Source organism: Arthrobacter sp. TmT3-37 (assembly GCF_054510835.1).
In genome coordinates this window covers 1-115343 of the sequence record NZ_JBTNDU010000003.1, presented here as the reverse complement: position 1 = coordinate 115343, position 115343 = coordinate 1, and the positions used below count along the sequence as shown (strand labels likewise).

Genomic DNA, 115343 nt, shown 5'->3' with positions numbered 1-115343 from the left:
GTGCCGCCCTTCGGCGTGGCGATGATGTTCACGTAGCTCCGGACCGTCGTCTCGTAGCCGATGCCCCAGCGCAGCGCGATGTCGACGTCGCAGTCGCGTTCCACCTCCGCCATCTGGCTGTGCCCGCGCTCGTCGAGGACCGGCACCGACTCCTTGAAGCGGCCGGACCCCTGGAAGCGCCACACATCGGTGACCGCGGTGTCGAGGGCGAGGAACTCGGCGTACTCGGAGATCCCGCCGTCGTGCTGGAAGACCTCCTCCACCGGACCGGACTCACCCGGCGTTCCGGGAAGTCGCCGTTCGTCGCGCAGCGTGATCCGGAGCCCCGGCACGAGGAAGGAGGTCTGCCGCGCGCGGGTCTGCAGTTCCTCGTAGGAGAACGTGGCATCGCGGGTGAAGATCTGCCGGTCGGCCCAGTAGCGGATGCGCGTGCCGGTTCGCCCGCGCTTGGCCGTGCCGACGACCTCGAGGCGCGAACCGTCGAGGAAGGGTTCGAAGGACGACTCCGGCGAGGGCGTCCGGCCGTCCCTGAAGACACCGGGCTCTCCGCGCCGGAAGGACATGGCGTACGTCTTGCTGCCGCGGTCGACGAACACGTCGAGACGGGAGGACAGCGCGTTGACGACGCTCGCTCCGACGCCGTGGAGGCCGCCCGACGCCGTGTAGGACCCGCCGCCGAACTTGCCGCCGGCGTGCAGCTTGGTGAAGACGACCTCGACGCCGGTGAGGCCGGTCTTCGGCTCGATGTCCACCGGGATGCCTCGGCCGTCGTCATGGATCTCGACGGATCCGTCCGCGTGCAGGATCACCGTGATGCTCTGGCCGTAGCCGGCCAGTGCCTCGTCCACCGAGTTGTCGATGATCTCCCACAGGCAGTGCATCAGGCCGCGGGAGTCCGTCGACCCGATGTACATGCCGGGACGCTTGCGCACCGCTTCGAGGCCCTCGAGGACCGAGAGGTGCCGGGCGGTGTAGTCCGAGGTGGGGGGTGTCACGGGGGAAGAGTCTCCTTGGCGGAACGGGCACGATCCAGGACAGGCGTCAGGAGGGTGAGGGGGAAGAGTAGGACCAGTTTATTACGTGCTGCCGACACGACGGGGAAGACGCGTCCCGAGGGCGTTCCCGGGCCTGCCGGACCCAACCCCTACCCCTGGTACGCCCGGAGCGAAAGGAGGCCCAGCCTGCGAAGGGGCGGCGACGAATAGTGGTTATATGAATACACGATCCACATGAGGAGGCTTTCATGACCACTGCAGTAGCAACTCGCGAACTCACTGCCCTGGACCGCTGCGACCGATGCGGCGCCCAGGCCTACGTGCGGGCCGTCCTTTCGTCCTCCGGTGGAGAGCTTCTGTTCTGCGGCCACCACGCGCGCGCCGTCGAAGCGAACCTGAAGCCGCTCACGTCCGAGTGGCAGGACGAGACGAAGCGGCTTCACGAGAAGCCGGCCGTCGTCGGCGACTGATCGTCGCCGGACGCCGCACCCCACGATCCGAGAACAAGCGCTCCGTGTACAGGCGCTGAAGCGTAAGGGCCCCTCCGCCAGGAGGGGCCCTTCCTGCGTCGTGGGGCGGGGACGGGATCGCAGTCCCCGCCCGGCACCGATCATCCGCCGGCGGCAGGGCTCTCCACCGGGCGGACGCGGACGGACGCGGGCGGACGCGGGCGGACGCTTACGGATGCGGCGGTACCGGAGCGGGTACGCGAAAGGGCCCTCCCGGAGGGAGGGCCCTTTCGGAGGTCCTGTGATCAGTCGAGGTAGTCCCGCAGCACCTGCGACCGCGACGGGTGACGCAGTTTCGACATCGTCTTCGATTCGATCTGGCGGATGCGCTCACGCGTGACCCCGTAGACCTTGCCGATCTCGTCCAGCGTCTTCGGCTGGCCGTCGGTCAGCCCGAACCGCATGGCGACCACGCCCGCCTCCCGTTCGGAGAGGGTGTCGAGGACCGAGTGCAGCTGCTCCTGCAGGAGCGTGAAGCTCACGGCATCGGCGGGCACGACGGCCTCGGAGTCCTCGATCAGGTCACCGAACTCCGAATCGCCGTCCTCGCCCAGGGGCGTGTGGAGTGAGATGGGCTCGCGGCCGTACTTCTGCACCTCGACGACCTTCTCGGGGGTCATGTCGAGCTCGAGCGCCAGCTCCTCGGGAGTGGGTTCGCGGCCGAGGTCCTGCAGCATCTGGCGCTGCACGCGGGCCAGCTTGTTGATGACCTCCACCATGTGCACCGGGATGCGGATGGTCCTGGCCTGGTCGGCCATGGCACGGGTGATGGCCTGGCGGATCCACCAGGTGGCGTAGGTCGAGAACTTGAAGCCCTTGGTGTAGTCGAACTTCTCGACGGCGCGGATCAGGCCGAGGTTGCCTTCCTGGATGAGATCGAGGAAGAGCATGCCGCGTCCGGTGTACCGCTTGGCCAGGGACACCACGAGGCGGAGGTTCGCCTCGAGCAGGTGGTTCTTCGCCCGCTTGCCGTCGTGGATGACGAACTCGAGTTCACGCTTGAGCTTCGGATCCATGTCCGGATCGGCGGCGATCTTCTCTTCGGCGAACAATCCGGCCTCGATGCGGAGGGCGAGATCGACCTCCTGCTCGGCGTTGAGCAGTGCGACCTTGCCGATCTGCTTCAGGTAGTCCTTGACGGGGTCGGCGGTCGCGCCGGCAGAGACGACCTGCTGGGCGGGGGCATCGTCGTCATCGGCGTCCGAGTAGACGAAGCCGGTGGTGGTGCCGACCTCGGCCGCCTCGGGCTTGAGGTCCTCCGAGTCCACCTCGACGGCGGGGTCCGCTCCGTCGAGCGTATCCACCGAACCCTGTGCGTCCGAGGTCGAAGCCTTCGCGGCCGCAGCGGACGAAGCAGCTTTCGTGGCAGGCTTCTTGGCCGCTACCCGTCGCTTGGTAGTGGTGGTACCGGCGTCTGGCGACGCCGGTGCTGCTGTCTTCTTGACCGACACAGAGAACCTTTCGTACGGCGGTGTGTGGTGCCATCAGAGGGACAACACCACTATGACCCTGTCAAGTCCGCGCTGTTCACCAGAGGTGTCCGGCGAGACGGGTCCCTAGGGAACGGCCCTGCCGCCCGCGCTATTCCCCGTGGCTCCGCCTTTCGGCGTGGATCCCGGGAAATGCTCGGTGACGTTCTGGTACGCGGACCCAACCGGGTCTCACTACCATTGTCTCACGATCGGCGTCCACGCCGGAAATCATCGGCCGGGCTGTTCAGCCGTCCCGGCGTGCTGCGGGACGGCGGTCGGATCCTTCCCCGCCGCACCTGCCGGCCAGGCCGTGGACCTGCTCCTGGCCCAGGCCGGCAGCCCCCCGCGCCGGAGGAGTTCGTGCAGCAGGCGGGCGAGCCGGTACCCCGGTACCGCCCGTTCTGCGGCGTCAAGGTAGACCGCCGCCCTGGATCCGCGTCCGCGGGCGTACTCGAACCAGGCCGACATGGTGAGACCTGCGGCCCTGGCCTCACCGTCCGATACCTCCGCCAGTCGTCCGAGGACGACCGTCATGCCGTCCACGCGGTCCCAGGCGATGGCGCCGGTGAACCTGCCGGCCAGCACGTCCGCGTAGACCAGACCCGCATCGCCGACGATCGGGCCTCCACCCGGTGGTGACGCCGCGGGCGCTCTCCCCGCCCGGCCGATGCCGGTCCCCGGGTCCCGGCCACGCTCCGTCGATGCCGGCAGGCCCAGGGCCGCGCGCAGTCCGGTCGCCTCCCGCACGTCCGGCAGCACCCGGTCTCCGCGGACCGCGCCATTGTCGGCGCGTGTCCCGGCGGGTCCGGAATCGTCGAGGAGGCCGCATGCCGCGACCCCGGCCAGAGCCGTGCCCGACCCGACACTGGCACTCACCAGGAGGAAATCACGGACGGTGCGCGACTCGATACTCGCCAGGAGGAACGCCGCGACATCGGGCTCGGCGTCCACGACGAGTGCTTCCGGCCGCAGGAGGACCGCATCCCACACGTCCGATACCGCCTGGAACTGGGCCGGGGACGTCCACCGACCGGCGCAACCGGACGCGTAGCGTGCGCGGGCCTCCTCCACCACCCGGAGGCGGTGTACCGGCGAGGAGGTCCGTCGTGCCACGGACGGAGCGGCGCGGAGCACGGCGTCCGACGCCGAGGCATCGAACGCGCTTCCGCTGAAGATCAGCTCGGCGTTGAGCGGACTGAGGACCACGGCGTCGAGCGGTCGGCCGGGCCATGGGCAGCACTCCTCGTCGCTGCAGAAGTAGTCGCGCCAGGCAGAGGCCGAGACGAGCCAGCCCCCGTGGACCGGCAGTCCGGCGGCTTCCAGGACCGCTCCGACGACTCGGACCAGTCCGTGCCGGGGTGGGAGTGCCTGCCGTGGCCAGCCCTGCTTCGTGTAGACGACGAGGAGGGTGCCGTCGGCGTCGGCGTCCCCCCGCACGAAGGACACCACCCCTTCGGCGAACGCGCGGGAGTCCCTGCCGTCGGGCGGCAGGTCCACCCGCAGGGTGGCGCCGAGCCTCCGGCCCTGCGTCGTGAGGACCACGAGGCTCTCGTCGGGCAGGAATCCGAGGGCGTGCGGGACGTAGGACAGGATGTCCGCCGTGGACGAGACGGCGATGGGAGGGGACGGTGGGATGCCCGGTGCCGGGCTCGCAGGGGATGACATGCCGCCAGCCTGCTACGCGGACAGGGCTTCCGCTCGGCCCGCCGACGTCATGTGGACAAGCCCGCCGCTTGGATGGTTCCCGATGCGACCTAGTCGCCGGAGGGCCTCCGGGCAGCCTTCTCGTTCCGGCGGCGGCGGCGCTCGCGGGCCAGCGCATCGCGGATGGGCGGGACGACCACGCCTTGCTCCGCCATCCGCCGGCGCACCCTGCGCCGGGCGATGACGACCGCCACGACCCCCGCCGCCAGGAACACCAGCTGCACGGCCATGGCGAGGCGGAAGGACGCGAGGGCGTAGAGGTCACCCCGGGAGAAGCCGCTGCCGAGCAGGACGTCGAGGACGACACCGATGACGAACATCGACAGCAGGGACGCCATGAAGCCGCCGATGTTGACGATGCCCGTCGCGGTTCCCATGCGGGCCGCGGGGTTGAATGTACGGGCGAAGTCGAAGGCGATCATCGACCCCGGCCCGCCGACGGCCAGCGCGACGACCAGCAGCGTCAGCAGCGGCAGCGGAGCCGGTCCGGGGTAGAGCAGCACCGCCAGCCAGGCGGCGGCCATGAGGGCGGCGATCGCCAGCACCATGGTGGATCGCCGCAGGGGATGCCGACCCACGTACCTCCCGAGCAGTGGTCCGCAGGCGATCCCCACCGCGACGAACAGGGTCATCAGGGCGGAGGCGACACCCTCCCCCACCTTCTCCGCACGGACCAGATAGGGGTAGCCCCACATGAGGACGAAGACCGTGCCCGGGAACTGGATGGTGAAGTGCGACCACAGGCCGAGGCGCGTCCCCGGTTGTCTCCACGCCGCGGCGAGCGAGGTGCCGGTCTGCCGCAGCGTCTGCGGGGAGCGCTCGCTCCCCGCCAGCGGCGAGTCGCGGATCACGGTGATCGAGAGGACGACGGCGAGCGCCGAGAGGGCCGCGGCCGAGAGGAAGGCCGGCTGCCAGCCGAAGGTGGACAGCAGTGCCACGAACGGGATGACCGAGACCACCTGCCCGAGCTGGCCGATGATGCCCGTCCACTGCGTGAGGACCGGGATCCGCCGGGGCTCGAACCACGCGGGCAGCAGCCTCAGGACACTGATGAAGGTCGTCGCGTCGCCCGCCCCCACGAACAGCCGTCCGACGATCCCCGCACCGACCGAGTCCGCGAAGGCGAGCTGCGCCTGGCCGAGCGCCATGAGGACGCCTCCGGCGACGATGAGCGTCCTCGGCCCCCACCGGTCCACGAGGACACCGACCGGCACCTGGAGGCCTGCGTAGACGAGCAGCTGCACCACCGTGAACACGGACAGCTGCGAGGCGGAGGCGCTGAAGCGGTCCGTCGCCTCCAGCCCGGCGACACCGAAGGTGGTGCGCTGCGTCACTGCAACGAGGTAGGCGGTGACACCGGCCGCCCAGACAAGAAGTGCCCTCGAGGATCTCACAGCCCCATTATCGCGTGGCGGGTGACCCATCCACTCCCGCGTTACGGCCCGTGGCCGGCAGCGCGCCCGCGGGCGGACGGCCTGCCGTCCGGATCGCGATCCATTCGGCGACGGGGCTACGCCGCGGAGCGCGACCCCGGACCGGCCGGTCCTTCGTCGTCGCGTCCCGCGGCGTCCCCTGGTCCCGGCTCCCGGTCACGATTCTCGCCGCTGTCGTGGCTGCTGTCGTGGCTGCCGTAGTCGATGGGGCTCGCGCCCAGGAACTCCGTGTCCCAGAGCAGCGTGGACTCCTCCTCCGCCTGCGGGCTCGCGAGGTACGCCTCGACGGCCGCACCGAGCTCCTCGGCGCTGGCCAGCTCGCTGTTCTCCTTGACCAGCAGCGACCTGCGCGCGGCTCCGTCCGCGTACTCGTCGTAGCGCTTCTCGAGCGACGCGACCACCGACTGCACCTCGGCCGAATTGCCGACCTGCCGGGCGATCTGGCGCTCGACGTCGCGCCCCGTCTCGCGGAGCCGGTCCGTCGGCAGCACGAGCCGCGCGGTGGCGCCCAGGTACTCGAGTCCGGCGACGGCTGCCGGCGGATACTCGGCCTCGGAGAGGTAGTGGGGCACGTGGATGACGTGACCCACGACGTCGTTCCCCGCCTCGACGAGGCGCAGCTCGAGCACGTGACCGATGGACGCCTGCAACTCCGCGGTCGGGCGCCAGGCGTTCATGCCGTCGATCAGGTCGGACCGGTTGCCGTGCAGGGTCACCCCGATGGGTCGCGTGTGCGGGACCGGCATCGGGATGGCATGGATCCAGGAGACGAGCGGCACCTCGAGGTCCTCCACCAGGCCGACGACGGCGCTCGCGAAGCGCTCCCACTGCAGATCAGGTTCGACGCCGGTCAGGAGCAGGAACGGCTCCCCCAGTCCGTCGAACAGCCGGTGCAGCTCGAGCCGGTGCGGCTGGTAATCGGTCAGGTGGTCCTCGGCGAACGTGATCTTCGGGCGACGGCCGCGGTAGTCCATGAGCTGGTCGGCGTCGAACTCGGCCACCAGCTCGTGCTCGAGGACTTCGAGCAGCTCCTCGCTGACCTGCGAGACGACGTGTCCGGCATCCAGGAAGCCGGTGAGGCTCACGAGCAGGGGGAGCCCCTTGATCCGCGGGTCGCCGAAGACGTCGGCGTCGGTGTTGTACAGGGTTCGTGGATCCAGCATGGCTCTCTCCTCCGGTCGGGTCCTGTTCCTGTCAACGCCGTACGCGCCCGCTTCATTCCGTACCACGCGACGCGTCCCGGGAGGACGATCCACCCCCACCGACCGCCCCGCCCTCGGCGACGCCGCACCTCGCGGGGCAGCGACTACGATCGTCAGGACGGTTCCCGGACCACCAGATGCCGGAGCCGCGCAGAACCTGGACAACCCATCCGGACACGAGGAGACATATTCCGTGATCAAGACGACCGAACTACACCTGACGGCTTCCGCGAAGGACCTCAAGAAGATCCCGAGCGACGCGCTCGTGATCGCGGTCGCCAAGGGGACGGACGGGCCGGTCCTCCTCGACAGCCCGCTGCCCCCGAAGGCGGCGCGCGCCCTCGGGGACTCGCTCCAGGTGCTCGGCATCACCGGTGCCGCCGACGAGGTGCGCCGGCTTCCCGGGCTGCCCGACACCGGAGCCGACTCCCTCGTCCTCTCCGGCGTGGGCCCCGTGGCCGACGGCGAGGCACTGTCCCCGGAGACCCTGCGCCGTGCCGCCGGTGCCGCCGTCCGCCAGCTCACCGGCCTGGAGACCGTCGTGCTCGCGCTCCCGGCCGGCACCGTCGCCGCCGCCGCCGCCGTCGCCGAGGGTGCCGCGTTCGGCGCCTACAGCTACGAGGGCCACAAGTCGGGGATCAGGGCCGACGGGACCGTGGCTCCGTCGAAGGACCAGGCCGCCGTCCGCACCGTCATCGTCCACACGTCCGCGGCCGACGACGCGGACCTCGCGCCTGCCTTCAGGCGCGCCACCATCCTGGGCAAGAACGTCAACGCGACGCGCTCCCTCGTGAACCAGCCGCCGAGCCACCTCTACCCCGAGACGTTCGCCCAGGCCGCGAAGGACCTCTCGCGGGGGCTCCCCGTCAAGGTCACGGTGATGGACGAGAAGCGCCTGGAGCGCGACGGCTACGGCGGGATCCTCGGCGTCGGCAAGGGCTCCACGCGGCCTCCCCGCATGGTGAAGGTTGAGTACTCCCCCGCGAACTCGGCCGTGCACCTCGCCCTCGTGGGCAAGGGCATCACGTTCGACTCCGGCGGACTCTCCCTCAAGCCCGCCGCAGGGATGCAGACCATGAAGCTGGACATGGCCGGCGCCGCTGTCGTCCTCACCACGCTCCTCGCCGTCGCGGAACTCGGCCTCCCTGCCAAGGTCACGGCGTGGCTCTGCCTCGCCGAGAACATGCCCTCGGGCTCCGCGCAGCGCCCCGAGGACGTGCTGTCCATCTACGGGGGCCGCACCGTCGAGGTCCTGAACACCGACGCCGAGGGCCGCCTCGTGATGGCCGACGGGCTTGCCGCCGCGAGCGAGGAGTCCCCCGACGCCATCATCGACATCGCCACCCTCACCGGCGCCCAGATGATCGCCCTCGGCACCCGCGTCTCCGGCGTCATGGGCGACGACGGGGTCCGCGACGCCGTCAAGGCCGCCGCCGACCGCGCGGGCGAGCAGTTCTGGCCCATGCCCCTGCCCGAGGAACTGCGTCCGAGCCTCGAGTCGCAGGTCGCCGACATCGCCAACATCGGCGAACGGCACGGCGGCATGATGACCGCCGCCGTGTTCCTGCGCGAGTTCGTCGGCCAGGTCGACGGCGAGAAGATCCCGTGGGCGCACCTCGACATCGCCGGACCGGCCTTCAACGAGGGGTCCCCCTACGGCTACACCCCGAAGGCCGGAACCGGCGTCGGCGTCCGCACCCTGCTGGCCTACGTCGAGGACGTGCTCGCCCGCACCGCCTGACGGAACGGGTGCCGCGGCGGACTGCCGCCGCGGCACCCGCCCAGCCTGCCCGACCCGCCCGGCCTGCCCGACCCGCCCGGCCTGCCCGACCTGCCCGACCTGCCCGACCTGCCCTACCTGTTCGCGTGACGCTGGGCACATCCGGGCGCGGACGGCACGTCCTCGGCACACTTCAAGTGGATGCGGGCTTGTTCTGGGGATAGGGTGAAAAACGAGAGCACACCAAGCACCCGCCGTGTGCCCCGCGACCGCATCAGCAATCGATTTATCAACCGACGCGTCCTGCGCGTCAACAGACCACGCGAGGGAGCGTTCAAGTGGCCGGATCGGCAACTGCGCAAGAATTCGACATCCTGGTACTCGGTGGAGGAAGCGGCGGCTACGCTGCCGCACTCCGTGCGGTGCAGCTGGGCTTCACCGTGGGACTCATCGAGAAGGGCAAGCTGGGCGGCACCTGCCTCCACAACGGCTGCATCCCGACCAAGGCACTCCTGCACTCGGCCGAGATCGCCGACGGCGCCCGCGACTCCGAGAAGTACGGCGTGAAGGCGACCTTCGAGTCCATCGACATGAACGCCGTGAACGCGTACAAGGACGGCATCATCGCCGGCAAGTACCGCGGACTCCAGGGCCTCATCAAGTCCAAGGGCATCACGGTGATCGAGGGCTCGGGCAAGCTCGCGTCGCAGAACACCGTCGACGTCGACGGCACCGTCTACACCGGCAAGCACATCATCCTCGCCACCGGTTCCTTCTCGCGCAGCCTCCCCGGCCTCGAGATCGGCGGCAAGGTCATCACCTCCGACCAGGCCCTCACGATGGACTTCGTCCCCAAGACCGTGGTCATCCTCGGCGGCGGCGTCATCGGCTGCGAGTTCGCGTCCGTCTGGAAGTCCTTCGGCGTGGACGTCACCATCATCGAGGCGCTCCCCTCCCTCGTCCCGAACGAGGACGCGTCGATCGTCAAGAACTTCGAGCGGGCGTTCAAGAAGCGCGGCATCAAGTTCAACACCGGCACCCGGTTCAAGTCGGTCCAGCAGAACGACGACGGCGTCGTCGTCACCCTCGAGGACGGCAAGACGTTCGAGGCCGATCTCATGCTCGTCGCCGTCGGCCGCGGCCCCGTCACGCAGAACCTCGGCTACGAGGAAGCGGGCCTCACGATGGACCGCGGGTTCGTCATCACCGACGAGCGCCTCCACACCGGCGTCGGCAACATCTACGCGATCGGCGACATCGTCCCCGGACTGCAGCTGGCCCACCGCGGCTTCCAGCAGGGCATCTTCGTCGCCGAGGAGATCGGCGGCCTCAAGCCCGTCGTCGTGGCCGACCTCAACATCCCCAAGGTCACCTACAGCGATCCCGAGATCGCATCGGTCGGCTACACCGAGAAGGCCGCACGCGAGAAGTTCGGCGACGACCGCGTCGAGACGCACGAATACAACCTCGCCGGCAACGGCAAGAGCTCGATCATCGGCACCGGCGGCATCGTCAAGCTCGTCCGTGAGAAGGACGGCCCGATCGTCGGCGTGCACATGCTCGGCACGCGCATGGGCGAGCAGATCGGTGAGGCCCAGCTGATCGTCAACTGGGAGGCGTACCCCGAGGACGTCGCCCCGCTGATCCACGCCCACCCCACGCAGAACGAGGCGCTCGGCGAGGCGCACCTCGCCCTCGCCGGCAAGCCGCTGCACGGCTGAGCCGGGCACCCGCACCACCCCGAGCCTGGTCCACGCCCCGAGGGCGTGGACTAAGCTCGGAACCAGGAATTGCAAGCACGTCCAGCTGAGCGGGCCCCGGTCGTCGACCAGCTGCCAAGGAACGATCTATGAAGGAGAAACGGGCGCATTATGTCTGAATCCGTGAACTTGCCCGCTCTCGGTGAAAGCGTCACCGAAGGCACCGTCACCCGCTGGCTCAAGCAGGTCGGTGACCGCGTCGAGGTCGACGAGCCCCTCCTCGAGGTCTCCACCGACAAGGTCGACACCGAGATCCCCTCGCCCATCGCCGGAGTCATCGAGGAGATCCTGGTCGCGGAGGACGAGACCGCGGAGGTCGGCGCACCGCTGGTACGCATCGGGGACGGTTCGGGTAGCGGTTCCTCCGACGCCGGCAGCGCCGCTCCAGCCGCCGAGGAGGCCCCGGCCGAGCCCGAGCAGCCCGCCGCCGAGGAAGCCCCCCAGGCGGATGCCGCACCCGCAGCGAGTGAGACCTCCGACGATTCCGGCGATTCCGGCGAAGGCACCGAGGTCACCCTCCCCGCACTCGGCGAGAGCGTCACCGAGGGTACCGTGACGCGCTGGCTCAAGGCCGTCGGCGACGACGTCGAGGTCGACGAGCCCCTGCTCGAGGTCTCCACCGACAAGGTCGACACCGAGATCCCCTCGCCCGTGGCCGGCAAGCTGCAGGAGATCCGCGTCAACGAGGACGAGACCGCCGAGGTCGGCGCCGTCCTCGCGGTCATCGGATCGGGCGCGTCCGCGCCGAAGAAGGTCGAGGCCGCGTCGGGTGAGCCGCTCGTGGCCGCACCGGCCGAGGAGCGCAACGACGCCCCCACCGAGAAGCAGGGCGCAGGCCAGGAGGCACAGCGCGCATCGACGACCTCCGAGCCCGACGACGACGCCAGCGGCGCGCCCGAGTCCCCCGCCGCCGAGCCAGCCGCCGCCGAGGAGAAGCCGGCGCCGTCGGAGGACTCCGGGAACCAGGACGCGACCGCCTACGTGACTCCCCTGGTCCGCCGCCTCGCGAACCAGAACAAGGTCGACCTGTCCACCGTCAAGGGGACCGGCGTCGGTGGGCGCATCCGCAAGCAGGACGTCCTCGAGGCAGCGGAGGCGCAGAAGGCCCAGCAGCCGGCTCCCGCCGCACCGTCGGCGCCCGCGGCATCGGCTCCGGCCGCGCCGTCGAAGCCTGCCGCTCCCGCCGTCGAGCCGTCCAAGCTCCGCGGCACCGTCGAGAAGGCGCCGCGGATCCGGCAGACCATCGCGAAGCGCATGCGCGAGTCGCTCGAGGTCTCCGCCCAGCTCACCCAGGTGATCGAGGTCGACATGACGCGCATCGCGAAGCTGCGTGCGTCCTCCAAGGACACCTTCCAGGCACAGAACGGCGCGAAGCTCACCTTCCTCCCCTTCATCTCGAAAGCGGTCACCGAGGCGCTCAAGCAGCACCCGAAGCTGAACGCATCCTTCGACGAGGAGAAGAAGGAGGTCACGTACCACGACGCCGAGCACCTCGCGATCGCCGTGGACACCGAGAAGGGCCTGCTCGTCCCCGTCATCAAGGACGCCGGCAACCTCAACCTCGGCGGACTCGCCAAGAAGATCGCCGACGTCGGAGCCCGCACCCGCAACGGCCAGATCGGTCCCGACGAACTCTCGGGCGGCACCTTCACGATCACGAACATCGGGTCGGCCGGAGCGCTCTTCGACACCCCGATCATCAACCAGCCGCAGGTGGGCATCCTCGGCACGGGCATCATCGTCAAGCGCCCCGTGGTCATCACGGGCGTCGACGGCGACGACACCATCGCCATCCGGTCGATGATGTACCTGAGCCTGACCTACGACCACCGACTGGTCGACGGCGCGGATGCGGGTCGTTTCCTGCAGACGCTGAAGGCCCGCCTCGAGGGCGGCGCGTTCGAGGCCGATCTCGGCCTGTAGTCCATCCCCGGCTCCGGCCGGCCGCACAGGAGCCGCTTCCCACCAGGGAGGCGGCTCCTGTGCGTCCGACGCCCTGCGGAGGACCGCTCGAGGCCCGGCGGAGGCCGCCCCGCGTGATGGAACTCCGCCCCGTGGCTCCCTAGGATGGGTATGAAGAACCCCGGCGTGACATCCGCGCCGGTCCGACCGCAAGGAGAACCATGGCTACCGTACGCACAGCCCACACCGTCTGGAGTGGCGACCTCCCCTCCGGCTCAGGCCAGGTAACGCTGGATTCGTCCGGTATTGGGACCTACGACGTCACCTGGAAGGCGCGTGCCGAGCAGTCCGAGGGCAAGACGAGCCCCGAGGAACTCATCGCCGCCGCGCACTCCGCCTGCTTCTCGATGGCCTTCAGCCACGCCCTCGGCGAAGAGGGGAAGACACCCGAGCGCGTCGAGACGAAGGCGGAGGTCGACTTCCAGCCAGGAACGGGCATCACGGCCATCCGACTGACTCTCGACGCCACCGTGCCGGGCCTGTCCGAGGAGGACTTCCAACGCCTGGCGCAGGCCGCCAAGGAGGGCTGCCCCGTGTCGCAGGCCCTCGCCGCCGTCAAGGACATCTCGCTCACCGCGACGCTTCAGGGCTGAGCTCCGCACGCGAACGAGAAGGGACCCCGGACATCGTCCGGGGTCCCTTCTCGTTCTCGCCCGCAGCCGTGGGACTACTGGCCGAGGAGGTCCTGCGGGCGCGGCGGCAGCGGACCGGGCCGCAGCGCGGGGTAGCCCTCCCTGGCCGGCGGCACGGCGGCGGGATCCTCGGCGAGCAGGTCCCGCAGGATCCCGACGCCCCGCTCGAGCTGGGGGTCCTCGCCCGCCGCGTGGGCGTGCGGCGGGAAGGGCACCTCGACGTCCGGATCCACGCCATGGTTCTCGATGGACCAGCCGATCCCATCCGTCACGTGGAAGCCGTAGCGCGGCTGGTTCACGCCCGTCCCGTCCGCGAGCTTGAAGCGCCCGTCGATACCGACGACGCCGCCCCACGTCCGCGTGCCGACCACGGGCCCGATCCCGCGCAGCTTGGCGACCTGCGTGATGATGTCGCCGTCGGACCCCGCGAACTCGTCGGTCAGGACGACCACGGGCCCGCGTGGTGCGTGGGCCGGGTACGTGCCCGGCGCTTCTCCCCGAGGCATCGACCAGGCCGTGACGCGGCGCCCGATCAGCTCCGCGACGAGCTGCGAGGTGTGCCCGCCCCGGTTGCGGCGCACGTCCACCACGAGCGCGTCGCGTGCCGTCTCCCGGTCGAGGTCGCGGTGCAGCTGGCCCCAGCCGTGCGCCACCATGTCGGGGATGTGCAGATAGCCGAAGCGCCCGCCGGACGCCTCCTGCACCGCCGCCCGATTGACCGCGACCCACGTCTGGTAACGCAGGCGCTCCTCGCTGCGGAGGGGCACGACGGCGACGCGGCGACGCTCCACGGCGTCTCCCCCCGAGTCTCCGCCGGCACCGGACCTCACCGTCAGCTCGACGGTGACCCCGGCTGCTCCGGCCAGGAGGACCCCCGGCCCGAAGGCGGCCGGCACCGGTACGCCATCGATCGCCTCGATCACGTCGCCGGCCTGGACGGCGGCCCCCGGTGCACTGAGGGGCGAGACGGCCTTCGGGTCCGAGGACTCCGTCGCGAAGACCTTCGTGACGGCCCAGCCACCGTCGGCCGGCGCGAACTCCCCGCCGAGGAACCCCTGGTGGCCCCCGGGCTCGGTGACCAGGACCGGAGCGACGTAGGCGTGGGAGGTCCCGAGTTCACCGTGCAGCTCCCACAGCAGATCCGCGAGGTCGTCGTGGCTCCCCAGCCGGGCGACGAGCGGCAGGTACCGCTCCCGGACCCCCGCCCAGTCGATACCCGCCATGTCCTCCGTCCAGTAGAAATCACGCTGCAGGCGCCATGCCTCCTCGAACGCCTGGGTCCAGACGCTGACCGGATCGAGCATCACGCGGATGCGGTCCAGGGTGACATCGACGTACCTCGGGGAATCGGCGTCGACCTTACCGTCGGTGGGGATCGCCGTGACCTTGCCGCCCGAGGTGTGCACCGCCGTCGAGCCGTCGGCGCTGACCTCGTACGCGTCGACGTCCCGCGCGAGGACCTCGACGGTCCTCCGGGCGAGATCGAAGCGCTCGAGCCGCCGCGGCGGCTCCTCCTCCGAGGAGGATGCACGGCCGTCCCCCGTGACGCCCCCGATGTCGCCGGCGGTCCACAGCAGCCCGCCCTCGACCGCCCGGAGGACGTCGTAGGTCCCCTGCCCGACGGGCAGCGCGATGGTCCGCGCCATCAGGAGCTCGGCATCGACGACGACGCGCGGGGCCTGGCCCGTCGCCTCTGAGGCTGTGTCGTCCTTCCCGGCGTCCTTCCCGGCATCGTGCCCGGCGTCCTTCCCGGCGTCCTTCCCGGCGTCCTTCCCGGCGGAGGCAGCGGTGGGTCCGAAGGGGGACGGCGTGCCGGCCGCGAGCGCCACGAGGTACGGTTTCGTCGAGGCCGGGAAGCTGAGGTCGAAACGGTGGGTGTCGTAGACGGGGTCGAAGCTCCTGTCCGAGAGGAACGCTAGGTACTTCCCGTCCCGGGTGAACGTGGGCGACCAGTCGCGGAACCGGCCGTCGGTGACATCGATGACCTCCTCGGGCGCCGCCACGGCGGCGAGGCGCACGCGGTTGCGCGTCCCCTCCTGCGCCATGGGTTCCGCCCAGGCCAGCCACGCCGAGTCCTGTGAGAACGTCACGGCCTCGATGGGCCCCTGGTCGGTCGCGACGATCCGCCGGCGCTCCCCCGACGCGAGCGTGACGACGTCCAGCGCCCCCGTCTCGGACGCGACGGCGATGCGCGTACCGTCCGGGCTGACGGCGAGCGCCGAGGCCCGGAAACGCCCGTCGAAGGCTACGCGCTGCAGGACGTCGTCGGCGGCGCCGGCCTGGGCGCCGACCCGGGCTGCTTCACCGTCCCCGGCGGACACATCGGACGCCGCGATCCTCCCAGGAGGTGCGAACACCTCCCGGATGTAGAGGGCCTCCTCGCCCTCCGTGTCCGCGACGTACGCGACCCGCGAGGAGCCGACGGGACGGCCGAGGCGCGCCCGGACACCCGCCGCGGCTTCGACGACGCGTGAGGGACCGTCCCGGTGGGTGAGCCAGTGCAGGGTGCCGTGCGCCTCGATGATCGATGCCGTCCCGTCGGCCGTGGGGAAGGCGCAGGCCAGGTGGCGATCGACCTTGAGCGGCTGGGGGCGGCGTGCGGTCGACGCCGACCCGAGTGCGATGGACAGCCGGACGGCCTCCCCGCCGAGCGAGGGCAGGTGCCACAGGGTCCCCGCCGATTCGAAGACGACGCCGGTGCCGTCCGTGCTCGCATGTCGCACGTAGTACTCGTCGTGGTCGGTGTGGCGGCGCAGGTCGCCACCCTGCGGGTCCACGGAGTACAGGTTGCCGTGACCCTCGTGGTCGGACAGGAAGGCGAGGCGGCCGGCCACCCACATGGGGTCCGCGAGGTTGCCGTCCACCTCGGGCAGCAGGCGCCGGAAATCACCGCTGCCGTGGGCGTCGATCCAGAACTTGCCGGCCGTGCCGCCCCGGTAGCGCTTCCACCAGGCCGGTTCGCGGGTGAGGACGCTGCCGATGACCACGGGCTCCCCGTCGCCGGACAGGGGATCCCCGGCGATCGTGTCCACGGGACCGAGGGGGATGACGGTCTGCTCCGACCCGTCGACCGGCACGCGGTAGGCCCAGCTGAGGCGCGAGTCCTCGTGGCGGAACGCACTCGTGGCGAGGACGTCACCGGACGCGGTGAATCCCTTGACACGCGTACTCTGGTGGCCCCAGTAGGTGAGTCTGCGGAAATTCCCGCCCTCCACGTCAGCGGCGACGACCTCCGGCGCTCCACCCTGCACGACCGTCCAGGCGATGGTCGTGCCGTCCGGCGAGAAGCGGGGGTTCCTCGCAGCCAGCTGCATGGCCGAGATCCGCCACGCGCGGCCCCCCTCGAGTGGCGCGACCCACACGTCGTTCTCGGCGACGAAGGTGACGCGGTTGCCGTGGATATGCGGATAGCGCAGGTAATCGGAGTCCATCGGTCGATCTTAGCCACGGGACCGCTGGCACCTGGATGACCGCCGCGCGCTGCAGGGCCGGGGCCCGAGGACGCCGCCCGCGACGACGTCGCCATACCGCTCGGCGATGACAAGTGGTTCGATGGAGCCATGCGTATCCTCCTCGCCGGCGCGTCCGGGACCATCGGTACAGCCCTCATCCGCCAGCTCGAGAAGAACCACGAGGTCACGCGCCTCGTACGGCGCGCTCCGAAGGGCCCCGGGGAGATCCGCTGGAACCCCTCCTCGGGTGAGCTGGACGTCGCGGCCGTGGAACACGCCGACGCCGTGATCAACCTGTCGGGCGCGGGCATCGCGGGTGGTCCCTGGACGAGGGGCTACAAGGAGACCCTCTACTCCTCGCGCATCCTCCCCACCCGGACGCTGGTGCAGGCCATGCGCGCGGCCGCCGATCCGCCGCAGGTCTTCGTCAGCCAGTCGGCGTCCGGCTACTACGGGGACCGGGATGATGAGCTGCTGACGGAGAATTCCGCCTCCGGCGACACCCTGCTGGCCGATATCTGCCGACGCTGGGAGGCCGAGGCCCGCAACGCCCCGGACGCCGTGCGCGTCGTGCTGGCCCGCACGGGGATCGTGATGGCGAAGGAGGGCGGCGCGCTCCCCAACCTGCTGGTCCCCATCCGGCTGTTCGCCGGGACGTCGCTCGGCTCGGGACGCCAGTGGTGGCCGTGGATCAGCCTGAACGACGAGGTCAGGGCCCTCGAGTTCCTGCTCACGGCACCCCTGTCCGGTCCCGTCAACCTGAGCGCACCCGCTCCCGCGACCCTCGATACGATCACGCTGCAGCTCGGCCGGGTGTTCCACCGCCCGGTGTGGTTCCGTGTGCCGGGCGCCCTGCTGAAGGCGGTCATCGGACAGCTCGGGTACGAACTGCTGCTGGTCAGCGCGCGCATGGAACCGCGGGCCCTGACAGCAGCGGGCTTCACCTTCGACGAACCGACGCCGGAAGCGCTCGCCGCCTGGGTCCACCGGCGCGTCACCGGCTAGGACGGCGGGCGCATCCATTCGGTCGTCTCACCCGGGTGACACGACCGAATGGATGCGCCAGCCGCCTCCGGAGTCCCAGAGGACGAAGATCAGGTCCTGCAGGCCCGCTGCCATCAGCGGGCGCGGCGCGTCCGCAGAAAGCCCTGCCGGGCCTGCCGCCTCCGTGTAGGAGGACACGGCCGCCGTCGCCCGGACCAGCGACACCTCCGTGCCGGCAGGTGGCGTCGAGGCCGGAAGGCCCGCGACCGCCGTCATCGCCGCCTGTTCCTCCCCACCGAGTGCTGCAGGATCGCGGATCGTGATGGACAGGTCCCGGAGGCTCCGCCCCGAGGCCGCGAGCGCGGTGACGGCCTCCTGGTCGGCCGACATCGCGGGTGAGCCCTGGACGTCGACGGTCGCCAGCAGGGACGGATTGGCGGTCGCGAAGGCCTCGGCCCGGAGGGCGGCGAGACCGACGAGCGCCGTGACCGGATCGGCGTCCAGCGTGACCCCGGCCGGCGCCTGCGGATCCGGAGGCCCTGGAGCCGCCTGCTCCTGCCCGGCTCCTCCCTGCGCGGCATCGTCCTGTCCTGCCCTTTCGTCCCCGGCCTTCTCCTGCCCGCCACCTTCCTGCCGAGTTTCTTCCTGCCGGGTTTCTTCCTGTGCGGCTCCCCCTGACCGCCCGCCGTCCACCACCGAACCCTCTCCCGTCGCCCTCTCCGGGGCCGGGACGATCACACCGCCGGAAGTGGCGGCCCCCGGTCGGTCCGCGCCCGGCGCACCGGGCCCGCCCAGCGTCAGCGCGATGCCCCCCAGCAGCAGCACGAGGGCAGCCACCCCCGAGACGATCGCGAGCAGCGTACGGATGCGCCCGGGTCCGGGCCGCACACCTCCCCGGCCGACGGCGGGAACCCCGGGAGTCCTTCGGCCCGCGGTCGCCCCGCGCGGACGCGGTCGCCCGTCCTTCCGGTCCCGGTCCCGGCCCCGGCCACCTGCGACGCACTTCCAGCGCCGGGTCAGGCCGGAGGGAGCAGTGCCCGTACGCCTCGTCAGCAGGTGCGGCAGCACGCTGGGATGCACGGCCGGTACGAGGTCGACCGGCCCCGGCTCGGTGCTGGACAGCAGCACGCGGGCGAAGGAGTCGGCGGTAGGCCGTCGGGCCCGGGACGGGTCCAGGCCGTCCTCGATGAGCTCCATGAGCTGCGGCGGCACGTCCGGGATGATCAGCGCGAGCGGCGGGCGGTGCTCGGCGGGCCCGGGGGCGCGGCCGGTCAACGCGAACCACGACACCGCTGCGAGGGCGAAGACATCCGCTCCGGTGTCGAAGGAACCGTCGCGCAGCGGGTCGATGAAGCCGGGCGTGCCCGCGCCCGGAACGGGATCGGCCCCGAGGAGCCGCGCGGTCCCGAAGTCGCCGAGCAGGGGCTTGCCCTCCTGCGTGAAGAGGATGTTGCCGGGCGTCACGTCCCCGTGCAGTGCCCCGGCACCGTGCAGGTGGGCGAGCACCTGGGCGATGGGCACCAGGGCCGTGACGACCTCCGGGATCGGGAGGGGACCGCGGCTGGTGACCAGGTTGAGCAGGGATCCACCGGGAGCGAGGTCCATCAGCAGCCCAGGACCCGCGTCCGTTCCCACGATGCGGAGCACCCTGAGGAGGTGGTCGTGGCGGAACCGCTGGAGGGTCAGCAGCTCGCGTGAGAGGTCGTCGGCCGTCCGATCGGACGGCCCGTGCGGCCCGTGCGGCCCGTGCGGCCCGTCGGCACCGTCGGCACCGTCGGACGATCGCTGCCCTCCGGCGCGGGGAGGAAATCCACCGTCGGGGGGTCCCGCGGTGCGGCGCCCATGCCGTCCCGCGACCAGGGCGGATGTCGGGGAAGCCTGCGTTGGCGTTGCCGTCCGGGGCGCAACGGCGACCTTGAGCGCGAAGGATCGACCGTCGTCGTCGGTCACGAGCCACACGGCGGATGTCCCGCCGCGGCCGAGGAGCCGTCCGACCCGGAAGCCCGCGACCACCGGCCGGGGGACCTCCTCGGCATCGGGGGGAGTCGAGCGGGCGTCCGCCCGGACCTCGGGCAGCGTTGCGGTGGTCGACGCATGGTCCGCGGGTCGTGCTGATGCCGTGGAATCGCTCATGCATCAGTTCTAGGGCATGGGAGCGGGTGACCGGCGTTATCCACAGGCCCGAGCGCATCGCTGATCCGCCCGGCCACGGCTTCGAAGGTGTGTTCTAATTTTAATCCTCAGATACACCGAAGGCAGGTAGGTCATGATTCCCTCACCAGCGGATCCGGTCGGCTCCTGGCGGACGTTCGACGACGCGGTCGCACTCACGTTCGACGCCACCGGCGGTGAGTCCCAGCCCTCCTGTCTGCACTGGCGCGGGTCGGCCTGGCACGTCGTGGACGGGTGCGTGCACTGGTCCACCTGGCGCGCGCTGCCGGTGGCTCCGTCGCCGTCGCAGGGGACTGCTCCGACGCGCGGCCTCAGGGCCGACTTCTGGCGTTTCCGCGCGCAGACGAGCGGGTTCTCCCCCGTCCTCCACTTCGAGGTGCGGCGCGCCGAACGGGAGTGGCGGCTCGTGCGGCTCCGCGCGACGTTCGAACTGCCGGAGAAGGGAACGGAGGGCTGATCGACCCCGACGCGGCCACCGCGGAGCAGGACGGCGCGATGTGTCGGTCCACCGGACTACCCTTGCTTCATGACTCTCGTACTGTCGCGCGTCGGACTCGCTCCGGACTACATCGAGTACACGGACGGCTGGGACCGGCAGAAGGCCCTTCACGCGCAGGTCGTGGACGGCACCGAACCCAGCACGGTCCTGCTCCTCGAGCACACGCCCGTCTACACCGCGGGCAAGCGGACGGAGGACCACGAGCGACCGTTCGACGGCACACCCGTGGTCCCGGTGGATCGCGGCGGGAAACTCACCTGGCACGGACCGGGGCAGCTCGTGGGGTACCCGATCCTCGCGCTGCGGGATCCGGCCCGCGTGGCCGAGTACGTCCACATCCTCGAGGAGGTCATCATCACCTCGCTCCTCCACTTCGGCATCGACGGCATCAGGATCGAGGGTCGCTCGGGAGTATGGCTGGCGGCGACGGACGAGCGACCCGCCCGGAAGATCGCGGCGATCGGCATCCGGGTGAAGGACCGCGTCACGATGCACGGTTTCGCGGTCAACTGCAGCAACGACCTCGCGCCGTTCCAGCAGATCGTCCCCTGCGGGATCAGCGACGCCGGCGTCACCTCCATCTCGGCCGAATGCGGCAGGACCGTCACTCCCGCGGAGATCGTTTCGCTAATAGAGGCCGGACTGCGTAACAATGAGGCGGTGCTGGTGGGCGAGGACGACACCGACGCACCCCGTATCGGCACTGCCGACGCCGCCGACACGCGCGCGGCCGGCCCCTCCCGGAACACCCCGTCAGAAGGAGCTTTACTGTGAGCCTTGCACCCGAGGGTCGCCGCCTGCTGCGCATCGAGGCGCGCAATGCCGAGACGCCGGTGGAGCGCAAGCCGGACTGGATCAAGGCGAAAGTCAACATCGGTCCCGAATTCGTCGCGATGAAGAACCTCGTGAAGAAGGAGGGGCTGCACACCGTGTGCGAGGAGGCGGGGTGCCCCAACATCTTCGAGTGCTGGGAGGACCGCGAGGCCACCTTCCTCATCGGAGGGTCCGAGTGCACCAGGCGGTGCGACTTCTGCCAGATCGACACCGGCAAACCGCAGCCACTCGACCGCAGTGAGCCCTTCAAAGTCGCACAGTCGGTGCGGTCCATGAACCTGCGCTACGCGACCGTCACGGGCGTGGCGCGTGACGACCTGCCCGACGAGGGGGTCTGGCTGTACGCCGAGACCATCCGGCAGATCCACAGCATGAACCCCGGCACGGGCGTGGAGATCCTCATCCCGGACTTCTCCGGTCGGCCCGAGCACATCGCGGCCATCTGCGATGCCGCCCCCGAGGTCTTCGCACACAATGTGGAGACCGTGCCGCGCATCTTCAAGCGCATCCGGCCGGCGTTCCGCTACGAGCGCTCGCTCGATGTCATCACGCAGGGACGCGACCGCGGCATGGTGACGAAGTCCAACCTGATCCTCGGCATGGGCGAGACGCGGCAGGAGATCTCCGAGGCGCTGCGCGACCTCCATGCCGCGGGCTGCGACCTCATCACGATCACGCAGTACCTGCGCCCCAGCGAACGCCACCTCCCCGTCGACCGGTGGGTCAAGCCCGGCGAGTTCGTCGAGCTGAGCCAGGAGGCCGAGGAGATCGGTTTCCTCGGCGTCATGAGCGGCCCCCTTGTCCGCTCCTCCTACCGTGCGGGCCGTCTCTGGGCCCGCGCCATGCGCAGGAAGGGGCTCGAACTGCCGGCCGAACTCGCCCACCTCGACGAGTCGGGCTCCGCCTCGCAGGAAGCCTCCTCGCTCCTCGCCGGCTGACGCGACTCCCACCCGCCGCCACGGGGTGCCTGCTCAGTCGGCACTTCCCGGCCATCCCGTAGAATCGAAGAACTATGTCGCACACGATCGATCCTTCAGGCTCACCCACGCCCAAACGCCGTCTTTTCTCCCGCAAGCCGAAGGCGGAGAAGGGGCCGAAGAAGACCGGGCGGATGAAGCAGATCGTCGAGGTCTTCAAGATGACGCGGCGCAACGACCCCAGCGCCGTCTGGTTCATGCTGCTCGCCTTCGTCGGCATCATCGCGGTGGGCCTGCTGATCGGCCTGCTGATCGACAACATCATCACCCTCATGATCATCGCGATCCCGCTCGCGTTCCTCGCGGCGATCTTCATCCTCTCCCGCAGGGCCGAACGTGCTGCGTTCTCGCAGATCGAGGGCAAGCCCGGCGCTGCCGGTGCAGCGCTGAGCGTCCTGCGCCGCGGATGGATCCTGCAGGAGCAGCCGGTCGCCGTGAACCCCCGCACACAGGACGCGGTGTTCCGGGTCATCGGCCGGCCGGGGGTCATCCTCGTGTCGGAGGGGCCCTCCACCCGGGTGAAGCAGCTGGTCGACGGCGAGAAGCGCAGGATGGCGCGGATCATCCCGAACGTCCCGGTGCACGTCATCGAGACGGGGCGCGGCGACCGCCAGGTCCCTCTCGCCAAGGTCCCGAAGGCCGTGCAGAAGCTGAAGAAGACGCTGACGAAGCAGGAGGTCCACGCCGTCGACAAGCGACTGAGCGCGCTGGGCACCAAGATGCCGATCCCGAAGGGCGTCGATCCCTTCAAGGCCCGCCCGGACCGCAAGGCGATGCGGGGACGCTGAGTCCCGCACCCGATCCTGATGAAGAGAGCCCCTCCCGCCGGCAGCGGGAGGGGCTCTCTCTGTGAGGTCGGGACGACGTCCTCAGATGCGGAACAGGCCGGTGTTGCGGACGCGGTCGTGGAGTCCGCGCTGGTCGCTGTCGATGACGAGCGCCGGGATGACGAGGCACAGCAGGACGCTGCGGATGAGCGCCGTCAGGTAGCCGGCGGGTCGGCCGTCGAGCGTCTGGACCTGCATCCGCAGCAGCCGGTGCCCGATGCTGTAGCCGAAGAAGCCGACGAACAGGACCTGCTCCACGAGGAAGATGTACAGCGTCGCGAAGCCGTCGTAGCCGAAGAACGCGGCCGACAGCAGCGAGCAGAGGATCCAGTCGATGAGCAGCGCACCGGCTCTCGGGCCGAAGCGGGCGATGGACCCCGGACCCGACTCCGGCCGTCCGAGCCGCTGCCCGGGCCACTGCTGGTTGCCGGACGGCGACGGACCTTCCATCCATGAGCCGATGTCGTTTCTGTTCACCACCGTTCCAGCCTACCCGCGGACCGGGTGGAGGGGTCCGCATTATGCCTCCGCCTCCGCGGAGGCGCTAGGGTGGGAGGCGCAGTTCCCCTTCTGTAACGTCCCGGAAACAATGACGACACCAGCGAGAAACTGCCCGCTCCTACAGTTGGAACGAGTCGGCGGCAGCGTTCCATCCTGCCAGAGCTCGTGACATCCCGTGCGGTGCAGGGACACGCGCTGGCGCCGGGTCATCACCCAGCCATGCGTTAGGAGCATGATTCGATGTTTAAGAATGCGGACGAGGTCCTCAAGTTCATCGCCGACGAAGACATCAGGTTCGTCGATGTCCGGTTCACCGACCTCCCCGGAGTGCAGCAGCACTTCAACGTTCCCGCCAAGTCGGTCGACGCGGACTTCTTCATCCACGGCCAGCTCTTCGACGGCTCCTCCATCCGCGGGTTCCAGGGCATCGCGGAATCCGACATGCAGCTCATCCCGGATGTGACGACGGCGTTCATCGACCCGTTCCGCACCGAGAAGACCCTCGCGCTGAACTTCTCCATCGTCAATCCGCGCACCGGCGATCCCTACCACCGCGATCCCCGCAGCGTGGCCGAACGCGCCGAGGCCTACCTCTCCTCGACCGGCATCGCGGACACGGCGTTCTTCGCCCCCGAGGCCGAGTTCTTCATCTTCGACAACGTGCAGTACGAGTCCTCCCCGCAGGGCAGCTTCTACAAGGTGGACTCCATCGAGGCGCCCTGGAACAGCGGCCGTGAGGAGGTCGGCGGCAACCTGGGCAACAAGACGCCGTTCAAGGGCGGCTACTTCCCGGTCTCCCCCGTCGACAAGCAGGCCGACCTCCGCGACGCCATCTGCGTGGAGCTGGACAAGGCCGGCCTCGAGGTCGAACGCTCGCACCACGAGGTGGGCGGCGCCGGCCAGGCCGAGATCAACTACAAGTTCACGACCATGACGCACGCTGCGGACGACCTGCAGAAGTTCAAGTACATCGTCAAGAACGTCTCCAACGCCTGGGGCAAGACGGCCACCTTCATGCCGAAGCCGATCTTCGGTGACAACGGGTCCGGCATGCACTGCCACCAGTCCCTGTGGAGCGACGGTCAGCCGCTGTTCTACGACGAGCGCGGCTACGCCGGCCTCTCGGACACGGCCCGCTGGTACATCGGCGGCCTGCTGAAGCACGCCTCCGCCGTCCTCGCCTTCACGAACCCGACGGTCAACTCCTACCGCCGCCTGGTCAAGGGCTTCGAGGCCCCCGTCAACATGGTCTACTCGCAGGGCAACCGCTCCGCCGGTATCCGCATCCCGATCACGGGCTCGAACCCGAAGGCGAAGCGGATCGAGTTCCGCGCGCCGGACCCCTCCTCGAACCCGTACCTGGCCTTCGCCGCGCAGCTCATGGCAGGCCTCGACGGCATCAAGAACCGCATCGAGCCCGCCGATCCGATCGACAAGGACCTCTACGAGCTCCCGGCCGAGGAAGCGAAGGACATCCAGAAGGCCCCCGGCTCGCTCGAGGAGGCCCTGCTGGCCCTCGAGGCGGACAACGAGTTCCTGCAGGCCGGCGACGTCTTCACGCAGGACCTGATCGACACCTGGATCGAGTACAAGCGCGAGATGGAGATCAAGCCGCTCTCGCTGCGCCCGAACCCCTACGAGTTCGAGCTCTACTACGGCGTCTAGCAGCACCCGCACCGACGACGACGGCGGCTCCCCGACAGCGGGGGGCCGCCGTCGTCGTCTCCCCGGCCGGCTGCCTAGTACCCGTAGAAGTGCCGCTCGAACACGGCCCTGCTGCGCCGCGTGAGCCGCAGGTAGTCCTCCTCCAGCTCCGATCCGCTCCCCGGGCCGTACCCGCACCATCGAGCCACGGCCTCGAGGTCCCGACGCGACGACGGCAGCAGGTCCGAGCCGCGCCCGCTCCAGATGACGTTCGCGGCACGGATCCGTGTCGCGAGGGTCCAGCTGTCGCGCAGCAGCCCGACGTCCTCCGACGGGAGCAGTCCCTCGTCGCCGAGGGCGTCGAGGGCGGCGAGGGTCGACTGGACCCGCAGGGCCGGAACGGCGTGGGCGTGCTGCAGTTGGAGGAGCTGCACGAGCCATTCGACGTCGCTGAGGGCGCCACGGCCCAGCTTGAGGTGACGGGACGGGTCGGCGCCGCGCGGGAGCCGCTCGGACTCCACGCGCGCCTTGATGCGCCGGATCTCCCGGACACCGGTCTCGCCGAGGTCCTGCGGGTACCGCACGGGATCGATCAGCGCGAGGAACTCGGCGGCCAGGTCGTCGTCGCCCGCGAGCGGCCGCGCCCGCAGCAGCGCCTGCGCCTCCCAGACGAGGGACCACCGGCGGTAGTACTCCCGGTAGGAGGAGATGGAGCGCACCATCGCGCCCTGCTTGCCCTCCGGCCGCAGTGCGGTGTCGATCTCGAGGACCCGTTCGGCGAGGACGGGCGGTTTGCACGGCTGGGTCAGCAGCGCGGCGAGGCGGGCGACGACAGCCTCGGCCTGCTTCTGTGCTGCCGCCTCGTCGGCCCCGGGCAGCGGGCGGTGGACATAGATGACGTCGGCGTCCGACCCGTAGGTGATCTCCCGCCCGCCCTGGCGTCCCATGGCCATGACGACGACGTGGGTGAGCTGCTCCTCCTGCCCGAACACCTGGTTCTCGGCCACGTGCAGGGCGCCGAGGATGGCGGCGCGGTCGGCGTCGGCGAGGGCCTCCCCCACCTCTGGCTGTGACAGGAGGTTGGAGCTGTCCGCGATCGCGATGCGGAGCAGTTCGCGGCGGCGGATGAGCCGGATCAGCCGGATGGCCTCGTTCGGCGCAGGATGCCGCGACATCTTCGACCGGATCTCCTGCCACTGGGTGTCGAAGGTGTCGGGGACCAGTTCGGCGTCGGACCCGAGCCACTTCGTCGACTCCGGCGAGACCTCCAGCAGGTCGGTGATGAAGCGGCTGCTGGACAGGACGGCGCAGAGCCGCTCGGCCGCCGCGTTGGAGTCGCGCAGCATGCCGAGGTACCAGTGGCTCTCGCCGAGGGACTCGCTGAGCCGCCGGAATCCGAGCAGGCCGGCATCGGGATCGACCCCGTCGGCGAACCAGGCCAGGAGGATGGGCAGCAGCTGCTTCTGCAGCATCGCCCGTCGACGCAGGCCACCGGTCAGCGCCTCGATGTGGCGCATGGCGCCGCGCGGGTCCTGGTAGCCCAGGGCAGCCAGGCGGGCCTGGGCGGCCTCGGCCGTGAGCTGGACGTCCTCGGGCTGCAGTGTCGCCGCGTTGTTGAGCAGGGGCCGGTAGAAGATCGATTCGTGGAGGCGCTTGACGAGCTTCCTCGTCCGCTGCCATTTGTCGTGGAGGCTCTGCGCGCTGGGCCGCACCGTGACCATGCATCCCTCGGAGGACCGGGCGAGGGCGCGGAGGGCTGTCTCGTCCTCCGGCATGAGGTGAGTCCGGCGCATCTGCATGAGCTGGATCCGATGCTCGAGGACCCGCAGGTACCGGTAGGCGTCGTCGAGGTCCAGCGCGTCCGAGCGCCCGATGTACCCTCCCGCGCTCAGCGCGCCGATCGCGGAGACGGTGTCCCTGGCCCTCAGCGACTCGTCGAGCCGGCCGTGCACGAGCTGGAGCAGCTGGACGGTGAACTCGACGTCGCGCAGGCCTCCCGGTCCGAGCTTGAGCTGGCGGGCCTCCTCGTCGCGGGGGATGTTGTCGGTCACCCGGCGCCGCATGGCCCGGACGGCCTCCACGAATCCCTCGCGCTGGGACGACGCCCAGACGAAGGGGGCTATCGCCTCCTCGTACCGCCGGCCCAGCTCCGGGTCGCCGGCCGCGGCCCGGGCCTTCAGGAGTGCCTGGAACTCCCAGGTCTTCGCCCACCGCTGGTAGTAGGACACGTGGGACTGCAGCGTGCGTACGAGCTGCCCGTCCTTGCCCTCGGGCCGGAGGTTCGCGTCCACCTCCCAGAGTGCCGGTTCGGTGCCCGGGGAGTAGACGCCGCGGGACATCCCGGAGGCCAGGCCGGTGCCGATCCTCGTGAGCGTCGAGTCGTCGAGGTCCTCGCCCTCGGCGACGTAGACGACGTCGACGTCGGAGATGTAGTTGAGCTCGCGGGCACCGCACTTCCCCATCGCGATGACCGCGAGCTTCACGCGGGCGACGGTGTCGGCACCGTAGACCTCGCCGAGGTCGGTGCGGGCGACGGCGAGGGAGGCCTCGAGGGCGGCGGTGGCGAGGTCGGCGAGCTCGCGGGCGACGACGGGCAGGTAGTCGACGGGGGCGCAGTGGCAGAGGTCCCGCACCGCGAGGTCCGTGAGGTGGCGCCGGTACGCCATCCTGAGCCTGCGGTACGCCTCGATCCCGCCGACCCCCGCCACGGGATTGGCCTCGGCCGGATCCGCGTCGACCGAGGAAAGCAGCGCGGCCCGGAGCTCCTCCTGCGTGACCACCGGGAGGACCGCAGGAGCGGGCCGGACGACGTCGAGGTGCCGGGGGTGCCGCATGAGGAACTCGCCGAGGGCCTCGGAGGCTCCGAGCAGGCGGAAGAGGGGCGCGCGCCTGCCCTGGTCCGAGAAGGCCGCACCCACCGCCCTGCGGTCGACGGCCAGGAGCCGCACGAAGGACTGCAGCGCGAGGTCCGGATCGGCTGACACGGCCAGCCCGGCGAACAGGTCGTCGTCGTTGAGTCCCTGCAGCTCAGGAGCGCCGAGGAACCTGCGGCTCTTCTCGAGGTCCGTGAAGCCGTAGCTGATCAGCTTGCGGTTGAGGCTCATGCGCCAACACTAGCCAAGCCGCGGGCGGCCTAGAGGATGTTGAGGTTGCGGCGTAGCTCGTACGGGGTCACCTGGATCCGGTAGTCGTGCCACTCCGCGCGCTTGTTCCGCAGGAAGTTCTCGAACACCTGCTCCCCGAGGATGTCGGCGACGAGCTCCGAATCCTCCATGACGCGGATCGCGTCGTGCAGGCTCGCGGGCAGCGGGTCGTGTCCCATCGCGCGGCGCTCCGCCGCGGTCAGGCTCCACACGTCGTCCTCGGCGGCGGGCGGGAGTTCGTACCCCTCCTCGATGCCCTTGAGCCCTGCGCCGAGCAGCACGGAGTAGGCGAGGTAGGGATTGCTCGCCGAGTCGATGCCCCGGTACTCGATGCGCGCGGACTGCCCCTTGTTGGGCTTGTACAGCGGTACGCGCACCAGGGCGGAGCGGTTGTTGTGGCCCCACGAGAGGTAGCTCGGAGCCTCGCCACCGCCCCAGAGCCGCTTGAAGGAGTTGACGAACTGGTTGGTCACGGCCGTGAACTCCGGGGCATGGCGCAGGATGCCCGCGATGAACTGGCGGGCGGTCTGCGAGAGCTGGAACTCCGCGCCCGCCTCGTAGAAGGCGTTGGTGTCGCCCTCGAACAGGGAGAAGTGGGTGTGCATGCCCGAGCCCGGATGTTCCGAGAAGGGCTTGGGCATGAACGTCGCGTAGCTGCCGGAGGTGAGCGCCACCTCCTTGATGATCGTGCGAAACGTCATGATGTTGTCCGCGGTCTGCAGCGCGTCGGCGTAGCGTAGGTCGATCTCGTTCTGCCCCGGCCCGGCCTCGTGGTGGCTGAACTCGACGGAGATGCCCACGGACTCGAGCATCGCCACGGCGGTGCGGCGGAAGTCCTGGGCCACGCCGCCGGGGACGTGGTCGAAGTAGCCGGCGGAGTCCACCGGGACGGGCTGCCCGTCGGGGCCGAGTTCCGCGGACTTGAGCAGGTAGAACTCGATCTCCGGGTGGGTGTAGCAGGTGAACCCCATGTCCGCGGCCTTCGCCAGGGTCTTCTTGAGGACTCCCCGCGGGTCGGCGGTGGAGGGCTGCCCGTCCGGCGTCAGGATGTCGCAGAACATGCGCGACGTCTGCTCCTTGTCGCCGCGCCAGGGCAGGATCTGGAAGGTCGACGGGTCGGGCTGGGCCAGCATGTCCGACTCGTAGACACGGGCCAGGCCCTCGATCGAGGACCCGTCGAAACCGAGGCCCTCCTCGAAGGCGCCCTCCACTTCCGCGGGGGCGAGGGCGACGGACTTCAGCGAGCCGACCACGTCGGTGAACCACAGGCGTACGTAGCGCACGTCGCGCTCCTCGATCGTCCGCAGTACGAACTCCTGCTGCCGGTCCATGACCACCCTCATTCCTTGTCTCGTTCCCCGGGCCGCCCCGTCGGGGCAGCGGGCTGTCCATGCCCGACGTCGCTCACGTCGGCGCGCCGCGGCGGCGGTACCTCGTGCCGCCGGGCACGCGTGCGCCTACCGTCCTCACTCTACTGACCTGCGCGGGCGGCGACGGCTCCGCCCATTCTGGCGTGCCGAGATTAACGCGCGGTTACACGGTGCTCAGGTACGGTCCGCCCCGCCCGGGACGGACGGGTCACGGCCGGGAGGCGGGGCCGTGGTCCGCTAGTCTCGTGGCATGACTTCCGCCGAATTGCCAGCCCCCTACGGAGGGGGAGCAGCCGCGCCGTCGACCCCGGGGACCGCGGGCGGGTCGAAACGGCCGGGCCGGGTCCGGATCCATCATCTGCAGCAGGCCAAGGACCAGGGCGCGCGCTTCGCCATGCTGACGGCGTACGACCAGTACGCCGCGCAGGTGTTCGACGAGGCCGGGATCGAGGTGCTCCTCGTGGGCGACTCGGCCGCGAACAACGTCCTGGGCCACGCCACCACGCTGCCGATCACCCTCGACGAGATGATCCTGTTCAGCCGCGCCGTGAGCAGGGCCACGACACGCGCCCTTGTCGTGGCGGACCTGCCCTTCGGCAGTTACGAGGTGTCCCCCCAGCAGGCCGTCGAATCCTCCGTCCGCCTCCTGAAGGAGGGCCTCGTCCACGCCGTGAAGATGGAGGGCGGCGCGGACTACGCGGACACGGTGCGCGCCCTCGTCCGGGCGGGCATCCCGGTGATGGCCCACATCGGCTTCACCCCGCAGAGCGAGCATGCACTCGGCGGCTACCGGGTCCAGGGCCGCGGGGACGCCTCCCGCCGCATCGTCGACGACGCCGTCGCCCTCGCGGACGCCGGAGCGTTCTGCGTGCTGATGGAGATGGTGCCGGCGGAGACGGCGGACGCCGTCGACGCGGCCGTGCGCGTCCCGACGATCGGCATCGGCGCCGGCGCCGGCACGACGGGCCAGGTACTGGTCTGGCAGGACATGGCCGGGCTGCGCGGCGGCCGGCAGGCGACGTTCGTCAAGCAGTACGCGGACCTGCGGACCGTCCTCTCGGATGCCGCCAGGGCGTACGCGGACGAGGTCCGGGCCGGCACGTTCCCCGGCCCGGAGCACACCTTCTAGCGGCGTCCGGAGGCGAGGGCCTCAGTCGTCGTCCCGGTCCCACGCGTCGTTGCGCTGCTGGACCTTCTCGAGGGCCTTCTCCGCCTCGGCCCTCGTGGCGTACGGCCCGATCAGCTGGGACCAATCCGACTGCCGGTCCTCCTCCACCTCGTGCGTGCGCACGTTGAACCAGTACTCCGTCACGTCGACCTCCTAGATCCAGGGCAGGGGCGATGTCACCCGGTGATCCGGCCGACGGCCCCCTCGGGGAGGCCGACCCGGCCCGCTATAGGATCAAGGGTATGCCCCAGTCCTCCGCCACCGCTCCCGTCGGGACCCTGACCCCCGGCACCGTCTCGCCGCAGCGCCCCGTCCCCTCCGGCATCGCCCGCCCCGAGTACGTGGGCCGCACGGCGCCCGCCCCCTTCACCGGATCCGAGGTCAAGACGCCCGAGACCATCGAGAAGATCCGCATCGCAGCGCGGATCGCCGCGCAGGCCATCGTGGAGGTGGGCCGAGCGGCGAAGCCCGGCGTGACCACCGACCAGCTGGACCGCGTCGGCCACGAGTTCCTCCTCGACCACGGGGCCTACCCGTCCACGCTGGGCTACCGCGGCTTCCCGAAGTCGCTGTGCTCATCGCTGAACGAGGTCATCTGCCACGGCATCCCGGACTCGACCGTGATCGAGGACGGCGACATCCTCAACATCGACATCACGGCTTACAAGGACGGCGTCCACGGGGACACCAACTACACGTTCTGCATCGGCGACGTGGACGAGGAGTCCCGCCTCCTCGTCGAACGGACCGAGGAATCCCTGAACCGGGCGATCCGTGCGGTCGCGCCGGGGCGCGAGATCAATGTCATAGGACGCGCCATCGAGTCCTACGCGAAGCGCTTCGGTTATGGTGTTGTCCGTGACTTCACCGGGCACGGCGTCGGAGAAGCGTTCCACACGGGCCTGATCATCCCGCACTACGACGCCGCCCCCGCCCACAACCGCGTCATCGAGCCGGGGATGGTCTTCACCATCGAACCGATGCTGACGCTCGGGACCATCGACTGGACCATGTGGGCGGACGACTGGACCGTCGTCACGAAGGACCGGAAGAGGACAGCGCAGTTCGAGCACACACTCGTTGTCACCGACCGCGGCGCGGAGATCCTGACCCTGCCCTAGCGCAGCCACCCCGCGGACCCCTGCCCGTACGCTGCAGTACCCTCATCCCGGCTCGCGCCGGTCCACCCTTCAACGGAGAATCATGGCCAAGGACACCGACAAGAAGAAATCGAAGAAGCTCCCCGCGACCGTCATCGGCGTCGACATCGGCGGCACCGGCATCAAGGGCGGCATCGTCGACCTCGAGAAGGGCGTGATCGTCGGTGAGCGCTACCGCATCCCGACGCCGAAGCCCTCCACGCCCGAGGCCGTCGCCGACGTGGTCGCCCAGATCGTCGCGGAGCTGTCCTCCCGGCCCGAGGGACCGGGAGCCGACGTGCCCGTCGGTGTCACCTTCCCGGCCATCATCCAGCACGGTGTTGCGCGGTCCGCGGCGAACGTGGACAAGAGCTGGGTCGATACCGACGTCGACGCCCTGTTCACCCGGGTGCTCGGCCGGGACGTGCACGTGATCAACGACGCCGACGCCGCCGGGCTCGCCGAGGTCCGCTACGGAGCCGGCAAGGGGAAGCTGGGCACCGTCCTGGTCATCACCCTCGGCACGGGCATCGGATCGGCGTTCATCTTCGACGGCAGGCTGGTGCCCAACGCCGAACTCGGCCACCTGGAGATCGACGGGCACGACGCGGAGACGAAGGCATCAGCGGTGGCCCGTGAGCGTGACGGCATCGGCTGGGACGAGTACGCCGTCCGCCTGCAGCGCTACTTCTCGCACGTCGAGTTCCTCTTCTCCCCCGAACTGTTCATCGTCGGCGGCGGCATCTCGAAGCGGAGCAGCGAATACCTGCCGGCGCTGCAGCTGCGCACGCCGATCATCCCGGCACAGCTCAAGAACCACGCAGGGATCGTGGGCGGGGCGCTGCAGGCCGCCCTGCTCTTCAGCCCGACGGTCTGACCCCGTCACAGCAGGAGCCCGGTACGGATCCGTACCGGGCTCCTGCTGTCTGTCCTGCCCCTCCGGGCGGACGTGGAACCGGTGGTGACGTCGGCTTCCCCTCCGCAGCCACCACCGGGGTCTTCGGTGCGCTATTGCGCTGTCAACGGCCGTTGCGCCCCGGAGGGGACGCGCTCGTTGTCCTTCGCCTGCTCGCGGAGGGTCTCGATGGCATCCTCGAAGTCCTCGAGCGACTCGAAGCCCTGGTACACGCTGGCGAACCGCAGGTATGCGATCTGGTCGAGCTTCCGCAGGGGTTTCAGGATCGCCAGTCCCACCTCGTGCGCATCGATCTCGGCGACGCCGCTGGCACGGACGTTCTCCTCGACCTCCTGGGCGAGGAGCGCCAGGTCGTCCTCCGTGACGGGCCTGCCCTGGCAGGCCTTCCGCACGCCGTTGATGATCTTCATCCGGCTGAACGGCTCCCCCGCACCCGAGCGCTTGATCACGCTGAGGCTCGTGGTCTCCACGGTGCTGAAGCGGCGGCCGCACTGGGGGCACTGGCGGCGGCGGCGGATGGCCGACCCGTCGTCCCCGAGGCGGCTGTCGACCACGCGGGAGTCGGGGTTGCGGCAGTACGGACAGTACACGGCTTCCCCTCCCGCTCGATGATGGTCGTCCTGCCCATTTTAGGACTAGATGTGGTGAAACAACAATCCTGTAATTACCACATGTAGTGCTGGAGGAGCGATCCGGGGCTTCAGGAGCCGGCCGTCGGGAAGCGCGCCGTGACCGCCTCGCCGTGCGCGGGCAGGTTCTCCGCGGCCGACAGCGCCACGATCGACGTCGCCACCTCCCGCAGCGCCTCGCGGTCGTAGTCGACGAGCTGCACGGCACGCAGGAACGTCGTGACGTTCAGGCCGGACGCGAAGGCCGCGGTCCCGCCCGTCGGCAGGACGTGGTTGGACCCCGCGCAGTAGTCCCCGAGGCTGACCGGGCTGTAGCTGCCGATGAAGACGGCGCCCGCACTCCGGATCCGTCCCGCCACGGCTCTGGCATCAGCGGTCTGGATCTCGAGGTGCTCCGCGGCATAGGCGTCGCAGACGGCGATGCCGTGGTCCATGTCGTCGACGAGGACCACGCCGGACTGCGGCCCCGAGAGGGCCGTGCGGACCCGCTCGGCGTGGCGCGTCCGGGCGACCCGGGACCGGAGGGCCTCGACGACGGCGGCCGCGAGCTGCTCGGAATCCGTGACCAGGACGGACGCGGCCTGCGGATCGTGTTCGGCCTGGCTCACGAGGTCCGCTGCCACGAGGTCGGCGTCGGCCGTCGCATCGGCGAGGACCGCGATCTCCGTGGTCCCTGCCTCCGAGTCGATACCGACCCGCCCGCGGACCAGGCGTTTGGCCGTGGCGACGAAGACGTTGCCGGGTCCGGTGATGACGTCGACCGGCTCGATGGCCGGCTGCGCGGAGCCATCCGCCGTCCCCGCGATCCCGTAGGCCAGGGCGGCCACGGCCTGGGCCCCGCCGATCGCATACACCTCGGTGATGCCGAGCATGGACGCCGCGGCGAGGATGACCGGGTGGGGCCAGCCGCCGAACTCCTTCTGCGGGGGTGAGGCGAGGGCGATCGACCCGACGCCGGCTGCCTGCGCCGGCACCACGTTCATCACCACCGACGACGGGTAGACAGCCAGCCCGCCCGGGACGTACAGGCCCACACGGTGGACCGGGATCCACTTGTGCGTGAGGCGGGCGCCGGGCGCGACCTCGACCTCGACGTCCGTGGGGACCTGGGCGGACGCGAAGATGCGCGCACGCCGGATGGCCTCCTCCAGCGCCGTCCGCACCTCGGGGTCGAGCCCCGCGACTGCCGCCCCGATGACCTCGGCCGGCACGCGCGGGTGCTCCTGCTCCACGCCGTCGAACCGTCGTGCGAGGTCCCGGAGGGCGTCGACGCCCCGCGCGCGGACGTCGTCGATGATGGCCTGGACGGCTGCCTCCGACGAGTGGGCGCTGGCGGCAGCGCGTGGCATGGCCCGCTTGAGCTCACCCGGCGACAGCGCCCGCCCGCGCAGGTCGATGGTGCGGAAGCCGACGGTCGGGAAGCTGCTGGGCGCTGGATTCACCCTGAGAGTCTACCGGGACCCCGGGCGGAGCTGCTGCGGATCGGGCGGGGACGCCGCCGAGGTCAGGACCGCCGGCGCGCCAGGCCGATCAGGGCCGTGGCGAAGATGATGAGGGCGGCGACGGCCGGCCAGATCAGGAGGGCGCCGTAGGACTGGAGGACGAAATCGGACCCGGGCAGCTCGGCACGCCCGTGGGGTCCGAACAGAAAGGCGAGACCCTCGCCGACCGCGAGTGCGAGGACGGATCCGAGGATCGACCCTCCGACGGCGGCCACGATACGCGCCACCACTCCCGGCAGCCCGAGCCGCAGGGCGACGACGGTCCCCACGGCGATACCGGCCACGAACTCCAGACCGGCGAGGGTGAGATCGCGGAGTAGCCACTGGTCCGCCGACGCCGGATCGCCGAAGAGCCGCCCCGTGGGGGCGAGGAGCCACCAGCCCGCGCCGACGACCGCACCGAGCAGGATCGTCGAACCGAGCCACCAGAACACGCCCGCCGGCGGCACCGAGCGCCGGTCCTCTGCCACCGCATAGACCGGAGGCGGATAGTTGCTTGATCCGGTGTCCGGCTCCTCGTCAGCGCGCATGACTTCTACATTAACAAACCACTCCCCGCCCCGGGCACGCGCCTAGTGTGGGGGTGGCAGCGTGAACAGCCGTCCGCCTCGGACCGGCCCATCCGCACCGCGTTGTCCACCGCCGTCGATCCCCGGAGGAACCACGTGAACAACCCCAGCACCGCGCCGGCAGGCCTGCAGTCCGCCGAACTCCACGGCGAGTCGTTCCGCGAGGTCTTCCGCCGCCATGCCGCCGGCGTGGCCATCATCACGGCGACCTACGACGGCGTCCCCTACGGTTTCACCGCCACGTCCGTCGCGTCGCTGTCCGCCGAGCCGCCGCGGTTCTCCTTCAACATGGCCCGCACGTCCTCCTCGTGGCCCGCCGTCGCGAACACGAACTTCGTGGGGGTCCACATGCTCAGCACGGAGAACGAAGGCCTGGCCAACCGCTTCGCCCGTACCAAGGACCGGTTCACCGGTGACCACTGGGAGGCCGGGACCGAGGGCGTGCCGATCCTCAAGGACGTCGCCGGGTGGCTCGTCGGCCGCATCAGCATGCGCCTCTCCTTCGAGAACAACGCGGTCGTCGTCGCCGAGGTGATCGCCGGGAACATCGGACCCGACGGCGCTCCCCTGCTCTACCACGGCGGCAGTTACGGTACGCCGACGGCCACCGACTACGTCATCTAGGCGTCCTGCCCGCGCCGTCCGGTACTTCCAGTGAGCGCCGGACGACCCGCATGCGGGATCAGGCGTCCAGGCAGGCAGGTCCCAGCAGCACCTTCAGGTCGCCGAAGAGCCCCGGCGTCGGATTGACCCGCAGGTCGACGCCGAGCTTCATCACCTCGACCTTGCGGGACCCGCTGAGCCTGATCAGGACCTCGCTCGTGCCCGGGTGCGTCCTCAGCACGTCGCCGAGCGCGGTGACCGCGGTCTCCGTGGCCTTGTGCTGCAGCATGGAGATCACCACGGGACCCGAGTGGCCCTCGCTGAGGTCAGGCACCGTCAGTTCCTGCGCGTTGAGCATCACGGCGCCGTCGTCCCGGCGCTGCAGCCGACCCCGGACCACCACGATGAGGTCCTCCGCCAGCACGGCCGAGATGGGCCCGTACACCTGGCCGAAGAACATGACCTCCATGGATCCGGCGAGGTCCTCGACCTCCGCCCGCGCATACGCGTTGCCGCTGTTCTTCGCGATCCTGCGCTGCAGGGACGTGATCATGCCGGCGATCGTGACGATCGCCCCGTCCGCCGGACCCTCCTCGCTGATGATCGACGGGATCGACGAGTCGGCGTGCTGGCCGAGGATGCCCTCGAGCCCCTGCAGGGGGTGGTCCGAGACGTAGAGGCCGAGCATGTCGCGCTCGAAGGCCAGCTTGTCCTTCTTGTCCCACTCGGGCAGGTCCGGCACCTCGACGGACAGGCCGCCAACGGAGCCCCCGGCGTCGTCGAACGCGCTGAAGAGGTCGAACTGGTTCGCCGCCTCGTTGCGCTTGAGGACGATCACCGAGTCCACGGCCTCCTCGTGGATCATCGCGAGGGCGCGCCGTGGATGGCGGAGCGAGTCGAACGCGCCGGCCTTGATGAGCGATTCGATGGTGCGCTTGTTGCAGACGACGGCGGGCACCTTCTGCAGGAAGTCGCTGAAGGACGTGAAGGCGCCCTTCTCCTCACGGGCACCGACCATGGCGCCGACGACGTTCGCGCCGACGTTGCGGATGGCACCCATGCCGAAGCGGATGTCCTTGCCCACCGGGGTGAAGTTGACGCTGGACTCGTTGACGTCCGGCGGCAGGACGGTGATGCCCATGCGGCGGCACTCGTTGAGGTAGATGGCCAGCTTGTCCTTGTCGTCACCGACGCTGGTGAGCAGTGCCGCCATGTACTCCGCGGGGTAGTGCGCCTTGAGGTAGGCCGTCCAGTAGGACACGAGCCCGTAGGCCGCGGTGTGCGCCTTGTTGAAGGCGTAGTCGGAGAAGGACTCCAGCACGGTCCAGAGCTTGTCCATCGCCGCCTGGGAGTAGCCGTTGGACTTCATGCCGGCGAAGAAGTCGGCCTGCTGCTTGTCCAGCTCGGACTTCTTCTTCTTGCCCATGGCGCGGCGGAGCATGTCCGCCTGGCCGAGCGTGAAGTTCGCCAGTTTCTGCGCGGCCGACATGACCTGCTCCTGGTACACGATCAGGCCGTACGTCCCGCCGAGGATCTCCTCGAGCGGTCCCTCGAGTTCGGGGTGGATCGGCTCGATGTCCTGCAGGCCGTTCTTGCGCAGCGCGTAGTTCGTGTGCGAGTTCACCCCCATGGGTCCCGGCCGGTACAGGGCCAGGACGGCGGAGATGTCCTCGAAGTTGTCGGGGCGCATGAGCTTCAGCAGGGACCGCATGGGGCCGCCGTCGAGCTGGAAGACGCCCAGGGTGTCCCCGCGCGCCAGGAGCTCGTAGGACTCCTTGTCATCGAGCTCGAGGTCCTCGAGGACGAGGTCCACGCCCTTGTTCGCCGTGATGTTCTCGACGGCGTCCGTGATGATCGTCAGGTTCCTCAGGCCGAGGAAGTCCATCTTGATCAGTCCGAGCCCCTCGCACGTGGGGTAGTCGAACTGGGTGATGATCTGGCCGTCCTGCTCACGGCGCATGATCGGGATGATGTCGATCAGGGGGTCGGAGGACATGATGACGCCCGCCGCGTGCACGCCCCACTGCCGCTTCAGCCCCTCGAGGCCGAGGGCGGTCTCGAAGACCTTCGCCGAGTCGGCGTCGGACTTGAGGAGCTCCCGCAGCTCCTCCGCCTCGGAGAAGCGCTTGGCGTCCTTGTTGTGGACGTCCGCGAGGGCGAGGCCCTTGCCCATGACGTCCGGCGGCATGGCCTTGGTGAGGCGCTCCCCCGTGGAGAACGGGTAGCCCATGACCCGGGAGGAGTCCTTGAGGGCCTGCTTGGCCTTGATGGTGCCGTACGTGACGATCATGGCCACGCGCTCGTCGCCGTACTTCTCCGTCACGTAGCGGATGACCTCGGAGCGGCGCCGATCATCGAAGTCGACGTCGAAGTCGGGCATGGAGACGCGCTCGGGGTTCAGGAACCGCTCGAAGATGAGGCCGTGCTTGAGGGGGTCGAGGTCGGTGATGCGCATGGCGTACGCCACCATGGAGCCCGCACCGGAACCTCGGCCCGGACCCACCCGGATGCCGTTGTTCTTGGCCCAGTTGATGAAGTCGGCCACCACGAGGAAGTACCCCGGGAAGCCCATCTGGGTGATGACGCCGACCTCGAACTCCGCCTGCTTGCGGACGTCGTCGGGCACGCCGGCCGGGTAGCGGTACTGCAGCCCGGTCTCGACCTCCTTGACGAACCAGGACTGCTCGTTCTCGCCCTCGGGGACCGGGAACCGCGGCATGTAGTTGGCCTTGGTGTTGAAGTCGACGTCGCACCGCTCGGCGATGAGCAGCGTGTTGTCGCAGGCATCGGGGAAGTCCCGGAAGATCGCCCGCATCTCGGCCGGCGACTTGAGGTAGAACTCGTCGGCATCGAACTTGAACCGCTTGGGGTCGGCGAGGGTTGATCCCGACTGCACGCAGAGCAGCGCCGCGTGGGCCTTGGAGTCCTCGGCGTGGGTGTAATGGAGGTCATTGGTGGCGACGAGCGGCAGGCCGAGCTCCCGGGCGAGCTTGATCAGGTCCGCCTTGACGTTGCGCTCGATGTCCAGCCCGTGGTCCATCAGTTCGCAGAAGTAGTTCTCGGCGCCGAAGATGTCGCGGAAGTCCGAGGCCGCCTGCTTCGCCTCGTCGTACAGGCCGAGGCGGAGCTTCGTCTGCACCTCGCCGGAGGGGCAGCCCGTGGTCGCGATGAGGCCCTTGCCGTAGGTCTGGAGGAGGTCGCGGTCCATGCGGGGCTTGTACAGGTAGCCCTCGAGGGAGGCGAGCGACGACATCCGGAACAGGTTGTGCATGCCCTCGGTGGTCTTGGACCACAGAGTCATGTGCGTGTACGCTCCGGCGCCCGAGACGTCGTCGCGCCCGCCGCCGCCCCACTGTACGCGCGTGCGGTCGTTGCGCGCGGTCCCCGGCGTGAGGTATGCCTCGACGCCGATGATGGGCTTGATTCCGGCGCTCTTCGCCTTGCTCCAGAAGTCGAAGGCGCCGAAGACGAACCCGTGGTCCGTCGTGGCGAGGGCGCTCATCCCGAGCTCCTCGGTGTGGCTGAACAGGTCCGTCAGGCGGGCCGCGCCGTCGAGCATCGAGTACTCGGTGTGGTTGTGGAGATGGACGAACGAGTCGGTCGATGCAGGAGTAGCCACCCGCCAAGTCTAGTGCTCCGGGACCTGCCCGGCCGTCGCGGGGCGGGCTCGGGACTGTCTCCCGAGGTCGCTCCGGCGTGTCCTCCCGGCTCGCCCGGGCGTGTCACACCAGCCCGGTGGAGAGGGCGGTCAGTGCGTAGGCCAGGTCCACGGGGTACGGGCTCGAGACCGTGACCGGTTCGCCCGTCCGGGGGTGGGCGAAGCCGAGCCGGTGGGCGTGCAGCCACTGTCGCGTCAGCCCGAGCTCGGCCGCCAGCCGCGGGTCGGCGCCGTAGGTGAGGTCGCCGGCGCAGGGGTGGCGCAGCGCGGAGAAGTGCACGCGGATCTGGTGCGTCCTGCCCGTCTCGAGGTGGACCTCGACGAGGCTCGCGCGGCCGAAGGCCTCGAGCACCTCGTAGTGCGTCACGGAGTCGCGCCCGCCCTCCAGGACGGCGAACCGCCATTCGTGGTGCGGGTGGCGGCCGATCGGGGCGTCGATCGTGCCCTTGAGGGGTTCGGGCAGTCCCTGCACGACGGCGTGGTACACCTTGTCGACGGTGCGTTCCTTGAAGGCCCGTTTCAGTGCCGTGTAGGCGGGTTCGGTCTTGGCGACGACCATCGCGCCGGAGGTCCCGACGTCGAGCCGGTGGACGATCCCGACGCGCTCGGGCGCTCCCGAGGTCGAGATGCGGTACCCGGCCGCCGCGAGTGCGCCGACCACGGTGGGGCCGACCCAGCCCGGGGACGGGTGGGCGGCGACCCCGACGGGTTTGTCCACGACGACGAAGTCCTCGTCGTCGAGCAGGATGCCCATGCCGTCCACGGCCTCGGGGATGACGCGGTGCTTGTCCTCCGGATCCGGCAGGTCGACGTCGATCCGGTCGCCGGCGTGCACGCGGTCGGACTTCGCGAGCGGCGACCCGTCGCGGTGCACGCGGCCGTCGGCACACCACTGGGCGACCGCGGAGCGGGAGGCGTCCAGCAGCCGTGCCAGCGCGGCGTCGGTGCGGCTGCCGCCGTCGGCTTCGGGGATGACGAGCTGCCGGCGCTCAGCGGGCATCGTCGCCCCGCTCCCGGTCCGCGGATCCGGTCGCCGAGTCCGGCGTGCTGTCCGGCGTGCTGTCCGGCGTGCTGTCCGGCGTGCTGTCCGGCGTCCTGTCCGTCGTCCTGTCCGTCGTCCTGTCCGGAGCTGCGGTCCCTGCAGTGGCCGGTGCGCTCCCTGCGTCGTCGGTGCTGCGCCGGCCGTCCATGCCGATCCCGCGCAGGGTCAGGAGGCAGATCAGCACCACACCGCTGACGACGGCGGAGTCGGCGATGTTGAAGATCGCGAAGTTGGGCAGGGCGATGAAGTCGACCACGTGGCCCTGGCCGAACGAGGGTTCCCTGAGCAGCCGGTCGGTGAGGTTGCCCAGGGCGCCGCCGAGGACCAGTCCCAGGGCCACGGACCAGCCCCAGGAGGCGACCTTCCTGACCTGCAGCACGATGGCGACGGCGACGGCGACCATGATGATGGTGAAGAACCAGGTGTAGTCGGTGCCGATGGAGAACGCCGCTCCGGGGTTGCGGATGAACCGCCAGTTGAGCAGGGGCGGCAGGACCTCGGTGACCTGGCCCTCGGTCATCGTCGACACCACCCACCACTTGGTGAGCTGGTCGAACGTGTAGGCGACGGCGGTGCACAGGAGCATCACGATCCCGAAGCGAGCGGGGATCCGCCGGGCGTGGCCCGGCTCGGCAGCGGTCGCCGCTGCGGGGCCGCCGTGGTCCGCCGGGTCGCTGGGCCTGCGTCCCGGGGCGGTGGACTCCCGGGCGGGTTCCGGAGCTCGGCGCGGCTCAGGGGTGGGATCGGTCGGCTGGTGCTCGTTCACGGTGTATCCAAGGTCTAGTCGCTGGTGTCCGCCGAGGTCCGCGGCGGCTGGAACGGCGAAAGGGCCGGCCCCCGGGGTTCTGGCCCCGGCGACCGGCCCTTCTCCTGGTCCGACGGCGGTCGGACCCGGCATCCTGCTAGGACGCGTCGGCCGCGAGCGAACCGCGGGCGTCGAGGTCCCGGAGCTGGCCCTCGATGTAGGCCTTCAGGCGGGAACGGTAGTCGCTCTCGAAGCCACGGAGCTGTTCGACCTTGTGCTCGAGCACGGCCTTCTGCTCCTCGAGGTCGCCGAGGGTCTTGCGGCTCTTCTCCTCGGCGTCGTTGACGAGGCCGCTGGCTTCGATCTGCGCCTCGGCGATGATCTTGTCGCGCTGCTCGACACCTGCGTTGACGTACTCGTCGTGCAGGCGCTGCGCCATGGCGAGCACGCCGGCTGCGGCATCGGTGGACGCCGCGGGAGCAGCGGGTGAGGTCGTTGCAGGCGCGGCCGGCGCAGGCGCCGGGTTGGGCTCGTCGGCGGCGGGAACGGCGGTCGCCTCGTCCTCCGCGGGAACGTCCTCGGTCTGGGTGCTGGCGGCGACCGGCGCAGGCACTGCGCCGGACTGCGAGGTGTCGGAGGACTCGCCGGCGAGCTTGCGGCGCAGTTCCTCGTTCTCGGAGTTCAGGCGGCGCAGTTCCACGACGATCTCGTCGAGGAAATCGTCCACCTCGTCCTGGTCGTAGCCCTCGCGGAACTTCGTCGGCTGGAACCTCTTGTTGACAACGTCTTCTGGCGTCAAAGCCATCTGGTCACCTCATACTGATAGAGGCCGGTCCGCCGGAAGAGCGGGCACGGCTGCGGTACCGAATTGCGGACATGATCAGCTGGACTCACGTCGGACTGTGAATCAGCGTATAGCTTCTCGAACTTCATCACGAAACGGACTCGGACGCTAGGCGGCGAGACCGGCGGACACGGACATCAGGATCAGCACCACGATGAAGAGCACGAGGAACGCGAGATCGAGCTGGACGCCGCCGAGGCGAAGCGGCGGGATGAGTCGGCGAAGGGCCTTGATGGGCGGATCGGTCACCGAGTAGACACCCGAGGCGAGCACGAGGGCGAGCTTCTGCGGTCGCCAGTCACGGGCGAACCCCTGCACGGCGTCGTAGATGATCCGGAGGATCAGCGCGAGCTGGAAGAGCATCAGTACCAGGTAGATCAGGGCGAATACCAAACTCACAGAGCAGTTCCAGTCCTTCGGGCCTTATGGGTCGGGGGCGACCGTGGAGGCCGCTGGGGTCAGCTCTGGTTGAAGAAGCTGGTCTGCGCTTCGCTTGCCTTCAGGTCCTCGCCGAGGACTTCAATATACGACGGCGACAGCAGGAACACCTTATTGGTGACGCGCTCGATGCTGCCGTGGAGGCCGAACACGAGGCCCGCCGAGAAGTCGACGAGGCGCTTGGCATCGGCCTCGCCCATGTCCGTGACATTCATGATGACCGGGATGCCGTCGCGGAAGCTCTCGCCGATCAGCTTCGCGTCGTTGTACGACCGGGGGTGGATCGTGGTGATCTGGCGCAGGGCGCCGGAGTCCTCACGGGACGACGGCGCACGCTTGATCGGTGTCACGGGGGCGCGGTACTCCTCGGCGGGAGCGACCCGGGTGACGGCGGGAGCCGGCTCGAGGTGACGCTCGTCGCGGTCGTAATCCACTGAATATTCCTCGTTCCTGCTGTGCGCGCTTTTCGTTTCGGGCTCGTAGTGCTCATCACCGTCGGCGAGCCCAAGGTAGATCATCGTCTTGCGCAGTGCGCCAGCCATGGTGACTCCTGTTCTGGAAGTGGATTGGTGGGCTCCGGGGCCGCGCCGCACGCGGCCGGCCCGACTGCCCGTCGTGCCGCCGTTACAGCCTCGACGCTACCCCACGGCCGGACGGGGACCGAGGACATCAGAACCAATCCTCAGGTGTGTCGCCCCGGCAGCCACAGCGTCCTCGAGATCGCCGCTCATGCCCGCCGAAACGGCCGATGCGGCCGGATCCACGGCACGCACGGTATCGGCGATCCCCAGGAGTCGGGCGAACGCCCGTGCGGGTGGGACGCCGACCGGCGCCACAGCCATCACTCCGGCCAGGCGGAGGCCGTCCGTGGCGGCGACGGCCTCGGCCAGCGCACCCGCCTCCTCCGGCAGGGCGCCTCCGCGGCCGCCGGACCCGGCGTCCTCGTCGAGGGTGAACTGGAGGAAGCAGTGGAGGTCGCTCCGGGCGCTGCGCCCCGCTGCGGCCCGCCGCTCCTGCTCCACGGCGACGGCCCTGCCGAGCGCGGAGACGAGCGGGGCCCGGTCCACGGAGTGCACGCTGTGCGCGTAGCGGACCACCGACTTTGCCTTGTTGGTCTGCAGCTGGCCGATGAAGTGCCAGGCCAGGCCGAGCGGTTCGAGTTCGGCTGCCTTCGCGGCGGCCTCCTGGTCCCGGTTCTCCCCCACGTCGGTGACGCCGAGGCCCGCCAGGATACGCACGTCGGATGCGGGGAAGTACTTGGTGACCACGACGAGCTCGGGCTCCGCGCGCCGGGCGGCGACCGCCGCAGCGGAGATGCGGTCGCGGACAGCGGCGAGGCGGGCCTCGAGCTCGCGTGCGCGGTGCCCGTCCTGCCCCGATGCGTCCACCGGATGGTTCATGCCCGCCACACCAGCCCGGCGATCCTGCCCGCTCCGGGTTCCCGCCGGTGCGAGTACAGTCCCGGGTTCTCCAGGGTGCAGACCGGGCCGTACCCTTCGACCCGCTGGGCCCGGACGGACGACCGCTCGAGCTGGCGCTGGACGGCCGCCGGGAGGTCGAGCGCCGGCGTTCCCGTCGGCGTCCGCGACGCGGCCTCCGGGACGGTGAGCGCGATCGACTCCATCATCCCGGCAGGCACCTCGTAGCAGGATCCGCACACCGAGGGTCCGATCCACGCTGCCAGGTCCCGGGCACCATGGCTCCGCAACAGGCGGACGGCACCTTCGACGATCCCGTTGCCGACACCGGCACGGCCCGCGTGCACGACGGCCGTGGCACCCGTACCGCCGTCGGTGACCGCCGCGTCCGCGAGGACGATCGGGACGCAATCGGCGACGAGAACGGCCAGCGGCTCACTGCCGTCGAGGGACACCATCGCATCCGCGTCCGGGGGGACGGGATCGCCGGCGGCGACCAGGGCGACCCGGTCGGAATGGGTCTGGCTCATGAACCGGAGTGACCCCGCGGGGACGCCCAGCGCTTCCTCGACCCCCCTCCTGTTGTCCCGGACGGCGTCCGGGGCATCCCCCACGTGGAGGGCGAGGTTGCCGGCAGCCACGGAGGTGAAGGCGACGCGGAGACCCGGACGCACCTCCGCGTTCCAGTAGAACGGGGAGGTGCGTCCGGGACCTTCGGCTGCGTCCACCGACTACTTGAGGAAGTCGGGTACGTCGAGGTCGTCGGACCGTCCGGCCGAGAAGTCCGGCTCCACGATCGCGGGGAGGTCCACGTCGAAGCCCGAGTCCGCGGGCACTGCCTGCACGTTCTGCGCACGCTGCTGCGACCAGGCGCCGAGGCCGGCGGTGGCGGCGCCGGCCATGCGCTGCTGGTCCCCACCGACGCTCGGCGCGACGGCCGGGCGCGATGCGGGGGCAGGGGCGGCGGCAGGCTGCGAGGTGGCATCCACCTGGTCGAAGCCGGCCGCGATCACGGTCACGCGCGCCTCGTCGCCCAGCGCATCGTCGATGACCGCACCGAAGATGATGTTCGCCTCGGGGTGTGCGACCTCCTGCACGAGGCGGGCGGCCTCGTTGATCTCGAAGAGGCCGAGATCCGAGCCACCCTGGATCGAGAGCAGCACGCCGTGCGCGCCGTCGATCGAGGCTTCGAGCAGCGGCGATGCGATGGCGAGCTCCGCGGCCTTGACGGCGCGATCCTCGCCGCGAGCCGAGCCGATGCCCATGAGCGCCGAACCGGCGCCCTGCATGACGGACTTCACGTCGGCGAAGTCGAGGTTGATCAGGCCCGGCGTGGTGATGAGGTCCGTGATGCCCTGGACACCGGACAGCAGCACCTGGTCGGCGGAGCGGAACGCGTCGAGCATCGAGACGTTCCGGTCGCTGATGGAGAGCAGCCGGTCGTTCGGGATCACGATGAGCGTGTCGACCTCCTCGCGGAGGGTGTCGATGCCGCTCTCGGCCTGGTTCGAGCGCCGCCGGCCCTCGAACGTGAACGGACGGGTGACGACGCCGATCGTCAGGGCGCCGAGGGAACGTGCGATCCGGGCGACGACGGGAGCGCCGCCGGTGCCCGTGCCGCCACCTTCGCCGGCGGTCACGAAGACCATGTCGGCTCCGCGCAGGACTTCCTCGATCTCCTCGGAGTGGTCCTCCGCCGCGCGGCGGCCGACCTCCGGGTCCGCTCCGGCGCCGAGGCCGCGGGTCAGCTCGCGACCGACGTCGAGCTTGACGTCGGCATCGCTCATGAGCAGCGCCTGCGCGTCGGTATTGATGGCAATGAACTCCACGCCACGGAGCCCGACCTCGATCATGCGGTTGACGGCGTTGACGCCGCCGCCGCCGATGCCGACGACCTTGATGACGGCCAAGTAATTCTGAGGTGCTGCCACGTCCTGTGTCCCTTGTTCGAATCTGTGTGCTGTACGGGGGCTGCCGGTGTTCCGGGTTCAACCTTTACCTTCGACAACGTTAACGTTCAGGTTGAGAGTTAACGTTATGTCAAGTAACTTCTATGTTCGACGCTAGGTGCAAGCGCTCCGCGTTGCAATGACCTGACGCCGCGTGTCGGTTCTGTCGACGCGCTGTGTACTCTTTTCACGCTCTGTTGGACCGCGGGCGACAAAGCGCGACGCCGTGCCTCACCGGGTGACCGGTCGGTCGGGGGTGCTCACGTCGAACACCTTCACCGGCGGATCGGTGGCGGGCATCGCGAGCATCGCCTCCAGGACGCTCGCCTTCTCGGAGCTGCGCTCGGCGCTGCCCCAGAAGATCCTCCGGTCCCCGGCCAGTGAGAGCTGGATGGAGTCGACGCTCGCTGCCGAGGCGCTGTTGAGCCGGGACAGCACGGAGACGGGCAACTCCGCCAGGACCGCCGTGATCGAGGAGAAGACCTCGGAGTTGACCGCGTTGGTCCCGCCGTCGATCAGCGGGAGCTTCACCTCGTCGCGTCGCGCCACGGTGCTCAGCTGGCGGCCGTCCGCATCGATCAGCACGAAGTCGCCCCCGTTCTGCAGGACGGCGACGGGTACGCGTTCGCGGACGGTGACCACGAGCGTCGACGGGGGCTCGGCGGCGATCCCGACGTCCTCGATCGGCGCCTTGTCCGCCAGCAGCCCGCGGACCTGGTCCGGCGCGATCCTCGTCAGCGACGTCCCCATCAGCGGAGCGAGGGCCGTCTCGACCTCCGCCGCGGTGACCAGCGAGTTGCCCTCCACCTCGACCGTCCGCAGCGCCAGCGCCGGCGAGAACACGACGTACGCGACCACGCCGCCGAGGACCAGCACGAGCGCGGTGACGGCCAGGACGATGTTCCGCACCCGGTGGGAGCGTCGGGGCGCGGGGAACTCGAGGACCTTCCCGGCGGAGGCCGGCCGGTCCGCGCGGTCGACGCGGCCCGGCGCTTCCGACCCGGCCGTCGCCCCGGCCTTCGGCACGGCCGGTACCCGGGCGATGCGTGGCTTCCTCGGCGTCATGCGCCGGTCTCCGCCGGTCCTGTTCCGTCCGCCCGCTCCTTCAGCAGGCCGACCAGCCGGATGCCGTACTGCGTGACGTCTCCCGCTCCGATGGTCAGGATGATGTCACCGGGTTCCGCCCGGTCGATCACGGAGCGGAGGGCCTCGTCCGGGTCCTTGCGATAGGAGGCGCCGGCACCCGGCATGAGATCGGTGATGGTCCAGCCGCCGATGTCGTCGACCGGGTCCTCGCGTGCCGCGTACACCGGCAGCACGGTCGCGGAATCCGCGAGGGACAGCGCCTCGGCGAAGCCCGCGGCGAACTCCCGGGTGCGGGAGAACAGGTGGGGCTGGAAGAGGACATGCACCCCGTGCTCCCCCGCCACGGTCCGGGCGGCCGTCAGGGCGGCATGGACCTCGGTCGGATGGTGGGCGTAGTCGTCGAACACCCGGATGCCGTCGCCCTCGCCCCTGGCCTCGAAACGTCGCGCGGCGCCGGAGAAGAGCGACAGGCCGGTCGCGGCGACGGCCGGATCCACCCCGAGTTCGAGGGCGACGGCGAAGGCCGCGGCGGCGTTGAGGATGTTGTGCCGCCCCGGCACGCTCAGCTGCAGTTCCTGCTGTGCGTCCAGCCCGTCGACGGCGAAGGACAGGACGCTGTTGGTGGTGCTGCCCACGGCCCTCGTGTCACTGATCCGGATGTCCGCCGTCCCGGCGTAGCCGTAGGTGCGCACGCGGCGTGGTTCCGGTACCCCGGCGGCCAGTGCGGCGGCACCGGCGTCGTCGGCGCACGCCACGAGGAGCCCGTCCTCGGGGAGCCGCCGGGCGAAGGTGCGGAAGGCCGCATGGACCGCGTCCGCCGTCCCGTAGTGGTCGAGATGGTCCGCTTCGACGTTCGTCACGACGGCGATGCGGGGCTCGTAGTTCAGGAACGAGCCGTCCGATTCGTCCGCTTCGGCGACGAAGACGCTTCCGCCCGCCCACTCGGCGTTGACGCCGAGGGCGGCCACGTCTCCCCCGATGGCGAAGGACGGACCCACGCCGGCGTTGCGCAGGAGGACGGTGATCATCGCGGTCGTCGTGGTCTTGCCGTGCGTACCGGCGACGGCGACGGCCTGCTGGCCGGTCATCGCCGCCGCGAGTGCCTCCGAACGGTGCAGCACCGGCAGGCCGCGACGGCGTGCCTCGGCCAGTTCCGGGTTCGTGTCGCGGATCGCCGAGGACACGACGATCGTCCCGGTGTCGGGTACCGCCTCCGCGGAGTGCCCCACGGTCACGTCGGCGCCGAGCGCGGACAGCGCACGGAGCCCCTTCGATTCGACCGCGTCCGAGCCCGAGACCCGCAGGCCCTGGCCGAGGAGGACCCGGGCGACGGCCGACATGCCGGCACCGCCGAGTCCGATGAAATGCACGGGTTCCTGCAGTCCGGCGTCGAGCGCCGGCGCGGTGCTGGTGGTTGCGATGCCGCTGCCTTCCGTCCCTGCCCCTCCGGGGGCCGTCGTCGTGATCCGGGGCGCCGGTCCCGCCCGCCGGTCTGCTTCCTCGCGCTCCGTGGTCACCGGGCGCCTCCTGTGGCGGAGAGGACGAGGTCGGCCATCCGCCGGTCGGCGTCGCGCACGCCCCGGGCGTGCGATGCCCGTGACATCCGGGCGAGCCGTGCCTCATCGGCGACGAGCGGACGCACGGAGTCGCGGATCCACTCCGCGGTGAAGGCCGCGTCGTCGATAAGGAGGGCGCCGCCGGATTCCACGAGCCCTGCCGCGTTGAGTCGCTGCTCGCCGTTTCCGTGCGGCAGGGGCACGAGGACGGCGGGAACACCCACGGCGCTGATCTCGCTGACGGTGGCGGCGCCGGCGCGGGCGACCAGGAGGTCGGCAGCCGCGTACACGTGTTCCATGCCGTCGACGAACTCGACCTGGTGGTAGCCCGGCATGGCCAGCACGGATCCGTCGCGGCCGAGGACCTGCTTGCCGCGTCCTGTGATGTGGAGGACCTGGATGCCGGCGGCGACGAGGCCGGGCACGGCCTCGGCGACGGACCGGTTGAGGCTCGCCGCACCGGAGGACCCTCCGGTCACGATCAGGGTGGGACGGTCCGGATCGAGCCCGAGCGACGCCCGGGCGTCCTCGCGGCCGGCGGCGCGATCGAGGCCGGAGATGCTGCGGCGCATGGGCATGCCCACCAGCACGGCGTCGCGCAGCCCGGTGCCCTCGAAGGCGACGGCGACGCGCGCCGCGATCCGCGCGCCCACCCGGTTGGCGATGCCGGGCCGTGCGTTGGCCTCGTGGATGACGATCGGCACCCGCCGCGTCCAGGCCGCGAGATAGACGGGTGTCGAGACGTATCCGCCGACCCCGACGACGACGTCTGCTGCGGCGTCCGCGAGGATGGCGCGCGCCTGCCGCACGGCCCGGACGAGGCGGACGGGCAGTTTGACGAGGTCGATGGAGGGTCGCCGCGGCATGGGGACCCGGTCGATGGTGCGCAGGTCGAAACCGGCGGCGGGGACCAGTCGGGTCTCCATCCCGGCCTCGGTGCCCACGGCCGTGATGCGTGCGCCCGGCTCCCGTTCGACGATCGCCCCCGCGATCGCGAGGAGGGGGCTGATGTGGCCGGCCGTGCCGCCGCCCGCGAGGACGACCGACACGGGATGGTCAGGGGTGGAGGAGGTCATGAATGTGCGTGGTTTCTTCCGGCGGTGGAGGTCATGGCAGGAACCGTCGGAGACGGCGCCGGCGTGGGGACGTGCGGGGTCTTGCGTGCGAAGGACAGGAGGACGCCGACGGCGGCCAGCGTGAACGTCAGCGCGGACCCGCCGTAGGAGATGAAGGGCAGCGGTACGCCGATGACGGGCAGCAGGCCGGTGACCATGCCGATGTTGACGAAGGCCTGGCCGATCAGCCACACGAGGATGGATCCCATGAGGATCCGCACGAAGGGGTCGGTGTAGCGCAGGGCCACCCTGATGGTGGCGACGGCGAGGATGCCGAACAGGAGCACGACGACGAGGGTGCCGACGAGGCCGAACTCCTCGCCGATGATGGCGAAGATGAAGTCGTTGTGCGCCTCGGGGATCCAGTTCCACTTCTGGCGGCTCTGCCCGATCCCGACGCCGAACCACCCGCCCGACGCCATGGCGAACAGGCCGTTGTCCGACTGCAGGCAGAGATCGGCGCCGTCGTCGCAGTTCAGGCCCAGCCAGGCACTGATCCGCCCGCCGCGGTTGGAGCTCGTGGCGACCATGAGCAGGGCACCGGCCAGCGCCGCGAGACCCGTGAGCGTGAACAGCTTCAGCGGGGCGCCGGCGAAGAACAGCGCCGCACCGGCGATCATCATGAGAACGAGGCCCGTCCCGAGGTCACCGCCGATCAGGACGAGGCCGATCGGGAGTCCGCCGAAGGGCAGCGCGGGGATCATGGCGTGCTTCCAGTCCCGGATCAGTGCCTTCTTCCGCTCCAGGACGGCGGCGAACCACAGGGCGATCGCGAGCTTCGTCGGTTCGGACGGCTGGAAGGTCTGGCTGCCGATGCGGATCCAGTTCTTGTTGCCGTTGATCTCGACCCCGATGACGAGCACCAGGACCAGCAGCACCACCGCGATCCCGAGGCTCGGCCATGCGAGGGCCCGGTAGGCGCGGGGACCGAGCCGGGACAGGACGAGCATCAGGAGGAGCCCGGCGCCGGCCCACAGGGCCTGCTTGAGGAAGAGGTCGAAGCTGTCCTTGCCCTCGGAGATCGCTTCGACGGATGACGCCGACAGGACCATCATGAGCCCGATCGCGGTGAGGGCGAGGGCCGAACCGAGGATCAGGTAGTAGCTGGACCCGGTGGGCGCGCGGTCGGAGCCCTCGAGCAGCACCCAGCCGCGCCGCAGCCGGGCCCGGAGTCCGGTGCCCGCCCGGTCGGCGGAACCGGTGGTGGCGGTGTCCGCCGTCGGAGCACCGGACTTGATGGTCCGTGCCTTCGCTGCGGCGCTCCCGCTGGGCGTCGCACTGTGTGCGGGGCCCACGCCGACGGAGCTGACCGGTCGGCCCGTCTCCTTCGTCCGGGCGGGCCGGACCGAGGGCTTGCGTCCTCCCGGACGGGTTGGCGTGGCCACCATTACGACTCCTTCGCGGTTGTCCCCTGTCCGCCACGTGCACGGACGGCCGCCACGAAGGCGGCTCCCCGGTGCGCATAGGAGGAGAACTGGTCCATGGACGCTGCGGCCGGCGCCAGGAGCACCGTGTCGCCGTCCTGGGCGAGGCGCGCCGCTTCGGCGACGGCCCACTGCATCAGGGCGGCGGCCGGATCGGCTGACCCGCCGGCGCCGCGCCCCTGTCCAGTGTGCAGGGTGGGATGGAGGGAGACCGGAACATCGGGTGCGTGTCGGGCGAGGGCGCCCTGCAGCGGTGCGGGGTCCGTCCCGAGAAGCACGACGGCCTTCAGTCGGTGGGCATGCTCGGTGACGAGGTCGTCGTAGGAGACACCCTTGGACAGTCCGCCCGCGACCCAGACCACCGATTGGAACGAGGCCAGCGACGCCGAGGCCGCGTGCGGATTCGTCGCCTTCGAATCGTTGATCCAGAGCACCCCGCCCTCGTTCTCGACGACCTGGATCCGGTGGTCGCCCGGCTGGAAGGCCCGGATGCCGTCGCGCACCGCCGCCGCCGGTATCCCTGCCGCACGGACGAGGGCTGCGGCGGCGAGGGCGTTGGCGACCAGGTGCCGCGGGACGACCTCGCCGAGTTCGCTGATGGAGGCGAGTTCGGCGGCGGAGTCCTTGCGCTGCTCGATGAAGGCTCGGTCCACGAGGAGGTCCTCGACGACGCCCATCATGCTGACGGACGGCATGCCGGTGGTGAACCCGACGGCCCGGCAGCCCTCGACGACATCGGCCTCCTCGACCATCTCCTCCGTCTCACGCTGCTCGACGTTGTAGATGCACGCGATCCTCGTCCGCTCGTAGACGGAGGCCTTGGCGGCGAGGTAGGCCTCGTAACTGCCGTGCCAGTCCACATGGTCCTCGGCCACGTTGAGGCAGACGCTCGCGAGCGGCGAGATGGAGTGCGCCCAGTGCAGCTGGAAGCTGGAGAGTTCGACGGCGAGGAACTCGTACCCCTGAGGATCACGGATCACGTCGAGGATGGGTGTGCCGACGTTGCCGGCGGCGACCGCGCGCTTGCCCGCGGCGAGGAGCATGGACTCCGTCAGTCCGACGGTGGTGGTCTTCCCGTTGGTCCCGGTGATGGTGAGCCATTCCGCCGTCGAACGGCCTTCGCGGGTCCGTACCCGCCAGGCGAGCTCGACGTCGCCCCAGATCGGGACTCCGGCCGCCGCCGCCTCGGCGAGCAGCGGCTGCGTGGGGCGCCAGCCGGGAGAGGTGACGACGAGGTCGGCGGGTTCCCCGTCGACCGGGGGCAGGGACGCTGCGTGCTCCGCCCCGAGCAGGACGGCGTGCGCACCGACGATGCGCAGGGTGTCGGCCTTCGCCTCGTTCTCCTCGGTCGCGCCGGCATCGACGACGACGACGACGGCCCCGAGCTCCACGAGGGTGTCGGCCGCGGAGAAGCCGGAGGCGCCGATGCCCGCGACGACGACGCGCAGGCCGGCCCAGTCCGAGTCCCAGGTCGTCAGACCGGCGAGCCGGGGTGTCTCCCAGGTGTTGGGTGCCGTCGATCCGGCAGCGTCCGATCCGCTCATCCCACGACCCATTCCGCGTAGAAGATCCCGAGCGCCGCGGCGACGAAGAGTCCGGCAAGGATCCAGAACCGGACCACCACCGTGACCTCCTGCCAGCCCTTCAGCTCGAAGTGGTGCTGCAGCGGCGCCATCTTGAAGACGCGCTTGCCGCCCGACAGCTTGAAGTAGCCGACCTGGATGATCACGGAGAGCGTGATCATGACGAACAGGCCCGCGAGGATCACGAGGAGGAGTTCCGTCCGGGACAGGATGGCGAAACCGGCGATCGCGCCGCCGATGGCGAGGGAGCCGGTGTCGCCCATGAAGATCTTGGCCGGCGAGGTGTTCCACCAGAGGAAGCCGACCAGGGCACCGCACATGGATCCGGCGATCAGGGCGAGGTCCAGCGGGTCGCGGACCTCGTAGCAGACGCTCCCGGCGCCGGGCGAGCCGCAGCTCTGGTTGCCCTGCCAGATCCCGATGAGGAGGTAGGCGCCGAAGACCAGGATCGAGGCGCCGGCGGCGAGTCCGTCGAGCCCATCGGCGAGGTTCACGCCGTTGCTCGCGCCGGTGATGATGAGGTTCGACCAGATGACGAACAGGATCGCGCCGAGGACCGTGCCCGCGAAGGCGAGGTCGATCGGCGTGTCACGGATGAAGGAGATGGCGGTCGACGCCGGCGTCCGCCCCTCCTCGTTGGGGAACATCAGCGCCAGCACGCCGAAGATCACGCCCACGGCGGTCTGCCCGATGATCTTCGCGGGCGCGCTCAGGCCGAGGCTCCGCTGCTTCGAGATCTTGATGTAGTCGTCGGCGAAGCCCACCAGGCCCATTCCGGCGGCCAGGAACAGCAGCAGCAGTCCGGAGGCCGTGGGACCGCCCACGGAGGAACCCGTGGCCACCATCAGCAGATGCGTCAGGAAGTATGCGAGCAGCACCGACGCGACGATCACCGCGCCGCCCATGGTGGGCGTCCCGCGCTTGATGTGGTGGGCCGTGGGGCCGTCGTCGCGGATGAACTGCCCGTAGCCCTTGTTCACCAGGAGCTTGATGAACAGGGGTGTCCCGACGAATGCGAAGAAGAGCGCGGAGGCAGAGCCTATGAGGAGTGCGATCACGGCTGCTGGGCCTTTCCGGGAGCGGCAGGTCCGCTGTCCGCTTCGACGACTGCTGCGGGGGGCTCGGTCGCGCCGGGGCCGGCCTGGGCGACTCGGTCCCCGAGATATCTCAGTCCCGCCCCGTTGGAGGACTTGAACAGGACGATGTCGCCCGGTTCCAGCTCCGCCTCGAGCATCCGCTCCGCGGCGTCGACGTCGTCGACATGGACGGCCTCGCTGCCCCAGGACCCCTCGAGCACGGCACCGTTGAAGAGTGCCCGGGTGTTCGGGCCCACGCAGATGAGCTTGGAGATGTTGAGGCGTACGACGACGCGCCCGAGGAGGTCGTGCTCCTCGATGGAGCTGTCCCCGAGCTCGAGCATCTCACCGAGCACGGCCCACGTACGTCGGCGGCCGCGGCCGAGTTCGGCGAGCGTCCGGAGCGCTGCGCGCATCGACTCGGGATTGGCGTTGTAGGCGTCGTTGATGACCGTCACGCCGTCGGCGCGCTCGGTGCGCTCCATGCGCCACCGGCTGGCGGCGGACTGGCTGCGCAGGCTCGCGGCGATCGTCCCGGGAGCGCAGCCGACCTCGTAGGCGACGGTGGCTGCGGCCAGCAGGTTGGCGGTGTGGTGCAGTCCCAGGAGCGGGGAGACGACGCCGTGGGCACTGCCGTCCGGGAAGACGAGGGTGAAGGCGGGGTTGCCCTCCGCCGTCGTGGTGCTGTCGCGTGCCCGGACGACGTCGGACCCGGCGGCTGCGAAGTCGTCCGAGGAGGTGAAGAAGGCGGTCCGGGCGCCGGTGCGCCCCTGCATGGCCAGGACGCGCTCGTCGTCGGCGTTGATGACGGCGGTCCCGGCGGCCGGCAGGGCCTCGAACAGCTCGCCCTTGGCCTTCGCGATGTTCTCGACGCCGCCGAACTCGCCGGCGTGGGCGGAGCCGACGCCGAGCACGACGCCGAGGTCCGGCTGCACGAGCGACGCGAGGTACGCGATGTGGCCGGGCTTCGTGGCCCCCATCTCGATGACGAGGTAGCGCGTGTCCCAGTCCGCCTCGAACACGGTCAGGGGGACGCCGACCTCTCCGTTGTAGGACCCGCGCGGCGCGACGGTGGGGCCGTGGGCCGCGAGGATGCCGGCGAGCAGGTCCTTGGTGGTGGTCTTGCCCGCCGAACCGGTGATGCCGATGACGGTCACCTCGCCGTTCGCCCGCAGCCGCCGGACCGTCTCGGCGGCCAGCACGCCCATGGCGAGGACCGCGTCGGGGACGACGACGGCGGCGAACGGGGTCCCGTCCGGTCCGGTGACCTCCCGTTCGGCCAGCGCCAGGACGGCTCCGCGCCCGAAGGCGGCACCGATGAAGAGGTGGCCGTCGGACTCCTCGCCGGGCTTGGCCACGAACAGGGACCCGGGGACGCACTCCCTGGAATCCGTGGCCGCGGAGGTGACGGTGATGGCCGACCCGTCCTGGTCGGGACCGACCAGGACGCCGCCCGTGAGTGCCGCGATCTCGGCTGCGCTGAATTCAATCATGACGGTTCAGGACTCTATCCCGGACGTCGAAAGCACAGAGAATCCGTGCCTTGTCAACGCGGAGCGCAGTTCCAGGCGATCGTCGAGCGACAGATTGACGCCCTTCACCTCCTGCCACACCTCGTGGCCGCGGCCGGCGATGAGAACGGTGTCGGAGACGGTGGACAGCGCGACCGCGTGGTCGATCGCAGCCGCCCGGGGGAAGACCTCGAGCACCTCGCAGTCGAGCCCCTCGTCGCGGACCGCGGCCTCGGCGCCGGCCCGGACGGCGCGCCGGATGACCGCCTCGTCCTCGTCGTGCGGGTCGTCGTCGGTGACGATGAGGATGTCGGACAGGCGTGCGCCCACCGCCCCCATGATCGGGCGCTTCGTCTCGTCCCGCTGTCCCGTGGCGCCGAAGACCGCGATGACGCGGCCGCCCGGCCGGCGCACCGAGGCCAGCGTCCGTTCGAGGGCGTCCGGATTGTGGGCGAAGTCGACGATCGCCGCGGGAGCCTCACCGATGAGCTGCATGCGCCCCGGGACCTCGGTGGTGAAGGGGTCCGAGTCGTCCAGGGCGCGCTGGACATCCTCCACCGGGACGCCCGAGGCGAGGACCATGCCGGTCGCCAGGGCGGCGTTGGAGATGTTGAACGTCCCGGGCAGCCCGCTGCGGATCCGCAGTCGCCCGCCCGTCCGGCCCTGGAGCACGAAGGCGTGGCCGAGGCCGCTCGGTTCGACCCCGGTCACCGTCCAGTCGGCCTGCGCGTCCCGGTCGTCCGCCTGCGGGTCGGTCCGCACCGTCAGCACGGGGACCTCCGCCGTGGCGGCCAGCCTGCGGCCCCAGGGGTCGTCCACGAGCACCACTGCTCGCCGGCACCGCTCGGGGGTGAAGAGCGCAGCCTTCACCGCGAAGTACTCCTCCATGGTGCCGTGCAGGTCCAGGTGGTCCTGGGTGAGGTTGGTGAAGCCCGCGACGTCGAAACGTACTCCGTCCACACGGCCGAACTCGAGCGCGTGCGAGGAGACCTCCATGGAGGCCGCGGCGAGCCCACGCTCCCGCATCAGGGCGAGGAGGGAATGCACCTGGGGCGATTCGGGCGTGGTGAGCGCGCTGGGGATGGCCTCGCCGCCTGCCCGGATCTCGATGGTGCCGATGAGCCCGGTGGACCTGCCCAGGGCGCCCAGGAGGGCGTTGAGGAAATAGGTGGTCGTGGTCTTCCCGTTCGTGCCGGTGACGCCGAAGAGGGTCGGGGTCGGCTGCGCGGGGGCGTCCTCGGACCGTCCGGCGAAGATCTCGCGGGCGAGCGGGCCGACCGCGCGGCGCGGGTCCGGGACGACGACGACCGGCGGCAGCTCGATCTCCCCCGCCGTCTCGGCCGCGAGGCGGGCCCCTTCCTCGTCCGTCAGGATGGCCAGGGCGCCCGCCCGGGCGGCCTGCAGGGCGAATTCGGCTCCGTGGCGGGAGGCGCCCGGCAGGGCGGCGTAGACGTCACCGGGCAGGACGGAGCGCGAATCGAGGGTGATGCCGGCGACGGTGGGGAGCCCCGGTGGTACCGACGGGCCGGCCAGCGTGCCGATGGCGGCGAGGGCCGAGGACAGCTCGACCGGGCGCGGGGCGCGGGGCCGCATCAGGGAAGCCGTGCTCCCCTGCGGAGTGTTCGATTGCACGTTCTCTTGCCTCCGGGTCAGTATTCGACCGGGTAGATGTCCGGCTTCGTCGTCGAAGCCGGGACGTTGTTGGAGTTGAGGACCTGCTTCATGACCTTCTGGAAGGACTCGCCGGGAATCAGGTAGTACAGGTCGCCCTGCGGGCGCTGGAGCGTGATGACGACGACGTACTCGGGATCCTCGATGGGTGCGATCCCGGCATACGACAGAGTGTAGCCGTCGTACCCGCCGGTGGCGCTCGGTGCCTCCGCCGTGCCGGTCTTCGCCCCGACGCGGTACTGCTCGAGCTCGCCGGACTTGCCGGAGCCCTCCTCGGTGACGGTCTCGAGCATTTTCCGCATCTGCGCAGCGGTCTCCTCCGACACCACCTTCGTGCCCTCGGCCTCGGGGACCTCGTGCTCCGTGCCGTCGGGGTCGATGTACGCGTCGATCAGCCGCGGCTGGAGCCGCACGCCGTCGTTAGCGATCGTCTGGTACACCATCGCGGTGTGCAGCGCGGTCTGCGTCAGGCCCTGGCCGAAGAGCACCGTGTACTGCTGGCGGTCGTCCCACTGGTCGGGCGGAGTGAGGAGGCCCTGGTTCTCCTCGCCGAGGCCCGTGCCGAGCGGTTCACCGATCCCGAACTTCTTGAGCCAGTCGTAGCGTTCCTGCTTGGACAGCTTCCCGCCGATCTGCACCGTACCGGTGTTCATGGACTTGGCGAGGATCCCTGCCGCCGTCCGCTTCTCCGTGCCGTGCTCCCACGCGTCCTTGAACGTCTGGTCGCCGATGGTGTAACGGTTCTCCAGGGTGAACTTCGACGTCGGCTCGATCAGTCCCTGCTCGAGGGCGGCAGCCATCGTGATGACCTTCGTCGTCGACCCCGGCTCGAAGGACGCACTGACCGAGTTCGGGCTGCGCTTGTCCGCGGGTGTCGCCTCCGGATCGTTCGGGTCGAGCGTCGTCGACTCGGCCATCGCCCGGATTGCTCCGGTCTTCGCCTCCACGACCACGATGTTGCCCCACTCGGCGTCGTAGTCCTTCACCTGCGAGGCGATGGTCTGCTGGGCGAACCACTGGAGGTCCTGATCGATCGTCAACCGCACGCTCTGGCCGTCGACCGCGGGCACGTCCTCGTTCGTGGCGTAGGGGATGCGGATCCCGTCCCCGCCGATCTCGAACGTGCGGCTTCCCGCCTCGCCGGTGAGCTGGTCGTCCAGGGACACCTCCAGGCCGGAGCGCGGAGCACCGTCGGCGCCCACGTAGCCGATGATCGACCCGGCCACGGGTCCGGCGGGGTAGGTGCGCACACTGGTCATGTCCGCGTACACGCCCGGGATGCCGACGGCGAGTGCCCTGTCCTTGACCTCCGGTGTGACGGACTTCGCCACGTAGTTGAAGGACTTGTCCCCCATGATGGACGCCTCGAGCGTTCCCGCGTCGATGCCGAGCACGGCCGAGAGCTCGGCGAATCCCTGGTCCATCGGGATGTCCATCTCGCGCTCGTCGGAACCGGCCGGTGTCCGGTCGAAATCGTCGACGGCACTGAGTCGCTGGTCCACCACGATGTCGTAGCGCTCCACGCTGCGAGCGAAGTACTTTCCGTTCATGTCCACGATCGAGCCGCGGATGGGCTGCACGGCGGTGCTGGTGAGCCGCTTGGACAGCCCTGCCTGCGCCATGCCGTTGAGGTCGAGCGCCTGGAGCTGGAACAGGCGTACGCCGAGGACCAGGAGCAGCACGAGGACGAAGGCCAGTCCCACGCGGAGGCGCGTCGACCCGAGGGCCAGTCGGAGGCTGTCGGGGCTGCCGATGCGTGCAGGGGTCACGGGGAATCCTTGTCGAGACAGTACGGGCGGTGCGTCGGGCGGCTGGGGCGCCGCCTGCTACCGGTCGGTGCCGGCCTGCTCGGGACCGGGGATCGTCCCCGATGCCACGCTCCCCGCGTCTCCGTCCGTGGAACCGTCCGCAGCGACGCCGGTGTCGCCTCCGGCCGTCTCCTCGACCGGTTCCGCCGGGGGCGCCTCGACGGCCACCGGGACGGGCTGCTCCGTGACGAGGTTCGGTGCGGCGATCAGGACCTCGGGCTTGCGGCCCTCCACCGCGGGTTCCGGAGTGCCCGTCACCTTCTTCGTCTCGAGCTCGATCGTCCCGAAGGTCGGGGAGGACACCATGCCGAGTTTCGTGGCGGCGGCCGCGAGGTTCTGCGGGGCCTCCTTGCCCTCGATCTCGAGGACGAGCGCCTCGTTCTGCTGGCTGAGGGCCACCTGCTGGTTCCGCAGCTGGACGAGTTCGTACTGCGTCCCGGAGACCGAGATGTTGAGCATCAGGACCGCGGCGAGGGCAGCACCGAGGACGAGCAGGCTGAAGACCGCCAGGGGCATCCTCCGGCGGGCAGGACGTGCTGGGACCACCGACAGGGGGGTGCGGGTCTTCTGCGCCGTGCCGGTCGGGGTGCCGGCCGTCGTGCCGGCCAGGCGCCCCGGGGCGAGGGCGAGCGCGCCGCTCCCGGAGAAGGCCGCAGTGCCGTGTCGCTTCTCGACTGTCAATGCCTGGCTCATCTGTTCTTCCTGTCGACGGGTCCTGCTTTGATTCGTTCAACTGCCCGGAGCTTGGCCGAGGCCGCTCGCGGATTCTCTTCGACCTCTGCTGCCGTGGGCGCCTCGGTGCCACGTGTCAGGGAGCGGAGGTAGGCCTTGTGCTCCTCGAGTTCCACTGGGAAACCGACCGGCGCCGAGGATCGGGTTCCTGCGGTGAACGCACTCTTGACGATGCGGTCCTCGAGGGAGTGGTAGGACATCGCGACGACACGGCCTCCGGTCACGATCGAGTCGACGGCCGCGGGGACGGCCCGTTCGAGGACGGTCAGTTCCTCGTTGACCTCGATCCGCAGCGCCTGGAAGGTCCGCTTGGCCGGATGTCCACCTGTTCGCGCGGCCGCGGCGGGAACGACACTGCGGATCACCTCCACGAGCTGGGCGGTCGTTCGGAGGGGTTCGGCCTGCCGCGCCTGTACGATCGCCGTGGCGATGCGGCCGGCGAACTTCTCCTCGCCCCACGTGCGGATGATGCGCAGCAGGTCTTCCGCGGCGTAGGTGTTCACGACCTCGGCCGCGGTGATCCCCCTGCTCGTGTCCATGCGCATGTCGAGCGGCGCGTCGAAGGAGTAGGCGAACCCGCGGTCGCGCTCGTCGAGCTGGAGCGACGAGACGCCCAGGTCGAAGAGGACGCCGTCCACCCCGTCGATCCCGAGGTCGGCCAGCACCTCGGGCAATTCGTCGTAGACGGCGTGCACCAGGTCGGTTCGGTCCGCGAAGGCGGCGAGACGCTCGCCGGCGAGCTCGAGGGCCTCCGTGTCTCGGTCGATCCCCACGAGGTGTGCCGAGGGGAACCGCTCCAGCATGCTCTCCGCATGGCCGCCCATGCCGAGGGTCGCATCGACGACGACGGCCCGGCGCCCGGCGGCTTCGGCGGAGGCCACGGACGGAGCGAGGAGGGAGACGCAGCGGTCGCGGAGGACGGGGACGTGTCGCTCGTCCGTCGGCCGGTCATCGCGCATCCAGCCTCTCCCTCCTGCAGCTCGTGGTACATCGTGTCGGTGTTTCCCTGCAGGCTGCCGGAAGGAGGGTCCGGCTTCTTGAATCAGACCCCCATCCGGCCGGATCGTCGTCGCCTGGCTCCGGGGAAGTGGAGCCAGGTGGCGAATCGTATCCGGCGGCTGGAGATCTCATCCAAGAGACGTTGCCCACCCGCGTCGTCATTACTGCGTTCTGGTCCTGCTGGTCCTGCTGGTCGGTCAGATGATGCCCGGGAAGGCATCCTCGTCCGTCTCCGAGAAAGCCGTCTCCTTCTCGTCGAGGTAGGACTCCCACGCCTCCGCGGCCCAGATCTCCGCACGGCTCCCCGCACCGATCACGGCCAGGTCCCGGTCGAGTCCCGCGTACGTGCGCAATGCCGGAGGTATGGTGATCCTGCCCTGCTTGTCCGGCACCTCGTCCGAGGCCCCCGACAGGAAGATGCGGTTGTAGTCCCTCGCCTGGCGTGACGAGATCGGTGCGGCCCGCATCTGCTCGTGAACCCTCTCGAACTCACTCATGCTGAAGACGTAGATACAGCGCTCCTGGCCCCTCGTGAGGACCAGTCCCTCGCTCAGTTCCTCGCGGAACTTCGCAGGGAGGATGAGCCTGCCCTTCTCGTCGAGGCGGGGGGTGTGAGTTCCGAGGAACATCCCTGACCGCCTGTTCTGAGTCCGCCAAGCCCAGCCCGTTGCTGCCTTGCTCTTATGTTCCCCACTTTACTCCACAACCCTCCCCGGTCAATGCATGCCGGTCCCCGGCGCGCCCTCCGACTCCCGTCGCAGCGAGCGCCGACGCGGGGCAGGACACGGAGGCAGCGGTGGTGCATCCGGTGGAGGGAAGTGGAGGCCCGCTGGGCGGGAAGTGGGTGCAGGACGGCGGCGCATGCTGCCCGACCAGGGGAAAGCAGCACTTAAAAGGAAAGAACCCGCCGAAGCGGGTTCTTTCCTTCCATCCGGCCGACGAGGGCTCGGACGATGCCGGTTCCGGCAGGTCCTGCTAGGTCTGGTCCCGCTTGCGCTCGTCCCACTTGTCCTCGAGGCTGGACATGAATCCGCTCTTGCCTCCCGAGGGGGCGTTCGACGGCCTGCCGATGGGTTGTCCTGCCTCCACCTGCTTCGACTTCGTGGTCGCGAAGTACACGCCCGCACCCATGACCAGGAATCCTGCCACCCCGATGAAGATGTTCTGGTAGACGATGCCGGCGAGAAGGACCAGGATCCCCGCGATCGTGATGAGCGAACCGATGACCAGGCGCCGGGTCGACATCGACTTCCGGGTGTCCGAGGCCATCGAGTGCGCGAACTTGGGATCGTCGGCGTGCAACTGCTGTTCAAGCTGATCAAGCAACCTCTGCTCGTGTTCCGAGAGTGCCATGACCGCCTCCTTGATGTGGGTACCAACGTTCCTCCACCCAACCAACGCTCCGGACGCGGGCCAGGTTCCCGGCGGAAGGGTCGGCGACCCCAGGCTCCGGACGGCGGATTTGCGTACTCGACGGCAGTTGGACTACCTACTTAAAGACTAGTTTGCTACGTGGTGGGCGCAAAGTCACAATGCGGTGTTGATCGGCTTCTCCGCACAGTGTTATCGGGCACTCAAGCCGCGGGATCGCGCGGGTTCCGCCGCTCGCCGGCACGTCCGCCCGGGCGCGATCCGGACGGGCCGCCGGCCCCGGCGCCCGCACCTCCTCCATCCGGCGCAGCGGGACGTCCGCCGGACCCGTTCCCGGGTCGTCCGCGGCCCTTCGCGGAGAGGAGCCCCGCCGGCACCACGCCGGCCTCACCGAACTTCCGGTTCACATCGTCCAGGGCCCGTTCGGCGATCCGCCAGTTGTCGTCCTTGCGGTCGATCGTCAGCTGGCTGGACCCGTCCCCTCCTCCCTGGAGGGACTCGGCGCGGAGTCCGATCAGGCGGACGGCCATCGGACGATCGCCCAGGGCGGCGAGCAGCGCCGTCGCGGCCGCGTACAGCGCGTTCGCGCTGTCCACGGGTTCGTCGAGCTTCTTCGACCGGGTGAGCGTGGAGAAGTCGGCGTACCGGAGTTTCAGGGCGACTCCCCCGGCCCGGACCCCGGAAGCCCGGAGCCTCGTCCCCGTCCGGTGCGCAAGCCTCAGGAGTTCGCGCCGCAGGACGTCGGAATCCTCGATGTCGCGGGAGAAGGTCTCCTCCGCACCGATGCTCTTCTCGGGCCGCGAGACCACGACCCTCCGCGGGTCACGACCCCAGGCCAGGTGGTGGACATGCTCGCCCGACGCGCCCAGCAGCCTCTTCAGCGTGGACAGGGGCGTGTGGGCGACGTCCTCGACGGTGCGGATGCCGATCCTGGCCAGGACCTCCTGCGTCTTCGCGCCGACTCCCCACAGGGCCGAGACGGGCAGCGTGTGCAGGTACGCGACGGTCTGGTCCCCGGGGATGAGCAGCAGGCCGTCGGGCTTCGCCCGGGTCGACGCGATCTTCGCGACGAACTTCGTGGTGGCCGCCCCGACGCTCGCCGTGATGCCGAGGCTCGACTGGATCTCCGCCCTCACCTGCTCGCCGATCTCGCGTGGCCCGCCGAGGCGACGGATGGAACCCGCGACATCGAGGAAGGCCTCGTCGACGCTGAGCTGCTCGACCTCGGGGGTGACCGAACGGAAGATGCGCATGATCTGCGCCGACACCTCGGCGTACCGTCCGTGGTGGGGTGGCAGGATGACGGCTGTCGGGCACTGCCGCATCGCCACGGACATCGGCATCGCGGAGCGGACCCCGAACCTGCGCGCCTCGTACGAGGCCGACAGGACGACGGAGCGTCCGGACGGCGAGCCGACGATGACGGGCACCCCGCGCAGATGCGGATGGTCGAGGAGTTCGACGGAGACGTAGAAGGCATCCATGTCGATGTGCAGGATGTGGCACTCGGCGTGCTCCGCCGCCGTCCTCCGCTCGTCCTTTGACACCGACACATCGTACGCAGCACCACCGACAGGTCCTCATCGGAGAGCCTCCGACCGTCCGGTGAGGTTCTTACCGCGCCCGGTCGGCGGGTAGCCGGCCAGCAGGGCCGCTCGGCGCCGCCGGTTAGAGTGGGAGCACCACGACCAGCCGAGCTGCCCGGGAGATCCATGCTGTCCGCACCTGCCACCCCCGACCAGGGCGGCCCTGTTCCCGATGCCATCACCGCCGAGCAGGAGCGGTTCCGCTCCTCCCTCACCCGGACCATCGAGGAGTTCCTGGCCGAACAGCGGGATGTCCTGGCCGCCATCTCCGACGAATCCCTGCCCCTCATCGCGAGTATCGCGACGCTGACGGGCGGGGGGAAGCGGATGCGTGCGCTGCTGTGCTACTGGGGATGGCGTGCGGCAGGCGGGTCGCCCTCCTCGCCGGCGCCCGTCGTCGCGGGGACCGCGCTCGAGTTCTTCCAGGCGGCGGCACTGATCCATGACGACATCATCGACCGTTCGGACACGCGCAGGGGGCGCCCCAGCGTGCACCGGCAGTTCAGCGGGCGGCATGCCGACGCGGGGTGGCACCTCGATCCGGAACGCTTCGGCGTGTCGGCGGCGATCCTCGCCGGCGATCTCTGCCTCGCGTTCAGCGAGGAACTGTTCACGGCGTCGTGCGCCGACACGGCGGGTACCGGCGCCCGGACGATCTTCAATCGGATGCGGACCGAGGTGATGGCCGGTCAGTACCTGGACCTCCTCGAGGAGGCCGTCGGTCCGGATCAGACGCCGGCCGTCGCCGAGGAACGTGCGCTCAACATCCTGCGGTTCAAGTCCGCGAAGTACTCCATGGAGCGTCCGCTGATGCTCGGTGGAGCGCTGGCCGGGGCCGATGAGGCCCTGCTCACGGCGTTCTCCCCTTTCGCCCTCCCCCTCGGCGAGGCTTTCCAGCTGCGGGACGATGTCCTCGGCGTGTTCGGGGATCCCGTGGTCACGGGCAAGCCGGCGGGTGACGACCTCCGCGAGGGCAAGCGCACCTTCCTGATCGCCCGCGCGATCGGCTCGAGCGGACCCGAGGCAGGCGCGTCGATCAACGCGATGCTGGGCGATACGTCCCTTGACGACATCGCGGTCGATGCGCTGCGGAGCCTCATCATCGGGAGCGGCGCCCTGGCCCACACCGAACACCTCATCGCGCGGAAGTCCGAGGAGGCCTTCGAGGCACTGGCCGGGCTCCCGATCGATCCGGTGGCGAAGCGTGCACTCCGCCTGCTCGCGGAGGCGGCGGTCACGCGGACCGCGTGACCCCTGCGGAGGGATGCCTCCGCCTAGTTCCTGCCTACCAGGCGGCTGCCTGGGCGCGACGGCGGATCTCGGTCTTCCGCCCCTCGCGCAGAGCGTCGATGGGGCGGCCCGGAAGAGTCTCGTCCTCGGTGTAGAGCCAGCGGATGATGTCCTCGTCGCCGTAGCCGGAATCGGCCAGGACGACGACGGTCCCCCGCAGGCTGTCCAGGACGGTGCCGTCGACGAGGAACTCGGCCGGCACGCTGCGGACGTTGCGGTCGCCGATCCGCACGCTGACGAGCGACCTGTCGCTGATGAGCGAGTGCACCCTGGTGATCGGCAGATCGAGGGCCTCGGCCACCTCGGGGAGATTGAGCCAGGACGGGACGAGTTGTTCGAGTTCAGTCACCGTTCAAGGGTGCCATGCTCCAGCAGCCATCTCCACTCGGGCGAGTCGGCGGACAGCGCCCCCGCGGATCGCGTATCCAGGCGATACGTCTTACGACGGGACCCGACACGCCGACAGTCGTCTGTGCCGCCTATTGTTCGGCTCTTGTGCTACACCGCATTTCGTGTAAATTCACAGGAGTCACACAAGTAACAGTATCAACAGGTGACTCAATAGCATCACCAGCACGTGCACCGGCCCGGTTCCGAGCACCCCTCCGGGCAGGTGCGTCCGCGCGGACTCAGCCGCCAACAGACGAGGAACGAACAATGACTGCCCAGCGATCGAAAGCACCGCTGAACGGCACCCGCAGGAAGGCCGTCGGCGCCAGCCCACGCGGCCTGAACGTCGCCGTGACCACCGCCGCCCTGCCCGCGGTGATTCTCTCTTCCGTGGCCCTCGCCCAACCGGCGACGGCAGCACCCGCCCCGCAGGCTTCCACCGCACGGCACCTCGGAGCGACGGTGACACCCGTTCCTGCCCGTTCCATCGTGCCCGCGGCCCTCGTCGCGAGCCAGGTCCCCGCGCAGAAGATCGCCATCGTGACGCAGACCGTGCCCAGCAGCTACACGATCAAGCCGGGCGACACGATCGGCGCGATCTCCAAGCGGTACGGGCTCTCCACGGACGCCGTCCTCAAGCTCAACCGGATGGACGCGCGCACCGTCATCTATCCCGGGCAGAAGATCAAGCTGACCGGGAGCACCGCCCCGACGGCCAAGCCGGCTCCCACCGCCCCCGCCCCGCAGTCCGCGACGACCTACGTCGTCAAGCCCGGTGACACCCTCGGGGCCATCGCCGCCCGCAACGGCGTCAGCCTGCAGAGCCTCCTGGCCGCCAACAAGCTCTCGATGACCTCGATCATCTACCCCGGCCAGAAGCTCGGCCTCGGAGGCAAGGCACCCGCGGCGACACCGGCTCCCGCCCCTGCCCCAGCCCCTGCCCCAGCCCCTGCCGGCGGCACCTACACGGTCAAGCCGGGCGACACCCTCGGCGCCATCGCCTCGCGCACCAAGGTGGGCCTGACTGCACTCCTGAAGGCCAACAACCTGTCTATGTCGTCGATCATCCACCCCGGGCAGGTGCTGAAGCTGTCCGGCACCGCCGCGGCGCAGCCGACGCCACCGAAGGCCACCCCTCCCGCTGCTGCTCCGACCCCCGCGCCGGCGTCGGGCGCCTACACCGTCAGGGCGGGCGACACCCTCGGGGCCATCGCCTCCCGCCACGGCGTGGCGTTGAACAACCTCCTCACCGCCAACAGGATGACGACCTCCACGATCATCTACCCCGGGCAGAAGCTCACGATCCCGGCCAAGGGTGCCGCACCTGCTCCCGCGCCCGCTCCCGGGGGACTCGTGCCGTCGACCTTCCTCGGCTACCAGTACCCCGACAGGGTCGTCGCCGACGCGAACGCCAACAAGGCGCTGCTCAACTCCCTGCCGGCGCCGTCACCGGCCGAGATGAAGCAGATCGTCGCGGACACCGCCCGCTCCATGGGCGTGGAGCCGAGCCTCGCCCTGGCCTTCGCCTTCCAGGAATCCAGCTTCAACCAGCGCTCGGTCTCCCCTGCCAACGCCATCGGCACCATGCAGGTCATCCCCTCCTCCGGGCAGTGGGCGAGCGAGCTCGTGGGCCGCAAGCTGAACCTCATGGATCCGTACGACAACGCGACGGCAGGCATCGCGATCATCCGGTCCCTCGTACGCACCAGCCCGTCACTGGACATCGCCATCGCGTCCTACTACCAGGGCCAGTACTCGGTGCAGACCAGGGGTATGTTCGAGGACACGAAGCACTACGTCGCCGCCATCAAGGCACACCAGAAGAACTTCCGGTAGGCCTTCCGGCAGGCCGGCGGGAGGGGGCGGGATCGCGTGGTGGTCCCGCCCCCTCCGGCTGCACCCGTCTAGGATCGGAGGGTGCACCAGCATCGGAAGGACCCGCTCGAGGGCACGACTGTCGACGGACGCTACATCGTCCATTCGCGGCTGGCCCGTGGCGGCATGTCCACCGTCTACCTGGCCACCGACCGCCGGCTCGACCGCCGCGTGGCGCTCAAGGTGCTGTACCCGCACCTCGCCGAGGAACCCGGCTTCATCGACCGGTTCGAGCAGGAAGCGAAATCGGCCGCCCGCCTGTCGCACCCCCACGTGGTGGGCGTCCTCGACCAGGGCGTCGACGACGCGGGCGGGCAACCCGTCGCATACCTCGTCATGGAGTTCGTTCCCGGAAGGACCCTGCGGGACGTCCTGCGGGACCGCGGGCGACTGCCCCCGCGGGAGGCGCTGCAGCTGCTGGACGCCGTCGTCGAAGGACTGGCGGCGGCCCATGAGGCCGGCCTGATCCATCGCGACGTGAAGCCGGAGAACGTACTCCTCTCCGACGCGGGACAAGTGAAGATCGCCGATTTCGGCCTCGCCCGTGCGGTCTCGGCCACCACCGGCACCGCGACCCTCGTCGGCACGGCCGCGTACCTGTCACCCGAACTTGTCCTCGGCAGACCTGCGGAAGCGCAGAGCGACATCTACTCGACGGGCATCATGCTCTTCGAACTCCTGACGGGCCGGCAGCCCTTCACGGGCGAGACGCCCATCCAGGTGGCGATCCAGCACGCCCAGTCCGACGTGCCCGCACCGTCACTCCTCCTTCCCGGACTGGCCGCGGACATCGACGAGCTCGTCCAGTGGTGCACGTCGCGCGACCCGGAGGACCGGCCCGTGGACGGTTCCGCCCTCCTCGGCGAACTCCGGCACATCCGGGCGACCCTCAGCGACGGGGAACTGGACTTTGCGTCCCCGGACGCGCCCGCACCGGATCCGGGACAGGACCAGCTGACGGCTGCCGTCATCCCCCGGCTCCCGTCCGGAGACGCACGGACCGAGGCCCTGTCGTGGTCCGCGCGTGCGGGCGCGGACGAGCGGGACGACACCGCGGGGTGGACCGGAGTACTGCCCGCCCGGGGACGCGAGGACAACCGCACGAGCGTCATCGAGCCGGACCGCAACGCCACCCGCGTGCTCGGGGCGATGCCGGGACGCCCGCCGTCGTCCCCGCCGGCTCCCGGTGCGGCGTCCGCGGCAGGGGCGCCCGGCGGTGCACCGCTGGTCCGGCCGGCGACGGACATGACACAGGTGATACGACCGGGAGTCGACGCCGAGGCCACCCTGCCGGGCCACGGCCTCTCCGGCCCGGCGGGGTCGGAGCACGATGCCCACGCCGCCGTGCGCGGTACCGGGGGCCCCGACGGCCGGCATGCCGGGAGCACGGCTCGTGCCCTCACCCGACGGCAGCAGGCGCGGCAGGCGCAACGGCCGCAGAAAGCCCTGCTCGGGCGTACCGCGCGACGCTCCGTGCGGGTGTTCGTGGTGCTGCTGGTCCTGCTCGCCGGACTCGTCGCCGGGGCCGGCTGGTTGTTCGGCTCGGGACCGGCGGGCCTGGTCTCGCTTCCCGATGTCGCCGACGTCCCGCTCGCGGAGGCACGCGCCGCGCTGAAGGAGGAGGGCTTCGCCTCCCTGACCACCGACGAGGTCTTCTCCGAGTCCGTGCTGGCGGGCCTGGTCATCGCCACCGACCCCACGGCGTCGTCCCCGGTGCGGCGCTTCGAGAGGGTGGAACTCATCGTGTCGAAAGGCCCCGAACTGTTCCGCGTGCCCGACCTCGTCGGCAGGACCGGTGTCGACGCCGCCGCCGGGATCGGGGCGGCAGGCCTGGCGGTCGGAGCACTCGACGAGGAGTACGACGACACGGTGCCGGCAGGACTGGTGCTCCGCCAGAGCCCGGAGGAGGGAGCCGAGCGCCGCCGGAACGCTCCGGTCGACCTGGTCGTCTCCCTGGGTCCCGCGCCCATCGCGGTCCCGGACGTCACGGGCCTCACCGAGCAGGAGGCGATCGCCGCGCTGGAGCAGGCCGGACTCGAGGCGACCGTGAGCGACACGCCGGAGTACAGCCGCACCGTGCCCGCCGGGGCGGTGCTGGCACAGAGCCCGGCCGGCACAGAGGTGCAGCGGGGTACGGCCGTCGCCCTGACGCTGTCCCGGGGCCCGCGCATGGTGCGGGTCCCCAGTGTCTTCTCGCTGACGGAGGAACGCGCCGTCGCAGCCTTGGAGGACGCCGGGTTCACCGTGCAGGTGGACTACACCTTCGGCGCCGCAGTCCTCGGCCTCGTCGCCGGGCAGAGCCCGACGGGCGAGCAGCCCGAGGGGACCACGATCCGCATCACCGTCACGTAGGGCGGGACCCTTCGGCTCGTCGTCGGAACACGAAGGAGGCGACCACCGGACGTGGCCGCCTCCTGGTTCCCCGTCGACGCGCGGTCAGCTCTTGGAGAGCGCCCCCGCGACGAGGAACGCCATCTCGAGCGACTGCATGTGGTTGAGGCGCGGGTCGCAGACCGACTCGTAGCGCTCGATGAACGCATCCTGATCGATCGGGTCCGCCCCGCCGAGGCACTCGGCGACGTCGTCGCCCGTCATCTCCACGTGGAGGCCGCCGGGGAAGGTCCCCAGGGCGTTGTGGACCTCGAAGAAGCCACGCACCTCGTCGATGACGTCGTCGAAGTTGCGCGTCTTGTACCCGTTGGGCGACGTGACGGTGTTGCCGTGCATCGGGTCCGTGACCCAGAGGACCTGCGCTCCCGAGGCCGTCACGCGCTCCACAAGCGCGGGGAGCTTCTCGCGGATGTTCTGCGCACCCATGCGGGTGATGAAGGTGAGCCTGCCCGGTTCGCGGTTCGGGTCGAGCTTGTCGATGAGCGCGAGGGCGTCGTCGCCCGATGTCGAGGGCCCGAGCTTGACGCCGATCGGGTTCCGCACGCGGGACAGGAAGTCCACGTGGGCGCCGTCGATCTCCCGTGTCCGCTCCCCGATCCACAGGAAGTGCGCCGACGTGTCGTACGGCAGCGACGTCCGCGAGTCGATCCGCGTCAGGGCCCGCTCGTAGTCGAGCAGCAGCGCTTCGTGGCTGGCGAAGAACTCGACCCGCTTCAGTGCCTCGAAGTCCGCACCGCACGCGTCCATGAAACGCACGGCCCGGTCGATCTCCCGTGCGAGCGACTCGTAGCGGGAGTGGGCAGGGTTCGCGGTGAAGCCCTTGTTCCAGTGGTGGACCAGACGCAGATCGGCGAAGCCGCCCTGCGTGAACGCACGGATGAGGTTCAGTGTGGAGGCCGAGGTGTGGTAGGCCTTCACCATCCGCGAGGCGTCGTGCCCGCGGGTCTCGGGCGTGAAGTCGTACCCGTTGACCATGTCGCCCCGGTAGGCGGGAAGGGTGACGCCGTCGCGCGTCTCGTCGTTGGACGAGCGGGGCTTGGCGAACTGGCCTGCCATCCGGCCCATCTTGATGACCGGCAGGGACGCGCCGTAGGTGAGGACGACGGCCATCTGGAGGATCGTGCGGACGCGTGCGCTGATCTTGTCCGCCGTCGCGCCGTCGAAGGTCTCCGCACAGTCTCCGCCCTGCAGGAGGAATGCCTTCCCCTGCGCCGCGGCCGCCAGCCGCTCACGCAGCACGTCCACCTCTCCGGCGAAGACGAGCGGCGGAAGGCTCGAGAGTTCCTTGACCGACGCCGAATAGACTCCGGGGTCCTGCCACGAGGGCTGCTGGGCCGCGGTCAACGAACGCCAGGCATCGAGGCCGGCGGTGGTGGACAGGGCAGGTGCCGCGGTGCGGGGAAGGACGGGAGCTAGTGAATCAGTCACAGGGAAATTCTACGGGCTGGACGTCCAGCACCCGATTCGGCCTGTCACGGCGGCTTCGCGGGATGTCACACAGTCCGGGCGGGACGGGACGGAGTCGCCCTAGCGGGCCTCGGGGCCGGCGTCCTTTCCGTCGTCGGCCCGGGCGGCCGCGTCGGCGGACGGTGCGCGGCCGACCTCGGTGACGGTTCCCGGCGCCGGTCCGCTCGCGTCCTGGGAGATCCGCACGGCGGCACGACGGCTGTCCGCTCCCGGCTTGGGCGTCTTGCGGCCGGCGGCCTTCTCCGCTGCCAGGCGCTCCTTGACCGTGCTCGCGTAGGCGTCGACGTACTCCTGCCCGGACAGCCGCATCAGCTCGTACATGATCTCGTCGGTGACCGAGCGCTGGACGAAGCGGTCGTCCTCGAGTCCCTCGTAGCGCGTGAAGTCGAGCGGCTCGCCGATGATGATGCCCACGCGCCGGATGTTGGGGATGCGGCGGCCGATGGGCTGCACCTTGTCCGTCCCGATCATCGCCACCGGGATCACCGGTACGCCGGTCGCCAGGACCAGCTTCGCAACTCCCGTCTTCCCCCGGTACAGGCGTCCGTCAGGGCTGCGGGTGCCCTCGGGGTAGATCCCGAGGATGCCGCCGTCGTTCAGGATGTCCATGCCGGCCGTCAGGGAGGACGACGACGCCGCACCGCCCGAACGGTCCATCGGCAGCTGGTTCGACAGCCGGAAGAAGAGGGCGGTCAGCCTGCCCTTCAGGCCCTTCCCCGTGAAGTACTCCGACTTGGCGAGGAACACGACCGGGCGCGGGACGACGATCGGCAGGAAGATCGAGTCGGAGAAGGACAGGTGGTTGCTGACGATCACCGCCGGGCCCGACGAGGGGATGTTGTCGAGGCCCTTGACCCAGGGGCGGAAGAGGAGGTTGAGGATCGGACCGACGATGATCCGCTTCATCACCCAATAGAACACGCTGCTCGTCCTCCCTGCATGGACGGTCCGGCACTGTGCGTGCCGCCCGCTTTTCTCCTGTGGAAGCCTACTCTAAGGGCGTGCGGCCCCTGGACGACGTGCGGGCCTCCCCGCCGCGTCCTGTCCTGTCCGGCCCGGAGGGGTTCGCCGCCGTCCTGCCGTGCGGTGCACCCGGTGCCCGCAAGGACTCCGGAACGCCGGCAGGCGGTTGACGTAGCGCCGCGCGATGTCCACGATTGAACCAGCACGCCCTCTGAATCCCAGAACGCCGGGCGGATCACATCCGACGCCGGGCCGCAGCACGCGACAGCAGGTACCGAGATATGGGCCCCCGAGGTCAGGAACCGAACGAATCCACCGATGACGCCGTCTGGCAGGACCTCGTGGCGCGGCTCGAAGGGACAGCCACGGACGCCGGCCCCGGCGGGGAGCACCGCTCCGGCGCGTCGCCCGCCGGAACGACGGATGCGGAGCGGAACGGGCCCGGGGCGGACGGCCTGACCGACCTGGGCGAGTCCGGGACCGCTCCGACGGCGAGGGAGCGTGCCGACGCGATCTTCCGCAACCAGCCGCTCCGCTCCGAGGGTCCGCGCGACTACGACGCGCCGGCGGACTCGGAGGACGACGAGGGCTTCACCCCGGAGGAGCCGCCGCCGCTCGGCACGGGCGATCCACTGACCGTCCTGGCCTGGATCGGGGCGGCGGGCGGGCCCGTCATGCTCCTCCTGTTCGCCATGTTCTGGCGGGACGCACCGCTCGCCGCCACGCTCGGCGTCCTGGCCCTGTTCCTCGCCGGGGCGGGATACCTCATCAGCAGGCTGCCCACCCACCGGGATCTGGGGGACGACGGCGCCGAGGTGTAGCGCCGTCGCGGTTCAGGTGCCGCTGCGCGAGAGCAGCCGTGAGAGGTCCGCGGCGCCGATGAGGCCGGCCTCCGGACCGAGCGCCGCCCGCTCGATCCGGGCCGCGGGCCGGAAGCCGCGACCGGTCAGATTGCGTCCGAAGGCGCGCCTCGCCGGGTCCAGCAGGAGTTCACCCGCCGCGCTCAGACCACCGCCGATCACGAAGGTCCCCGGATCCAGGGCTGCCGCGAGGTTCGCCAGCCCCAGGCCCAGCCACTGCCCGACGTCGTCGACCAGTTCACGCGACGCCGGGTCACCCTCCATCGCGAGGCGGGTCACGAGCGCGCCCGTGATCGCCGCATCGTCACCGGTAGCGGCGGCGATGATGGCCTGCGCCACGGGGGAGTTCGCGGCCGCGAGTTCCCGGGCCTCGCGGCCCAGCGCGTTGCCGGACGCGTACTGCTCCCAGCACCCACGGTTGCCGCACTCGCAGCGGTGACCCTGCGGCACGATGATCTGGTGCCCGAACTCACCAGCGACGCCGTACCGGCCGCGCTCGACACGGCCGCCCAGGATCATCGCCCCTCCGATACCGGTGCCCAGGGTGACGCAGACCAGACGCGACTCACCCCGGCCCGCACCGAAACGCCACTCGGCCCAAGCTGCGGCGTCGGCGTCGTTGACGACCGTCACCCGGCGCCGGAGCAGCTTCTCGAGGTTCCGGCGCAGCGGCTCGTTGCGCCAGGCGAGGTGGGGACTGAACAGGACGGTGCTGTTGGAGAGGTCCATCCAGCCGGCGGCACCGATGCCGATCGAGCGGATCCGGTACTCGTGTGACAGTTCACGGACGAGGTCGGTGATGACCGACTCCACCGCACGCGGGTCCTGGCCCGGCGTCGCGCGACGCGCCTCGGCGAGGATCCGCCCGTGGACGTCCACCACGCCCGCGGCCACCTTCGTGCCGCCGATGTCGACGCCGACCGCGAGTCCGCGACGCGCCGGATTGGGGAAGGTGCTCCGGGCGGCCCTCGCGGTCAGCGGACCGTTGCCACGCCAGCCGGGACCGGACTCGGTGCGCGGGCGCCGGCCGCGGGGGCCGGACGTCTCGGGCAGAATCGGCATGCGGTCCCTCCGGAGTCGTGGGGGCGCGCGGACACGCCACCGTTATCGATTCGTACATTACTGGACCGTAATCTGGGGAGGTGAACCTATAGGCTGAAGCGACCCCGCGGTCAAGGTGATATCGAAGGAGCTATCGTGCGTGACATCAGCGTTCCCGTCCTCGTGGACGTCCCCCGCCAGAGCAACACGGCGGACCTCGTGATCCGGCAGGCGGCCAAGCCGTCGAACCCGGCGCTGTTCGCCGTCAAGGGGGCCTCGGGCGAGTGGACGGACATCCGAGCCACGGAGTTCCGCCGCCAGGTGGAGGACGTCGCGAAGGGCCTCATCGCCTCGGGCGTGCAGCCCGGTGACCGTGTGGCCATCATGGCCCGCACCCGGTACGAGTGGTCGCTGGCGGACTTCGCCATCTGGTTCGCCGGCGCCGTCTCCGTCCCGGTCTACGAGACCTCCTCCCCCGCGCAGGTCGCCTGGATCCTCAGCGACTCCGGCGCGGTCGGGGCCTTCGTGGAGTCCGCACGCCACGAGAACGTGGTGCGCGAGGCGGTGGCGCTCGAGGGGATCGCGTCCCTGCAGCACGTCTGGCAGTTCGACGGCGACGGACTGGACACCCTGCGCACCGCCGGTGTCGGCACGGACGAGCAGACGCTGTCCGACCGCCGTGCCTATGCAGGGCTCGACGACGTCGCGACCATCATCTACACCTCCGGCACCACGGGGAAGCCGAAGGGCTGCGAACTGACGCACGGCAACTTCGTTGAACTCTCGGAGAACGCCGCGGCAGCACTGCCCGAAGTGGCGCGCGAGGGCGGCCAGACCATCATGTTCCTTCCCCTGGCGCACGTCTTCGCGCGCTTCATCTCGGTACTCTGCGTCGCGGCGGGAGCCACCGTGGCCCACACCCCCGACGTCAAGAACCTGCTCCCGGACCTCCAGAGCTACAAGCCGACCTTCATCCTGGCCGTGCCGCGCGTCTTCGAGAAGGTCTACAACAACTCGATGCTGAAGGCCGAGGACGGCGGCAAGGGCAGGATCTTCCACGCCGGCGCGGACGTCGCCATCGCCTGGTCGAAGGCCGAGCAGGCGGGCAGGATCCCACTGGGCCTGAAGGTCAAGCATGCCGTCTTCGACCGGCTGCTCTACGGAAAGATCCGCACCGCGATGGGTGGCCGCGTGCAGCACGCGGTCTCCGGCGGCGCTCCGCTCGGTGACCGGCTCGGCCACTTCTTCCACGGCATCGGGCTGATGGTGCTCGAGGGCTACGGCCTGACGGAGACCACGGCGCCCATCACCGTGAACACCCCCAGGCGCATCAAGATCGGCACCGTCGGAGCACCCCTTCCGGGCAATGCCGTGCGGATCGCGGACGACGGCGAGATCCTCACCCAGGGTGTCTGCGTCATGAAGGGCTACTTCAACCGCCCGGAGCTCACCGACGAGGCCTTCGTCGACGGCTGGTTCCGTACCGGCGACATCGGCGAACTGGACGACGACGGTTTCCTGCGCATCACGGGCCGCAAGAAGGAGATCATCGTGACGGCCAGCGGGAAGAACGTCATCCCCGCGATGCTGGAGGACGCCATCCGCGCGAACGCCCTGGTCTCGCAGTGCGTCGTGATCGGCGACCAGCGTCCCTTCATCTCGGCGCTCATCACCCTCGACGAGGAAGCGCTGCCGGGCTGGCTCGAGCGGCACCAGCTCCCCGCCGGCACCACCATGGCGGAGGCCTCGGAACATCCGACGGTGCTCGCCGAGATCCAGGAGCTCGTGGACACGGCCAACACGACGGTGTCGCGGGCCGAAGCGATCAAGGTGTTCCGGATCGTGCCGACCGACTTCACGGAGACGACCGGGCACCTGACCCCGTCCCTCAAGATCAAGCGCGCCCAGGTCCTCCAGGACTACTCGGACGTCGTCGAGTCGATCTACTCGACCGCCAAGGTCTAGGCGATGGTCCCTCCGCAGACCCTGTGGAGGGACCATCGCCTCAGTCGAGCGCGAGGTTCAGGAGCGCGTTCTCGACCACCTCGGTGAGCGCGGGATGGATCCAGTACTGTCCGCGCGCCATCGAGCGGGCATCGAGGCCGAAGGACATCGCCTGGATCAGGGGCTGGATGATCATGGACGCCTCGTGGCCGAGGATGTGCGCACCCAAGATCCGTCCTGTCGACCGCTCGGCGATGATCTTCGCGAACCCTTGGGTGTCCTCCATGGCCCACCCGTACGCCGTCGACCCGTAGTGCTGCACGGCGGTCACGATCGTGGTGCCCGACGCCTCGGCATGGAGGAGCGCCTCCTCCTCTGTCATGCCGACCGAGGCCGCCTGCGGGTGGGAGAACACCGCGGCCGGCACGAACCGGTGGTCGCTCGCCCGCAGGGCCTCCGGGTGCAGCAGGTTGTGCGCGACGATCTTCGCCTCGTGGTTCGCCACGTGCTTGAGCTGGTGGGCGCTGCTCACGTCACCTAGGGACCACAACCCCTCGACCGGCCGCCCGTCGCGCAGCACCCGCTGGTACTCATCGACCGCGAGGCGCCCGTCGTCGTGCAGGTCCAAGCCGGCGTCCGACGCGCCGAGCCTGTCCGTGTTGGGAGTGCGACCCACGGCCATGAGGACGGCATCGACCTCGAGGTGCACCGCACCGGCGGGCCCGCTGAGGCGTGCGGTCACGCTGCCGTCGTCGTTGGCGGTGATCCCGGTGACATCGGTGTCGAGCCGGAGGTCCCACTGCCGCGCCGCGTGCTCGGTGAAGGCCTCGGAGACGGTCTCGTCGAGCTGCCGCAGCATGCCCCCGGAACGGACCGCGATGGTCACGTCGGTCCCGAAGGAGCCGAAGACGTGGGCGAACTCCGCTGCGATGTACCCGCCGCCCACGATCAGCAGGCGCCGTGGCCGGTCCTGGAGGCGCATCACGGTATCCGACGTGTGCACCTGCGGCAGGGAGATGCCCGGGATCTCGGGCAGGACGGCGCGGGAGCCCGCGGCGATGACCACCTGGTCGGCGGTGACCAGATCACCCGACGCCGTCTCGAACGACGTCTCCCCGGTCAGCCGCACGTACTCCTCGATGAGCGTCACGTTCTCGAGTTCGTCGGCGCGGTAGGCCCTCCCGCCCGAGGAGATGGCGTCGATCCGGGTGAAGATCCTCTCCCGGATGTCGCTCCAGCGCACGCGGTCGAGGGTGAGGTCCACGCCGAGGCGCGAGGACTCCCCGGCCGCCGCGGCCAGCTGGGCCGGATAGACGTACATCTTCGTGGGGATGCATCCCACGTTGAGGCACGTGCCGCCGAAGGTACCGCCGTCGACGAGGACGACCTTCCGGTCAGCCCATTCCGGCGAGATGAGCGTGTTGCCGGAGCCGGAGCCGATGACGGCGAGGTCGTAGTGGGTCACACGACGCAGTCTAGCCGCGCCCGGGATGACAGCAGGCCGGAGCTGCCCCCCCCCCCCACCGCATTCCCCGAGCCTGCCGGCTCCTCCCCCTCGATCCGACCCGTGGCGTCAGGCGGGGGTGATGGTGAGGAGGAGGTCTCCTCCCTGGGCGGGTCGGGTGCCGGTGAACGTGGTGCGCTGGATGGTGCCGGTGATGGGGGTGGTGATGTTGGCTTCCATCTTCATGGCTTCGATGGTGGCGACGGTGTCTCCGGCGGTGACGGCGGTTCCTTCGGTGAGGGTGATGGTGACGGACCCGGCGAAGGGTGCAGGGATGTGGCCGGGGGTGCCGGGGTCGGCTTTCTCGGCGGTCTTCACGTCACTGGTGGCGTTCTTGTCCCGGATGGCCACGGGTCGCATCTGCCCGTTGAGGGTGCACATGACGGTGCGCATGCCCTTCTCGTCCGGCTCGGACACGGCTTCGAGGGTCGCGATGAGCCGGACGCCCTTGTCGAGTTCGATGACGTGCTCGGTGCCCGGTTGCAGCCCGTAGAGGTAGTCCGCGGTGCCGAGCACGGACACGTCGCCGTATGTGTCCCTCGTGGCGGTGAAGTCCTTGGTGGGTCCGGCGAAGAGCAGGCGGTTCAGGGCCTGCCGGCGCTCGGCGGGCGTCCCGTCGAGGTTCTCCCGGTCCTCGGCGGTGATGTCCGCGTCGCGTGGTTTGAGTTCGCGTCCCTTCAGGGCTTTGCTCCGGAAGGGTTCGGGCCAGCCGCCGGGCGGGTTGCCGAGGTCTCCGTTGAGGAATCCGATGACCGAATCGGGGATATCGTAGGCCTGTGGGTTGTCCTGGAACGCGGCGGGGTCGGCGTTGGAGCCGACCAGGGCCAGTGCGAGGTCCCCGACGACCTTGGAGGACGGGGTGACTTTCACCAGGCGGCCCAGGATCCTGTCCGCCGCCGTGTACATGTCCTCGATCGCCTCGAAGCGCTCCCCCAGGCCCAGGGCGATGGCCTGCTGCTTGAGGTTGGAGAGCTGCCCGCCGGGGATCTCGTGCCGGTAGACCCGACCGGTGGGGCCGGGCAGCCCGGATTCGAACGGGGCGTACATGCGCCGCACGGCCTCCCAGTAGGGTTCCAGCGCGCACACGGCATCCAGGTCCAGGCCGGTGTCCCGGGGCGTGTGGGCCAGGGCCGCGACCAGGGCCGAGGCGGAGGGCTGGCTGGTGGTCCCGGCCAGGGGTGCGCTGGCCACGTCCACGGCGTCCACCCCGGCGTCGACCGCGGCCAGGAGGGTGGCGAGCTGGCCGCCGGCGGTGTCGTGGGTGTGCAGGTGCACGGGCACCTCGAAGCGTTCCCGCAGGGCGGTCACCAGTTTCGCGGCCGCGGCGGGACGCAGGAGCCCGGCCATGTCTTTGATCGCCAGGATGTGCGCCCCGGCGTCCACGATCCGCTGGGCGAGGTCGAGGTAGTAGTCCAGGGTGTAGAGCGTCTCGGCGGGGTCGAGCATGTCGGCCGTGTAGCACAGGGCGACCTCGGCGACCGCGGTCCCGGTGTCCCGGACCGCGCGGATGGCCGGTTCCATCTGGGACACGTCGTTCAGGGCGTCGAAGATCCTGAAGATGTCGATACCCGACGCGGCCGCTTCCTGCACGAAGGCCGTGGTGACGGCTTCCGGATAGGGGGTGTAGCCGACGGTGTTCCGGCCGCGCAGCAGCATCTGCAGGCAGATGTCCGGGATCTGGCGGCGCAGCGCGTCCAGGCGCTCCCACGGGTCCTCCCCCAGGAACCGGAGCGCCACGTCATAGGTCGCCCCGCCCCACGCCTCCACCGACAGCAATCCCGGGGTCAGCGCCGACACCGACGCACCCGCGGCGACCAGGTCACGGGTCCGCACCCGCGTGGCCAGCAGCGACTGGTGCGCGTCCCGGAACGTCGTGTCCGTCACCGCCACAGCCGTCTGCTCCCGCAACGCCCGCGCGAAGCCCTCCGGCCCGAGCTCCAGCAGGCGCTGCCGGCTCCCCATCGGAGCCTGCGCGTCCTGCCGGTCCTCGGGCTCACCCTGGGCCAGGGCGGTCGATGCGGGCAGTTCGGGGAGTTTCTCCCGCGGGTCGAGGTGCGCGGGCCGTGCCCCGTTGGGCTGGTTCACGGTCACGTCCGCGAGCCAGGTGAGCAGCTTCGTGCCCCGGTCGGCCGGGATGCGGGCGGTGAGCAGCTCGGGACGCTCGTCGATGAAGGAGGTGGCGACGTTCCCGGCGATGAAGTCCGGGTCGTCCAGGACCGCCTGCAGGAAGGAGATGTTCGTGGAGACACCGCGGACCCGGAACTCCGCCAACGCACGCCTCGCCCTCGTGACGGCAGCCGGGTAGTCCCGACCCCGGCAGGTGAGCTTCACCAGCATCGAGTCGAAGTGCGGGCTGATCTCCGCCCCCGCATACACCGTCCCACCGTCCAGGCGCACCCCGGCTCCGCCGGCGGACCGGTACGCGGAGATCCGTCCCACATCGGGCCGGAACCCGTTCGCCGGGTCCTCCGTCGTGATGCGGCTTTGCAGGGCGGCGCCGCGCAGGCTCACCGTCTCCTGCGACAGGCCCAGATCCGCCAGGGTCTCCCCGGCCGCGATCCGCAACTGCGACTGCACGAGGTCCACGTCGGTGACCTCCTCGGTGACCGTGTGCTCGACCTGGATGCGCGGGTTCATCTCGATGAACACGTGCTGGCCGGCCCGCTCCCCGACCGTGTCCACGAGGAACTCCACCGTGCCCGCGTTCACATAGCCCAGCGCGGTCGCGAACTTCACCGCGTCCCGGTGCAGGGCCTGCCGGATCCCCTCGTCCAGGTTCGGCGCCGGGGCGATCTCGATGACCTTCTGGTGCCGGCGCTGCAGCGAGCAGTCCCGCTCGAACAGGTGCATGACGTTGCCCTCGGCGTCGGCGAGGATCTGCACCTCGATGTGCCGGGGCCGCAGCACCGCCTGCTCCAGGAACATCGTCGGATCCCCGAACGCGGACTGGGCCTCACGCATCGCCGCCTCCAGGGCCTCCGGCAACGCCTCGCGGGTATCCACCCGCCGCATCCCGCGCCCACCGCCACCGGCCACGGCCTTCGCGAACACCGGGAACCCGATCTCGTCCGCCGCGGCGATCAGCTCGTCCACATCGGCGCTCGGCCGCGAGGACGCGAGCACCGGGATGCCCGCCGCCCGGGCCGCGTCCAACGCCTTGACCTTGTTCCCAGCGAGCTCCAGCACATCCGCCGGCGGACCCACGAACGTGATCCCCGTGTCCGCCGCAGCCCGGGCCAACCCCGGATTCTCCGACAGGAACCCGTAGCCCGGGTAGATCGCGTCACAGCCAGCCTCGACCGCGACCCGGATGATCTCCTCGATGTCCAGGTACGCCCGCACCGGGTGGCCCTCCTCACCGATCAGATACGCCTCGTCGGCCTTCTGCCGGTGGATCGAGTTCCGGTCCTCGTGGGGGAACACAGCCACCGTCTTCGCGCCCACCTCATGACCGGCCCGAAATGCACGAATGGCGATCTCGCCACGATTAGCCACCAGAATCTTCGAGAACATCGTGCTCCTGCATCCTTGCCGGTCGGGTTCCTCACGCTGGACTGATCCTACCCGGCACGTCCGCCACGTCGAGGGCCCCTGACACGGCACGAAACGCACGGGGCGTCGTCGTCCCGGTGATGGGCATCCCTGCCGTTCCGGGCGTCGGGCGGGGCCACCCTATGATGGACGGGGATCAAGAGCGAGCCGCCTTCCTCCATGGCGGTTCCGGATAGGTGTGGGTTCGAACGTGCAGGTAGTGAGCATCAGCAGCCTCAAGGGCGGCGTGGGCAAGACGTCGGTCACCACGGGGTTGGCCTCGGCCGCACTTGCAGCCGGCATCCCGACGCTCGTCGTCGACCTCGATCCGCACGCGGATGCGACCACGGCCCTCGGCGTGAAGCCGTCGGACCAGACCGACATCGGGCGTCTGCTGAAGAATGCGCGGCGCGGCGACCTGGCCGGCAACACGGTCCCGAGCGGCTGGGTGGCGACTGCCGCCCGGCATTCGAGAGCGCGCACGTCCACGCTCGACGTCGCCATGGGATCCGCCTATTCCGGGATCTACGACCGTCCGGATCTCGGGCGCCGTGACCAGCGCCGGCTGGCGACGCTCCTGTCCCGCGTCGAGGGCTACAGCCTGGTGCTGATCGACTGCCCGCCGTCCCTCAACGGACTGACGCGCATCGCGTGGACCGCCAGCAACAAGGTCCTGCTCGTGGCAGAGCCGGGCCTGTTCTCCGTCGCGGGGACCGAGCGCACCATGCGGGCCCTCGAGCTCTTCCGCCGCGAGTTCGCACCCGACCTCAAGACCGCGGGCATCGTCGCGAACCGGGTGCGCTCCACCTCGGACGAGCACACGTTCCGGCTCCGCGAGATGCGGCAGATGTTCGGTGGCCTGCTGCTGAGCCCCACGATCCCCGAGCAGGCGAACTGGCAGCAGATCCAGGGGGCCGCCCACTCGGTCCACCACTGGCCGGGTGAGTCGGCGCGCCAGGCATCGGGCTACTTCGACGACCTCCTGAAGAGCGTCGTCGATTCCGGCAGGATGCGGAGCCGCAGCCCGAAGCGCTGACCGGACCGATCTTTCAGGGGGACGAACGCCCCGATCAGGGGGTGCGGAGCTTCCTGCTCCCGAGCCGCGCCGTGTCAGGGCGGGCGATGCCGTCAGGGCGGGGACCTCAGCCGGCTGTCAGCTGATCTTGCGCGTCGCCCGGCGCTTGCTGAGTTCGTCGCCGGGGTACTCCTGGTCGGGAGCGTGCTCGCTCGGAAGGGCCGCGAGGCTTCCTTCGACCTCACGCCACACCCGGCCGACCGCGATCCCGAAGACGCCCTGTCCGCCCTGCACGAGGTCGATGACCTCGTCGGCGGACGTGCACTCGTAGACGCTCGCGCCGTCGCTCATGAGCGTGATCTGGGCGAGGTCCTCGACGCCCCGCTCACGGAGGTGCTCCACGGCGGTGCGGATCTGCTGGAGGGACACCCCGGTGTCCAGCAGGCGCTTGACCACCTTGAGGACGAGGATGTCGCGGAATCCGTAGAGGCGGTGCGTGCCCGAACCCGAAGCCCCGCGGACAGCGGGTTCGACGAGCCCGGTACGTGCCCAGTAGTCGAGCTGCCGGTAGGTGATGCCTGCGGCTTTGCAGGCGGTGGGACCGCGATATCCGGCGTCTTCGTCGAGGACGGGGAGGTCTTCCGTGAACAGTAAGCCCTGGGCGCTCGGCGGGACACCAGCGCCTGCCGGGCTGGATGCCTTGCCGGCGTCACCCTTCGGACTCACGTGCTGCCTCCTCGTCGGGTTCCCGGGGACATTTGCCGGGCGGGCGGAACCTCAGGATGTGCACTCAAGTGTGCCCTGGGCCCCCCGCACACGCAATGGGAACTGTATGCTTCGACGTTAGATCGCGGGAGGGTCGAGGTCAAAGATGCTGGGCCCCAAGGGTCGGCGTGTCGCCTGCGGCTCGCCGGCCGCGCCTCCGACGGTGGGCCTGCAGCCCACCCGGGCCGTCAGCGCTCGAAGTCCTCGGGCTCGACATCGGCGAGGAACTCCCGGAACTGGAGCACCTCCTTCTCGGCGGTCTCCTCCGTGTCGCCGTCCTCCGCGTCCTCCGCGTCGGCATCGGCGATCTCGACGCCGGCGACCGCCAGGACCTCGTCGGCACAGTAGATGGGACAGGGCACGCGCAGTGCGACGGCCAGGGCGTCCGAGGCCCGCGAACTCACCGTCACGCCATCACTGAAGACGAGCTGCGCGTGGTAGACCGTGTCCTCCACCGAGGTGATGCGCACCTCGGAGATCTCCTTGCCCGCCGCGGCGACGACGTCGACGAGCAGATCGTGGGTCATGGGCCGTGGCGGCACGATGCCCTGCTGCACGAAGGCGATGGCACTGGCCTCCGGCGCTCCGATCCAGATGGGCAGGTGACGCTCCCCCGCGGTCTCCTTGAGCAGGACCAGGGGCTGGTTCGACGGCAGTTCGATCCGCACGCCCACCACTTCTACTTCGATCACAGGATGCCGCCTAACTGTCCATCCGGGCTATCTGGCTGTGCACCAGGGCACTGTGCAGGCCGAGGCACAACTCGCTGATCTCACGCGCCGTCTCCGCGGCCCGCGCCTTCGATGCCACGTCCTTGCGGGAGGCGACGGGGGCGACCACCCGCTCGACGAGCCCGAGTTCGCGGTCGGCGGCCGCGCGGAACGGCCTCAGGTGGCGGGGCTCGATCCCGTGGCTCTCGAGTTGGACGCACGCCCTGGTGATCTTGAGGGCGTGCTCGTCGAAGCGGTTGTCCACGGCGGTGATCAGCCCGAAACTCACGAGATCGTCGACGAGCCTCCTGGGCGCGCCCGCCTCGGCGGCGAGGGTTTCCGCCGTCAGCCTCCGTCCGTGCGCAGTGAGCTCGCGGGAGAGCTGGTCGGACACCACCCGCGGGGAGAGCGTCATGCCTCCGGGCAGCGAATCGGGACGTTCGCCGCGGTCGATGGCGTCGACGTAGTCCTTGATGACCTTCAGCGGGAGGTACTGGTCCCGCTGCAGTGCGAGGACGAAGCGCAGCTGCTCGACATCGTGTCCGGTGTACTTGCGGTACCCGGCACGCGTGCGCTGCGGGGAGATCAGACCCTTCTCCTCGAGGAAACGGATCTTCGACGCCGTCACCTGGGGGAAATCCCCGGCCAGTTCGCGCAGGACCTCACCGATGTTCAGGACACCGGAGCCGGAGAGGCCGGACGCGACGCCGGCCGGGCGGCGGGCGGGTTGGGAGGAAGGCATGGAGCGGACTAGGCCTGCGCTGCGGTGTGCTGGGTGGCCTGGCCGGGAACGGTGCGCGCCGAGTAGAAGGTCAGGCGGAACTTGCCGATCTGCACCTCGTTGCCGTTGCGCAGCGCGACGGAGTCGACGCGGTCGTTGTTGACGTACGTCCCGTTCAGGCTGCGGGTGTCCACGACCATGAAGCCGGTGTCGGTCCGGCGGAACTCGGCATGCTGACGGGAGACCGTCACGTCGTCGAGGAAGATGTCCGCGTTCGGGTGCCGGCCGGCCTTCGTGATGTCCTCGTCGAGGAGGAACCGGGCGCCGGCGTTCGGTCCCGAGTGGGCGATCAGGAGTGCGGAGCCTGCCGGCAGTGCCGCGACGGACGCCTGCTCCTCGCGCGTCAGATGCCGCTCCAGCTCGGTCGTCGCGGCTTGCGGCGGCAGGCCGATCGTCGTTGTCTCAGGAGACGTCATGTTCGGCTCTTCTCCATTCACGGCTGGATTTCCATCGGGCACCATCGGTCTTTCCTCCCCTACTGCGCGGTGCGGCAGGTTGTCACCAGCCGCACCATCCCCGCTGCCTTCGCCGGGTAGAACTAGCCTACCTGCTGGGAGTAGTCGCCCGAACTCAGGAGGTTCTGCACCACGGAAGGATCGGCCACCTTGATCTCGAGCAGCCACCCCTCGCCGTAGGGGTCCGAGTTGATCAGGGACGGGTCGTCGTCGAGCGCCTCGTTGCGCGAGACGACCTCGCCCGTGACAGGGGCATAGATGTCGCTGACGCTCTTGGTCGACTCGACCTCGCCGATGACGTCCGAGCCGGCCACACTGGTGCCCTCCTCGGGCATCTGCACGTAGACGACGTCCCCGAGCGCGTCCTGGGCGAAGTCGGTGATGCCGATGCGCACGGTGCCGTCGACGGCGGGCTCACTGACCCATTCGTGCTCCGCGGTGTAGTAGAGGCCATCGGGGATGTTGCTCATGGTTGCCTTTCGGACGCACGGGTTCCCGGGCGGCAGGACTGCCCGCCCGGGTACGGATACTGGTCGAGTATAGGCATATCCGGCGACGCCGTGACGCGCCTCTCACCTGCCCCGCGCGAGGGAGCTCGCCCTGCCCCCGGACATGCAAAAAGCCCGCCTCCGCCGGCCATCAAGCCGGTGGAAACGGGCCCTGCAGTGTCGGGATGACAGGATTTGAACCTGCGACCCCTTGACCCCCAGTCAAGTGCGCTACCAAGCTGCGCCACATCCCGATCGGCCTGTCCAGCAGGCCAAACCACTCGGATAACAATACAGCATTTCCCGGGCGGGTCAGCACACCGGCGAGGTGTCAGCGCTTGCGGCTGCGCTTCTCGCGGACGCGCATGCTGACCTCGATGGGTGTGCCCTCGAAGCCGAACGTCTCCCGCAGGCGGCGGGTGATGAAGCGGCGGTACCCCGGATCCAGGAAACCCGTGGTGAAGAGGACGAACTTCGGCGGACGGCTCGAGGCCTGCGTGCCGAAGAGGATGCGGGGCTGCTTGCCACCGCGCACCGGGTGCGGGTGGGCGGCGACGAGCTCACCGAGGAAGGCGTTGAGGCGTCCCGTCGGGATACGCCGGTCCCACGACTCGAGCGCGACGTCCAGCGCGGGCACCAGGCGGTCCTTGTGCCACCCCGTCAGCGCCGAGATGTTGACGCGCGGCGCCCAGTCGACGTGCGCCAGGTCCTGCTCGATCTCGCGCTCGAGGTACCGGCGGCGTTCGTCGTCGAGCAGGTCCCACTTGTTGAAGGCCAGCACGATCGCGCGCCCGGACTCGATGGCCATGTTCAGGATGCGGATGTCCTGCTCGCTCAGCACCTCGTCGACGGCGAGGAGCACGACGGCGACCTCCGCCTTCTCCAGTGCCGACTGCGTACGCAGCGAGGCATAGTAGTCGGCCCCCTGCTGCATGTGCACCCGGCGGCGGATGCCCGCGGTATCGACGAAGCGCCACGTGCGTCCGCCGAGCTCGATCATTTCGTCCACGGGGTCGCGGGTGGTCCCGGCGAGGGGATCGACGACCACGCGGTCGGAGCCGGCGAGCTTGTTCAGGAGGGAGGACTTGCCGACGTTCGGTCGTCCGATCAGTGCGATCCGGCGCGGGCCGCCGGAGCGCTCGATCCCGCCGTGCTCGGAGAACTCGGGCAGGGTCTTGTTGACCTCGTCGAGCATGTCGGCGGTGCCGCGCCCGTGCAGGGCCGACACCGGCCACGGCTGCCCGAACCCGAGTCCCCACAGCACGGAGGCGTCGGCCTCGTTCTGGATGTCGTCGACCTTGTTGGCCACGAGGATGACGGGCTTCTTCTTGCGGCGCAGCATGCGCACGACCGCCTCGTCGGTCGCGGTGGCACCGACGGTCGCATCGACGACGAGCAGGACGGCGTCGGCCATGTCGACCGCGATCTCCGCCTGGTCGGCCACGCGCGCGGCGATGCCCTTCGCGTCCTGCTCCCACCCACCGGTGTCCACCAGGGTGAAGTTGCGGCCCGACCACTGGGCCGGGTAGGACACGCGGTCACGGGTCACGCCGGGGGTGTCCTCGACGACGGCCTCACGGCGGCCGAGGATGCGGTTCACCAGGGTGGACTTGCCGACGTTCGGTCGCCCGACGATGGCGAGCACGGGGTTGAGCCGGCCCTCCGCCTCGTCGTCGAAGTCCTCGTCCTGGCGGGCGAGGAGCGCTGCGTCCTCGTCGTCGAGCTCGTAGTCCTCGAGGCCGGCGCGGAGCGACGCGGCCCGCTGCTCGGCCTCGGCGTCGTCGAGCGTGTCGAGCAGCTCGCTGACCTGGTCCTGGCCGGTGGGCTCGTAGTCCTCGTCGGGTCCGGCGCCCTGGTCCGTCGCGTTCGGCGAAAGGTTCTCGCTCATCGTTGTTTCCTTCGGTTGGTGTTCACCGTCTCCCGACGGTAATCCTGGTGGGCTCGCGCCCGGAAGCTCTTGCGGTGGTGCTAGTGCGCGACCGTGCGCACGATGCCGAGGACCGCCGCGACGGTCTGCTCGAAGTCGAGGTCCGAGGAGTCGAGCGTGACCACGCCGTCCGCTGCCTGCTGGAAGTCGACCACTGTCGAGTCCTTCGCATCACGCTCGGTGACCTGCTGCTTGAGCTGGGCCTCCGACTGCGTCCCGCCGAGCTGGTCGCCACGACGGCGCAGCCGGGCCTCCTCGCTGGCGGTGAGGAGGATCCGCACTTCGGCGTCGGGGGCGACGACGGTGGTGATGTCCCGCCCTTCGGCGACGATGCGGTGCCCTGCACCAGCGATCAGCGCACGCTGCCGGCGGATCAGTTCCGCACGGGCGCCCATGGTCGTCGCGACCGCGCTGACGGCCGAGGACACCTCCGGCTCGCGGATGGCCGCGGTGACGTCGTCGCCGGAGATCGTCACGGACTCACGGTCCGGACTGGTGCTGATGAAGAGTTCGATGGATCGCGCGGCCGCCTCGACGGCGACCCGGTCCTCCAGGTCGATGCCCGTGGCGATGCAGTGGAGCGTGACCGCCCGGTACATCGCCCCGGTGTCCAGGTAGGCGGCGCGCAGGCGCCGGGCCACCTCGCGGCTGACGCTCGACTTGCCCGACCCCGACGGGCCGTCGATGGCGACGACGAGGGACTTGCCGAGGCGGAAGCCGGAGTAGGGGCTCGACGCCACCGCCTCCCCCGCCGGCTCCGCCGCGTCGGATGTCTGCATGGTCTCTGCTGAGATCTGAATCACTGCACTACCTTCCAGCCCCGCTGCACGAGGGACTCCGTCAGTTCTTGTCGTTTGCCTGGCAGGACGGAGAGCTCGGCGAGGCCCACCTCGCGTCCCGGGGAGTGTTCGAGCCGGAAATCCTCGACGTTGATCCCGGTGTGGCCGATCTCCGTGAGGAGCTTCGCGATCTGGCCCGGAACGTCGTCGACGAGCACGGTCAGGCGTGCGAAGGAGTTGGGCGGCGTCCCGTGCTTGCCGGGCACGCGCGCCTGGCCCGCGTTCCCCTCGGACATCAGCTGCGCCATGTCGAGGCGGGCGCCGCCCGCCGTCGGGTCCTCGAGCGTGCCGATCAGGCGGTCGAGGTCCTCCCGGACGCCGTAGAGGATGTCGACGAGCCGGGCGGCGTTGGCCGACAGGATCTGCACCCACAGGCGCGGATCGCTCGCGGCGATCCGCGTGACGTCCCGCAGCCCGTTCCCCGCGAGGGAGAGTGCCTGGACGGGTGAGTCCTGCAGCCTGCTCGCGACGAGCGACGACACCACCTGCGGGAGGTGGGAGATGAGCGCGACGGCCTCGTCGTGCTCCTCGACGGACATGCGTGCGGGCACGGCGCCGAGGTCGACGGCGAGCGACTCGGCGCGCAGGACGGCCTCGGGCGCGCTGTCGGCGTGTGCGCAGAGGACCCAGGGTGCTCCGGTGAACAGCTCGGCCCGCGCGGCGACCGGACCGGACTTCTCACGGCCCGCCATGGGGTGCGTCCCCACGTAGCGGGACAGGTGCGCAGCGGCGTCCGGGGTCGCCGAGAGTTCACGCAGGACGGCTTCCTTGACGCTGCAGATGTCCACGACGACGGCGCCGGGATAGGCCAGCAGTGCCCCGGCCACCACGCGGGCGGTGACGTCGGGCGGCGTCGCCACGACCACCAGCTCGGGTGACACCGACTCGCCGGCGCCCTGCGCCTGGTCGAGGAGCCGGCCCGCACCGATGTCGCGGGCCACCGCTTCCGTCGACGGCGAGCTGTCGGACAGGACGACGTCGAGCCCGCGCGCGCGCAGGCCCAACCCGATGCTCGCCCCCAGCAGGCCCGCCCCGATGACAAGGACTGGACCGGCGAGGTGGGTTCCCTGTTCCGTGCGCGTGGACATCGGCTAGAGGCCCACCGATGCCAGCAGGTGCCCGACCTCCTGGCGCCCGAGCACGCGGATGCTGCCCTGGCGCTGGTCGCCGACCCGGATGGGTCCGAGCTGGGTGCGCACGAGGCGCTCGACGGGGTGGCCGACGGCGTCGAAGAGCCGCCGGACCACGCGGTTGCGGCCGGAGTGCAGGACGACCTCGACGAGGACGTGGCCCGGCGTCGAATCGACGAGCTTGAAGGAGTCCACCTGGGCGAGTCCGTCCTCGAGCTCGATGCCCTCCTTCATCTGGGCGCCGACACCCTGCGCCATCGGTCCGCGGACCTGGACGAGGTACGTCTTCGGGACCTCGTAGGACGGGTGGGTCAGGCGGTTGGTGAGCTCGCCGTCGTTCGTGAGCAGGAGCAGGCCCTCGGTCTCGGCGTCGAGCCTGCCGACGTGGAAGAGGCGCTCGTTCTTGTTCTTGTTCTTCAGGAAGTCGCTGATGCAGGGGCGGCCCTCCGGATCCTCCATCGTGGAGACCACCCCGCGCGGCTTGTTGAAGACGTAGTACTTCAGGTGCTCGTCCAGCTGCAGGCGGATCCCGTCCACGTGGATGGCGACCTGCTCCGGATCGACCCGCACGCCGAGCTCCGTCACGACGGTGCCGTCCACCTCGACGCGGCCGTCGAGGATCATCTCCTCGCAGACACGGCGGGAGGCGACGCCCGCGAGCGCCATGACCTTCTGCAGGCGCACGCCCTCCGGGTTGTGGACGTCGATCTCGTCCGCAGGGCGGCTCGCACGCCTGGGCCTGGCCGGACGCACCGGTCCGAGATTCTGCCCGAACCGCTCGCGGCCGAAGGCCTTGGGTCCCGCGGGCTTCTGGCGTCCGGCGCCCTCCTGCCCGCCGGAGCGGGAGCCCGGCTTGGAGCCGGCAGCGGGGCGTCCTGGGGTCTTCGCGCCGAAGCGGCCCGACGGGGTTCCCGAGGACGGGCGGCCGGCGGCGGAACGGGCACGGCCCTCGGCGGAATCACGGCGTCCACCGCCCGCGGAGGCCGGGCGGCCTTCGGCGGAGCGGCCGCCGCGTTCTGAACGGTCCTGGGACGGACGGCCCTCGGACCGGCCGGCATCACGTCCGCCGCGGTCCTGGGACGGACGGCCCTCGGATCGGCCGCCGCGCTCTGCTCGCTCCTGGAAGGGTCGTCCCTCGGCCGGACGGCCTGCGCCCTGCGCCGAGCCGCCGCGGGGCGAGGACTTCCGGCCACGGGCAGCATCGGATGGGCGTCCGGTCGACCCGCCGCGGCGCGGCGTATTGCGTCCGGAACCGGATCCTGGCTGCTGTGTCATGTAGAAAGTCCTTCTCGTAGGTCGTGCTCAGTACGTCGTCTCGTCATACTCCCCAAGGCTCTCGAGGCCCGGCAGATGGGGAGCGATCCGGGGCAATTCGTCGACGCTGCCCAGCCCCAATCTTTCCAGAAAGAGGGTGGTGGTCCCATAGAGGACCGCACCGGTCTCCGGATCGGTCTCGAGCTCGACGACCAGTCCTCGCTGGAGCAGCGTCCGGACCACCGAGTCGACATTGACGCCCCGGATCGCTGAGACCCGGGCACGGGACACCGGCTGGCGGTACGCGATGACCGCCAGGGTCTCGAGTGCTGCCTGTGAGAGCCGGGCTGACTGGCCGTCGAGCACGAAGTCGGCGACAACGGAGGCGAAGTGCTTCCGGGAGAAGATGCGCCACCCGCCGGCGATGGTCCGTAGTTCGAAACCGCGCGGCGAAGTGCGCTCGGTGTTCTGGGGGCCGGACCCAGTATAGCCGTCGTACTCGCGCTGCAGTTCCACGAGTACCGCGTGCACCAGGGCCGTCGGACGCTCGAGCACTGCAGCGAGCTGTTCGTCCGTGACGGGGCGGTCGGCGACCATGAGGATCGCCTCCACCGCTCCGCGGAGCCCGCCCGGGAGTTCCTCGACGGGGATCTCCCCGCTGCCGGAATCGGCTCCGGTGGGCTCATCCATGCCGGCCCCCGTCACCGTGCGCTCCGACGAGGTCTCCTTCGAAGTCGCTCGTCAACCGTTCCGCGGTCCACCGGTCGTCCTCGGCGCTCCAGGTCACCAGCAACTCGGACAGCGGCGCCGACTGCTCGAAGGAGATGGCGCCGTCCCGGAACAGTTCGAGCAGCGCGAGGAACCGCACCACGAGCACCAGTCGCGACGCGGCGTCCGCCGTCAGCTGCCGGAAGGACAGCGGGCCACGGGCCAGCAGCAGGTCCTGGAGCACCACGGCCTCGTCCCGCACGCTGACCGGTGGTGCGTGGAGATGCTCGATGCTGACCTGCAGCGGCTGCTCCTGGCGCGGAGCCAGCACCTTCGCGGCGAGGGCGGCGAACTCCTCGGCGGAATGCTTCCACACGAGTTCGGGGAGGAGTCGGGTGAACTCGGGTTCGAGGGGGACGTCGCGGGGGTGGCGCGCGTCCTCCTCCTCGAGCCGCTGCGCGAGGTGCCGCGCCATCTCCTTGAACGCCCTGTACTGGAGGAGGCGGGCGAACAGGAGGTCGCGGGCTTCGAGGAGCGCGATGTCCTCCTCGTCCTCGACGGCGCCGGCCGGCAGGAGCCGCGCTGCCTTCAGGTCGAGCAGCGTGGCCGCGACGACGAGGAACTCACTCGCCTCGTCGAGCTTCCATTCGCCCTCGGCGGCCTGGATCCTCCGGATGTGGGCGATGAACTCGTCCGTGACCTGCGCGAGGGCGATCTCCGTGATGTCGAGTTCCCGCCGTGAGATCAGGTTCAGCAGCAGGTCGAAAGGCCCGCTGAAGTTGGTGAGCTGCACCTCGAAGACAGGGCGACCCGTGGCCGCCGGCGCCGCAGTGTCGTCGCCGTCGACCGCCGGCGCTGCGGCTCCGCCCCGGGTTCCGAGGTCCACCGTCGTCGGCCGTCCTGCCCCACGCGTGGTCATGGGCACCATCTAGCTGTACCGGGCGGACCCGGGGGCGATCGGCACTAGGGCGCTCCACCCCTGCTGATGAGCTCCTTCGCGAGCCTGCGGTAGGCGTCGGCTCCGGAGTGGTTCGCCGCATAGGACGTGATGGGCTCGGCGGCCACGGTCGCGTCCGCGAACTTGATGGTGCGCTTGATGACGGTCTCGAAGACCTTGTCCCCGAACGCCTCCACGAGGCGCGCGATGACTTCGCGGCTGTGCAGGGTCCGCGCGTCGTACATCGTGGCGAGCACGCCGTCGATCTGGAGCCTCGGGTTCAGGCGGTCCTGCACCTTCTCGATGGTCTCGACCAGCAGCGCGACGGCACGCAGGGCGAAGAACTCGCAGATCAGCGGGATGATGACCCCGTGTGCCGCGGTGAGGGCGTTGACCGTCAGCAGTCCGAGGGAGGGCTGGCAGTCGATCAGGATGACGTCGTAGTCATCCGACACCTTGCGCAGCGCGCGGTCGAGGACCTGCTCGCGGGCCACCTCGTTGACGAGCTGCACCTCGGCGGCGGACAGGTCGATGTTCGCCGGCAGCAGGTCGATGTTCTCGATCGCGGTGTGCTGGATGGCGTCGTGGATGGTCACCTTCCGGTCCATCAGCACGTTGTACACCGTCACGTCGAGTTCGTGCGGGTTGGTGCCGAGGCCCGCGGACAGGGCGCCCTGGGGGTCGAAGTCGACCAGCAGGACCTTCCGTCCGGCCTCCGCGAGCGCCGCGCCCAGGTTGATGGTCGACGTCGTCTTCCCGACGCCGCCCTTCTGGTTGACCATCGCGATGACCCGCGCCGGGCCGTGCGACTCCAGGACCCTCGGCTCGGGGAATTCCGTCACAGGGCGGCCGGTCGGGCCCAGTCCCGCGTCCACTGCGCTGGGCAGAGTTGTGGAACCCTGTTCACTACTCACGTTGTTCTCCACGCTTCCATCAGAATCGGTGCGGGCCGGTCGACGATCCAACGCGAGCGGCATTTCTCATAGTCAACGGTACAACGCCCACGGCGACCGCCGTGGCGGGCCCTGCTGTTCGGGCGCGAGCCTTGAACCTCGACCAGAGGTCGAAGGTCGGTCCGACGGACGGGCGCCGGAGTGCCGCCCCGTGCGGCAGGCACCGGTTCGCGGCCGCCGGACGGAGACGGCGACGCCCCGGAAGCAATCCGGGGCGTCGCCGTCGTCTCGTTGCGGACCTCCGTCCGACAGGTGCTGCGTCAGGGAGCGGTGTTCCCCCGGACGGCGGCCTCGGTCCTGGCTTCCGCGCCGTCCTCGACGTCGTCGTTGTCGAAGCGGTGATCGGTGCTCATCGTGGTCTCGTCGAACGGCAGGCGTCCCTCGAGGACCTCGTCGACGCGGCCCCGGTCGATCTCCCTGGTCCAGGTCCCGATCAGGACGGTGGCGACGGCGTTGCCGGTGAAGTTCGTCAGGGCACGGGCCTCGGACATGAACCGGTCGATACCGACGATCAGGCCGACACCGTCCACCAGGTCCGGGCGGTGCGACTGCAGGCCGCCGGCAAGGGTCGCGAGGCCGGCACCTGTGACGCCGGCCGCACCCTTGGAGGCGATGATCATGAAGATCAGGAGGGAGATCTGCTCGCCGAGGGCCAGTGGCTTGCCCAGGGCTTCCGCGACGAAGAGCGAGGCCATCGTGAGGTAGATGGCGGTCCCGTCCAGGTTGAAGGAGTACCCGGTGGGGACGGTCACGCCGACCACGGGCTTGGAGATACCGAGGTGTTCCATCTTCGCGATGAGGCGGGGCAGCGCCGCTTCGGAGGACGAGGTGCTGAAGATGAGCAGGTACTCGCGGCCGAGGTACTTCATCAGCTTCAGGATGTTGACGCCGGTGGCGAGCTTCAGCAGCCCGCCGAGGATGACGACGATGAAGAGGATGCAGGTGATGTAGAACGCGATCATCAGGGTGGCCATGCTGATGATCGCCTGGATGCCGGTCTCACCGACCACGGCCGCGATGGCGCCGAAGGCGCCGATGGGCGCGAGCCACATGATCATGACGAGGATGCGGAAGACCAGTGCCTGGATGTGTCCGATGCCGCGGAGGACCGGCTTGCCCGCCGAGCCCATCTTCTGCAGGGCGAAGCCGACGAGCAGCGCGACGAACAGGGTCTGCAGGATGCTCGGCCCGGTCAGGGCCGACAGGAGTGTCGTCGGGATGATGCTGAGCAGGAAGCCGACGGTGCCGCCCTCGCCGCCCTCGGCGGACTCCGGCACCTCGTAGGTCGAGGACGAGATGTCGAGGCCCTCGCCGGGCTGGATGAGGTTGCCCACGACGAGGCCGATGGCGAGCGCGAAGGTGGACATGAGGATGAAGTAGCCGAGTGCCAGGCCACCCACCTTGCCGACCGTCGCAGCCTTGGCGATGGAACCGATACCGAGCACGATGGTGCAGAAGATGATGGGGGCGATCATCATCTTGATGAGGTTGATGAAGCCCGTCCCGAGCGGCTTGAGCGCCTTGGCGAATTCGGGGGCGGCCAGGCCGAGGATCGCGCCGAGCACCACGGCGACAATGACCGCGATGTAGAGGAAGTGGGTCTTGTCGACCCGCTTGCGGGGTTGTGCGGGTCCGCTGTCGGACCGCGATGGCGCCATAGCCATGGTGTCTCCCTAGGTGTTCGGCCGCCCGGTGGCGCCGGCGGGGAAGGTCGTTCTTCGTCCGCGGGGGAGGTACCAGGAAGCGTACTGTTGAGTATTTCCCCATCATCATCGCATCGGGCGTGACCGGGGTCACGATTGAGTTCATACTGGTCGTGGCCCGGCGCCGGGGCGCGGCGGCCCGGTCCCGGACCGGCAGGAACCGGAAGGAGCAGGATCACGGCGTGAGTCGATGGAGCCTCGCCCAGCAGTTCTTTGTGGCCCAACTCCTGTTCATCCTCGTCCTTGCCGCTGCCCTCTCGGTCATCCTCTACGCGGACGCCGAACAGGGCGTCAACGACGCCACGGCCGAACGCATGGTCGCGGTCGCCACGGCCATCGCCCTCGAACCGGCGGTCCTCGAAGCCGTCGAGGGGCCTGATCCCTCGGCCACCCTGCAGCCCTACGCCGTGGACGTCATGGACCGGCTGGGCGTGGACTTCATTACGATCATGGACACCGACAGGACGCGCTTCACGCACCGCACCCCGGAGCAGATCGGCAGGCCCTACATCGGCTCGGTCTCCGAAGCGCTGGCCGGTCGGACGCAGACCGAGACCTACGCCGGTACCCTCGGCCCGTCCATCCGGTCCATCGTCCCCGTGGTCGACGACGGCGGGGCGGTGCGGGCGATGGTCGCGGCGGGCATCACGGTGGATCGTGCCGCCATTGCACGGAACGCGCAGCTCCCCCTGGTCGCGTTCATCGCGCTCGGCGCACTCGCCCTCGGAGCGCTGGCCTCCTACCTGCTCAGCCGACGACTGCGGGATGCGACGCTGGGAATGGGACCCGCCGAGCTCTCGCGCACCTTCGTGTTCTACGATTCCGTGCTCCACTCCGTCCGCGAGGGCCTCCTGCTGACCGATGCGGCCGGCTCCCTCGTCCTCTACAACGACCAGGCGGCGCGGCTCCTCGGACTGGACGGGACACGGAAGCCCATACCGGCGTCGCACCTCGCGGTGGCACCGTCCCTGCGGGACCTCCTCGGTTCGGGGCGGCGGGCGCGCGACGAGGTGCACCTGACCGAGAGCCGGGTGCTCGTGGTCAACCAGGAACCCGCCGTCCCGCCGTCCATCCCCGGGCGGGCGGCCCATCCGCACGGGGCGCTCGGCACCGTCACGACCCTGCGGGACCACACGGAGATCGAGGCCCTGACCGGACAGGTCGAGACCATGCGCACCCTCACCGATGCCCTCCGCTCGCAGACCCACGAACACGCCAACCGCCTGCACACGATCGTGTCGCTCGTGGAACTCGGCAGGAGCGCGGACGCCATCGACTTCGCCACCCGGGACCTGCAGCAGTCCCAGCGCCTCACCGACGAGGTGGTCGAGGCCATCGACGAGCCCTTCCTCGCGGCCCTGCTGGTGGGCAAGGCCGCGCAGGCCAACGAGCGCGGGATCACCCTGACCTCGCAGATCGCACCCGACGCGCAGGCCGGGTCGCTGAACCCCGTGGACCTCGTGACGATCATCGGCAACCTCCTCGACAACGCCTTCGACGAAGCGGCCGGTTCGGAGGAATCCCGCGTCCTCCTCGTCGTCCGCCGCCTGGCGGGCGGGAACGGCACGGCCGAACTCGAGATCGTCGTCGAGGACAGCGGGAACGGCCTCCCCGACTCCGAGAAGGCGAAGGTGTTCGAGGTCGGCTACAGCACGAAGCAATCGGCGGAGGACACCGGTGCCGGCCGCGGTTTCGGGCTGGCGCTGGTCCGGCAGGCCGTCCAGCGCTTCGCGGGCACGCTCGAGGTGACGGACACGGAGGACGGCGGGGCCCGCTTCATGGTTCGGCTCCCCTACCCTGGGGCTCCCGCGGGCACCCCGGACCGGTCGGGTCCGCCGGCCGTACGCCTGGCCGTCGACGGGGGCCACCCGTGAGCGCAATACGTGTCCTGGTCGTCGAGGACGATCCGGTGGCCGCGGACGCCCATGCGGAATACGTCCGGCGGCTCGACGGGTTCGAGCTCGTCGGCGTCGCCCGGAGTGGGGCGGAGCTCGCGGTCTTCCTCCAGCCGTCCGGCGAGGCACCGGGCAGGGCGGACCTCGTCGCGGACCTCATGCTGCTCGACATGAACCTGCCGGATGCCCACGGTCTCGACATCATCCGCCGGATCCGCGGGCTCGGTCTGCCGCTCGACATCATCGCCATCACGGCGGTGCGGGATCTGCACGTGGTGCGCTCCGCCATCTCGTCCGGCATCGTGCAGTACCTCATCAAACCCTTCACGTACTCGGCGTTCAGGGAGAAACTCGGCACCTACCGGGACTTCCGCCAGAACCTGGTGGAGCAGGCGACCGCCACCACGCAGGCCGAGGTGGACCAGGCGTTCGCCTCGCTCCGGCCCGCCACCGCCGCCACCCTGCCCAAGGGACTCTCCGCAGAGACCCTCCGCGCGGTCTCGCGCCTGCTGAAGTCGCTGCAGGAACCCACGTCCGCCATCGAGGTGTCGGAGGCCCTGTCCATGTCCAGGGTCACCGCGCGGCGGTACCTGGAGTACCTCGCGGACCAGCAGTCCGTCCTCCGCACGCCCCGCTACGGCACGAGGGGACGCCCCGAGTTCGAGTACAGCTGGGCGCGGAACAGCGCGGACCGCTAGCCCTGCAGACGGGTCATTCTGCGGGCACGGGCCGCAGCAGCGGCTCCAGCACGGCGAGGACCGCCGGGTCCTCGATCGTCGAGGGCACCGCATAGGGCTCCCCGGCTGCCATCTGCCGCATGGTCCTCCGCAGGATCTTCCCCGACCTGGTCTTCGGGAGGGCGTCCACCACCACGGCGGACCTGAAGTCGGCCACGGGACCGATCGTGCCGCGGACCATGGCCACGAGTTCGGCTTCCAGGTCCGCGGGATCGACCGACACCCCGGCTTTGAGGACCACGTAGCCGCTTGCACGCTGGCCCTTGAGCGGATCCCGGAGGCCGAGCACGGCGCACTCGGCGACGGCCGGATGCTGCGCGAGAACCTGTTCGATGGCCCCCGTCGAGAGCCTGTGGCCCGCGACGTTGATGACGTCGTCGGTCCGTCCCATCACGAAGACGTAGCCGTCCTCGTCCATGTAGCCCGAGTCCCCGCTCGTGTAGTAGCCCTCGAAGGCGGCCAGGTAGGAGTCCCGGTACCGCGCGTCGCTCCCCCACAGGGTCGGGAGGGTGCCCGGCGGCAACGGAAGCCGCAGGGCGATGCCGCCCTCCGTACCCGCCGGGACGGGGGTGCCGTGCTGGTCCAGGATGACGACGTCGAACCCCGGGGACGGCAACGACGGCGAGCCGGGCTTCAGCGGCACGCCGCCGAAGCCGCGTGGATTGGCGCAGATGGGCCAGCCCGTCTCCGTCTGCCACCAGTTGTCGACGACGGGTGTGCCGAGGACGTCGGCGACCCACGCGGACGTACCGGTGTCGAGCCGCTCCCCCGCCGAGAAGAGGGTTTCGAGGGCGGACAGGTCGTGGGAGCGAAGGAGCGCGCCGTCCGGATCGGCGCGGCGGATGGCCCGCAGTGCCGTGGGCGCGGTGAACAGCACCCTGACGCCGTGCTGTTCGATCAGCCTGCCGAAAGCACCGGCGTCGGGGGTCCCCACGGGCTTGCCCTCGTACAGGATGGTCGTGGCGCCGGCCAGGAGCGGCCCGTACACGATGTAGGAGTGGCCCACGACCCAGCCGACGTCGGAGGCGGTGAGCATCGCGTCCCCCGGCCCGATGCCGAAGATCTCCCGCATGGACCACGTGAGCGCGACGGCGTGGCCTCCGTTGTCGCGGACCACTCCCTTCGGGGCGCCCGTCGTGCCCGAGGTGTAGAGGATGTAGAGGGGATCCGTCGCAGCGACCCCGACCGGGTCGACCGGCTCGGCCGCGGCGACGGCGTCGTCCCAGTCCACCCAGCGGCTGCCGGACTGCCGGTAGTCCCCGATACGGTGCACGAAGCCCTCGCGTGCCTTGGCGACGACGGGTGTCCCGGTACTGTCCGCGAGGGCGAGTGCCTCCTGCACCGCCGGCAGGTATTCCACGCGTCGCCCGGGTTCCAGCCCGCCCGACGCCGTGACGACGGCGGCGGGCCGGGCGTCGCGGATGCGGGCTGCCAGCTCCGCCGGGGCGAAGCCGCCGAACACCACGGAGTGCACGGCACCGAGGCGTGCGGCGGCGAGCATGGCCACCACGGCCTCGGGGATCATCGGCAGGTAGACCAGCACCCGGTCGCCCTTCCCGACGCCCAGCCCTGCCAGCACGCCGGCGAAGACGGCGACCTCGTCCCGCAGGCCGGCATAGGTGTACGAGCGGGTCGTGCCCAGCATCGCCGAATCGTGGACCAGCGCCACCCGGTCGCCGTGGCCCGCCTCGACATGCCGGTCGAGGGCGTTGTAGCTCGTGTTCAGGGAAGCATCCGGGAACCATCGGTAGAGCGGGGCGGCGGAGGCATCGAGGGCGGCGACCGGCGGCGTGCTCCAGTCGACGGCGCGGGCAGCCTCGAGCCAGAAGGCCTCGGGGTCCGCGAGGCTCGCAGCGTGCAGTCGTCGGTACTGGTCCGGCCCTCCGGTGTCGTGTCCGTCCCGGGATGCTGCAGCAGCCATGATCGCCCCTCGTCGCGCGTGGTGGGGGAACAGTATCACGGCCTTTCCGCGACTCTTTCTGTATACACAGGGAGGAGTCGACGCCGTCCCGACGGGCCCAGCGTGGACTTCGTGCTGCTTCTTGTATACATTGAGGAGGAAGAGCGCTCGTAGCGCGAGCGCGGACAGGACGACGGGGAGGACGCCGATGCGGGCCAGCGACCGCGCCTACTCCCTGCTCCGCTCCGACATCGTGGAGTGGAGACTCGCCCCCGGCGAGCTGCTCGCGGAGGTGGAACAGTCCGCCCGGCTGGGTGTGTCGCGGACCCCTGTGCGTGAGGCACTGTCCCGGCTCGTCGCCGAAGGTCTGGCCACCCCGCACAGCGGGCGCGGGGTGGTCGTCTCCGCGATCTCCCTCGACGCCGTCACGGACCTGTTCGACGTGCGGCTGCCCCTGGAGTGCGCCGCCGTCCGGCTCGCCGCCCGTCGCGGGGACCACGCGGTGTTCGCCGCGCTCGCCGACGAGTTCGCGGCGTCCGGGAGACTCATCGAGGGCGACGGTGGCGGGCAGGACGCATATTACGGACTCGTCGCGCGGCTCGACCGGGCTGTCGACGAGGCCGCACTCAATCCGTACCTCCTCCAGGCGCAGAAACCCATCCGCACCCATCTGGCGCGGGTCCGCCGACTCGCCCGGGACAACCCGCGCCGACTCCTGGCCTCGGCACGCGAACACGAGCAGATCGCGCTCGCGCTGAGCGCCGGACACGCCGACCTCGCGGAGGCCTCGATGCGCGTGCACCTCCACAACAGCCTGCAGCACCTCCTGTCCCCACCCACCGGGGACCATGACACGTCGCCGAACCATCGAGAGGAACACCATGGTTGACATCCATCCCGTCCGCGTCCACCGCAGCGAGGAGAACCTGCCCCGGACCGGGCAGCTCGCGTGGAAGATCGCCGACGTCGCAGCGGACGACGTCGAGGTCACCCCGGAGGTCACCGACATGGTGATCAACCGCATCATCGACAACGCCTCCGTCGCCGTCGCGTCGCTGAACCGTGCCCCGGTCGTCGCGGCCCGCGCCCAGGCGTCGAGCCACCCCGTGTCCGCGCACGGCTCGGGTGCGTCCGTCTTCGGCATCGACTCCCCCGTCTCGGCCGAGTGGGCCGCCTGGGCCAACGGCGTCGCAGTGCGTGAACTCGACTACCACGACACCTTCCTCGCCGCCGACTACTCCCACCCGGGGGACAACATCCCGCCGATCCTCGCGGCCGCTCAGCACACCGGCGCCTCCGGCCGGGACCTCGTGCGGGCGATCGCCACGGGCTACGAGATCCAGGTCGACCTCGTGAAGGCCATCTGCCTGCACGAGCACAAGATCGACCACGTGGCCCACCTCGGCCCCTCCGCCGCGGCAGGCATCGGCACGCTCCTCGGCCTCGACCGCGACGTCGTCTTCCACGCCGTCGGCCAGGCCCTGCACACCACGACGGCGACGCGCCAGTCCCGCAAGGGCGAGATCTCGACCTGGAAGGCACACGCCCCGGCCTTCGCCGGCAAGATGGCCGTGGAGGCGGTCGACCGCGCCATGCGGTGCCAGACCTCCCCCACCCCGATCTACGAGGGCGAGGACGGCGTGATCGCCTGGCTGCTCGACGGGCCTGAAGCCTCCTACGACGTGCCCCTGCCGGCGCCGGGTGAAGCCAAGCGTGCCATCCTCGACACCTATACGAAGGAGCACTCCGCCGAGTACCAGGCACAGGCCTGGATCGACCTCGCGCGGCGCCTCCACGGCTCCCATCCGGAGGTGACGGACCCGGAGAACGTCGCGTCCGTCGTCATCGCCACATCGCACCACACCCACTACGTCATCGGGTCCGGCGCCAACGACCCGCAGAAGTACGATCCGACCGCCTCGCGGGAGACGCTCGACCACTCGATCCCCTACATCTTCACCGTGGCCCTGCAGGACGGCCGCTGGCACCACGAGGACTCCTACGCCCCGGCCCGCGCTGCCCGTCCGGACACCGTGGCACTCTGGCACAAGGTCACCACCGTCGAGGACCCCGAGTGGACCCGTCGGTACCACTCCCTGGACATCGCGGAGAAGGCGTTCGGCGGCAGGGTGGAGATCACCCTGACCGACGGCACCGTCATCACCGACGAGATCGCGGTGGCGGATGCGCACCCCCTCGGTGCACGGCCCTTCGCACGGGCCGACTACGTCGCCAAGTTGCGGATGCTGGCGGCAGGCATCGTCGACGACACCGAGCTCGACCGCTTCCTCGCCGCCGTCGAGCAGCTGCCGGATCTCCCGGCCGGTTCGCTCGGGCAGCTCAACATCGTCGCCCGCCCCGGGTACCTCGATGCGGCCGCCGCGCCGCAGGGACTCCTGTAGGCCGCCGTGCTGTACTCGAGCGTGCCACCCGAGCAGAAGCGCCGGACACTCCGGGAGTCCCTGGCCTCTGGTCGGCTCCAGCAGTTCCCCGGCGCCTTCAACCCCCTGTCGGCCCGGCTCATCGGGGACAGGGGGTTCGACGGCGTCTACATCTCCGGGGCCGTGATCGCGGCCGATCTCGGGCTGCCGGACATCGGCCTGACCACCCTCACCGAGGTCGCACACCGCGCCGGCCAGATCGCCCGCATGACCGACCTGCCGTGCATCGTCGACGCCGACACGGGCTTCGGAGAACCGATGAACGTCGCCCGCAGCGTCCAGGAGTTCGAGAACGCCGGACTCGCCGGCTGCCACATCGAGGACCAGTTCAACCCGAAGCGCTGCGGCCACCTCGACGGCAAGAACGTCGTCGACCTCGACACCGCCGTCAAGCGCATCCGCGCAGCAGCCGACGCCCGGCGTGACCCGGACTTCCTCATCATGGCCCGCACCGACATCCGGGGGACGGACACGCTCGCAGCGGCCCAGGAACGGTCCCGGGCGCTCGTGGACGCCGGGGCGGACGCCATCTTCCCCGAGGCGATGCGCAGCCTCGAGGAGTTCCGGGCCATCCGGGAGGCCGTCGACGTGCCGATCCTGGCCAACATGACGGAGTTCGGCAAGAGTGATCTCTTCACGGTCGACCAGCTGCAGGACGCGGGCGTGACCATGGTGATCTACCCGGTCACCCTGCTCCGCAGTGCGATGGGCGCCGCCGAGCGTACGCTGGACTCGATCAGGGCCCACGGGACGCAGGAGGCGGTCGTGGGAGAGATGCAGACGCGCAGCCGCCTGTACGACCTGGTGGACTACGAGGGGTACAACCGCTTCGACTCCTCGGTCTTCAACTTCGAGGTGCCGGAGGGGCGCCACCGCGACGGCGGAGCGGACCGTTGACCATCGCCGACGCGCTGTCGCCGGCTCCAGGACCGAATTCCCAGAAGGAGCAGCCGTGACCGGACCAGAGATCCACAAGGGGCTCGCCGGGGTAGTCGTCGACTACACCGCCATCTCGAAGGTCAACCCGGAGACCAATTCCCTGCTGTACCGGGGGTACCCCGTGCAGGAACTGGCAGGGCACCGCGACTTCGAGGACGTCGCCTACCTGCTGTGGAACGGCGACCTGCCCGACGCCGCCGAACGGCAGCGCTTCGACGCCGTCGAACGCGCGCACCGGAGCCTGCCGGAGAACGTGATCGCGGCGATCGACCTGCTGCCCGCCACCGCGCACCCCATGGACGTCGCGCGGACGGCCGTGTCCGTCCTGGGCGCCTGCCATCCGCTGGCTGGAGACGATTCCGTCGAGGCGAACATGGAGAAGGCCGCCGCACTGTTCGCCGCCTTCCCCGCGGTCGTCGCCTACGACCAGCGCCGTCGCCGCGGCCAGGCGCTCGTGGAGCCCCGCGACGACCTCGGCTACTCGGCGAACTTCCTCTGGATGACCTTCGGGGAGGAAGCCCCCGCCGAGGTGGTGCACGCGTTCGACGTCTCGATGGTCCTGTACGCCGAGCACTCCTTCAACGCGTCGACGTTCACCGCGCGGGTCATCACCTCGACGCTCTCCGACCTGCACTCCGCTGTCACCGGCGCCATCGGCGCGCTCAAGGGTGCATTGCACGGCGGTGCGAACGAGGCCGTCATGCACACGTTCGAGGAGATCGGCATCCGCGAGGACGAGTCCGCGGAGGACGCCGCGGCACGTGCCAAGGCCTGGATGGAGGAGGCCCTGGCGGCCAAGAAGAAAGTCATGGGCTTCGGGCACCGTGTCTACAAGAACGGGGACTCGCGCGTCCCGACGATGAAGTCCGCGCTCGACGCGATGATCGGATACTACGGACGCAGCGAGATCCTCGGGCTGTACTCAGGACTCGAGACCGCGATGGACGAGGCCAAGGGCATCAAGCCCAACCTCGACTATCCGGCCGGCCCCACCTACCACCTGATGGGCTTCGACACGGAGATGTTCACTCCGCTGTTCATCGCCGCGCGGATCACCGGGTGGACAGCGCACATCATGGAACAGGTGGCGTCGAACTCGCTCATCCGTCCCCTGAGCCTCTACAGCGGCCCGGACGAACGGCACGTGGGCGGGAGCTGAGCACCGGGAGCCGGCGGCACCCCACCGTGCCGCCGGCACGCACCCGGTCACTCCAGGACGGCGCTGTCCACCGCTTCGTTGTCGGGAGCCATGACGATGCGCGCGTCGACCGGATGCCCGTCGAGCAGCGCCGGGATCCAGTGGGGGCCGTCCTGCCACATGCCGTTCCACGGCAGTGCGTCGACGGCGTACCAGCGCGGCTCGATCTCCTCGCCGGCCACCGGCAGGGCGTTCCCGGCATCCGCCGTGAAGAGGTGCGCGGCCATGTTCCAGCCCGGCTGGGCCGGGAACGACCAGGTGATCCGTCCGGCACTGCGGACATCGGCGGCCGAGAGCTGAATCCCGCTCTCCTCGGCGACCTCGCGGACCGCCGCATCGACCGCGGATTCCTGCCCGTCGATCTTCCCGCCCAGGGCCACGACCCGGCCAGTCCCGAAACCGGTGCGCTTCAGTCCGAGCAGGACCTCCCGTACGCCGTCGTGGACCCGGAAGAGGAAGCAGAGGGCCACGTTGCGGTACGCGATCCCGTCGATGGTCTGCCACTCGCCCGGGAGAGCGGGTGTTCCGGGTATGCCCGTCGCCCCTGCCATGTCAGGCGCGGGCCCGGGGGTGCGCGGCGGCATACACTTCCCGCAGTGTCTCCGCGGTGACCAGCGTGTAGACCTGGGTGGTCGTGACGGAGGCATGCCCGAGCAGTTCCTGGACCACGCGCACGTCGGCACCACCCTCCAGCAGGTGGGTCGCGAAGGAGTGCCGGAGCGTGTGCGGGGAGACGTCCCGCTGCACCGCCGCCCGCTCCGTCGCCGACTTCAGGATGCTCCACGCGCTCTGGCGGCTCAGGCGCCCACCGCGCGTGTTGAGGAAGAGCGCCGGGCTGCCCTTGCCCTTCGCGGCGAGAGCGGGGCGCCCCTGCACGAGGTAGGTGTCGACCGCACGGGCCGCGTAGGAGCCCACGGGCACGAGTCGCTCCTTCGAGCCCTTGCCGGTGAGCCGGACGACGGCGGGACCGTCGACCACGTCCGTGACGGAGACGTCGTCGACGTCCAGGCCCACCGCCTCACTGATCCGGGCTCCGGTGGAATACAGGAACTCGAGGAGAGCACGGTCCCGCCGGCCCGACGGCGTCCCGGTGTCGACGGCCTCCAGGATGCGCACGACGTCGGCCACGGGGATGGCCTTCGGCAGGCGCCGGCCCGTCATGGGCGGGTGGACCTCGCGTGCCGGGTCACCCTCGGTGACCCCCTCCAGGGCCCAGAAGCGATGCAGCCCGCGGACGGCGACGATGGTCCGCGCGGCAGAACGCGGGCTCAGGGCCGACAGGCCGTCCTCCCCCGAGACGACGGCCTGCGCGAAGGCCGACACGTCGTGTCGGCTGATCCTCGCTGCCTCGTCCACGCCGCGCGCGTCGAGGAAGGCCTCATAGCGCCGCAGGTCGCGGCGATAGGCGGCGAGCGTGTTGGCGGACAGTCCCCGCTCCACGGACATGTGCTGCAGGTAGTCCCGGACGAGGCCCGACAGCGGTCCGGACTCCGCACCGCCGGTGGACACGTCGGACTCCGCGCCGCCGGTGGACACGTCGGACTCCGCGCCGCCGGTGGACACGTCGGACTCCGCGCCGCCGGTGGACACGTCGGCCGGGAGCACCGGCACGCCGGACCGTACCGGACGGGCCTCCCCGGTCCGGTCCGGCATCGTCGTCCCCGCAGTCGGGTCCGGCACCGTCGTCAGGCCTCGAACACGGCGCCGTGCGGCCAGGTGGAGTGCCGGCTGGGGTGCTCGGGCCAGGGCGTCGTGGCAGGCCGGAGGTCCACGAAGCCGTTCTCCCGGGCCACCCGGGCCGCGAGGATCGCAGCAGCCGCGGACGGACTGTGGATGCGGCCTTCGAGCACCGCGTCCACCGCGGCGTCGAGGTCAACCCACCGGAGTTCGATCTCGGCCTCCTCGTGGGTGCGGGTATGGCGGTCCGCCTCGGGCACCTCACCGATACCCCGCGCGAGGTACACGCGCAGCGCCTCGGAGGAGGACCCGGGTGAGAGGAAGAGATCGACGAGGACGTGCCACTGCCGGGCGGTGAGGTCGGCCTCCTCGGCGAGCTCGCGGGCGGCGGCGTCGACGAACTCCTCACCCTCCTCGTCGAGGAGGCCGGCGGGGATCTCCCACAGCGCCATGCGCACCGGGTGCCGGTACTGGCGCAGGAGGAGCACCTGCCCGTCGCCGTCGAGCACCAGCACGGCGACGGCCCCGGGGTGCCGGATGAAGTCGCGCGTGATGGACTCGCCGTCGTCCGTGAGGGTGAACTCCTCGCTGACGACGTCCCACACCCGCCCCTCGTAGACCGTGGTGGTCCCGAGGAGCCGGCGCGGGCTCTGCTCGTCGCCGAACGTGGCGTCGCCGTTGCCGACCGGCTGCACGGTCAGGCCTTCGCGCCGCGGCGCTCGAGGGCCGCCTTGACGAGGCCCGCGAAGAGCGGGTGCGGCCGCGTGGGACGCGACCCCAGTTCGGGGTGCGCCTGCGTGGAGACGTAGTAGGGGTGCACGTCCTTCGGCAGTTCGGCGAACTCGACGAGCTTGCCGTCCGTCGTCGTCCCGGAGAAGACGAGGCCGGCGTCGGCGATCTGCTGGCGGAACTCGTTGTTCACCTCGTAGCGGTGGCGGTGCCGTTCGAACACCGTGGTCTTGCCGTAGGTCCCGGCGATGACGGAGCCCTCCTGGAGCTTCGCCTCCCATCGGCCCAGGCGCATCGTGCCGCCCATGTCCCCCTCGCCGGCCACGATGTGGAGCTGCTCGGCCATCGTCGCGATGACCGGGTACTCCGTGTCCGGTTCGAACTCGCTGGAGGACGCGCCCTCGAGTCCGACCACGTTCCGGGCGTACTCGATGACCATGCACTGCAGGCCCAGGCACAGGCCGAGGGTCGGGATCCTGTTCTCGCGGGCATAGGTCAGCGCTCCGAGCTTCCCCTCGAGTCCGCGGATGCCGAAACCGCCCGGGATGCACACCGCGTCCACGCCGTCGAGGGCCTTCTTCGCGCCCTCGGGCGTCTGGCACTCGTCGGAGGGGACCCACTTGATCGTGACCTTCGCCTTGTTCGCGAAGCCACCCGCCCGCAGTGCCTCGGTGACCGACAGGTAGGCGTCGGGGAGGTCGATGTACTTGCCGACGAGCGCGACCTCGACCTGGTGCTTCGGGTTGTGGACGGCCTCGAGGAGCTTGTTCCACTTGGTCCAGTTGACGTCCTTGAACTTCAGGTCGAGCGACTGGACGATGTAGGCGTCGAGGCCCTGGGCGTGCAGGGTCTTCGGGATGTCGTAGATGCTGGGCGCATCCGCGGCGTTGACGACGGCGTCGAGGTCGACGTCGCACATGCGGCCGATCTTCTCCCGCATCGCCGCGGGGACCTCGCGGTCCGAGCGGATGACGATGGCGTCGGGCTGGATACCGATGGAGCGCAGCATCGCGACGGAGTGCTGGGTGGGCTTGGTCTTCAGTTCCTGGGACGGGCCGATGTACGGGACCAGCGAGACGTGCAGGAAGAAGACGTTGTTCCGGCCGATGTCCTGGCGGACCTGGCGGGCCGACTCGAGGAAGGGCTGCGACTCGATGTCACCGACCGTGCCGCCGATCTCGGTGATGATGACATCGGGCGCCTTCTTGCCCGGTGCCCCTTCGGCCGGCAGGCGCATGCGCCGCTTGATCTCGTCCGTGATGTGCGGGATGACCTGGACGGTGTCTCCGAGGTACTCCCCGCGGCGTTCCTTCGCGATGACCGTCGAGTAGACCTGGCCCGTCGTGACGTTCGCCGAACCGTCGAGGTTCTCGTCGAGGAACCGTTCGTAGTGCCCGATGTCGAGATCGGTCTCGGAGCCGTCGTCCGTGACAAACACCTCGCCGTGCTGGAAGGGGTTCATCGTGCCGGGGTCGACGTTGAGGTAGGGATCAAGCTTCTGCATCGTCACGGAGAGGCCGCGCGCCCTCAGGAGGTGACCCAGGCTGGAAGCCGTCAGTCCCTTGCCGAGTGAGGAGGCCACGCCGCCAGTCACGAAGATGTGCTTGGTCGTTGCGGATTTAAGGAACCGGGAGTTTATTTGCTGCGCCACGGAATTCAAGCCTATCACCGAGCGGAGGTGCGGGCGGCATCGGCGAGGAGCTCCTCGGCGTGGGCGCGTGCCGATGCCGAGTCCTCCTGGCCTGCGAGCATCCTGGCCAGCTCCCGCACGCGCTCGTCGTCGGGCAGCACCTCGACATCGCTGGCGGTGACGCCACCGCCGTCCCCGTCCCGCGACACGTTCTTCGTGACGCGGATGTGCCGCGCCGCGAAGGCCGCGACCTGCGGGAGGTGCGTCACCACGATGACCTGCACGTGCTCCGCCAGCATCGCGAGGCGTCGGCCGATCTCGACGGCGGCCTTGCCGCCCACGCCGGCGTCCACCTCGTCGAAGACGAAGGTCGGTACGGGGTCCACCGCCGCGAGGACCACCTCGATGGCGAGCATGACCCGCGAGAGCTCGCCGCCGGAGGCTCCCTTGCCCAGCGCGCGCGGTGCCGACCCGGGGTGCGGCTGCAGGTTGAAGGCGATGTCGTCGGCACCGTGGAGAGTCAGCGCCTCTGCCGGCGTGACCTCGATCAGCAGCTGGGCGTCCGGCATCGCGAGGGCGGTGAGCTCGTCGCTGACCTTCTCGGCCAGGCTCTCGGCAGCGGCGCGGCGCAGGGACGACAGCGCGTCCGCGAGTTCGTGCACCTGCCGGTCGAGGCCGTCGATGACGTCGTCGAGCTCCTCCACGCGGGAGGAGTCGCCGCTGAGTTCGAGCAGGCGCTTGACGGCGTCCTCCTGCCAGGCCAGCACCTCGTCGATGCTCGGGGCATACTTCCGCACGAGGACGGAGAGTGCCGCACGGCGGGATTCGACCTCCTCCAGCCTGCCGGCGCCCTCGCCGTCGAGGGCTGTCCCGTATCCCGCCAGTTCGGCGGAGATGTCGGCCAGCAGGTAGCCGACCTCCGCGAGCCGCTCCGCGAGCTTCCCGAGGTCGGCGTCGTGCTCGGCGACCGCTTCGAGCTGACGCTTGGCCTCGTCCACCAGTGACACGGCGTCCGCACTGGCCCCGATGTCTTCCGAGACGAGCGCCTGGTGGGCCACGAGTGCTGCGGTCCGCAGTTCCTCCAGGTTGCCCAGCCGCATCGATTCGGCCTTCAGCGCGGCGTCCTCCCCCGGCTGGGGGTCGAGGTCGCCGATCTCCGTCAGCGCCGCCTCCAGGCCCTCGGCCTCGCGCAGCCGCTCCCGCGCCTCGCTCCTCAGCCGGTCACGCTCGGCCAGAGCGTCCCGCCACCGGCGGAAGGCGTCCGCGTAGTCCCGCAGCGCCTCCTCGACGGGCTTGCCGCCGAACTTGTCCAACGCCTGCCGCTGCGCCGGGGCGCCCTTGAGCCGCAGCTGGTCGGACTGCCCGTGCACGACGACGAGTTCGTCCCCCAGTTCGGCGAGGACGCCGACGGGAGCGGCCCGCCCGCCGACGTACGCCCGACTGCGCCCCTCGCTCGTGACGGTGCGGGCGAGGATCAGTTCCGCGACGCCCTCGTACTCCTCCAGGGCAGCACCCGCCTCCGCCGCCCGCAGGGCGGCCGGGCTGGCCGGATCGAGCCGGAGGACGGCTTCGGCGGACGCGGATCTGGCGCCGAGCCGCACGGCACCCGCGTCCGAGCGTGCTCCGCGGAGCAGCCCCAGGGCCGTGATGACCATGGTCTTGCCCGCGCCGGTCTCGCCGGTCACGACCGTCAGGCCCGGCCCGAGGTTGAGAGTGGCGTCGGTGATGACGCCGAGGTCGCGGATGCGCATCTCCTCGATCATCGTGTTGGTCCGTCCTGGTGCTTCACGGGGCCCCGCCACCCCTGGATGGGTAGCTCGAACTTGCGGACGAGGCGCTCCGAGAACGGCGTCTGATGCGTCCGCGCGAGCCGCACGGGATGCTCCGACCGACGGACCTCGACACGTGCGCCGGGCGGCAGGTCGATGCTCCTGCGTCCGTCGCACCACAGCACGCCCGACGCCTCGGTGCGGGTCAGCAGTTCGACGGCGAGCACCGAGGTCGGCGCGACGACGAGCGGCTTCGCGAACAGCGCGTGGGCGCTGATGGGGACCATCAACAGGGCCTCGACCTCCGGCCACACGATCGGTCCGCTGGCGGAGAAGGCATAGGCGGTGGAACCGGTGGGCGTCGCCAGGACGACGCCGTCACAGCCGAAGGAGCTCACGGGCCGACCGTCGACCTCCATGACGACCTCGATCATCCGCTCACGGTTCGCCTTCTCGACGGCCGCCTCGTTGAGCGCCCAGCTCTGCCCGAGCAGGGTGTCGCCGTGCCACACGAGGACATCGATGGTGGTCCTCTCCTCCACGGTGTAGCTGCGGTCCGCGACCCACCGCACGGTCTCCTCGAGGTCCGCGCGTTCGCTCTCGGCCAGGAACCCGACATGCCCGAGGTTGACGCCGAGCAGGGGGATGTCCGCCTCGCGGACGAGTTCGGCCGCCCGGAGGATGGTGCCGTCACCACCGAGCACCATCACCAGTTCCACGTCGCCGAAGTCGACGCCGTCGCCCAGCACCTCGGCGGGAGCGGCGAGTTCCCCGTACTCGCGCTGGATGTCGGCCAGCTCCTCGCGGCGCAGCACAGGCTGGAGGCCCAGGTCGTGGAGGCGCGTGCACGCTTCCTGTGCCGCCACCATGGCGTTCCTGCGGCCGGTGTGCGCGAGCACAAGGATTCTTCTACTCATCAAGCTCCGTCTGGTCGGTCGGGCGTCCCGGGCTGGCGAAGAGTGCGCTCTGGTCGAGCGCATGGTCCGTCAACCGGTCCAGCTCCCCCTCGATCCTAGGCATCAATCCGTCGCGGGGCACCTTTATCCACACGAAGTACTCCAGGTTGCCGTCCTGGCCCGGCAGTTCGCTCTGCGCGAGGCCCCCGATGTCCAGTCCGTACCCGAGGGCGCCGCGCACCACTCCTGCCACGGCGTCGCGCCGGGCATGCGTCGATGTCACGACGCCGAGCCGGTTGAGGCGCCCCCGGCCGACCTCGAACTGCGGCTTCACCATCAGGAGCAGCTCGCCGCCGGCCTTTGTCGCGTCGGCCAGGGCCCCCAGGACCAGACGAAGCGAGATGAAGGACAGGTCCGCGACGGTGAGGTCGACCCGGCCGCCGATCTGCGCCGGCTCGAGGTGTCGGACGTTCATGCCCTCGAACACCAGCACGCGCGGGTCGTCCCGTAATTGCTGGACGAGCTGGCCGTGTCCGACGTCGACGGCGGCTACTTCCCGAGCGCCGCGCCGGAGGAGGACGTCGGTGAATCCTCCGGTCGAAGCTCCGGCGTCCAGGCATCGCTTCCCCGCCGGATCGACGGCGGGGAAGGCGCGGAGCGCCCCGTCGAGCTTGGTGCCCGCGCGGCTCACGTACTCCTCGCCGCGCTCCTCGACCCGGAGGTCATCGGTCGGGAGGGTCGGGGCAGCGGGCTTCAGCGCCACGCTGCCCTCCCTGAGCACCCTGCCCGCGGCGATCAGCTGCGCCGCATGGGAGCGGGACCGCGCGAGACCCCGCGCTACGAGTTCCTGGTCAAGGCGAGCCATGGGCTCCTGCCTGGCGGAGCTTCTGCTCCGGATTCAGTTCGCCGCCCAGACGCCCATGGACCTCGAGGAACACCTCGGCATGCTCGGCGACCGGGAGATCCGGGAGCTCCCGGAGGACGGCCACGATCTGGTCGACCTGCGCGTCCCCTGTCGCGGGCCCGGCGCCGTCCGCCACCCCTCGTCGTTCCTGCCGCGCGTCGCCTGCCACTTCTGCGCCCTCACCCACCGGACGTGAACCTGATGTCCGGTGGGGAGTCCGGCGTCGTGTCGGGGTGTGCGGTCCACCACGCGGCGCACGCGGCACGCCAGCCGTCCAGGTCGTCCTCGCCTGCGCTGATGCTCACGGTAGTTCCCGCGACCCGGGCCAGCGCCCGGCCGCAGCGGTACGAGTCGCCGTCGGACGTGACCGGCGGATACTCCTCGTACAACTCCGAGAGGGAGCCGATCAGATAGTCGGGGCGTTCCTCGACCCGCGCTGCCAGGGCGGTGCGCACCGTGTCCACGCCCGTGAGGACGAGGGCAGTGGCCATGCCCGCGCGGTTCCCGCCGAGGATGTCGGTGTCGAGGCGGTCGCCCACCACGAGTGCGCGCTCGACGCCGGAGTGCCGTGCCGCTGTCCGGAAGAGGGCGGCCTCGGGCTTCCCGGCGACGAAGGGTACCTTCCCGGTGGCTGCGGCGACCGCTGCCACGAGCGAACCGTTCCCCGGCGCTATCCCCCGCTCCTGCGGGATGGACATGTCCGTGTTCGTCGCCACCCAGACCGCTCCGGCGGTGACCGCGTAGGCCGCCTCCGCCAGGTCCTTCCAGCCGAGCGCGGGAGCGAATCCCTGGATGACGGCATCCGGTTGGTCGTCCGCCGACGCGACGACCACGAGGCCCTGCTCCCGGACGGCGTCCGCGAGGGTCTCGCTCCCGATGACGAGCACCGTCGATCCGGCGGCCACCTTGCCGGCGAGCAGTTCGGCGCCGGCCAGCGCCGAGCCGAAGACCTGCTCCGCCGCGGCCGGCGCCCCCAATTCCCGGAGGTGGGCGGCCACCTGCCCGGACGAGCGCGACGCATTGTTCGTCACGTACGCCAGACTCTTGCCTTCACCGCCGAGCCGTTCAAGGGCCTCGGTCGCTCCGTCGATGGCCCGAGGGCCGGCATACACCACACCGTCGAGGTCCGTCAGGAGGCCGTCGTAGGCATCGATGAGGCGCTCAGTCATCGGCCGCGTCCTCCTGGGTCGCCTTCGGCCTCGTGACCCTCGTGCGCTGGGGCGCGGCGACGTCGACGTCGACTGAAGGTTCCATCCCGGTTCCTTCCGTCGATGCCGCCTCCGAGAACTCGACGGCCGGGTTCGACGGCTCACCTGGATCCCCGATGTCGTCACGACCTGACGGGAAGATGTCGGAGGTGCCGGAATCGTCCATGCTGAAGAGCATCTCCGTCTGGAGAGGCTCCACCGGAGCAGCGGTCTCACCGACGGGAACAGCATCGACGGGAACCGACCCACGGGGCTCATCGCCGGAGGGTCCTGGGTCGGCAGCAGCTTCCGCCGCCTCCTGGATCACGATCGCCTGGCCGGACGTCGCCCCGTCGGCGCTGCCGGCATCCGCCCCCTCGCCGTCGAGGTCCAGCCCATCGATCGAGGGCTCAGCATCAGTGTCATCCTCGGAACCGGCCTTCGAATCGATCATTGAATCGACCTCAGAATCGACGACCGTGTCGACGGGCGACTCCACATCGTCGGGCGCGCCGCCGTCGTCACCGCCTCCGGACGCGGGCGACTCCACGTCGTCCGACGCACCGTCGTCGTCACCGTCCGACGTGGCGACGGCTCGGTCGGTCCCGGCTGATCCTCCGAGCACATCGGCGACCTTGGGGACGGGCGCCGGGGCCTCGTCGTCCTCCTCGCCGAGGTCGATGATGTCCGGTTCGAGGTCGTCGTCGAGGCCGAGGGCCTTCTCGGCCACTCCCGCCTGTCGACGCCAGGTGCCCGACTCGCCGGACCGCCCGACAGCATCGAGGGCATCGGCGTAGGCGCGGAACAGCCGCGGGCTGAAGGAAAAGGCCCGGTGGAGGTCGAGTTGCGGGATCTCCAGTGCGGCGACGGCCGCGTCGAGCTGACCAAGATCCGCACGCGCACCCGCAACGACCATTGCCAGCTCCACCTTGCCCGCGGTATCCAGCGATTCTGCTTCTTCGCTCCGCGCGAGGTCGAGCGCCCTGTCGGCACGCCCGAGGCCACGCTCGCAGTCGGCCATGATCGGAAGGTGGACGTTCGATCCGCTGATCCTCCTGAACGTGCGGAACTCGCGCAGCGCCTCACCGTAGTGGCCCGCAGCGTACGCCGTCAGACCGACGGCCTCGCGCACTGCAGCCAATCGTCCCCCACGGCGGCTCGCCGCCAGGGCGTGCTGGAAAGCCAGTTCGGGGGCGAGGTCGATGAGACGACCCGCCATCACCAGGTGCTTCGCCACCCACAGCGCGCTGCGCTCCTCGAGGTTGCGCACCTGCGCGCGGGTCACCCGATCGAGCTCATCTCCCTTGACGTCCTCGTCGATCTCCGGTGAACGCTCACGATCCGGCCGGTTGGCACTGCGGAGGTCACGGGCGTTGTGCGTCCGGGGGCCCGCTGCGTTCTCCTCCGGGCGGCTCCCATGGCGGCGATCGTCGGAGCGACGCTCTCCGCCGGCACCCCGATCCGGACGATCCGCAGGACGACGGAACGAACCACTGCGCTCGGTCGAACGCCGCTCATCACCCGACCGCCCGCCGGTCGCACCTGAACGGGACTGCCAAGGACGTTCTCCGCCCTCACCGGACCGGCCCGCCGGCGATCCCCCACGAACGGAGAAACGCGACTGCTTGTCCGCGGCCGATCCCGACGACGCCCCGCCTCGGGACGCGGATCCGCGAAGCTGCGCTCCCCTGCCGCCACCCGGAGCCCGATCGGTGCGTTCCACGGCGTTCGGTCCACGATAGCCGCCCTCTGCCCGCGCACCACGGGTCTCATCCCGCCGCTGGCCGGATGCGTGGTTACGGTCCTGTGCCGGGCGGCCGTCCCGCGAGGACGCCGACCGGTCACGCTGCTCGTTCTGCCCGTCCCTGGTGTACCGCCCGCCGCTGCGATCCGCTCCACGGGACTCGGACTGGCCCTTCCAGGCAGGCCGGCCCGCAGCAGGCCGCCCGCTGCTCGAGCCGCGGAAGCCGCCTTCAGTGCGGGGACCGCGGCGCTCCTCGTTGGCACCGGCCCGCTCTCCATTGGGTCGACCGCTGGTCCGATCCCCTCGATCGGACCGATCGCCGGACGGTGCCCCGCGATCCGGGAATCGTTCGTTGCTCCCGCCACGGGATGAGGGGCGCCCGCCCTGGCCGCCGGACTTCGCCCCCCAGGAATGACGACGTTCGGTCTGCCCCGACCCGCCCTCGCTGCGGCCGTCCCCGCCCTCCGACCGGCGGGGTTGCCCGTCTCGTCCAGCGTTGTGCTCCTGGTCAGCCATGGCAGCGGGGTCCTCTCATCAGTTGTCGGCACGATCTGCCGACGGGTCTCTATTTTGCTATGGGTCCTACCCATCTATGGAACCACGAAGGGCCCTCGACGACTTCATCGCACAGGGACGAGGCGACCGCCGCGGGCTGGATGTCCCATGCCGGGCCAGCCAGCATCGCGGCATCGAGGGGTTGGGGCCGTGCCGGCCCGGCGCCATTGGGGCGTGTGGTTTAAGTGGGGAAGGCCCCGCACCTGGTGGTGCGGGGCCTTCCCGTTGGAGTGTTGTCCGGCGGTGTCCTACTCTCCCACACTCTCTCGGGTGCAGTACCATCGGCGCTGT

General features: G+C 70.2%; 94 protein-coding genes, 1 tRNA gene and 1 pseudogene (1 of these 96 running past the window's edge). 29 read left to right on the top strand and 67 right to left on the bottom strand.

Translation table 11 applies throughout. The annotated features are described in order from the left end of the window. On the bottom strand, nucleotides 1-995 hold the start of the coding sequence (locus tag ACX80U_RS05515; RefSeq protein WP_459267693.1) for a DNA gyrase/topoisomerase IV subunit B. It extends 1114 nt beyond the left edge of the window; only the first 995 of its 2109 coding nucleotides appear in the window; the start codon lies at nucleotides 993-995; its stop codon lies beyond the left edge, outside the window. Nucleotides 996-1243: 248 nt separating this feature from the next. On the opposite strand from ACX80U_RS05515, the gene ACX80U_RS05510 reads away from it, so the two are divergent. Continuing rightward, nucleotides 1244-1465 carry a DUF7455 domain-containing protein gene (locus ACX80U_RS05510; protein WP_133081694.1) on the top strand — a complete coding sequence of 74 codons (222 nt, stop codon included), beginning with the start codon at nucleotides 1244-1246 and terminating at the stop codon, nucleotides 1463-1465. Nucleotides 1466-1749: 284 nt separating this feature from the next. Here ACX80U_RS05510 and ACX80U_RS05505 read toward each other — a convergent pair whose 3' ends face one another. The 4 genes and pseudogenes from ACX80U_RS05505 to ACX80U_RS05490 all read right to left on the bottom strand — a co-directional run. Next, on the bottom strand, nucleotides 1750-2955 hold the full coding sequence (locus ACX80U_RS05505; RefSeq protein ID WP_459267692.1) for an RNA polymerase sigma factor: 1206 nt from the start codon (nucleotides 2953-2955) through the stop codon (nucleotides 1750-1752). A gap of 249 nt (nucleotides 2956-3204) precedes the next feature. Then, on the bottom strand, nucleotides 3205-4641 hold the full coding sequence (locus tag ACX80U_RS05500; RefSeq protein WP_459267691.1) for a DUF4192 family protein: 1437 nt from the start codon (nucleotides 4639-4641) through the stop codon (nucleotides 3205-3207). 89 nt (nucleotides 4642-4730) lie between these two features. Beyond that, a complete protein-coding gene (locus ACX80U_RS05495) occupies nucleotides 4731-6074 on the bottom strand; it encodes an MFS transporter (RefSeq protein ID WP_459267690.1) in 1344 nt (447 codons plus the stop codon). Between the two features lie 308 nt (nucleotides 6075-6382). Beyond that, nucleotides 6383-7276: pseudogene (locus ACX80U_RS05490) on the bottom strand (proteasome assembly chaperone family protein); the annotation flags it as partial. 232 nt (nucleotides 7277-7508) lie between these two features. Here ACX80U_RS05490 and ACX80U_RS05485 point away from each other — a divergent pair. The 4 genes from ACX80U_RS05485 to ACX80U_RS05470 all read left to right on the top strand — a co-directional run bounded on the left by ACX80U_RS05485 (nucleotide 7509) and on the right by ACX80U_RS05470 (nucleotide 13350). Beyond that, nucleotides 7509-9056, top strand: coding sequence for a leucyl aminopeptidase (locus ACX80U_RS05485; RefSeq protein WP_459267689.1), 1548 nt, complete (start codon nucleotides 7509-7511; stop codon nucleotides 9054-9056). Between the two features lie 317 nt (nucleotides 9057-9373). After that, nucleotides 9374-10756, top strand: coding sequence for a dihydrolipoyl dehydrogenase (lpdA, locus tag ACX80U_RS05480; RefSeq protein ID WP_459267688.1), 1383 nt, complete (start codon nucleotides 9374-9376; stop codon nucleotides 10754-10756). A 150-nt stretch (nucleotides 10757-10906) separates the two neighbouring features. After that, entirely contained in the window at nucleotides 10907-12718 is a 1812-nt protein-coding gene (sucB, locus tag ACX80U_RS05475; protein ID WP_459267687.1) for a 2-oxoglutarate dehydrogenase, E2 component, dihydrolipoamide succinyltransferase, read from the top strand. A gap of 200 nt (nucleotides 12719-12918) precedes the next feature. Beyond that, nucleotides 12919-13350, top strand: a complete 432-nt coding sequence (locus ACX80U_RS05470; protein WP_133081686.1) for an OsmC family protein — start codon at nucleotides 12919-12921, stop codon at nucleotides 13348-13350. Nucleotides 13351-13424: 74 nt separating this feature from the next. Here ACX80U_RS05470 and ACX80U_RS05465 read toward each other — a convergent pair whose 3' ends face one another. Next, nucleotides 13425-16820, bottom strand: coding sequence for a S41 family peptidase (locus ACX80U_RS05465; protein ID WP_459267686.1), 3396 nt, complete (start codon nucleotides 16818-16820; stop codon nucleotides 13425-13427). A 129-nt stretch (nucleotides 16821-16949) separates the two neighbouring features. Between ACX80U_RS05465 and ACX80U_RS05460 the strand changes: the two genes are divergently transcribed. Further along, nucleotides 16950-17846, top strand: a complete 897-nt coding sequence (locus ACX80U_RS05460) for a TIGR01777 family oxidoreductase (RefSeq protein WP_459267685.1) — start codon at nucleotides 16950-16952, stop codon at nucleotides 17844-17846. 27 nt (nucleotides 17847-17873) lie between these two features. On the opposite strand, the gene ACX80U_RS05455 is transcribed toward ACX80U_RS05460, so the two are convergent. Then, nucleotides 17874-19958 (bottom strand): protein kinase domain-containing protein, encoded by a 2085-nt coding sequence (locus ACX80U_RS05455; RefSeq protein ID WP_459267684.1) that lies wholly within the window; start codon nucleotides 19956-19958, stop codon nucleotides 17874-17876. A gap of 133 nt (nucleotides 19959-20091) precedes the next feature. Here ACX80U_RS05455 and ACX80U_RS05450 point away from each other — a divergent pair, with 133 nt between their 5' ends. The 4 genes from ACX80U_RS05450 to ACX80U_RS05435 all read left to right on the top strand — a co-directional run bounded on the left by ACX80U_RS05450 (nucleotide 20092) and on the right by ACX80U_RS05435 (nucleotide 23095). Further along, nucleotides 20092-20454 (top strand): hypothetical protein, encoded by a 363-nt coding sequence (locus tag ACX80U_RS05450; protein WP_459267683.1) that lies wholly within the window; start codon nucleotides 20092-20094, stop codon nucleotides 20452-20454. 69 nt (nucleotides 20455-20523) lie between these two features. Further along, a complete protein-coding gene (gene lipB, locus ACX80U_RS05445; protein WP_459267682.1) occupies nucleotides 20524-21270 on the top strand; it encodes a lipoyl(octanoyl) transferase LipB in 747 nt (248 codons plus the stop codon). Further along, entirely contained in the window at nucleotides 21267-22268 is a 1002-nt protein-coding gene (lipA, locus tag ACX80U_RS05440; RefSeq protein WP_459267681.1) for a lipoyl synthase, read from the top strand. Before lipB ends, lipA begins: the two co-directional genes overlap by 4 nt. 74 nt (nucleotides 22269-22342) lie before the next feature. Continuing rightward, entirely contained in the window at nucleotides 22343-23095 is a 753-nt protein-coding gene (locus ACX80U_RS05435; RefSeq protein WP_208740932.1) for a DUF4191 domain-containing protein, read from the top strand. Between the two features lie 81 nt (nucleotides 23096-23176). On the opposite strand, the gene ACX80U_RS05430 is transcribed toward ACX80U_RS05435, so the two are convergent. After that, nucleotides 23177-23614 carry an RDD family protein gene (locus ACX80U_RS05430; RefSeq protein ID WP_133081678.1) on the bottom strand — a complete coding sequence of 146 codons (438 nt, stop codon included), beginning with the start codon at nucleotides 23612-23614 and terminating at the stop codon, nucleotides 23177-23179. A 261-nt stretch (nucleotides 23615-23875) separates the two neighbouring features. Between ACX80U_RS05430 and glnA (ACX80U_RS05425) the strand changes: the two genes are divergently transcribed. Continuing rightward, nucleotides 23876-25300, top strand: coding sequence for a type I glutamate--ammonia ligase (glnA, locus tag ACX80U_RS05425; protein WP_133081677.1), 1425 nt, complete (start codon nucleotides 23876-23878; stop codon nucleotides 25298-25300). A 74-nt stretch (nucleotides 25301-25374) separates the two neighbouring features. On the opposite strand, the gene ACX80U_RS05420 is transcribed toward glnA (ACX80U_RS05425), so the two are convergent. Together ACX80U_RS05420 and glnA (ACX80U_RS05415) are read right to left on the bottom strand one after the other, a co-directional pair. Continuing rightward, nucleotides 25375-28383: a bifunctional [glutamine synthetase] adenylyltransferase/[glutamine synthetase]-adenylyl-L-tyrosine phosphorylase gene (locus ACX80U_RS05420; RefSeq protein ID WP_459267680.1), complete on the bottom strand. Its 3009-nt coding sequence runs from the start codon at nucleotides 28381-28383 to the stop codon at nucleotides 25375-25377. 29 nt (nucleotides 28384-28412) lie between these two features. Next, on the bottom strand, nucleotides 28413-29753 hold the full coding sequence (glnA, locus tag ACX80U_RS05415; protein WP_133081675.1) for a type I glutamate--ammonia ligase: 1341 nt from the start codon (nucleotides 29751-29753) through the stop codon (nucleotides 28413-28415). A gap of 289 nt (nucleotides 29754-30042) precedes the next feature. Between glnA (ACX80U_RS05415) and panB the strand changes: the two genes are divergently transcribed. Continuing rightward, nucleotides 30043-30921 carry a 3-methyl-2-oxobutanoate hydroxymethyltransferase gene (gene panB / locus ACX80U_RS05410; RefSeq protein ID WP_459267679.1) on the top strand — a complete coding sequence of 293 codons (879 nt, stop codon included), beginning with the start codon at nucleotides 30043-30045 and terminating at the stop codon, nucleotides 30919-30921. Nucleotides 30922-30942: 21 nt separating this feature from the next. On the opposite strand, the gene ACX80U_RS05405 is transcribed toward panB, so the two are convergent. Beyond that, nucleotides 30943-31104, bottom strand: coding sequence for an SPOR domain-containing protein (locus ACX80U_RS05405; RefSeq protein ID WP_133081673.1), 162 nt, complete (start codon nucleotides 31102-31104; stop codon nucleotides 30943-30945). 98 nt (nucleotides 31105-31202) lie between these two features. Here ACX80U_RS05405 and map point away from each other — a divergent pair, with 98 nt between their 5' ends. Then, nucleotides 31203-32081: a type I methionyl aminopeptidase gene (map, locus tag ACX80U_RS05400; RefSeq protein ID WP_208740924.1), complete on the top strand. Its 879-nt coding sequence runs from the start codon at nucleotides 31203-31205 to the stop codon at nucleotides 32079-32081. An 82-nt stretch (nucleotides 32082-32163) separates the two neighbouring features. Further along, the gene (gene ppgK / locus ACX80U_RS05395; protein ID WP_133081671.1) at nucleotides 32164-32976 is read left to right on the top strand and encodes a polyphosphate--glucose phosphotransferase; all 813 of its coding nucleotides are present in this window, start codon (nucleotides 32164-32166) and stop codon (nucleotides 32974-32976) included. Nucleotides 32977-33107: 131 nt separating this feature from the next. Here the strand turns inward: ppgK and nrdR are convergent, their stop codons facing one another. From nrdR to ACX80U_RS05380, 3 genes are all read right to left on the bottom strand, one after another. Next, the gene (gene nrdR, locus ACX80U_RS05390; protein WP_133081670.1) at nucleotides 33108-33605 is read right to left on the bottom strand and encodes a transcriptional regulator NrdR; all 498 of its coding nucleotides are present in this window, start codon (nucleotides 33603-33605) and stop codon (nucleotides 33108-33110) included. A 110-nt stretch (nucleotides 33606-33715) separates the two neighbouring features. Beyond that, nucleotides 33716-35086: a histidinol dehydrogenase gene (gene hisD / locus ACX80U_RS05385; protein ID WP_459267678.1), complete on the bottom strand. Its 1371-nt coding sequence runs from the start codon at nucleotides 35084-35086 to the stop codon at nucleotides 33716-33718. 62 nt (nucleotides 35087-35148) lie between these two features. Beyond that, the gene (locus tag ACX80U_RS05380) at nucleotides 35149-35676 is read right to left on the bottom strand and encodes a hypothetical protein (RefSeq protein ID WP_133081669.1); all 528 of its coding nucleotides are present in this window, start codon (nucleotides 35674-35676) and stop codon (nucleotides 35149-35151) included. Nucleotides 35677-35811: 135 nt separating this feature from the next. Here ACX80U_RS05380 and ACX80U_RS05375 point away from each other — a divergent pair, with 135 nt between their 5' ends. After that, the gene (locus ACX80U_RS05375) at nucleotides 35812-36339 is read left to right on the top strand and encodes a flavin reductase family protein (protein ID WP_244186205.1); all 528 of its coding nucleotides are present in this window, start codon (nucleotides 35812-35814) and stop codon (nucleotides 36337-36339) included. Between the two features lie 58 nt (nucleotides 36340-36397). Here the strand turns inward: ACX80U_RS05375 and dnaE are convergent, their stop codons facing one another. The 23 genes from dnaE to dinB form a co-directional block, all read right to left on the bottom strand. Beyond that, complete coding sequence (gene dnaE, locus ACX80U_RS05370) at nucleotides 36398-39937, bottom strand: DNA polymerase III subunit alpha (RefSeq protein WP_459267677.1); 3540 nt, start codon at nucleotides 39935-39937, stop codon at nucleotides 36398-36400. 103 nt (nucleotides 39938-40040) lie between these two features. Then, entirely contained in the window at nucleotides 40041-40976 is a 936-nt protein-coding gene (locus tag ACX80U_RS05365; protein ID WP_133081668.1) for an RluA family pseudouridine synthase, read from the bottom strand. Beyond that, nucleotides 40966-41784 (bottom strand): signal peptidase II, encoded by an 819-nt coding sequence (gene lspA / locus ACX80U_RS05360; protein ID WP_459267676.1) that lies wholly within the window; start codon nucleotides 41782-41784, stop codon nucleotides 40966-40968. Before lspA ends, ACX80U_RS05365 begins: the two co-directional genes overlap by 11 nt. A 136-nt stretch (nucleotides 41785-41920) precedes the next feature. Then, nucleotides 41921-42568 (bottom strand): DivIVA domain-containing protein, encoded by a 648-nt coding sequence (locus tag ACX80U_RS05355; protein ID WP_459267675.1) that lies wholly within the window; start codon nucleotides 42566-42568, stop codon nucleotides 41921-41923. Between the two features lie 147 nt (nucleotides 42569-42715). Further along, nucleotides 42716-43006, bottom strand: coding sequence for a YggT family protein (locus ACX80U_RS05350; RefSeq protein WP_133081666.1), 291 nt, complete (start codon nucleotides 43004-43006; stop codon nucleotides 42716-42718). A gap of 59 nt (nucleotides 43007-43065) precedes the next feature. Beyond that, nucleotides 43066-43587, bottom strand: a complete 522-nt coding sequence (locus tag ACX80U_RS05345; protein ID WP_133081665.1) for a cell division protein SepF — start codon at nucleotides 43585-43587, stop codon at nucleotides 43066-43068. A 96-nt stretch (nucleotides 43588-43683) separates the two neighbouring features. Further along, the gene (locus ACX80U_RS05340) at nucleotides 43684-44445 is read right to left on the bottom strand and encodes a YggS family pyridoxal phosphate-dependent enzyme (protein ID WP_459267674.1); all 762 of its coding nucleotides are present in this window, start codon (nucleotides 44443-44445) and stop codon (nucleotides 43684-43686) included. Continuing rightward, complete coding sequence (locus tag ACX80U_RS05335) at nucleotides 44442-45191, bottom strand: polyphenol oxidase family protein (protein WP_459267673.1); 750 nt, start codon at nucleotides 45189-45191, stop codon at nucleotides 44442-44444. Before ACX80U_RS05335 ends, ACX80U_RS05340 begins: the two co-directional genes overlap by 4 nt. A gap of 3 nt (nucleotides 45192-45194) precedes the next feature. Then, on the bottom strand, nucleotides 45195-46394 hold the full coding sequence (gene ftsZ, locus ACX80U_RS05330) for a cell division protein FtsZ (RefSeq protein WP_133081662.1): 1200 nt from the start codon (nucleotides 46392-46394) through the stop codon (nucleotides 45195-45197). Nucleotides 46395-46643: 249 nt separating this feature from the next. Further along, entirely contained in the window at nucleotides 46644-47477 is an 834-nt protein-coding gene (locus ACX80U_RS05325; RefSeq protein ID WP_459267672.1) for a cell division protein FtsQ/DivIB, read from the bottom strand. After that, entirely contained in the window at nucleotides 47474-48838 is a 1365-nt protein-coding gene (gene murC, locus ACX80U_RS05320; protein ID WP_459267880.1) for a UDP-N-acetylmuramate--L-alanine ligase, read from the bottom strand. Before murC ends, ACX80U_RS05325 begins: the two co-directional genes overlap by 4 nt. Nucleotides 48839-49011: 173 nt before the next feature. Then, complete coding sequence (murG, locus tag ACX80U_RS05315) at nucleotides 49012-50130, bottom strand: undecaprenyldiphospho-muramoylpentapeptide beta-N-acetylglucosaminyltransferase (protein WP_459267671.1); 1119 nt, start codon at nucleotides 50128-50130, stop codon at nucleotides 49012-49014. Then, the gene (gene ftsW / locus ACX80U_RS05310) at nucleotides 50127-51557 is read right to left on the bottom strand and encodes a putative lipid II flippase FtsW (protein WP_459267670.1); all 1431 of its coding nucleotides are present in this window, start codon (nucleotides 51555-51557) and stop codon (nucleotides 50127-50129) included. Before ftsW ends, murG begins: the two co-directional genes overlap by 4 nt. Further along, nucleotides 51557-53137 (bottom strand): UDP-N-acetylmuramoyl-L-alanine--D-glutamate ligase, encoded by a 1581-nt coding sequence (gene murD, locus ACX80U_RS05305; RefSeq protein ID WP_459267669.1) that lies wholly within the window; start codon nucleotides 53135-53137, stop codon nucleotides 51557-51559. Before murD ends, ftsW begins: the two co-directional genes overlap by 1 nt. Next, the gene (gene mraY, locus ACX80U_RS05300) at nucleotides 53134-54234 is read right to left on the bottom strand and encodes a phospho-N-acetylmuramoyl-pentapeptide-transferase (protein WP_133081657.1); all 1101 of its coding nucleotides are present in this window, start codon (nucleotides 54232-54234) and stop codon (nucleotides 53134-53136) included. The genes murD and mraY overlap by 4 nt, the downstream gene beginning before the upstream one ends. Continuing rightward, nucleotides 54231-55745: a UDP-N-acetylmuramoyl-tripeptide--D-alanyl-D-alanine ligase gene (locus tag ACX80U_RS05295; protein ID WP_459267668.1), complete on the bottom strand. Its 1515-nt coding sequence runs from the start codon at nucleotides 55743-55745 to the stop codon at nucleotides 54231-54233. The genes mraY and ACX80U_RS05295 overlap by 4 nt, the downstream gene beginning before the upstream one ends. A gap of 6 nt (nucleotides 55746-55751) precedes the next feature. Beyond that, nucleotides 55752-57356 carry a UDP-N-acetylmuramoyl-L-alanyl-D-glutamate--2,6-diaminopimelate ligase gene (locus ACX80U_RS05290; protein ID WP_459267879.1) on the bottom strand — a complete coding sequence of 535 codons (1605 nt, stop codon included), beginning with the start codon at nucleotides 57354-57356 and terminating at the stop codon, nucleotides 55752-55754. Between the two features lie 56 nt (nucleotides 57357-57412). Further along, nucleotides 57413-59203 carry a peptidoglycan D,D-transpeptidase FtsI family protein gene (locus tag ACX80U_RS05285; RefSeq protein WP_459267667.1) on the bottom strand — a complete coding sequence of 597 codons (1791 nt, stop codon included), beginning with the start codon at nucleotides 59201-59203 and terminating at the stop codon, nucleotides 57413-57415. A 57-nt stretch (nucleotides 59204-59260) separates the two neighbouring features. Next, a complete protein-coding gene (locus ACX80U_RS05280) occupies nucleotides 59261-59935 on the bottom strand; it encodes a hypothetical protein (RefSeq protein ID WP_459267666.1) in 675 nt (224 codons plus the stop codon). Next, nucleotides 59932-60933 (bottom strand): 16S rRNA (cytosine(1402)-N(4))-methyltransferase RsmH, encoded by a 1002-nt coding sequence (gene rsmH / locus ACX80U_RS05275; protein WP_133081655.1) that lies wholly within the window; start codon nucleotides 60931-60933, stop codon nucleotides 59932-59934. The genes ACX80U_RS05280 and rsmH overlap by 4 nt, the downstream gene beginning before the upstream one ends. A gap of 237 nt (nucleotides 60934-61170) precedes the next feature. Beyond that, nucleotides 61171-61602: a division/cell wall cluster transcriptional repressor MraZ gene (mraZ, locus tag ACX80U_RS05270; RefSeq protein ID WP_133081654.1), complete on the bottom strand. Its 432-nt coding sequence runs from the start codon at nucleotides 61600-61602 to the stop codon at nucleotides 61171-61173. 346 nt (nucleotides 61603-61948) lie between these two features. Then, nucleotides 61949-62326 carry a DUF3040 domain-containing protein gene (locus tag ACX80U_RS05265; RefSeq protein ID WP_459267665.1) on the bottom strand — a complete coding sequence of 126 codons (378 nt, stop codon included), beginning with the start codon at nucleotides 62324-62326 and terminating at the stop codon, nucleotides 61949-61951. Nucleotides 62327-62547: 221 nt separating this feature from the next. Next, on the bottom strand, nucleotides 62548-63828 hold the full coding sequence (gene dinB / locus ACX80U_RS05260) for a DNA polymerase IV (RefSeq protein WP_459267878.1): 1281 nt from the start codon (nucleotides 63826-63828) through the stop codon (nucleotides 62548-62550). A 228-nt stretch (nucleotides 63829-64056) separates the two neighbouring features. Here dinB and ACX80U_RS05255 point away from each other — a divergent pair, with 228 nt between their 5' ends. After that, nucleotides 64057-65181, top strand: coding sequence for a polyprenyl synthetase family protein (locus ACX80U_RS05255; protein WP_459267664.1), 1125 nt, complete (start codon nucleotides 64057-64059; stop codon nucleotides 65179-65181). A gap of 34 nt (nucleotides 65182-65215) precedes the next feature. On the opposite strand, the gene ACX80U_RS05250 is transcribed toward ACX80U_RS05255, so the two are convergent. Next, nucleotides 65216-65569: an Rv2175c family DNA-binding protein gene (locus ACX80U_RS05250; RefSeq protein ID WP_133081651.1), complete on the bottom strand. Its 354-nt coding sequence runs from the start codon at nucleotides 65567-65569 to the stop codon at nucleotides 65216-65218. 308 nt (nucleotides 65570-65877) lie between these two features. On the opposite strand from ACX80U_RS05250, the gene ACX80U_RS05245 reads away from it, so the two are divergent. Continuing rightward, complete coding sequence (locus ACX80U_RS05245; protein ID WP_459267663.1) at nucleotides 65878-67446, top strand: LysM peptidoglycan-binding domain-containing protein; 1569 nt, start codon at nucleotides 65878-65880, stop codon at nucleotides 67444-67446. Nucleotides 67447-67527: 81 nt separating this feature from the next. Then, entirely contained in the window at nucleotides 67528-69837 is a 2310-nt protein-coding gene (locus ACX80U_RS05240; RefSeq protein WP_459267662.1) for a protein kinase domain-containing protein, read from the top strand. An 84-nt stretch (nucleotides 69838-69921) separates the two neighbouring features. Here the strand turns inward: ACX80U_RS05240 and ACX80U_RS05235 are convergent, their stop codons facing one another. Then, nucleotides 69922-71304, bottom strand: coding sequence for a class II 3-deoxy-7-phosphoheptulonate synthase (locus ACX80U_RS05235; RefSeq protein WP_133081648.1), 1383 nt, complete (start codon nucleotides 71302-71304; stop codon nucleotides 69922-69924). A gap of 99 nt (nucleotides 71305-71403) precedes the next feature. After that, entirely contained in the window at nucleotides 71404-72264 is an 861-nt protein-coding gene (locus ACX80U_RS05230; RefSeq protein ID WP_459267661.1) for a lysophospholipid acyltransferase family protein, read from the bottom strand. An 80-nt stretch (nucleotides 72265-72344) separates the two neighbouring features. Between ACX80U_RS05230 and ACX80U_RS05225 the strand changes: the two genes are divergently transcribed. Together ACX80U_RS05225 and ACX80U_RS05220 are read left to right on the top strand one after the other, a co-directional pair. Then, nucleotides 72345-72476, top strand: coding sequence for a hypothetical protein (locus ACX80U_RS05225; RefSeq protein ID WP_459267660.1), 132 nt, complete (start codon nucleotides 72345-72347; stop codon nucleotides 72474-72476). 111 nt (nucleotides 72477-72587) lie between these two features. Further along, nucleotides 72588-73127, top strand: coding sequence for a hypothetical protein (locus ACX80U_RS05220; RefSeq protein WP_133081646.1), 540 nt, complete (start codon nucleotides 72588-72590; stop codon nucleotides 73125-73127). 12 nt (nucleotides 73128-73139) lie between these two features. Here ACX80U_RS05220 and ACX80U_RS05215 read toward each other — a convergent pair whose 3' ends face one another. After that, on the bottom strand, nucleotides 73140-74228 hold the full coding sequence (locus tag ACX80U_RS05215) for an ROK family glucokinase (protein ID WP_133081645.1): 1089 nt from the start codon (nucleotides 74226-74228) through the stop codon (nucleotides 73140-73142). Nucleotides 74229-74363: 135 nt separating this feature from the next. On the opposite strand from ACX80U_RS05215, the gene ACX80U_RS05210 reads away from it, so the two are divergent. Beyond that, the gene (locus ACX80U_RS05210; protein ID WP_459267659.1) at nucleotides 74364-76172 is read left to right on the top strand and encodes an AMP-dependent synthetase/ligase; all 1809 of its coding nucleotides are present in this window, start codon (nucleotides 74364-74366) and stop codon (nucleotides 76170-76172) included. Between the two features lie 40 nt (nucleotides 76173-76212). Here ACX80U_RS05210 and ACX80U_RS05205 read toward each other — a convergent pair whose 3' ends face one another. Together ACX80U_RS05205 and ACX80U_RS05200 are read right to left on the bottom strand one after the other, a co-directional pair. After that, nucleotides 76213-77616 carry a mycothione reductase gene (locus tag ACX80U_RS05205; RefSeq protein WP_459267658.1) on the bottom strand — a complete coding sequence of 468 codons (1404 nt, stop codon included), beginning with the start codon at nucleotides 77614-77616 and terminating at the stop codon, nucleotides 76213-76215. Between the two features lie 108 nt (nucleotides 77617-77724). Then, nucleotides 77725-81168 carry a pyruvate carboxylase gene (locus ACX80U_RS05200; protein WP_459267657.1) on the bottom strand — a complete coding sequence of 1148 codons (3444 nt, stop codon included), beginning with the start codon at nucleotides 81166-81168 and terminating at the stop codon, nucleotides 77725-77727. A gap of 229 nt (nucleotides 81169-81397) precedes the next feature. Between ACX80U_RS05200 and ACX80U_RS05195 the strand changes: the two genes are divergently transcribed. Continuing rightward, complete coding sequence (locus tag ACX80U_RS05195; RefSeq protein WP_208740900.1) at nucleotides 81398-82222, top strand: ParA family protein; 825 nt, start codon at nucleotides 81398-81400, stop codon at nucleotides 82220-82222. A 117-nt stretch (nucleotides 82223-82339) separates the two neighbouring features. Here ACX80U_RS05195 and ACX80U_RS05190 read toward each other — a convergent pair whose 3' ends face one another. From ACX80U_RS05190 to ACX80U_RS05125, 14 genes are all read right to left on the bottom strand, one after another. Further along, nucleotides 82340-82927 carry a MerR family transcriptional regulator gene (locus ACX80U_RS05190; protein ID WP_133081640.1) on the bottom strand — a complete coding sequence of 196 codons (588 nt, stop codon included), beginning with the start codon at nucleotides 82925-82927 and terminating at the stop codon, nucleotides 82340-82342. A gap of 227 nt (nucleotides 82928-83154) precedes the next feature. Beyond that, nucleotides 83155-83658, bottom strand: coding sequence for a bifunctional nuclease family protein (locus ACX80U_RS05185; protein WP_133081639.1), 504 nt, complete (start codon nucleotides 83656-83658; stop codon nucleotides 83155-83157). 10 nt (nucleotides 83659-83668) lie between these two features. Further along, complete coding sequence (ftsR, locus tag ACX80U_RS05180; protein WP_133081638.1) at nucleotides 83669-84418, bottom strand: transcriptional regulator FtsR; 750 nt, start codon at nucleotides 84416-84418, stop codon at nucleotides 83669-83671. Nucleotides 84419-84426: 8 nt separating this feature from the next. Then, complete coding sequence (locus ACX80U_RS05175) at nucleotides 84427-84918, bottom strand: FHA domain-containing protein (RefSeq protein ID WP_459267656.1); 492 nt, start codon at nucleotides 84916-84918, stop codon at nucleotides 84427-84429. Between the two features lie 77 nt (nucleotides 84919-84995). Beyond that, nucleotides 84996-85382 carry a glycine cleavage system protein GcvH gene (gene gcvH / locus ACX80U_RS05170; protein ID WP_133081636.1) on the bottom strand — a complete coding sequence of 129 codons (387 nt, stop codon included), beginning with the start codon at nucleotides 85380-85382 and terminating at the stop codon, nucleotides 84996-84998. 198 nt (nucleotides 85383-85580) lie between these two features. Next, nucleotides 85581-85654, bottom strand: a tRNA-Pro gene (locus ACX80U_RS05165). Between the two features lie 77 nt (nucleotides 85655-85731). Further along, nucleotides 85732-87288, bottom strand: a complete 1557-nt coding sequence (gene der / locus ACX80U_RS05160; protein WP_133081635.1) for a ribosome biogenesis GTPase Der — start codon at nucleotides 87286-87288, stop codon at nucleotides 85732-85734. An 80-nt stretch (nucleotides 87289-87368) separates the two neighbouring features. Then, complete coding sequence (cmk, locus tag ACX80U_RS05155; protein WP_133081936.1) at nucleotides 87369-88106, bottom strand: (d)CMP kinase; 738 nt, start codon at nucleotides 88104-88106, stop codon at nucleotides 87369-87371. Between the two features lie 20 nt (nucleotides 88107-88126). Beyond that, the gene (locus tag ACX80U_RS05150) at nucleotides 88127-89254 is read right to left on the bottom strand and encodes a prephenate dehydrogenase (RefSeq protein WP_459267655.1); all 1128 of its coding nucleotides are present in this window, start codon (nucleotides 89252-89254) and stop codon (nucleotides 88127-88129) included. A gap of 3 nt (nucleotides 89255-89257) precedes the next feature. After that, nucleotides 89258-90571: a pseudouridine synthase gene (locus tag ACX80U_RS05145; RefSeq protein WP_133081633.1), complete on the bottom strand. Its 1314-nt coding sequence runs from the start codon at nucleotides 90569-90571 to the stop codon at nucleotides 89258-89260. A gap of 27 nt (nucleotides 90572-90598) precedes the next feature. Continuing rightward, complete coding sequence (gene scpB / locus ACX80U_RS05140; RefSeq protein WP_459267654.1) at nucleotides 90599-91240, bottom strand: SMC-Scp complex subunit ScpB; 642 nt, start codon at nucleotides 91238-91240, stop codon at nucleotides 90599-90601. Further along, nucleotides 91233-92177 (bottom strand): segregation and condensation protein A, encoded by a 945-nt coding sequence (locus ACX80U_RS05135; protein WP_459267653.1) that lies wholly within the window; start codon nucleotides 92175-92177, stop codon nucleotides 91233-91235. Before ACX80U_RS05135 ends, scpB begins: the two co-directional genes overlap by 8 nt. 44 nt (nucleotides 92178-92221) lie before the next feature. Continuing rightward, complete coding sequence (locus ACX80U_RS05130) at nucleotides 92222-93109, bottom strand: AAA family ATPase (protein ID WP_133081630.1); 888 nt, start codon at nucleotides 93107-93109, stop codon at nucleotides 92222-92224. A gap of 299 nt (nucleotides 93110-93408) precedes the next feature. Next, the gene (locus ACX80U_RS05125) at nucleotides 93409-94806 is read right to left on the bottom strand and encodes a cation:dicarboxylate symporter family transporter (protein ID WP_133081935.1); all 1398 of its coding nucleotides are present in this window, start codon (nucleotides 94804-94806) and stop codon (nucleotides 93409-93411) included. Between the two features lie 227 nt (nucleotides 94807-95033). Between ACX80U_RS05125 and ACX80U_RS05120 the strand changes: the two genes are divergently transcribed. Next, the gene (locus tag ACX80U_RS05120) at nucleotides 95034-96725 is read left to right on the top strand and encodes a sensor histidine kinase (protein ID WP_459267652.1); all 1692 of its coding nucleotides are present in this window, start codon (nucleotides 95034-95036) and stop codon (nucleotides 96723-96725) included. Further along, on the top strand, nucleotides 96722-97444 hold the full coding sequence (locus ACX80U_RS05115) for a response regulator (RefSeq protein WP_133081628.1): 723 nt from the start codon (nucleotides 96722-96724) through the stop codon (nucleotides 97442-97444). Before ACX80U_RS05120 ends, ACX80U_RS05115 begins: the two co-directional genes overlap by 4 nt. A gap of 13 nt (nucleotides 97445-97457) precedes the next feature. Here the strand turns inward: ACX80U_RS05115 and ACX80U_RS05110 are convergent, their stop codons facing one another. Next, on the bottom strand, nucleotides 97458-99404 hold the full coding sequence (locus ACX80U_RS05110; RefSeq protein WP_459267651.1) for an AMP-binding protein: 1947 nt from the start codon (nucleotides 99402-99404) through the stop codon (nucleotides 97458-97460). 187 nt (nucleotides 99405-99591) lie between these two features. Here ACX80U_RS05110 and ACX80U_RS05105 point away from each other — a divergent pair, with 187 nt between their 5' ends. From ACX80U_RS05105 to ACX80U_RS05090, 4 genes are read left to right on the top strand one after another with little or no spacing between them, the layout of a single operon-like run. Continuing rightward, nucleotides 99592-100272: a GntR family transcriptional regulator gene (locus tag ACX80U_RS05105; protein ID WP_208740882.1), complete on the top strand. Its 681-nt coding sequence runs from the start codon at nucleotides 99592-99594 to the stop codon at nucleotides 100270-100272. Next, nucleotides 100265-101785, top strand: coding sequence for an MmgE/PrpD family protein (locus tag ACX80U_RS05100; protein WP_459267650.1), 1521 nt, complete (start codon nucleotides 100265-100267; stop codon nucleotides 101783-101785). The genes ACX80U_RS05105 and ACX80U_RS05100 overlap by 8 nt, the downstream gene beginning before the upstream one ends. Before the next feature lie 6 nt (nucleotides 101786-101791). Further along, the gene (gene prpB, locus ACX80U_RS05095; RefSeq protein ID WP_459267649.1) at nucleotides 101792-102721 is read left to right on the top strand and encodes a methylisocitrate lyase; all 930 of its coding nucleotides are present in this window, start codon (nucleotides 101792-101794) and stop codon (nucleotides 102719-102721) included. A gap of 55 nt (nucleotides 102722-102776) precedes the next feature. Further along, nucleotides 102777-103922 carry a bifunctional 2-methylcitrate synthase/citrate synthase gene (locus tag ACX80U_RS05090; protein WP_459267648.1) on the top strand — a complete coding sequence of 382 codons (1146 nt, stop codon included), beginning with the start codon at nucleotides 102777-102779 and terminating at the stop codon, nucleotides 103920-103922. 47 nt (nucleotides 103923-103969) lie between these two features. Here ACX80U_RS05090 and ACX80U_RS05085 read toward each other — a convergent pair whose 3' ends face one another. From ACX80U_RS05085 to ACX80U_RS05055, 7 genes are all read right to left on the bottom strand, one after another. Further along, on the bottom strand, nucleotides 103970-104512 hold the full coding sequence (locus ACX80U_RS05085) for an 8-oxo-dGTP diphosphatase (protein ID WP_459267647.1): 543 nt from the start codon (nucleotides 104510-104512) through the stop codon (nucleotides 103970-103972). Nucleotide 104513: 1 nt separating this feature from the next. Next, nucleotides 104514-105407: a site-specific tyrosine recombinase XerD gene (xerD, locus tag ACX80U_RS05080; protein WP_133081934.1), complete on the bottom strand. Its 894-nt coding sequence runs from the start codon at nucleotides 105405-105407 to the stop codon at nucleotides 104514-104516. A gap of 239 nt (nucleotides 105408-105646) precedes the next feature. Continuing rightward, nucleotides 105647-106333 carry an NUDIX domain-containing protein gene (locus ACX80U_RS05075; RefSeq protein ID WP_459267646.1) on the bottom strand — a complete coding sequence of 229 codons (687 nt, stop codon included), beginning with the start codon at nucleotides 106331-106333 and terminating at the stop codon, nucleotides 105647-105649. A gap of 2 nt (nucleotides 106334-106335) precedes the next feature. Continuing rightward, a complete protein-coding gene (locus tag ACX80U_RS05070) occupies nucleotides 106336-108036 on the bottom strand; it encodes a CTP synthase (RefSeq protein WP_133081621.1) in 1701 nt (566 codons plus the stop codon). Next, entirely contained in the window at nucleotides 108033-109760 is a 1728-nt protein-coding gene (recN, locus tag ACX80U_RS05065) for a DNA repair protein RecN (RefSeq protein WP_133081620.1), read from the bottom strand. Before recN ends, ACX80U_RS05070 begins: the two co-directional genes overlap by 4 nt. After that, a complete protein-coding gene (locus tag ACX80U_RS05060) occupies nucleotides 109757-110683 on the bottom strand; it encodes an NAD kinase (protein WP_459267645.1) in 927 nt (308 codons plus the stop codon). The genes recN and ACX80U_RS05060 overlap by 4 nt, the downstream gene beginning before the upstream one ends. Further along, nucleotides 110676-111527 carry a TlyA family RNA methyltransferase gene (locus tag ACX80U_RS05055; RefSeq protein WP_459267644.1) on the bottom strand — a complete coding sequence of 284 codons (852 nt, stop codon included), beginning with the start codon at nucleotides 111525-111527 and terminating at the stop codon, nucleotides 110676-110678. The genes ACX80U_RS05060 and ACX80U_RS05055 overlap by 8 nt, the downstream gene beginning before the upstream one ends. Here ACX80U_RS05055 and ACX80U_RS05050 point away from each other — a divergent pair. Then, nucleotides 111526-111762, top strand: a complete 237-nt coding sequence (locus ACX80U_RS05050) for a hypothetical protein (protein WP_459267643.1) — start codon at nucleotides 111526-111528, stop codon at nucleotides 111760-111762. The genes ACX80U_RS05055 and ACX80U_RS05050 overlap by 2 nt on opposite strands. Here the strand turns inward: ACX80U_RS05050 and ACX80U_RS05045 are convergent. Next, complete coding sequence (locus ACX80U_RS05045; protein ID WP_208740863.1) at nucleotides 111746-112735, bottom strand: HAD-IIA family hydrolase; 990 nt, start codon at nucleotides 112733-112735, stop codon at nucleotides 111746-111748. The two genes, ACX80U_RS05050 and ACX80U_RS05045, sit on opposite strands and share 17 nt — an antisense overlap. After that, on the bottom strand, nucleotides 112728-114038 hold the full coding sequence (locus tag ACX80U_RS05040; RefSeq protein ID WP_459267642.1) for a hypothetical protein: 1311 nt from the start codon (nucleotides 114036-114038) through the stop codon (nucleotides 112728-112730). The genes ACX80U_RS05045 and ACX80U_RS05040 overlap by 8 nt, the downstream gene beginning before the upstream one ends. Nucleotides 114039-115343 lie beyond the last annotated feature (1305 nt).

What these genes read in the sequence shown, in the direction of transcription:
- ACX80U_RS05510 (WP_133081694.1), top strand. Translation starts at nt 1,244, where the DNA reads ATGACCACTGCAGTAGCAACTCGCGAACTCACTGCCCTGGACCGCTGC.
- ACX80U_RS05500 (WP_459267691.1), bottom strand. Translation starts at nt 4,641, where the DNA reads ATGTCATCCCCTGCGAGCCCGGCACCGGGCATCCCACCGTCCCCTCCC.
- sucB (WP_459267687.1), top strand. Translation starts at nt 10,907, where the DNA reads ATGTCTGAATCCGTGAACTTGCCCGCTCTCGGTGAAAGCGTCACCGAA.
- ACX80U_RS05470 (WP_133081686.1), top strand. Translation starts at nt 12,919, where the DNA reads ATGGCTACCGTACGCACAGCCCACACCGTCTGGAGTGGCGACCTCCCC.
- ACX80U_RS05465 (WP_459267686.1), bottom strand. Translation starts at nt 16,820, where the DNA reads ATGGACTCCGATTACCTGCGCTATCCGCATATCCACGGCAACCGCGTC.
- ACX80U_RS05460 (WP_459267685.1), top strand. Translation starts at nt 16,950, where the DNA reads ATGCGTATCCTCCTCGCCGGCGCGTCCGGGACCATCGGTACAGCCCTC.
- ACX80U_RS05455 (WP_459267684.1), bottom strand. Translation starts at nt 19,958, where the DNA reads ATGAGCGATTCCACGGCATCAGCACGACCCGCGGACCATGCGTCGACC.
- ACX80U_RS05450 (WP_459267683.1), top strand. Translation starts at nt 20,092, where the DNA reads ATGATTCCCTCACCAGCGGATCCGGTCGGCTCCTGGCGGACGTTCGAC.
- lipB (WP_459267682.1), top strand. Translation starts at nt 20,524, where the DNA reads ATGACTCTCGTACTGTCGCGCGTCGGACTCGCTCCGGACTACATCGAG.
- ACX80U_RS05435 (WP_208740932.1), top strand. Translation starts at nt 22,343, where the DNA reads ATGTCGCACACGATCGATCCTTCAGGCTCACCCACGCCCAAACGCCGT.
- glnA (WP_133081677.1), top strand. Translation starts at nt 23,876, where the DNA reads ATGTTTAAGAATGCGGACGAGGTCCTCAAGTTCATCGCCGACGAAGAC.
- ACX80U_RS05420 (WP_459267680.1), bottom strand. Translation starts at nt 28,383, where the DNA reads ATGAGCCTCAACCGCAAGCTGATCAGCTACGGCTTCACGGACCTCGAG.
- glnA (WP_133081675.1), bottom strand. Translation starts at nt 29,753, where the DNA reads ATGGACCGGCAGCAGGAGTTCGTACTGCGGACGATCGAGGAGCGCGAC.
- panB (WP_459267679.1), top strand. Translation starts at nt 30,043, where the DNA reads ATGACTTCCGCCGAATTGCCAGCCCCCTACGGAGGGGGAGCAGCCGCG.
- map (WP_208740924.1), top strand. Translation starts at nt 31,203, where the DNA reads ATGCCCCAGTCCTCCGCCACCGCTCCCGTCGGGACCCTGACCCCCGGC.
- ppgK (WP_133081671.1), top strand. Translation starts at nt 32,164, where the DNA reads ATGGCCAAGGACACCGACAAGAAGAAATCGAAGAAGCTCCCCGCGACC.
- ACX80U_RS05380 (WP_133081669.1), bottom strand. Translation starts at nt 35,676, where the DNA reads ATGCGCGCTGACGAGGAGCCGGACACCGGATCAAGCAACTATCCGCCT.
- ACX80U_RS05365 (WP_133081668.1), bottom strand. Translation starts at nt 40,976, where the DNA reads ATGCCCGCTGAGCGCCGGCAGCTCGTCATCCCCGAAGCCGACGGCGGC.
- ACX80U_RS05355 (WP_459267675.1), bottom strand. Translation starts at nt 42,568, where the DNA reads ATGGCTTTGACGCCAGAAGACGTTGTCAACAAGAGGTTCCAGCCGACG.
- ACX80U_RS05345 (WP_133081665.1), bottom strand. Translation starts at nt 43,587, where the DNA reads ATGGCTGGCGCACTGCGCAAGACGATGATCTACCTTGGGCTCGCCGAC.
- ACX80U_RS05340 (WP_459267674.1), bottom strand. Translation starts at nt 44,445, where the DNA reads ATGAACCATCCGGTGGACGCATCGGGGCAGGACGGGCACCGCGCACGC.
- ACX80U_RS05325 (WP_459267672.1), bottom strand. Translation starts at nt 47,477, where the DNA reads ATGACGCCGAGGAAGCCACGCATCGCCCGGGTACCGGCCGTGCCGAAG.
- murC (WP_459267880.1), bottom strand. Translation starts at nt 48,838, where the DNA reads ATGTCGGCCGTCGCCCGGGTCCTCCTCGGCCAGGGCCTGCGGGTCTCG.
- murG (WP_459267671.1), bottom strand. Translation starts at nt 50,130, where the DNA reads ATGACCTCCTCCACCCCTGACCATCCCGTGTCGGTCGTCCTCGCGGGC.
- ftsW (WP_459267670.1), bottom strand. Translation starts at nt 51,557, where the DNA reads ATGGTGGCCACGCCAACCCGTCCGGGAGGACGCAAGCCCTCGGTCCGG.
- murD (WP_459267669.1), bottom strand. Translation starts at nt 53,137, where the DNA reads ATGAGCGGATCGGACGCTGCCGGATCGACGGCACCCAACACCTGGGAG.
- ACX80U_RS05295 (WP_459267668.1), bottom strand. Translation starts at nt 55,745, where the DNA reads ATGATTGAATTCAGCGCAGCCGAGATCGCGGCACTCACGGGCGGCGTC.
- ACX80U_RS05290 (WP_459267879.1), bottom strand. Translation starts at nt 57,356, where the DNA reads ATGCGGCCCCGCGCCCCGCGCCCGGTCGAGCTGTCCTCGGCCCTCGCC.
- ACX80U_RS05280 (WP_459267666.1), bottom strand. Translation starts at nt 59,935, where the DNA reads ATGAGCCAGGCATTGACAGTCGAGAAGCGACACGGCACTGCGGCCTTC.
- rsmH (WP_133081655.1), bottom strand. Translation starts at nt 60,933, where the DNA reads ATGCGCGATGACCGGCCGACGGACGAGCGACACGTCCCCGTCCTCCGC.
- mraZ (WP_133081654.1), bottom strand. Translation starts at nt 61,602, where the DNA reads ATGTTCCTCGGAACTCACACCCCCCGCCTCGACGAGAAGGGCAGGCTC.
- ACX80U_RS05265 (WP_459267665.1), bottom strand. Translation starts at nt 62,326, where the DNA reads ATGGCACTCTCGGAACACGAGCAGAGGTTGCTTGATCAGCTTGAACAG.
- dinB (WP_459267878.1), bottom strand. Translation starts at nt 63,828, where the DNA reads ATGGATGCCTTCTACGTCTCCGTCGAACTCCTCGACCATCCGCATCTG.
- ACX80U_RS05255 (WP_459267664.1), top strand. Translation starts at nt 64,057, where the DNA reads ATGCTGTCCGCACCTGCCACCCCCGACCAGGGCGGCCCTGTTCCCGAT.
- ACX80U_RS05245 (WP_459267663.1), top strand. Translation starts at nt 65,878, where the DNA reads ATGACTGCCCAGCGATCGAAAGCACCGCTGAACGGCACCCGCAGGAAG.
- ACX80U_RS05220 (WP_133081646.1), top strand. Translation starts at nt 72,588, where the DNA reads ATGGGCCCCCGAGGTCAGGAACCGAACGAATCCACCGATGACGCCGTC.
- ACX80U_RS05215 (WP_133081645.1), bottom strand. Translation starts at nt 74,228, where the DNA reads ATGCCGATTCTGCCCGAGACGTCCGGCCCCCGCGGCCGGCGCCCGCGC.
- ACX80U_RS05200 (WP_459267657.1), bottom strand. Translation starts at nt 81,168, where the DNA reads ATGTTCTCGAAGATTCTGGTGGCTAATCGTGGCGAGATCGCCATTCGT.
- ftsR (WP_133081638.1), bottom strand. Translation starts at nt 84,418, where the DNA reads ATGCCTTCCTCCCAACCCGCCCGCCGCCCGGCCGGCGTCGCGTCCGGC.
- ACX80U_RS05175 (WP_459267656.1), bottom strand. Translation starts at nt 84,918, where the DNA reads ATGGTGCCCGATGGAAATCCAGCCGTGAATGGAGAAGAGCCGAACATG.
- gcvH (WP_133081636.1), bottom strand. Translation starts at nt 85,382, where the DNA reads ATGAGCAACATCCCCGATGGCCTCTACTACACCGCGGAGCACGAATGG.
- der (WP_133081635.1), bottom strand. Translation starts at nt 87,288, where the DNA reads ATGAGCGAGAACCTTTCGCCGAACGCGACGGACCAGGGCGCCGGACCC.
- cmk (WP_133081936.1), bottom strand. Translation starts at nt 88,106, where the DNA reads ATGCAGACATCCGACGCGGCGGAGCCGGCGGGGGAGGCGGTGGCGTCG.
- ACX80U_RS05150 (WP_459267655.1), bottom strand. Translation starts at nt 89,254, where the DNA reads ATGTCCACGCGCACGGAACAGGGAACCCACCTCGCCGGTCCAGTCCTT.
- ACX80U_RS05145 (WP_133081633.1), bottom strand. Translation starts at nt 90,571, where the DNA reads ATGACACAGCAGCCAGGATCCGGTTCCGGACGCAATACGCCGCGCCGC.
- scpB (WP_459267654.1), bottom strand. Translation starts at nt 91,240, where the DNA reads ATGGATGAGCCCACCGGAGCCGATTCCGGCAGCGGGGAGATCCCCGTC.
- ACX80U_RS05135 (WP_459267653.1), bottom strand. Translation starts at nt 92,177, where the DNA reads ATGACCACGCGTGGGGCAGGACGGCCGACGACGGTGGACCTCGGAACC.
- ACX80U_RS05125 (WP_133081935.1), bottom strand. Translation starts at nt 94,806, where the DNA reads ATGGCGCCATCGCGGTCCGACAGCGGACCCGCACAACCCCGCAAGCGG.
- ACX80U_RS05110 (WP_459267651.1), bottom strand. Translation starts at nt 99,404, where the DNA reads ATGGCTGCTGCAGCATCCCGGGACGGACACGACACCGGAGGGCCGGAC.
- ACX80U_RS05105 (WP_208740882.1), top strand. Translation starts at nt 99,592, where the DNA reads ATGCGGGCCAGCGACCGCGCCTACTCCCTGCTCCGCTCCGACATCGTG.
- ACX80U_RS05100 (WP_459267650.1), top strand. Translation starts at nt 100,265, where the DNA reads ATGGTTGACATCCATCCCGTCCGCGTCCACCGCAGCGAGGAGAACCTG.
- ACX80U_RS05085 (WP_459267647.1), bottom strand. Translation starts at nt 104,512, where the DNA reads ATGGCAGGGGCGACGGGCATACCCGGAACACCCGCTCTCCCGGGCGAG.
- xerD (WP_133081934.1), bottom strand. Translation starts at nt 105,407, where the DNA reads ATGTCCGTGGAGCGGGGACTGTCCGCCAACACGCTCGCCGCCTATCGC.
- recN (WP_133081620.1), bottom strand. Translation starts at nt 109,760, where the DNA reads ATGATCGAGGAGATGCGCATCCGCGACCTCGGCGTCATCACCGACGCC.
- ACX80U_RS05060 (WP_459267645.1), bottom strand. Translation starts at nt 110,683, where the DNA reads ATGAGTAGAAGAATCCTTGTGCTCGCGCACACCGGCCGCAGGAACGCC.
- ACX80U_RS05050 (WP_459267643.1), top strand. Translation starts at nt 111,526, where the DNA reads ATGGGCTCCTGCCTGGCGGAGCTTCTGCTCCGGATTCAGTTCGCCGCC.
- ACX80U_RS05055 (WP_459267644.1), bottom strand. Translation starts at nt 111,527, where the DNA reads ATGGCTCGCCTTGACCAGGAACTCGTAGCGCGGGGTCTCGCGCGGTCC.
- ACX80U_RS05045 (WP_208740863.1), bottom strand. Translation starts at nt 112,735, where the DNA reads ATGACTGAGCGCCTCATCGATGCCTACGACGGCCTCCTGACGGACCTC.